Below are 115343 nucleotides of genomic sequence, written 5' to 3'. Positions count from 1 at the left end.
CCGTCGCTCGCCCTGGCCGCGGCCACCCGCTCGGCGTCCGGCACGCCGTACCCGGTCAGGCGCTGCCGGACCGGCCGCCCGGTGGGCGCGACCATCGCCTCGATCTCGCTGATGGTCTTGAAGGAGCCGTTCTCGGACCCGGCCATCCTGCTGATCGTCTCCTCCATCAGGGTGCCGCCGAGGTCGTTGACCCCGCCCAGCAGCACCTCGCGGCAGAGGCCGTCCTGGAGCTTCACCCACGAGCACTGGATGTTGGCGATCGCGCCGTGCAGCAGGACGCGGGCCAGCGCGTGCACGGCCCGGTTCTCCCGCGCCGTCGGCCCGGGACGGGCGATCCCCGCCAGGTAGATGGGCGCGCTGTGGTGCACGAACGGCAGCAGCACGAACTCGGAGAACCCGCCGGTCTCCTCCTGGATGCGGCGGATCAGCCGGATGTGCGCCACCCAGTGCGCGTGGTTGTCGACGTGGCCGTACATCATCGTGGAGGTCGTCGGCAGGCCGACCCGGTGCGCGGTGGAGATGACCTCGACCCACTCCCTGGTGGGAAGCTTGCCCTTGGTCAGCACCCAGCGGACGTCGTCGTCGAGGATCTCCGCCGCGGTGCCCGGCAGCGAGTCGACGCCCGCCTCCCTCGCGGCGACCAGCCAGTCCTCGATGGACAGATTGGTGCGGCTGGCGCCGTTGATCACCTCCATCGGAGAGAACGCGTGGACGTGCATCTCCGGCACCCTGGCCTTGACCGCCCTGGCGATGTCGAAGTACGCGGTCCCGGGCATGTCGGGGTGGATGCCGCCCTGCATGCACACCTCGGTCGCCCCGGCCTGCCATCCCTCCCAGGCGCGGTCGGCGACCTGCTCCAGCGAGAGGGTGTAGGCGTCGGCGTCGGTACGGCGCTGCGCGAAGGCGCAGAAGCGGCAGCCGGTGTAGCAGACGTTGGTGAAGTTGATGTTCCGGTTCACCACGTAGGTGACCTCGTCACCGGCCGCCTCCCGGCGCAGGCCGTCGGCGATCCGGCAGAACTCGTCCAGCGCGGCGTCGTCGGCGCCCACCCCGTTCTGGTCCCCGGCGAGGTCCAGCAGGACGAGCGCCTGGGCGTCGCTCAGCCCCGCCGGGTCGCTCTCGGCCTGCCTCAGGGCCTCCCGCACGTCACCCCGCACGATCGAGGAGGCCGCGGGCAGCCGCTCCCTGAGCGCCTCCCAGTCGCCGTACACGTTGTCGAAGTCGTCGCGGCGGTCGGCGCTGCGCCCCTCGGTGTCGACGGCCGTGTGCAGGTCCACGCGGCCCAGGGAGACGAAACCGCCGTCCGGCTCCTGCCAGGGGCGGCCGGTCAGGACGGCGTCCTCTCGGGCGAGCCCGGTCTCCGGGTCCGCCAGGGCGGCGACGTGCGCGTTGAGCCTCGGGTCGAGCCAGGGCTCCCCCGCCAGCACGAACTCGGGGTAGATGGTCAGCCGCTCGCGCAGCGCGAACCCGGCGGCGGCCGTACGGGCGGCGAGGTCGTCGATCTGCGGCCAGGGGCGCTCGGGGTTGACGTGGTCGGGCGTGAGCGGCGAGACGCCGCCCCAGTCGTCGATGCCCGCCCTGATCATCAGCTCGTACTCGGAGTCGACCAGGTTCGGCGGGGCCTGCACCCGCATCTTCGGCCCCAGCACCAGCCGGGTCACCGCGATGGCGGCGGCCAGCTCCTGTAGATCGGCGTCCGGCATGCCACGCATCGCGGTGTCCGGCTTGGCGCGGAAGTTCTGGACGATGATCTCCTGGATGCCGCCGTACTCGCGCGCCACCCTGCGCAGCGCGAACAGCGACTCGGCGCGGTCCTCGACCGTCTCGCCGATGCCGATGAGGATGCCGCTGGTGAACGGCACGTTCGTCCGCCCGGCGTCCTCCAGCACGCGCAGCCGCACCGCGGGGTCCTTGTCGGGCGAGCCGTAGTGCGCCTGCCCCTTCTCCTCGAAGAGCCGCCGCGAGGTCGTCTCCAGCATCATGCCCATGGAGGGCGCGACCGGCTTGAGCCGCTGCAAATCCTGCCAGGTCATGACACCCGGGTTCAGGTGCGGCAGCAACCCGGTCTCCTCAAGCACCCGCACGGCCATCGCGCGGACGTAGGACAGCGTGTCGTCGTAGCCGTGCGCGTCCAGCCACTCACGGGCCTGGTGCCAGCGGTCCTCCGGCCGGTCGCCCAGGGTGAACAGCGCCTCCTTGCACCCCATCGCCGCGCCCCGCCTGGCGATCTCCAGCACCTCGTCGGGACTCAGGAACATGCTTTCCAGCTTGTGCGGGGCGGTGGCGAACGTGCAGTATCCGCAGCGGTCGCGGCACAGCCGCGTCAGGGGGATGAAGACCTTGCGGCTGTAGGTGATGATCCCCTGCCGCCCGACCGCCTCCAGGCCCGCGTCCCTGACCCTCCCCGCATGGTCGAGGAGGGTCTCCAGATGTTCGTCTCGTGCGTGCAGCAGGGTCGTGGTTTCGGCGAGATCGAGAGCTTTGCCGTCGCGGGCCCTGGCCAAAGCCCGGCGCATCGCGTTGTCGGTGGGATGAGCGCTCATGACGGCACAGTACGGCGCGGCACGGACATGTTGGGCGGCGGGTGCCCGCTCGCGGAGCCCGGCACCCGGCCGCGTCCCCGAGCTCCCCGGTGCCGGGCACCCGGTCGCGGCCCTCTCGAGGAGACAGCCCGCCCCGGGCGGCGGGTGCCGGAGCGGGGTCCGACACTTCAGAACTCCTAAAGCGTACGGTCAAGCAAGTCTCGATAGACGTAAATGCTTGTAGATGCATAAATTAGAGAGGTCACCCGGAAGCCCCGCACCCGCGGGAAACCCACCTGGATCCTCCGAGAACCTCCCTCGGAACTCACCCGGCAGGAGCCGAAAAATGATCTGGTTTCTTCTCGCCCTCGCCGCCGTCGCCGTCCTCGCCCCGCTGATCGGAGCCGACACGCGCGACAGCCTCGACTGGCATAGCGGCGAACCCTCCCCCGACGAGGGGGCGCTCAGAACGACCGGTAGTCGCGCACGGGCATTCGCGGCCCGCGAGCGGGTGGCCGCACACCGCCCAACCCCAGCAGCCGGCTGACCCGATGCCGGTGCCCCCGGTAGGGAGCGAGCAGCCGCAACATCCGCGCGTCGTCCACCCGCTCACCGCTGAGCGACCAGCCGACCAGCGACGGCAGGTGGAAGTCGCCCACCGAGACGGCGTCCGCGTCACCGTGCGAGCGCTGGCGCACCTCGGCGGACGTCCACACCCCGATCCCGGGCAGCGCCCTCAACAGCCGATCCGCGTCGGCGCTGCCCCCGGTCGCCTCCAGTTTCCCCGCGTGCCGGGCGGCGTTCGCGATCGTCCGGGCCCGCACCGCCTCCGCCCCCGCGCGGTGCCAGTCCCACGACGGGATCGACCGCCACACCTCGGGCTCGGGAAAGACCCGCATCCCCTCGGGCGCGGGCCCCGGCGCGGGCTCCCCGTAGCGGCCCAGCAGCCACCGCCACGCCCGCCACGCCTCGGTGGACACCACCTTCTGCTCCAGCACGGCCGGGACCAGGGCCTCCAGCACCCTCGACGTCCGGCCGATCCTGAGCCCGGGATAGCGTCTCGCCGCGTTCCGCAGCACCCCCGGCCAGTCGTGCCCGGGAACGAACCCCGACACGTCGTCACCGTCGCCCAGCAGCGCGGGAAGCGTCTCCAGCATCCACTCCGCCCCCGGCCCCCACGCGGTGGCCGCCACCCTGCCGCCCATCAGGGCCACGTGTAGCGTCCCCGGCCCGTCGGGCGTGCGCGAGGTCCGCCAGACGGCCCCGCCGGGCGCCGTCCTCAGGGTGGGGTCGCCGGTCCCGCGCCGGTGCGGGTCGAACGCCAGCGCCAGGTCGACCGGCCACGGCGGGCACCACTCACGTTCCCTCACGAAGGTGCCCGCGCCGCGAACGGTCAGATGTCGCTGGAGAAGCGGATCGCGAACTCGGGAAGCACCACGCCCGGCCAGACCCGGCTGCCCGCGAGCAGTTCGTTGCCCGAACCGACCACGGCGCCGTCGCCGAGCACCACGTCCCTCAGGACCGCCCCGGAGTCGACCCGCGCGCCGATGCCGACCACCGAGTCGACCACGACCGCGCCCGAGTGCACGACACAGTCGTCCCCGAGGACGCTTCCGCTGATCTGCGCCCCCGACTCCACGATCGCGCGGGCCCCGATCACGGAACCGCCGGAGACCTTGGCCTCGGGTGAGATCATCGCGCCGGGCAGGGCGAGGAAGTCGCCGGTGGGACCCGGCAGGGCGGGCGAGGCGAGGCGGCCGAGGACCAGGTCGCGGGAGCCCTTCACGAAGGCCGCGGGCGTGCCCACGTCGAGCCAGTAGGACGCGTCGGCGTAGCCGAGCACCAGGGCGCCGTCCTCGATCAGGCCGGGGAAGGTCTCGCGCTCGACCGAGACGACCTCGCCCTCGGGGATCGTGTCGATCACCGAGCGGGTGAAGACGTAACATCCGGCGTTGATCCGGTTGGTGACCGGGTTGGGGGTCTTCTCCAGGAAGGCGGTCACCCGCCCCTCCTCGTCGGTCGGCACGCAGCCGAAGCGCGAGGGGTCCTCCACCTCGGTCAGGTGCAGGGTGACGGCGGCACCCCCCGCGACGTGCGTCGCGACCTGCTCGCCGATGTCGTGACCGGAGAGGATGTCGCCGTTGAGCACGAGCACCGGATCATCGGGGCCGCAGGTCAGCGCCTCGGCGGCGTTGCGGATGGCCCCGCCGGTGCCGAGCGGGACCTCCTCCGTCATGTATTCGAGCGATAGGCCGAACGCCTCGCCGTCTCCGAACGCCTCGGAGAACATCTCCGCCCGGTAGGAGGTGGCGAACACGATGCGCCGCACGCCGAAGGCCCTCGCCCTGGCGAGCTGGTGGGCGAGGAAGGGAACCCCGGCCGTGGGCAGCAGGGGTTTCGGGGTGCCGAGCGTCATCGGACGCAGGCGTGTCCCTCGTCCACCGACAAGGAGAATCGCCTCGAGATCGGGCAAGGGGGTCTCCATCATTCCGCGAGGTTAGCTCACTACTCGGCCGCACGCTGGTAGGAGAGCAGGTGCGCCTCGGCCGAGGCGTCCCAGGTGAACTCCTTGGCGCGGGCGATCCCGGCCACGGACAGCACCCCCCTGCGCTCGGGCGACGAGAGCAGCGTACGCAGCGCCTCGGCGATGCTCTCGGCGTCGGGTTCGGTGTAGGCGACCGCGTCGCCGCCCACCTCGGGCAGCGAGGTGCGGTGGGTGGTGAGCACCGGCGCGCCGCAGGCCATCGCCTCCAGCACCGGCAGCCCGAAGCCCTCGCCCCGCGAGGGGAAGGCCGCGACCACCGCCCCGCCGAGGAAACCGCACAGGTCGGCGAACGACAGGAAGCCGGGACGCAGCACCCGCACGGTCGAGGGGACCTCCTCCACCGCGGCGTCCACCTCGACGTCGCGGATGCCCCCGGCGAGCACCAGGGCGGGCGGATCCGGGAGGTTCTCGACGGCCCGTACGAAGCCGCGGATCAGGTTTGGCACGTTCTTACGCGGCTCCAGCGGGCCCAGGAAGGCGACGTACGGGGTGCCGTGCAGGCCGAGCCGGTCGGAGGCGTGCGTGATCTCACGCTCGGACGGCGGGTGGAACAGCGCCGGGTCGACACCGTGGTAGGCGACGTCGATGCGGGTCGGGTCGGCCGAGAGGATCCTGATCAGCTCGTCCCTGGTCGCCTTGGAGGGCACGATCACCCGGGCGGCGTGCCGGACCGCCGTGCGGGTCGCGGCGCGGAAGAACGCCGCCTTGACCGCGTCGTGCTGCAGGGGCTCGGTGAAACAGGTGAGGTCGTGCACGGTCGCCACGGTGGGCAGCCCCGGGCTCAGCGGTATCGAGTAGTAGGGGGCGTGGATGACCTGGGCGCCGACCTGCCGGGCCAGGAACGGGAGACCCGTCTGCTCCCACGTCAGGCGGGCGGCCCGGTTGGTGATCCCGTGAGGCCCCGGCACGATCCGTGCGGAGGGCGCCAGTCCGGCGTATCGGGCGGCGTCGGCGCGCTGGCAGACGACCGCGAGGTCAGCGCCCGCCCGGTCCAGTGCGGCGACGAGTCCATCGACGTACCTGATCAGCGCACCGCGATCGGCCGGAACCGCGGCCGCGTCGACGAGCACTCTCGGCGTCAAGAAGGATCGCTCCCCTCATGATCCACATCGGGACGACCGTCCCCTTCCTCTGTTTACTCTATTGCCAGAGTCTCCGGAATCGTGGGGGAAATCACACTGCTTTTCCCGAAGCGTGGTCCTTCCGGGACCCCTCGGCGCGGCGCGCGGCCAGACCGGCGAGACCCGCGCAGAGGAGATCGCCGAGAATGATCACGACCCGGGAGCAGAGCGCCGCCGCGATGGCCGAGCCCTGGTCCAGGACCGGCGCCAGGACGGCCACCATCGCCACCTCGCGCACCCCCGCCCCCGCCGGGACGACGAACGTCATGATCCCCAGGCACCATGACAGCGCGAACGCGCCGATCGAGAACAGGACCGCGGAAAAGCCGGAGGACCCGAGGTCGTGGACGATCACCGCCAGGTGCAGCCCGTACGCGATCCAGCCGAGCAGTGCCCAGCCCAGCGCGGTGAGCATGCCCCGGCGGGTGAGCGGGCGCTCCAGCGGCTCGCGCCTCAGCTTCCGCAGCCCGAATCCGAGGACCGCGTTGATCACCCTCGGCTCGAAGGCCACCGCGAGCACCGGGATCAGCAGGAACACCCACGCGTACGGCGCCACCGACCCCGGCAGCGCCGCCAGCAGGGCCACCCCCGAGACCACCAGCCCGCTGCCGAGCTGCACCGGCAGCGTGAGGAAGAACGCCGCCGCGCTCCGCGACCGGGGCACCCCCAGCTCCCGGCCCATCTCCATCTGGGCGATCACCGGCCACAGCGAGCCCGGGATGTACTTGCCCAGCTGGCCCACGAAGAAGACCCTCGCCCCGGCGCGCAGGGGCAGCGGCGAGCCCAGGTCGGCCAGCAGCGCCCGCCACGTCATCATCCCGCCGCACAGCGCGGCGAGCACCGCGACCAGCGACAGCGCGAGCGACGCCCACGACAGCCGGGCGAACCCCGCGCGGATCTCGTCCCACTGGCCCACCACCACCCACGCGCCGAACCCGAGCGCGACGAGCAGGAAGCCGACGCGGGCCAGCCGCCTCAGGGTGGACGTGCCGGACCCGGCCCGCGCGGTCACGGGAGACCCGCCGGGGACGTACCGGCTCCGGTGATCACGGCTGCGGAGAGGCTCACAAGGGGCATACCGGTTCCAGTGATCACGGCTGCGGGGAGGCTCACAGGGGGCATACCGGTTCCAGTGATCACGGCTGCGGGGAGGCTCACAGGGGGCGTACCCGCTCTGGCGGCCGGGGCAGGGAGAGCCCGGCCGGGCGGCGGTCACCCCTGGTCGCCACCCACAGGTAGGTGGGCACCACCGGCAGCAGGGCCCGCAGCACCGGGCGGGGCAGCCTGGACAGCACCCCGCCCGCCACCCGTCCCACCACGCCGGGGAAGAGCTCGTTCCCGGCGAACGCGGCCGGGGTGGCGAGCACGGGGAAGGTGTAGTCCCACACCCGCAGGCCGCGCACCATTTTCCGCAGGCCGCGGCGGGTGCGGTAGCGCTCGTAGTAGCTGTCGGCCCGGCCGGAGAGCCGCACGTAGCGGTCGGCCAGCGCGGGCGGCAGGTAGGACAGGAACGGCAGCTTGTAGTGCGGCTCCATCACCCCGAGCCGGTTGCCCAGCCCCAGGTAGAGGACGCCGTCGTCGGACAGCACCCGGCGCATCTCGGCCATGATCGCGTCCGGGTCGACCACGTGCTCGTAGATGTGGTTGAAGACCAGCACGTCGACCGAGCCGTCGGGGAAGGGCAGCGCGGTGCCGTCGGCGCACACGAACGCGACCCGCTCGCCGAACCTCTGGGACGCCTTGCGCAGGCCCGGCACGTCGATGTCGACGCCGAACGTGTGCTTCGCGCCCGCCGCAGCCAGTTCGTCGGCGATGAAGCCCGCCGAGCAGCCGATGTCGGCGACCGTCAGACCGGCGAGGACGTCCTTGTCCCTGCCGAGGAAGTGCCCGAGCACCGCGACGATCTTCGCGGCCTTCCTGCGGCGCTTCTCCTCGTCCAGCATCGCCGCCTGGAACTCGGAGTACTCAAGCTGCGCGACCCGCTCGGCGCTCATCACTCGCTCACCGCTCCTCTTCTTCTTCCCCTCCGCGCGTGACGCCGGGACCTTCCCTCCGGACGTCTCCGGGCGTCTCGGGACGGCGTCCTTCGCACGGCACCTCCCGAAAGCATGGCATCTCCCGAAAACACGGCGTCTCCCGAAAACACCGCACCTCCCGAAAGCACGGCACTCCCCGGAAACACGATGCCTCCCGGAGGTACGGCACCTCCCGGAGGCAGGGCGCCTCCCGGAAGGGTGCTTTCAGGACGGTGCCTCGGGGCGCTCCGCCACCGCTCCACCACGCCGCCCAAGAGTACCGGTGACCCACGGCCCTACCGCCGGGTAATGCGGCGTCGTACCCTTGGCGGATGCTCAGCCGACTGCGGTCAAGCCGCCTCCTGCGGGTGCTGCTCGCGCTGGTCGCGGTGGGTTTTCTCGGGTACGGCCTGGTCAGGAACCGTGACGAGACGGCGGCCGCGATCTCCCAGCTGTCGTGGTGGTCGCTCGGCGGGTCCTACCTCTCGGTGATGGCCGGGATCGGCGTCATGACGCTGGCCTGGCGGACGGTGCTGGCCGGGATGGGCTCGCCGCTCCCCCTCGGGAGCACCGCGAGGGTGTTCTTCGTCGGCCAGCTCGGCAAGTACGTGCCGGGCAGCGTCTGGGCGTACGCCGCGATGATGGAGCTCGGCCGCGACCACGACGTCCCGCCCCGGCGCATGTTCGGCTCCGTCTCCCTCGCCCTGCTGGTCTCCCTGGGCTGCGCCCTCCTCGTCGCGGCGGTCACCCTGCGGGAGACCATGACCCAGGCGTGGTACCTGCTCGCGCTGATCCCCGTCATCGCCGTCTGCCTGCACCCGGCGGTGCTCACCTTCGGGCTCAACCTGGCCCTGCGGATCGCCCGCCAGGAGCCCCTCGGCCAGGGACGGCTGCTCAGTGGCAGGGCCGTGCTCCTCGCGGTCGCCCTGACGATCACCGGCTGGCTGGTGTACGGCCCCCACCTGCTGCTCCCCATGGCCGACCTGGGCGCCTCGGGCGCCTCCCTCTATCCGGTGGCGGTCGGCGCCTACGCGCTGGCCTGGGCGACGGGCATCGTCACGGTGATCGTCCCCGCCGGGATCGGCGTCCGCGAGGGGGCGCTGGTGCTCGCGCTGGCGCCGGTGCTCGACTCCCCCAGGGCACTGGTGGCCGCGGTGGTGTCCAGGGTGATGTTCACCCTGGCCGACCTGAGCTGGGCCGGGATCGGCTTCCTCTGGGGACGCCTCTCCGGCCCGGCGGGTCAGCGCGAGGAGACCAGCGTCTCGACGTAGGAGATCCAGTACGGCTCGGGATCGACGGCCTTGACCCCGGCGCGCAGCCGCTCGGGCTCACCCGGCCGGTAGAACGCGGCCAGCGCGGCGCGCAGCCCCTCCACCGAGCCGGGCTCGACCAGCAGGCCGTCCACCCCGTCGGTGACGTGGTCACCGAGCGTGCCCGCCCGGCTGGCGACGACCGGCACCCCGTGCTCGTGGCCGAGCCACACCTGCTGGCTCGCCGTCCCGCTCCGGTAGGGCAGGACCAGCGCGTCCACGTCCGCGAACAGCCCCGGCACGTCGGCCGAGGCCACGTACCCCGGCCGCAGCTCCACCCGCCCGCCCAGGCCCAGTTCGGCGACGAGTGCCCTGGTCGTCCCCTCCAGGCCGCCCCAGAACTCCCCGGCGACCCGCAGCGACACGCCCTCGGGCAGCGCGCGGATCAGCAGGTCCAGCCCCTTGTACGGCCGGACGAGGCCGAAGAACAGCAGCCTGTTGTGCACGCCCTCCTCCGGAGCGTGCCCCCCGGTCCGGGAAGGCAGGTGCGGCGCCATCTCGGCCACCCGCACCGGGGTGGCCGCCAGGTCGCGGGCTTTCTCCGCCTGCCCCTCGGAGTGGACGAGCACCCCGTCCACCCGGCGCAGCAGCGCCCTCATCAGCGGCGCGTCGTACGGCTTGCGCTCGTGCGGCAGGACGTTGTGGCAGAGCGCCACGACCCGGGTCCGGCGGCGCAGGCCGTACAGGACGCCCAGGTAGGGCGGGACCTGCACCGGGCTGAGGACGGTGAGGACGACCAGGTCGGCGCTCCTGAGCCGCCGCCCGGCGCGGACCCAGCCGTCCGGGCGGCGCCAGTCGAGGTCGCGCCGGACGTGCGGGAACGGCTCGCCGTCCGGGGTGTCGGCGGTCTGCCGCCCCGGATACAGGAAGGAGGGGTACTGCGCCCGCCACGACTCGATCACCACGTCGTGCCCGGCGGCCCGCAGCCGGTGGGCGAGCTCGGTGGTGTGCGCGGCCCCGCCGCCCTTGTAGGGGTACGTCGGCCCGACGAGGGCGATCCGCATCTACTCGCTCCTGGAACGCACGATGAGGTCGGCCAGCAGCGCCAGCGAGCCGATGAGCAGACCGGACAGGAAGATCACGATGGTGTTGCTGGTCAGGTAGAAGCCGTAGCGGACGATGTCGACGACGCCCTTGACCAGGCCGATGCCGACCAGCCAGAGCGCGGGCGGCATGAGGACCTTGAGCGGGTTGAAGTACATGACCATCCGCAGCACCTGCAGGATGTAGCGGTAGGCGTCGGAGACGAAGCTGAACTTGGACTTGCCCGCCCGCTTGCTGTAGCCGATCGGCAGGTAGTAGACGTCGTGCTGGTTCGACAGGAACGACAGCGTGATCGTCGTGACGCAGGAGAATCCGGGCGGCAGCAGCCTCAGGTAGGGCTTGGCGACCGACTTGCGAAACGCCCGCAGCCCGCTGTTGAGGTCGGGGATCTTCTGCCCGGCGAGCCGCTCGGCCACCTTGCGGATGAACCACTTGGCCGGGACCCGCAGGAACTTGTGCGAGCCCTCCTCACTGGTCCGCGCGCCCACGACCTGGTCGATCGTCGGGTCCTTCTCCAGGATCTGGATGAGCTCGGGGATGCGCTCGTTCGGGTACGTCATGTCGGCGTCGGTCCACACGACGATCTCGCCGAGGGCCTCCTGCGTGCCGATCCTGCGCACCGTGCCGGAGCCGCCGTTGCGGTGGAAGGCCCTGATCCGCATGTTCGGGAACCTGGGCGCGGCCTCCTGCAGCCTGGCCAGGGTCTCGTCGGTGGAGAAGTCGTCGACCGCCACGAGCTCGTAGGTGTATCCGCTGTGGTCCATGGCCTCGCAGATGCGCTCGACCTCGGCGATGACGTGGTCCTGCTCGTTGTAACACGGCAGGACGATGGTCACGTACGGCGTTGCGTCCACGGCTGATCCACTCTCGGGCTCTCGGGCATGCTCTCGACGGGCGAGGATACTCTGCCCGGACGAGCCCCGAGCCCACATCACCTTCTCGGGACGGCTTCCCGGCACGCCTTTGGGCCGCTCCCCGTCCGCGCCCTCCACCGACCGGAGGCCGCCTGTTTCCGAGCCCTGTCGGCAGCCTCCCCTTCTCTCACGTGTCCGTGTGCCCGCGCGGGACGGTCATCCAGACGTCGGCGGCCAGGGACCAGGTGTTGTTGGGCGGGCCGACGAGGGAACGGTCGTCCTGGCGGGTGCGGAGGTTCATGATGTGGACGGGGGTGCCGTATCCGGAGAGCTGCCGGGACTCGGCGGCGAGCAGGACCGGGGTGCGGCCCGCGGCGCGGACGCGGGCGGACAGGCGCCTGACGTCGGCGGCCCTGGGGACGTCGCCGCGATAGACGGCGAGCCGGGCGGCGGGAAGGCCGCAGACGCCCCGGACGACCTGGGTGAAGCGGGCGGCGGTGACGCGCTCGACGACGAGCACCGAGGCGCGGGGCGGCAGGGCCGCGCACATGGTCTCGACCGCGGCGAGCTCGTCGCGGTCGACCGGGCTGAACGCCGTCCCCCCCGAGGTGATCACCGGGGGAACGAGGAAGAGGACCGCGCCGATCGCGACGAGGCCCCTGAGCACGCCCTGGCCGTACCCCGACCGCCGCGCCCTGTCGCGCGCCCAGCGCAGCCCCCAGACGGCGAGCAGGATCAGGCCGGGGATGACGACGGGAACCAGCCGCCGGGCGGCCCACGGCTGGTCGGGGGTGATGCCGGGCCGGTAGAGCGTGGTGACCGTGGTCCAGCCGATGACGGCCAGCGGCAGCAGCCAGCCGGGAGCCGTCCCCCTGACGAGCCTGCGCGCGAGCACGGCCGCGGCGATCGTGGCCATGATCGCCACGGGAAGCCCGACGTACCAGATCACCCAGTACGCCGAGTTCTCGTAGTAGAGCCGGGAGCCGTCGATCGGCAGGCGGTTGATCCGCTGGACCCCCTCGATGAACTGCGCGGTCACCCGGTCGTCCCGCGTGACGGGCGGCCGGACCACGGTCTCCAGCCACGGCCGGGCGGCGAAGGCCGCCGCGACCAGCACGACCAGACCGGCGGCGATCTCGGGCAGCCTCGGGATCCCGGCCACCCGCCGCAGCGGGGCCGCGAGCCGCGGGGCGAGCGCCGCCGCCACCACGGTGAGGAGCACGACCGCGCCGCAGATGGCCAGCAGCGGGATCACCGAGTCCGACAGGTATCTCAGGTACGGCCTGGACAGCAGGTAGGCGGCGGCCAGGCCCAGACCGGTCCCCGCCGCCAGGCCGCCGAGCAGCGGCACGCCCAGCCGTCCCCCGTCCCTGTCCCCCGCCCGGCGCAGGGCGATGAGCAGCCCGGCGTAGACGAGCACCGGGAGCACGTCGCGCAGCCCGTCGATCCTGATCAGGACGGCCAGCCCGAACACCAGCCCCGCCAAGGCGGCCCCCGCCCGCGCGGGGCCCTCACCGGAACCGGCGACGGAGGGCATGGGCGGCGGATGGTCCGCACCGGTCACCCGGGAGCGGAGCCTGGCCTCGGCGTCGTGCAGCAGGGCGAGGCCGCCGAAGAGCAGCACCAGGGACGGGATCTCGCTGAAGGTCGTCCGCGAGGTGTAGAGGATCGGCAGGCAGACGGCGAAGACCAGCGCGGCGAGGGGTGCCCAGCGAGCCCCGGCGAGCCGGGCGACGACCCCCGCGAGGACGAGCACGGCCGCCGCCCCCAGCACCGGCGGCACCAGCAGCAGCCCCGCGACGTCACCCAGCCAGGCGCCCACCACGTGCAGCATCGGCGCCCCCGGCATGAACTGCGGCACGACCGCGCCGCCGGAGGCGTAGAAACCCACGCTGTCGAAGTGGAGCGCCGGATCGGTGCCGCCGAAGGCCTGCTCCTGGAAGGGGATCGGCAGCGAGCCGTGCCTGGCCAGCCAGACGCCGTACTGCGCGTAGGTGGCGGGGTCACGGCGGACGATCAACTGCTCGCCGTGGAGCAGGCCGTTGAAGATCCCGGAGGCCAGGGCGGCGGCGACCACCCCGGTGACCTGCCAGGCGGTCGCCTCGACGGTATCCGGCAGGTGGCGCAGACCGTACCGGCACAGCAGCGCGACGACCGCGAGCCCCAGCGGGACCGCGACGAGCGGCCGGAACCAGCCGAGCAGCAGCAGCGGCAGCCCTGCCAGCAGCCAGCCCGCCAGGACGAGCACGGGCGCGACGGAGACCACGGCGAGCACCCTGCCCGCCGAGGGCCTGCGCGTACGGTCCAGCCAGCCGGTGGTCATGATGCGAACCGAGCGTAGTACCAACCCGGACCCGCACCGGGCACGCCGGGCCTGGACGGACACGGGTCCGGGCGGCCGGGGGCGTGGAGAGGGCAGGGGACCGAGGGCCAGGGGGCGGGGTCAGGGGGCGGGGCGCGGACAACGGACCCGACACGAGCGCGGAACCCGACACGAGCCCGATACGGACCCGACACGCGCACGGGCACGGGCCCGACATGGATACGGGCTCGACACGGACACGGCACCGACCCGACACGGGCCCGGCGCGAACGCGGGGCCGGGTGGGAGCCGGTAGCGTACGCGCAGCGTGTGAGGAGGGCGAAGAGGGGGACGAGTGATCGGGTGGGTGCGGCGGTATCGCGGGTTTCCTGGCGACCGCGAGTTTCCCGACCGCCCCGGGCTCCCGGGACACCGCCGGCTCCTGGACCACCGCTGGTTCCTGGTCGTGCTGGCCGCGGGGATCGCGCTGCGGGTGATCACCATGCTCGGCTACCGGCCCGCGCTCTGGTTCCCCGACTCCTACACCTACGTCGTCACCGCGCTGAAACCCCGGCCCGACCTGGTCCGTCCCGCCGGATATTCGATGTTCATGCGACTGCTCGAACCGTTCCACGAGTTCGCCGTCGTCGCGCTGGCCCAGCACCTGCTCGGGCTGCTGGTCGGCGTCCTGGTCTATCTCACCGCGCGGCGGCTGCGGGCGCCCGGCTGGGCCGCGACGCTCGCGTCCGTCCCCTCCCTCCTGGACGCCTACCAGATCGAGCTGGAGCACCTGCTGGTCTCCGACACCCTGTTCGCGGTCCTGGTCATGTCGGCGGCCTGCCTGGCCGTGCGCGGCTCCGTCGGATGGCGTACGGCGTGCGGGATCGGGCTGCTGCTCGCGGCGGCGACGCTGACCAGGACCGTCGGGCTGCCGCTGGTGGCGCTCTTCGCGGCCTGGCTGATCTTCAGGGAGCGGGGCCGGGTGTTCGCGGCGGGGGTGATGCTCGCCACCGCGACGGTGCCCATCGTGGGGTACGGGGCCTGGTTCTACGCCACGTACCAGCGGATCGGCATCGTGGGCGCGAACGGCGTCTTCCTGTACGGCAAGACGATGACCTTCGCCGACTGCGGCGTGATGCGCCCGCCGCCGGACCTGGCGGTGCTCTGCGACCCCCGCCCGCCCGCTCAGCGGCCCCCGGCCCAGGAGTACGTCTGGGCGCAGGACTCCCCCCTGGTCAAACTGCCCGGCATCACCTTCACCCGGACGAACGACACGCTGGCCGGGCGGTTCGCGTCGCTCGCGATCCTGAGCCAGCCGCTGGACTATCTCGGCTCGGTCGCCACGGAACTGGCCCGCTCGTTCACCGTGGGCCGCCCGGTCTACCCGGACCAGGAGGTCTACGACTACTACCGGTTCCCCGCGACACCGCCCCCGCCACCGGGGCGCTATCCGGCGACGGTGGGGGCCGAGGCGGCGAAGCGCTACGAGCGGGGCCCGATCTCCACCCGGATCGTCGAACCGTACGCGGGCTGGATGCGTACCTATCAGGGAATCGCCGGACTGCCTGGCGCGGCGGTCCTGGTGATCCTGCTGCTACCGCCCGCGGCGGCGTGCGTCCGGCGCTTCCGGCCGGACTCCACGGCGTGGGCGCTGCCCTGGTCGGTGGCGGTGGTGCTGCTGGTGATGCCGCCGGCGGTGGCGGAGTTCGACTACCGGTACGTCCTGCCGGCCGTGCCCGCCGCCTGCCTGGCAGCGGCACTTGTCGCTCGTAAACCTAATTTCAGTAACATTCCAACGAATGTCCGTATTTGAGTATGCTGGCCGCCGGATCATCATGGCGGTGTCAGGGGGCGGTCTTGGCCAAGTTCGCATCATTACGACTCCTGGCGCGCACCCCGTGATCTACCCTTTGGGCTCGATGATCGAGCACGAGCACCGGACGACGCCACCTCCGAGCGGGAGGATCGCATGAGCGACCACCGGCAGGCGGCCGTCAGAGACCGCCGGAGCGAACCGAGCTCCCCCGGCCACCGGGGAGCGCGGCGCGCGAGAGGGGACGCCCCCCCGGAAGGCCCGCCGGGAGACCTCCCTCCGCATCCGAAGGAGAAGGCGCCGAAGGGCAGGGGCCGCAAGCAGCGGAAGCTCAGCATCGGCGCCTGGGCCAGCATCGCGGCGACCGGCCTGCTGGTGCTCGGCACCCTGGGCGGCTACAAGGTCTACCGCGACACCCTCGGCGAGTTCCAGACCGTCGACCTCAGCGGCAAGCTCGGCCAGAACCGGCCCGCGGCCGTCAAGGGCGCCCTCAACGTGCTCATCGTGGGCTCCGACACCCGCGAGGGCGACAACCTCAAGTACGGCCAGCAGATGGCCGACGCGGGCAAGCGCACCGACACGATCATCCTCATGCACATCGCCCCCGACCGCGACAAGGCGACCTTCGTCAGCTTCCCCCGCGACTCGGTGGTCAACATGCCCCCCTGCAAGGCGGAGAACGGCGCGCCCGTCGCGGCCCGCACCGAGATGATCAACGCCGCCTACAACGAGGGCGGCATCACCTGCACGATCACCACGCTGGAGTCGCTCACCGGCATCCGCATCGACCACTTCGTCGAGGTCGACTTCACCGGCTTCAAGAACATCGTGAACGCCCTCGGCGGCGTCAGGATCTGCCTGACCAAGCCGGTCGACGACAAGAAGTCCAAGCTCACCCTCGCGGCGGGCTGGCACCTCCTCGCGGGTGAGAAGGCGCTGGGCTACGTCCGGCTGCGCAACTACGGCGACGGCAGCGACATCGGCCGCATCAAGCGCCAGCAGGTCTTCCTCAGCCAGGTGGTGAAGAAGGCCACCAGCAGCGAGCTGCTCACCGACCCCGGCAAGATGCTGAACTTCATCACCACCACCGCCCAGTCCGTCCGGATGGACGAGGACCTGGCCAAGGACACCAACACCCTCCTGCAGATCGGGCAGAGCGCCCAGAAGCTGACCGCGAACGGCGTCAAGCTGATCACCGTCCCGTGGGGCCCCCACCCCGCCGACCCGAACAGGGTCGCCTGGTTGCAGCCGTACGCCGACCAGCTGTTCGCCGCGATCAAGAACGACACCGAGGTCACCCCGCCCCCGGACCCCAAGGCCAAGCCCGCCGTCAAGCGTGAGCAGGTCAGGCTCCAGGTGTTCAACGGCACCGACACGCCGAACCGGGCCAGGGAGGTCGCCGCCGAGCTGGCCGAACAGGGCTTCGTGATCACCCACGTCGGCAACGCCCGCCCGGCGACCGGCAACGTGCCCACCACCACGGTGCGGTACGCCAAGAAGGACACCGCCGACGGCGTCTCGTACGGCGACGCGGTGGCCGCCAGGCTCTCCGGCGACAAGCGCGCCCCGGTCTCGGGCAAGATCAAGCCGGTCACCACCGAGAAGTACGTCCCGGCCGTGGCCCCCACGCCCACCCCGGGCGCCAAGGCCCCGACCGGTCCGGTCATCCAGCTGGTCATCGGCGCCGACTGGCCGGGCGTCCGTGTCCTCCCGAAGATCCCCGACGCCCTCACGGACAAGATCGTCGACAGCAAGACCGACCCCTGCAGCTGAGGCAGCTCCCCCGGTGGCCCGGTCCGCCCTGCGGCGCGACCGGGCCGATCACCGTGGCCGGGCCGGCAGAACGACCAGGCCGGCCTCCGTGGCCGGAGGCGGCCATACGGCGGCCATGTGGCCGTGAGATCGGGCGGAGAGCCGGGCCTCGCAGCCGGAGCCGACGACGAAAACTGGCGAACCGGACATCGCGACTGGGTGACGGGGAGCCGTCGCCCGGGTGAACGGCGGGTACCGGCCGTTCCCGGGATTGTGGACAGTCACGATTACCCGAGAACCGCCCGAATCAGAGTGCGCCTGTGCGACAGAGGGCGCACAGTCGGTTTAGGGTTGGTCAAGGCGGCGAGGCGAACGCGCGCCCGCGTCCCCCGGCCCGCCCCCGGGCACCTCGCACGTCTGCCCGACTACTCACCGGTCTCCGACAGATAGCTGAGCCTCCCCCTCGTGAGCGACATCCGATCCTTCCAGGTGCCTGCCCCCCAGGACGACGGCGGTTCCGACCCCGGCTCCGGCGGGCCCACCGGTGGGCAGGGCCGGAGGTCCGCCCCGTGGCCCGCGCCCGGCCACGCGCAGGCGCCCGGTGGATCCCAGCCCTCGTGGCCGGAGCCGCCGGGTCCGGCCACCTCCGGCGGGACGTCTCGGCGCGACACCGGGGACGCCCGCGGGGAGAGCACCGGCGAGGTCACCGAGTGGGGGGCCTACCCGGCCTATCGCGAGCCCCACCCCAGCGGACCCCACCCCAGCGAGCCTCACCACGGCGGACCCCACTCCAGTGGATCCCACCTCGCCGGACCCCCCTTCGGTGGATCCCACAGCTCTCACGACCCGCTCGACCTGTCCAAGCCCCTGACCCCCGAGCCGGTCCCCCAGGAGCCCTCGTGGAGCCGTGAGGAGCCCGCGTGGGCGCAGGACGGGCCGTCGTGGGCGCGGGAGGGGTTGCCGTCATGGGCGGCGGAGGGCCCCACCCCTCCGCAGGGCGCCCCCCAGGCGCCGTCCCCCCGGCCCGACTGGGCCCCGCCACCCACACCACCACGCGTCCCCCCGCCGGGAGGTGCCGCGCCCCCTCGGGCTCCCGGCCGGGCGTCCGCCCCCGGACAGCCCCGGTTCCCCGAGGACCCCGAGCTTCCCGGACGGCCCCGGCTCCCCGGAGAGCCCCAGGCTCCCGTGCGGTTCCCGGACCCGGACCCGGGCCGTCCGCCGTCCGCCCCGCGGCCCCGGCAGGAGCCTCGGCCGTCCGGTGAGCGCCCCTTCTCGTACTGGGAGAGGGAGAACACCGGCAGGGAGAGCGAACCCTCGTTCTGGAACCAGGGCCCGCAGGCCGAACAGGAGCTGCGGGCGGAGCGCGAGCGCGAGCCGGTCGCCGAGGAGGAGACCCCGGCCCCTCCGGTCAAGAAGAAGCGCGAACCGTACCTCGACAACGTGAAGTTCGTCCTGATCGCCCTGGTGGTGACGGGCCACTCGCTGGTCCCCACCCTGAAGGCGCACTCGGCGGAGTCCGCGTACCTGTTCATCTACATGTTCCACATGCCGGCGTTCGTGCTGATCAGCGGCTATCTGGGGCGCAACTTCTGGAACTCCAACGCGAAGATCAACAAGCTGGTCGACACCCTGCTGATCCCGTACGTGGTCGTGGAGATCGGTTACGCGCTGCTCCGCTACGGGCTTGGCCAGAAGTGGACGCTGACGATAATTGATCCGGCCTGGCTGAACTGGTATCTGCTCGCCCTGGTCCTCTGGCGGATCTCCACGCCCATCTGGACGCGGATGCGGCAGCCGCTGCTGGTCGCGGTGGTCATCTACATGGCCGCGGGCTTCTCGGAGATCTCCGGCGACTTCAGCATCGACCGCTTCTTCGGCCTGCTGCCGTTCTACGTGCTCGGCCTGCTGCTCAAGCCGGAGCACTTCGACCTGCTCAAGCCCCTCTGGGTCAAGATCACTTCAGCGGTCGTGCTCGTCGGCGCCGCCGTGGTGGCGGTCGTCATCGCGCCCCGCGTCCCACTCGACCCGATCTACTTCCGCTACAGCTTCAAGGCCATGGACATGTCCTGGTGGCTGGGCTTCGGCGTACGCGGCGCCGTGCTGATCGCGGCGCTGATCATGACGATCGCGGTGCTCGCGCTGGTCCCCCGGGGCGAGACCTGGTTCTCCGACCTCGGCACCCGCACCCTGTACGCCTACCTGCTCCACGGTGTCGTGGTGGTCATCGCCAAGGACCAGGGCTGGCTGAGCTTCCCCTGGCTGTACGGCCCGCTGGGCGTGGCGGCGATCGCGTCCAGCTCGCTCGCCCTCGCCATCGTGCTGTGCCTGCCGGAGACCCGCAAGCTTTTCAAGTGGATGCTCGAACCCCGCCTGGTCTGGCTCTACCGGCGCCCGTCCCCGCCCGCCGCCACCACCACCGCTACCACCGCACCGGCCGACGCCGCACCCGCCGCCCAGGAGAGTTCAGCCTCAGTTACCCGGTAATTAACCCAACACATCCGGTGATGACGGAACGAACACCCAGCATCAGCATATGAGGGTATGCGTCGCGACAATCGCTCATCACCCAGAGGACGCCCGGATCATGCATCGGCAGATCCGGTCGCTCCTCGACGCCGGGCATGAGATCACCTACGTCGCCCCCTTCACCGACTGCAACGTCACCCCGGATCCCGGGATCCGCGCGATCGACGTGCCCCGGGCGACCGCCAACCGTCGCGGACGCGCCCTGAAGGCCGCGCGGGGAGCCCTCAGGCGCGGGGTGGAAGGCGCGGACCTGCTGGTCGTGCACGACATGGAACTCCTGTTCCGCCTGCCCAGGCAGCGCCCCGTCACCGTCTGGGACGTACGCGGGGAGATCGGGACCGCCACGTCGGGCACCGGCCTCTCCGGCCACCTGCGCCGCGCCCTGCCCGCGCTGGTACGCCGGGTCGAGGCCCGCGCGGAGCAGCGCCTGCACCTGATCCTGGCCGAGGACTCCTACCGGGAGCGGTTCTCCGGGCCCCACCCGGTCGTGCCCAACGCCGCCTACGTCCCCCCGCGCCCGCCCGCGCCGCCCGGCCGTAACCGGGTGGTCCACGTGGGCCACCTCTCCGAGGCCGGGGGCGTGGCCGAACTGGTCGAATCGGCCCGGCGGCTGCTCCCGCACGGGATCAGGCTCGACCTGATCGGCTCCGCCGACATCCGGATCAGGCCGCTGCTGCGGGACGCGCAGCGGGAGGGCCTGCTCGACTGGTACGGCTACGTGCCCAACCGGCACGCGCTGCGGATGGCCGAGGGGGCGATCGCCGGACTGTCGCTTCCGCACGACGCGCCCGGCCCCCGGCCCGTACCCGCCAAGATCATCGACTACATGTCCCGGGGAGTCCCCGTGGTCACCACCCCCCTGCCCGCCGCCGCGTCCATGGTCGAGAGGATCGGGTGCGGTGTCGTCGTCCCCTTCGGGGACGCCGAGGCGACCGTACGCGCGGTGCTGGCGCTGCGGGACGACCCGGAAGGAGCGGCCGGGATGGGGACGCGCGGCCACGCCGAGGCCCTGGCCCACCACAACTGGCCGGACCACGCGGGCGCGTTCGTCGGACGATTGGAGGAATGGGCGGGCAAACCAGTGACGTCGGGCCAGGAGATTGGTGTACTGGAGGCATGGCACGCCATCTGATCCAGGGACGCGAGGTCGCCATGCCGGTCCGCGTCCGCGACGTCATGGTCTGCAGCGCGTCCTACCTGGTCCGGGCGGACGCCGCGCGGGCCGTGATCGCCTACTCGCGTCTGGACGTCGCCGAGGTGCTGCCCCGCAAGGCCCTGTGCACGCTGGTGTTCGCCGACTACCGCGACGGTGACCTGGACCGCTACCACGAGTTCGGCGTCGCCTTCCTGGCCAGGCCGCCCGGCGCGGGCCACGTTCCCGGCGGGGGGCTGCGCGCGAACCTGTCCGAGCTGCACCGCACCGGCGCCGGGGCGTTCGTCCACTGGCTCCCGGTCGACCAGGGCTTCACCATGGAGGCGGGCCGCGCCATCTGGGGTTTCCCCAAGGAGCTCGCCGACATCGACCTGCGGATGTCCTCCCCCTACAAGCGGTGCATCCTGCGCAAGGACGGCCGCCTGGTGCTGGACCTGCTGATCAAACCAGGCGTCCCGGTGCCGGGAACCGGCATGATGACCGCCCTCGACGCCTACAGCCACCTGGACGGCGTCACCCGCCGCATCCCGTGGTCGATGTCCCCCAGGGGGATCCGCACGCGTCCCGGGGGCGCCCTCATCCGCCTGGGCAACCACCCGATCGCCAAGGAGCTGAGCGAGCTCGGCCTGCCCAAGCGCGCCCTGGTGACGAGCACGATCTCCCACCTGTCCATGACCCTCGGCGAGGCCAAGGAGCCCTGAGGGCCCCGGCGAGGAGATCGGAAACCGGGGTTTCGGGAGGGCCCCTCCGGAAGCCCCGCCCCGCGAGAAGCCGGGATCGGGCGCCGACCTCCGGGAAGAGTCCCCGAAAAGTCCCGGGAGGAGCCGCGCCGGATCAGCTGTCGAGTTCCAGAAGGGGCAGCTCGGCCCTCGTTGGCAGGCCCTGCCAGTCGCTGGGGCCCGACGAGGCGAAGGCCGCGAGCAGGCCGCCCCGGCGCAGCCGGTCGGCCGGGTGGAGACCTTCCAGCAGCGCGCTGAGATAGCCCGCGACGAAGGCGTCCCCGGAGCCGCCGGGGTCGACCACGGGCGCGGAGAGACCGGCGGCGTCGTGGCGGACCCCGTCGACCCGTACGCTCGCCCCCCGGGCGCCGCGCGTCACGATGACCTCGCGATCCCCGGTGAGCGCGGGCTTGACCAGGTCGAGCTCTGTCTGCCGGACGAACAGCACATCGGCGGAGCAGGCCAGCACGCTGAGGATCTCCTCGGCCTCGCGCAGGTCGGGCCAGAGCTGGTCGTGGTAGTCGATCGCCACCGAGACCGCGACCCCGGCGGTCCGCGCGGCGCGTACGGCGGCGTGCATGGCGTCGCGGGCGCTCAGCGCGGCGGTGATCCCGCTGACGTGCAGGACGCGGGAGGCCGCGATCCGGTCCACCGGGACGTTCCCCTGGGCCAGCCTGACGCCGGTGCGGTAGTACGTGATCCTGGCCGCCTGGCCGAGCCTCGACTCCTTCAGGAGGATCCCGGTCGGGGACCCCTCGTCCACCCGGGCGTCGGAGACGTCCACGCCCTCGCCGCGCAGCGTGGTGAGGATCCTGGCCCCCAGCTCGTCGCCGCCGACCTTGCCCAGCCAGCTCACCCGGTGGCCGAGCCGGGACAGCCCGACCGCGACGGTGAACTCGGCTCCGGCGATGTCCAGCCTGGCCTCGTGCTCGTGGCGGATCCGGCCGCTCGTCACGACGCCGAACGCCTCACCGAGGGTGTAAACGTCCATGGCCGGCCGGGGATCAGACGATCGGCGGGCGGCCGAGGCGGAGCATGCGCCAGGCGGTGTTCCAGCCCATGGGACGGCGCTCGCCCGCGGGCTCGCGGAGCCCCTCGGTGAAGCCCTTGAACCATGCGCGCAGGGCCGCCCTGGAGCGCTCGCGGGCCAGGGTCAGCACGATCCAGTTGAGGAGATAGAGCACGGCCAGCACCCAGGGAAGGTTGCGGCGGGCCAGCCAGACCCGGTTGCGGGCGTTGAGACGGTAGAAGTCGGTGTGCCGGGTCGGGGGGACCTGCGGGTGGTACATGACCGTCTTGGCGTCGTACTCGATGCGGTAGCCCTCGCCGAGGAGCCGCCAGGCCAGGTCGGTCTCCTCGTGGGCGTAGAAGAAACGCTCGGGGAGCCCGCCGACCTGGAGGAAGGCCGAGCGGCGGATGGCGCACGCGCCGCCCAGGAAGGTGGTGACCGGGGAGGAGCGCTCGGGGTCGCCCGCGCGCAGGCGGGGGACGTGGCGGCGCTGGCCGAGGCCGCCCTCGGGATCCTTCACCCGGAAGGAGACGACCGCGAGGTCGTGCTCGGTGGAGAAGCGCTCCCGCAGGTGGGAGACGAGCCCGGGGTCGGCGTACCAGCCGTCGTCGTCGAGGAAGAGGACGACGTCGCCCGAGCACTCCTCGACGCCGCGGTTGCGGCCCGCGGGGATGCCCGCGTTGTGGTTCAGCCGCACACTCCTGATCGAGGCCGAGGACCCCGGGGGCACGGTGGCCGACAGCTCGGGGACGTCCGCGCCGTTGCCGACGATGACCACCTCGACGTCACCGTCGACCTGGTTCAGCGCGGACTCGACCGCCCGATCCAGCTCGGGGACACGGTTGCCCATGGTGAGGATGACGCACGAGATCTTCAACGGGTCATCGTCCTGACGCGTCGAGAGCACGTACGGAGCATACTTTCATGATCACCGAGTCTGCTGGGTCGGGAATTCTGGCGGGGCTGGAGTTTCCTGGTATACCGGGGAACAAGCGTATCGGAACCGTCGGCGAACACCCACCAAACAACGGGGTGTTCGCACCTACGACGCGCCCGGACGCCATCCGGTTCCTCATGAGAGCCGCCTGGACGCCAGAATGCTGACCAGATGCATGATCATCTGCAGCACGGCGACGATCACGCAGGCCACCACGAGGATCCTCGTCGCCGCCAGCCCCCCGTTGAGCGCGTCCCAGATCGCGGCGACCACCACGAGGAGGGACAGCTCGACCGCCTGCACGATCCGGTGGAACCTCAGCGCCGCGGCCGCCTTGCGCGCCATGCCCAGACCGCGCGACCGGAAGTGCTCGGCCGAGGCCTCGGTCGCCGCGACCAGCCCGGAGCGGGCGCGGGCCACGTCGACCAGGTCGGTCTCCGCCTTGATCAGGATGGCGCCGAGCGCGGCGGCGAACCCGATCACGGTGTACCAGTCGGGCAGGATCTCCGACGCCCGGAAGCCCAGTCCGATGAGGATCGCGGCCTCGGCGAAGTAGTGGCCGACCCGGTCGAGGTAGACGCCGGTGATGGAGGTGCGGCCGGTCCAGCGGGCCAGCTCTCCGTCGGAGCAGTCGAGCAGCAGGTACAGCTGGACCAGCAGGGCCGCGAGGACGGCCGCCCAGAGTCCGGGCAGCGCGAGCACGGCTCCGGCCAGCAGGCCGGTGAGGATCATCAGCCAGGTGGTCTGGTTGGGCGTGATCGGCGTCTTGGCGAGGAACCAGGTGACGTAGATCGACAGCTTGCGCATGTAGAGAGCGCCCGCCCAGTGCTCGCCGCTGTTGCGGTCCATGGTCGTGTGCGGCTGGGCCACCGCACGGAGCTCAGCGACCGACGGCCCGGACATAATCCTCCACCCGATCGCGAATCTCCGGCTCCGACAGGCGCAGATGCTCAAGGATCGTGTAGCGGCCGGGGCGCGTGGCCGGGGCCAGCATGACCGCCTCGGTGAACCGGGCCGGTGACAGCCCCACGTCGGCGGGGGTGACCGGCAGCTCGTGCCCGCGCAGGCAGTCGACGACCTGACCGAGCCTCCGCGAGTCCTCGCGGAGGAAGAAACAGAATGCGGCACCTATCCCGGCGAGCTCGCCGTGGTTGGAGGTGCCGGGAAAGAGCTGATCCACGGCATGCAGGATCTCATGGTCTCCGCCACTCGAAGGACGGGAGGAGCCGGCGACCACCATCGACATGCCCGACAGGATGAGCGCCTCGGCCAGCACGGTGAGGAACGCGTCGGACTCGATCGAGTCGGACCTGCCGATCACCGCCTCCGCCGCGGTACGGGCCATCGCGCAGGCCAGGCCGTCGATCGGCTCCCCGCGCTCGCTCGCGCCGAGCTGCCAGTCCTCGATCGCGGAGAGGTTGCTGACCACGTCGCCGACCCCGGATCGGACCAGCGAGGCGGGCGCGTCGTGCACGAAATCGAGATCGACCATGATGGCGAGCGGCATGGGCACACCGAAGGAACCCTTGCCGCCGTCGTGCGACAGCGAGGCCACCGGCGAGCAGATCCCGTCGTGCGACAGGTTGGTGGCCACCGCCACCATCGGGATCCCGGCCAGCGACGCGGCGTACTTGGTCACGTCGATGGTCTTGCCACCGCCGATGCCCACGACCGCCTCGTACGCCCCCTTGCGCAGGTCGGCGCCGAGCGAGATCGCCGCGTCGACCGAGCCGTCGGGCACCCGGAAGACCTCGGCCTTGCCGAGCGAAGGAGTGATCACCGAGGCGATCCTGTCTCCCTGGCCCGCGCCCACCGCCACCGCCACCCGGCCCGAGGTCGCCACCCTGCTGTCGGCCAGCAACGAGCCCAGCTGGGCGACGGCGCCCCGGCGCACCTCCATGGACAGGGGGGCCGGGAGCATCCTGGCTAGTATCGGCACGCGATCTCCCGCGCCTTGGCGAGGTCGTCGTGGTTGTCCACCTCGACCCACGGGACGTCGCCGATCGGGGCGACGGCGATCTTCTCCCCGCGGGCGACGAGCTCCTGGTAGCCGTCCTCGTAGTAGAGCTGCGGGTCGCGCTCGAAGGTGGCCTGGAGGGCGTCGGCGAGACGGTCGCCGATGCCGGGACGGATGAGCGTGGCGCCGATGTACTCACCGGCGGCGCCGGCCGGGTCCATCAGCTTGGTGATCAGCCGCAGGTGGCGGTCGTCGTCGAGGGTGACCTTCATCTCCTCGTCGGCGAGCTTCTTGACGTCGTCGACCGCGAGCAGGATGTCGGTGGTCGCCGGCGCGGAGAGCAGCGTCTCCTCCACCGAGACGGGGTGCACCGTGTCGCCGTTGACCAGGAGCACGCCCTGGTCGAAGTAGTCGCGGGCGCACCACAGGGAGTAGGCGTTGTTCCACTCCTCGGCCTTGTCGTTGTGCACGAGGGTGAGCTTCACGCCGTGCCGCCGTTCCAGCTCGGCCTTGCGCTCGTGGACCGCCTGCGCCTGGTAGCCGACGATGACCACGACGTCACGGAGATCGGCGGCCGCGAGGTTGCGCAGCGAGATGTCCATGATCGTGGTGTCGCCGTCGACCGGCACGAGCGCCTTGGGCAGCGTGTCCGTGTACGGCCGCAGGCGTCGTCCGGCCCCGGCGGCCAGCACCATTCCCAGCAACGTGCACTCCTCATTAGGGTGAGAGCCTCCGGCGGGCACTCCTAGGCCCCAAAGATTAGTTGCCTTCAGGCCCTGATCGTGTAATCGAGGGTTTGCCGGGTGTTCTCAATCGTGTGCCCCGAGGTCGGCCGCGTCCACCCCGAACCTCGGGGCGGCCAGCCAGCAGGTGACGCTCTCCCAGGAGAAGAGGCACCACAGGTAGAGCGAGAGCAGGGCGAACACCAGCGTGACCTGCCCGGCGAGCCCGCCCAGGGCGATCAGCAGCATCCGGCCGTCCCAGCCGAGACCGGATGTGGCCAGCCAGGACGGCGGGTAGACCCGCTGCCTCAGCCGGTAGACGACGTCGTAGTGGTGGAAGGCCATCGCGCCGAGCAACATGAAGATCAGCCCCGGCGGCACGTCGTGCGCGAAGCCCACCGAGGCCACGAAGCCGTACTCGGTGAGGCGCAGGATCGGCGGCACCAGCCAGTCGAGCCGGCCGTCGTGGGGGTGGGAGCTGCCGGGCCCGGCCAGCAGCAGCGCCACCGCGGGGGCGAACACCGCCAGCCCGTCGCTGCCGGCCACGCCGACCAGCAGCAGCACCCCGGTCACGAACATCCCGACGATCGCGGGCGGCAGTGGCGGGAGCTGCCCGGCCACCAGGGCGCCCATGCCCCTCGACAGCACCCCGTCGTCGCGGTAGGCGACGACGGCGCTTCGCGGCACCGGCGCCATGTGCACGGAAATCATGATCGCACCTGCTCCTCTCCCTCGCCTGGCGGGAGATCCGCCCCGCCGGTCATGGACCCCGCCGTCTCCGGTCATCGGCTGAGCGACCTTCCCGTCCGGCCCGAGAGGATGTAGAGGGCGGCGATCCCGCCCCAGACCAGCAGCGCGATGAAGGTCACCCGGGCGTTGAAGAGGGCGGCGGTCACCGCGATCAGGGCCATCCGCTCCCCGATGGGCAACACGATGATCTTCTTGAACCAGCGGGTGGGCGACGCCTTCTCCATGCCCCGCGAGAGCCGCAGGATCAGGTTGCCCGCACCGGGCCCGGCACCGGGCGCGGCGGCGGCCCTTCCCAGGGGGTCCACCCGCCCGTCCTCGGGACCCATCCGCCCGTCCCCGGGATCCGGCTCGCCTCCCGTACGGGCGACCGGTGCGGCGGCCCGGTCATCGCCGTCACCTGCTCCGATGTCGCCTCCCCCCAGGTCGCCTTCGCCCTCGCTCGCGACCGGCGTCCATCCCGCGTCGGCCCCCGCGTAGGCGGCCCGTCGCTCCGGCCGCCTCGCGGCACCGGCCGGGTCGGTCAGCGAACCCGCCGCCCTGACCCAGGCGGCGCCCACCCGGCTCGCGTCGGCACGCGCCCCCGCGTACGAGAAGTCGATCATGTGACGGAGCATCTGCAGGATCATCGCGGACACCGCCAGCGCCCAGATGCCGTCCGGCCCGCCGCCCGCGACCTCCAGCCCGGCCGCGTACCCGATGGCGAGGCCCAGGTAGACGGCGTACTCCTTGACGCGGTCGAAGGTGGCGTCCAGCCACGCCCCGAGCGGCGAGAAGGCGCGGGTGTAGCGGGCGAGCTGGCCGTCGACGCAGTCGAGCACGAACGACAGGTAGAGCAGGACCGCCCCGGTGACCATGCCGGACCTGGTGCCCACGGAGAACCAGACCGCGGCGAGCGCGGCGAGGCCGACGGATATGCCGGTGACCGCGTTCGGCGTGAGGCCGAGCCGGGCGGCCGGCTTCACGAGGTGCCTGGACCAGGAGCTCACCGCGTACGTGGCGAAGAAGCCGTCGTTGGACTTGACCGCGGCGTCCAGCCTGGCCTCGTTCTCGTCGACCTCGGCCAGCCGGGACACGGCCGCGTCGGCGTCCGCCTGCCCGGTCATCCGGTCGGCGCGCAGGCGGCCGAGCCTGGCCGCGCGCACCTGGGCGCCGGAGCGGACCAGGCCGACCAGGAGCAGGCCGGGGACCTCGCCGCCGTCCATCGGGCCGAAGCCGCCCGACTCGGCGAGCTCGGCGAGCCTCTCGGCCGTCTCGGCGAAGCCCGCGAGGTCGGGTACGCCGACCTGGAGCGCGCCCCTGAAGGTGCCGTTGGTCTCACCCGCCTCGTGGAAGGAGGTGCCCGCGGCCACCACGGACCTGCTGTCGGTCCTGACCGGCGGGCGCGTCGGCCCCGGGTCGTCGCCCCGCTGGCTCACCAGCGCGGCGGTGTCGCGGGCCGGGTGCTCCACGAGCATGGCCAGCGCCTCGGTGTGCGCCACCAGGTCACCGGCGACCACCAGCACCGGGCCGATGGACGAGCGGGCCACCTTCGCGATCCTGCGCAGATCGTCGGCGAGCCCTCTCGACCCCTCGGTCCCGATCATGTGGGTGCCGCCGGACGCGTGGATGATGTCGCTGGAACGGGCCACCACGTGCACGTCCCGTACGGGAAGCGTGGCGAGCTGGCCGGTCAGCCTGTCGAGGAGGGTCCCGCCGGAACATCGGAGGCCAGACGCCTCGGTGGTGGCGAGCACGACCGCGACCGCCTGTGAGGCGCCGGACGAGGCGTTGGCGTGAGGGTCAGGCAATCCGGGCTCCTTCGTATCCGACGGGATCACCGTACGAATCGGGGAGTGCGCACTCAGCGTAGCTAGATCTTGACGGGATAGCACGGGAGCACGCCGGACGATCAAGTACGCACCCATTACGCTCGCCATATCCGAACTGTCAAAGGAATCTGATCGTGGCCGAACGTGAACCGCGTCCCCGAACCGTCGGTGTGATCCTGGCAGGCGGCGTCGGCCGGCGCGTCGGCCACGACACGCCCAAACAGCTGCTGGAGATAGCGGGCAGGACAATTCTCGAACACACCCTCGCCCTGTTCCAGGGGGCACCGGAGATCGACGAGATCATGGTCCTGATGGCCCCCGGCTTCACCGGGGAGGTGGAGCGGATCGTCGAGCGCGGCGGCTTCACGAAGGTGACCGGGATCCTGGAGGGGGGCGCGAGCCGCCCGGAGACCACCTGGCGGGCGCTGCGGGCCCTGGGCACCCGGGAGTGCCACGTGCTGCTGCACGACGCCGTACGGCCGCTGACGGAGCCCAGGATCATCGCCGACTGCGTCGAGGCGCTGCGGACCTTCTCCGCGGTCGAGGTGGCGATCCCGAGTTCCGACACGATCGTGGTGACCTCGCGGGGGCCGCACGGGGAGGTCGTCAGCGACGTCCCCGACCGCGCCGGCCTGCGCCGCGTCCAGACCCCGCAGTGCTTCCGGCTCTCGGTGATCCGCGAGGCGTACGAGCGCGCCTTCGCCGACCCCGGCTTCGGCGACCGGCCGCCCACCGACGACTGCGGCGTGGTGCTGCGCTACCTGCCCGACGTGCCGATCCACGTGGTGCCGGGCAGCGAGCGGAACATGAAGGTCACGCACCCGGTGGACCTCTTCGTCGCCGACGGGCTCCTCAGGCTCGCCGCGAGCGACGTCCCCGCCCGCCCCGACGCCACCCTGCGCGAGGCGCTGGAGGGCAGGACCGTGGTGGTCTTCCGCGCGGACGACGGCGCCGGCGCCGAGGTGGCGCGGCTGGCCGGACAGCACGGCGCCCGCGTGTTCCCCTTCTTCTCCGGAACACCGAGCCTCCCGGGCTCCCCGGAAACATTGGGCTCCTCCGGCGCGCCCCGCCTTTCCGGCGTACCGGACGGGGTGCGCGTCGACGACCCCCGGGCGGTGGCCGACGCGCTCGCCCGGGTCGTGAAGGAGACGGGCGGGATCGACTACGTGGTCGGCGCGGCGGGCGCGCCACCCCCGGGCAGGCTCGACGCGGTGGACGACGCCGCGATCGCCGGTGCCGTGAACGCGGACCACCTGGGCCCCGTCACCGTCGCCAGGGCGGCCCTCCCCCACCTTCGCGAGACGCGGGGGCAGCTGCTGTTCCACTCCCCCTCGCCTACCCGGGACGGGGTGGGCGAGGGCCTGCGCTCCTTCGCGGGAGCCGCCGTGGCCGGGCTGACCCGGGCCCTCGCGCGGGAGTGGGCGGAGTACGGGGTCCAGGTCAACTGCGTGGATCCCGGGCGGGCCGGAGCCACGACGCCGCCGGGCCCGTCCTCCCCGTACGCCGTCGCCCGCACCTCGCTGGACGTGCTCGCCTCCGGCGTCACCGGTCAGGTGATCGACGCCCGCCCCTGACGGGGTCAGCCCGGCTTGCCGAGCCTTCGCGGGCTGGTCAGGAAGCCCCAGCCCCACGACATGTGCATGGTGACGTAGACGAGCGGCAACCGGACGAGCGCCGGGGTGGGCAGGCCGCTGCCGGTGACCACGGAACCGGCCAGGATCGCCGCCAGGTAGCCGCCGGGGATGAGCAGCCCCGGCCAGAAGATCGGGGAGACCAGCAGGCCCGCCAGGATGGCGAGCACGGCCAGGGGAGGCGCCAGGTAGCGCAGGTTGATCGTGCCCTCGTGGGTGCGGGCGACCACCCTGCGCCAGCGGCCGTAGTGGAAGTACTGCTTGGCGAGGGCCTTGAGGTCGGGCCTCGGCCGGTAGGAGACGCGCATCCGGGGCTGGAACCAGACCAGGCCGCCCGTCTCGCGGATGCGGTGGTTCATCTCCCAGTCCTGGGCCCGCTGGAAGTGCTCGTCGTAGCCGCCGACCCGCTCCAGCGCGGCGCGGCGGAACACGCCGAGGTAGACCGTGTCGGCCGGGCCCGCGGTGCCGCCGGTGTGGAACCGGGCGCCGCCGACGCCGATCTTGGACGTCATCGCACGGGCCACGGCCCGCTCGAACGGCGTGACGCCCTCGGCCGCCATGACGCCGCCCACGTTGTCGGCGCCGGTCTCCTCAAGGGTCTCCACCGCGACCTGGAGGTAGTCGTCGGGGAGCATCGCGTGGCCGTCCACCCTGGCGATGATCGCGTTGCCGGACGCGGCGATGGCCGCGTTGAGCGCGTTGGGAGTGCGGCCGGTCGGGTTGGGGACGACGACCACGCGGGGGTCGTCGGCCGCGATCTCGTCGGCGACCTCCTGGGTACGGTCGCGGGAGGGGCCGATCGCGAGCACGACCTCGATCGGCCCCGCGTACCGCTGCGACAGCACCTGACGCACCGCCTCCCGCAGATGGCGCTCCTCGTTCAGCACCGGGATGACGATGGAGATGGGGGGCCAGACGCGTGTCTCTGAAGACGACGCCGGCGCGGGCGAGTCGGGGAACTGCTTCATGGCGTCGCTCACGCTACTGTACGAACGGGTACCTCATCGACCCAGCTGGAGCCTAGGGGGCCATGCATGCGCGACCCGGAGGAGGATTCGGGTGTGCACGTGGGCGGCGACGCCTACGGAAGCGTCCGGGTGAACCCGAGGCGCGATCGCAGGTCGGCGAGGGGCGCCCGCACCAGGCGGCGCGGCCTCGTGATCGCCGGCGCGCTCTCCTGCCTGGTTCTGGGCAGTTCCGGGGTGACGTGGGCGCTGACCAACTACGCCACGACGAAGATCAAGGCGGTCGACGCCGGGGTGGCGGGGTCGCGGTCGAGCACCGGCGCCATGAACATCCTGGTGGTCGGCGTCGACAAGCGCGACGATCTCACCCGCAAGCAGCAGAACCAGCTCAAACTGGGCCGCGAGACGGGCGAGCGCACCGACACCATGATGGTGATCCACGTGTCGGAGGACCACCGCAAGGTCACCGTGGTCAGCCTTCCCCGCGACACCTGGACGACGGTCCCCGGCCAGGGCCTGCACAAGATCAACGCCGCCTACCAGCTCGGTGGCCCGAAGCTCGCGACGCGCACGGTGCAGACCGCCACGGGTCTCACCCTCCACCACTACGTCGAGGTCAACGTGCTGGGGTTCATCGAGGTGGTCGACGCGCTCGGCGGGATCTCGGTCTGCACGCCGGTCCCGATCAACGACCCGAAGACCGCGCTCGACCTGGCGCCGGGCACGTACTCCTTCGACGGCGTCAAGGCCCTCGCCTACGCCCGCACCCGCGCCACCGCCCGCTCCGACCTCGACCGCATCGACCGCCAGCAGCAGGTGATCTCCGCCCTGCTGAACCAGGCGCTCAGCGGCGAGACGCTGACCAACCCGGTCAGGCTCGCCTCGTTCGTCGACACGACCCTCGACACGATCCGGGTGGACGACGCGCTCCGCGGGGACCTGCTCGGCCTGGCCGACCAGCTCAAGGACGTCTCCACCGACGACGTGACCTTCGCCACGGTCCCGCTCGCGGACGTCGACTACAAGACGCCGACCGGCGAGTCCGCCGTGCTCTGGGACAAGGAGGCGGCCAAGGAGCTGTTCCGCAGGATCGCCGCCGACGAGACGCTCGTCAAGCCCGCCAAACCCGCCAAGGCCACGCCCACCCCGACGGCCTCCCCCTCGGCGCCCGCGCTCACCGTCGCGCCCTCGCGGATCGCCCTCACGGTGCTCAACGGCACCACGATCACGGGTCTTGGCGCGCAGACCAGGGCGGACCTACAGAGGGTCGGGTTCCTGGTCCCCGAGGTCCCCGGCAACACCCCGCAGAAGGACTTCGACAAGACCGTCATCCGGTACGGCCCCGGCCGCGAGGACTCGGCACGCACCGTCGCCGCCGCGCTGCCCGGAGCGGACCTGCGCCCGCTGGAGAGTCTCGGCGACAAGATCGAGGTGGTTGTCGGCAGGAAACACGCGCCGGCGAAGAAGGTCACCGTGAAGGAGACGGACTCCTCTCCTACCCCGGCCGCCACCCCTGCCACAACTCCCACGGCAAGAACAGCAACGGACAATATCTGTAAAAAGTGAGCTACGTGCATAACAACGTTCCGTCAGGGCACCTGAAAGGGCACGGAGGTGATGATCGTGATCTCGACATTCGATGTTCAGACATGGCGCAGTGGCCCCTGTGTGGTCGTACGAGCGGCGGGCGAGCTCGACATGGCCGTGGCTCCCCGGTTGCGTGCGGAGCTCGACCACGCCCTGGACGGCGCCGGAAGCCCGAACCTGGTGATGGATCTCACGGGCGTGCCGTTCTGCGACTCGGTGGGGCTGGGAGTCCTCGTGAGCACGCTCACCCGGCTCAAGGAGGCCCACGGCCGCCTCATGCTGGTGGTGAGTCCCGGCATGATCACCCATCTGCTGACGATCACGAATCTCGACCGGCACTTCGAGACGCGGGACAACCTGCGCGAAGCGCTCGACGCCATGGCACCGAGCCACTCCCCGGGCTGACCCCACCCAGCTCAGACCCACTTTCCCACCCGGCTCAGCGTCCTCTCCCGCCGCCTGGGAAGCACCCTCACCACGCCCTCACGACCCTGCGCGGGCACGGCTACAAAGCTGTTTCCTGGAATAGCTGGCACATATCCACGTTGGCATCTACACTTCGCTTCGAAGCTACACGATCACGGAAAGCGATGATTCGCACCGTTAGGGAGTATCGTGGCTTCAGGTCGTCCACCCCCTCCGTGCCCGCACGGCACGACCGGGGAGACGACGAGCTGAGGCCAGGCGTCCGAGCGACACCCCCTGGCCGGATACGTACATTCACGTGAGCCTGCAGGGAAGTGGGCGATGAACGCACTTCAACTCACGAGCGAGCACGCGAGCGACTTCGTGGTCATCACGGTGGCCGGGGAGCTCGACCTCGCCACCAGACCGGACCTGGCAGCCTTCACCCGGGACGTCATCGACGCCCGCCCCGGCACGGTCATCATCGACCTCGCCGGTATCACCTTCATCGACGCCTGCGGCCTGAGCGCGCTGATCGCCGTCAAACGGCACGCCCGCGAACAGGGCACGCCGCTGCTCCTCGCCGGAGCCCCACCCGTGGTTCTCAAGCTTCTGAGACTCACCAACCTCGACGCGTCCTTCACCGTGATCTCCCGCTCGGGAGCGATGAGCCCTCCGCCGGGCTGTTCCGAGGCCGCCTCACCCATCCAGGCGGCCTTCCCCCTCGCCGACCGCTAGAGACCCCCTGCCCCGAAGCGCGCGAGCGGCGGCCGGGGGCCGTCCGGCGCGCGAAGAGCGCGACCGGGTACGGCTCGCCGTCGCGAAAACGGCATTTTCTGTCGTACCGGATCAGGGCACGGCGTGCCGCATCAGGGCAGGGTAAAACAGGGTGATCTCCTCAGAGGGTGGAGATCCTTCCGCGCGGCGTCCACGTACGAACGTTCGCCCCGGTGGCCCGGTGGAACGGTGACGGGCGGCCGGTCCGGGTCAGGCCGACTCCCTGATCACCAGGGTCGGTTCGAAGATCCGTGAGGTCACCGGGTGGTCCGGATGCTCGATGTGGGTCAGCAGCAGCCGTCCCATCTCCGCGGCCATGTCCTCGACGGGATGGCGGACGGTGGTGAGCGGCGGGCGGCAGGCCAGCGCCGCACTGCTGTCGTCGAAGCCCACCATGGCCACGTCGCCGGGCACGCTGCGCCCGTGCTGGCGCAGCACCAGCAGGGCCCCCTGGGCCATCAGGTCGTTGGCCGCGAAGACGCCGTCGATGTCGGGATGCTCGGCGAGCAGCCGTTCCATCGCCACCTCGCCGCTGGGGAGGGTGAAGTTGCCCTCGGCGCAGGGGATGTAGGGGTGGCCGTGGACGGCCATCGCCTCCTGGAAGCCCGCCAGGCGGTCCTGGCTGGCCGGGACGTCGAGCGGGCCGGAGATGGTCGCCAGCCTGCGGCAGCCCCGGGCGACGAGATGGTCGGCGGCCAGCTTGCCCCCGGCCCGGTGCCCGACGTCGACGTAGCTGATCGGGATCGGCCTGGCCGGTCTGGCGAAGAGCACCGCGGGCAGCGAGGCGTCGGCGAGCAGCTTGGGCAGCGTGTCCTCGGTGCTGATGGAGACCAGGATGGCCCCGTCCACGTTGCCCTGGCGCAGGTAGGCGATGACCTGGTCGCGGGTCTCCGGGGTGTCGGCGAACATCAGGATCGGGTAGATGCCCAGCGGACGCAGGAAACCGACGACGCCCCCGGCCACGCGCCCGAAGAACGGATCGGCGAAGACGTGGCCGGGAAACGGGCTCTCCTGGCTGCCGCCCGCCCCGGAGACGATCAGGGCGATCGTCCCCGTGCGGCGGGTGACCAGTGACCGCGCGGCCTGGTTGGGAACGTAGCCGGTGAGGGCGATCGCCTGCTTGACCTTCTCCTGGATCGCGAGGTCGACGTTGCGAATCCCGTTGATCACCCGCGAGACCGTGGCGCGGGAGACTCCCGCCGCCCGCGCCACATCCTCCAAGGTGGGGGGTGCCGACACTCGCGGTAGGCCTTCGCTCATAGGGCTTTTATAGCACAGCGAGAGAGCGCTCTCCCGAGACCTCTCGCGGGGTCGGCGGCTCCGCGCCGAGAAGCACCTCGGCGCTCAGCGGCAGGTCGGCGGCCGACCGTCCGGCCAGCACCGTGAAGGCCCCCTCCTCGGCCCGCCAGGCGTGATCCTCGGCCGACCAGTGCTGGAAGGCCCGTGCCGGGACGTCCACCGTGACCTCGACGACCTCGCCGGGCCCCGCGTCGACGAGGGCGTAGCCGGCCAGCCAGCGCGCGGGACGGGCCACGCCCGTCTCCGGCCGGGACAGGTAGACCTGGACGACCTCGCGCCCGGCGCGCTCGCCGGTGTTGCGTAGCCGTACCCGGACGGACGGCGGGCTCTCCGGGGAGACGTCCCAGGTCGCCGAGATGTCCTCGTAGGACCAGGAGGTGTATCCGAGCCCGTGCCCGAACCAGTACGCGGGCGGCGCGGGCCGTCGCAGCCAGGCGCGGTACCCGATGTCGAGACCCTCGGAGTAGGTGAGCGTCCCGTCCTCGGGGACGGTGGAGACGAGCGCCCTGTCGGCCCAGGTCGTGGGCAACCGGCCACCGGGCTCGGCACGGCCGAACAGGACGTCGGCGAGGCCGTGCCCCGCCTCCTGCCCGGGGAACCAGCTCAGGAGCACGGCCGGCACCTCCTCGCGCCACGGCAGGACCATGGGGCCCCCGGAGTTGACGACCACGACGGTCGCCGGGTTGACCTCGGCCACCGCGCGGACCAGCTCGTCCTGGCGTCCCGGCAGGTCAAGGTGCGTACGGTCGGCGCCCTCGTTCTCGATCTCCTCCGTGGAGCCGACCACGACGATGACGGCGTCGCAGGTACGGGCGAGCTCGACCGCGGCGGCCAGCTCCACCTCGTCGGCGCGCCGGGGCGGGTCCGCGGCCAGGACCGAGGCGATCCCGCTGCCGGGGTCGAGCCGCCGCCGGGAGACGAGCTCCACGTCCCGGCCCGCCGTCACGGGGAACCGGGCGCGCCGGTACGGCGGGGACAGGTGCACGGTGGCGGGGTCGTCGGTGTCACGCTCCACCTCCTCGTCGACCAGGACGCGGCCGTCCGCCTCCAGGAGGACGTGACCCCATCCGGCGACGGCCAGCTCCCAGAGGCCGTCCACCTCCGGGCTGAGCAGGGCGCGGATCTCGACGACGGCGGCGGCGTCGATCCGCGCGGGTTCCAGGATGCGGCCGGTCAGCCGGTGCTCGGCGTGGATCTCCGCCCCGGTGGCGTCCAGCAGCCGGACCAGGACTCCGGGCTCGCCGGTCAGGGGGTTACGGGCGTTGTCCGTGCCCAGCGGGGTCGGCCGGTCGTCGAGGTGCGGGCCGGGGGTGTGGAACACCTCCGCCGTACCGGACAGCGCCTCCCGGATGCCGTCGAGGGGAGACACCACGGACACGGGGTACACGCCCGCGCTGCCGCCTCCCTGGATCCGGGCGGCGGCGGCGTTCGGCCCGAGCACGGCGACCCTGCGCAGGCGCGCGGGATCGAGGGGGAGCAACGAGTCCTCGTTGCGCAGGAGCACGGTGCTCGCGGCGACGGCCCGGCGCAACAGCGCGCGGGCGGAACCGTACCCTCCCTCCTCGCCGTGACCTCCCTGTTCGCCGCCGTACGTCTCCCTCTCGCCGCCGTCCTCCCGTCCGGCGGGATCCGGGAGGAGGAGAGCGGCATCGGCGGTGGGGTCCAGCGCGCCGACCCGGGAGGCCAGCCTGAGCAGGCGCCGGACCTTGTCGTCGATCGCGGCCTCCGGCACCTCGCCCGCGCGCACCGCGGCGACCAGCGCCTCTCCCCAGGCGCCCTCCGGTCCCGGCATCGCGAGGTCCTGCGCGGCGCGGGCGGCGGGAGCGGTGGAGCGGACGCCTCCCCAGTCCGACACGACCACCCCGTCGAACCCCCACGCCTCCTTGAGCGGGTCGGTCAGGAGAGGGCTCTCCGACATCGTGGACCCGTTCACCCCGTTGTAGGCGGACATGACGACCCAGACGCCCGCCTCCACCGCGGCCTCGAACGGCGCCATGTACAGCTCGCGCAGGGTCCGCTCGTCGACACGGGCGTCGAGGGTGAGCCGCTCGGTCTCGGAGTCGTTGGCGACATAGTGCTTGGCGGTGGCCGCCACCCCGCCCGCCTGGATGCCGCGGACGCAGGCGACGCCGATCCTGCCGGTCAGCAGGGGGTCCTCGGAGTAGCACTCGAAGTGGCGTCCGCCGAGCGGCGAGCGGTGCAGGTTGAGCGTCGGGGCGAGCAGGACGTCCACGCCCTTGCGCCGCGCCTCGGCGGCGAGCAGCCCGCCCAGCAGCTCCACCAGGTCGTCGTCCCAGGTCGCGGCCAGCGCGGTCGCGGAGGGCAGGGTGAGGGAGGTGCTCCGCTCGTCCCAGCCCTCCCCGCGCACGCCGACCGGGCCGTCGGAGGTGACCATGGCCCGCAGCCCGATGCCCGGCTCGGCGTGGGTGGACCACACGGTCGCCCCGGTGAGCAGCCGCACCTTGCGTTCCAGGTCCAGCTTCTCCACCAATCGGTCGAGCTCGTCGATGCTCACGTGGTTTCCCTTCGCTGTCGGAGAGCGCTCTCCAGTACGTCACGGCGGCCCCGCGCTGTCAATGTCCGGGTACGGACACACCGGGTACGGACACACCGGGTACGGACACACCGGGACCCGCGCCGGAAAAGCACGTGCCCGGCCCCGGCCCGCGGGTGCCGGAGTCCGGGGCACCCGAGGCCGGAGCCGGGCACATGCGGTCAGGGAAGCTCGAAGTTCTCGGTGAGGGCGGCGCCGCGGTGCGGCTTGTACAGGTCGTAGCCGCGCGGGTTGCACTGGAGGCCACCGTTGATGCAGTGGGTCACCAGGGCGTCGAGGATGGCGGGGTTGTCCCAGGCGTTGAAGAAGTCGTAGTGCCAGGTGTAACCGCGCCCGCTGGCCAGCCGCGCCTGCGACAGGTCACCGCTGGCGGGGAAGGCGATCTTGAACTCCAGCATCGGCACCGCCACCGGGTGGCTGGGCGGGCAGTAGCCGCCGACGGGGTAGGCCATGTGGCTCTTGTGGTTGGCGCTGTCGAGGTTGACGCCGTCCCAGCAGCTCGGCGCCTGGTAGCGGACGTTCACCTGGCTGCCCGCCACGCAGGACGTCGGGATGTCCCAGCTCTTGGAGATGTCGCCGCACTCGAAACCCTCGACGGCGCCGGGGGAGTCGCGGAACTCCGCGAGCGTCGCGGTCGGGCTGCCGACGACGAAGCGCAGGCTCTGCGGGAAGGGCTGAACCTCCCAGTAGTTGAGGATGCCGGACTTGTAGTAGATGACCTGGTTGCCGGTCGGCTCGATCAGCTGGTTGCCCTTGTAGAAGCTCGGGAACCAGTAGGCCGACCTGTCGTGCGGGTTGGTGCACGAGGTGCCGCCACCGAGGAGCGAGGACGCCGTGCTGCTCGCGTTCGTCGTCCTGTTGCCGACGAAGGTGTGCATGTGCGAGGCGCCCGGCAGGCCCGGGTAGATGATCGGGTCGTCGGGCCGGTTCGCCGTCGGGGAGCAGTTGGCCTGGAACTCGTGGTGCGTGACCTCGTCGGTGAACGTCGGCTTCGGCCTCGGGGTGACCGGCGAGCCGCCACTGCCGTAGATCTTGAACTCCCACAGCGAGTAGCCGTAGCCGGTGCCCCGGGCGGTGCCGTACAGCCGCACGTACCTGCCCGAGCCCGAGACGTTGAGGGTCTGGTTGCCGCCGGTGCCGGTGGTGGTGGAGTAGACGTCCGTCCACGACGAGCCGTTGGCCGAGGTCTGGATCTTGAACGCCTTGCCGTACGCGCCTTCCCAGTTGAGGACGACCTGGGAGATCGTCGCGGTGGCGCCCAGGTCGACCTGGATCCACTGGGGGTCGGCGGCGGCGCTGGACCACCGGGTCCCGGTGCTGCCGTCGAAGGCGGCTCCGGCGCCGTACCCGGCTCCTTGCGAGGAGGAGGCGGTCGCGGGCCGGCTCTGGGAGATCAGGCCGTCCGCCGCGCTGGCCGGGGAGATGATCGCCAGACCGGCCGCGACCAGCGCGGTGAGTGTGGCGGCGACCAGTCCCAGGCGGAATCTGACGGGACTTCGGGATGGGCGCATTGCCTCTCCTTCAGTGGGGGGTGGCCGTTGGGAACGGCGCAGGGAGAGCGCTCTCCTATGAGGTTGATCCTCCCTGTTGCGAATTGTCAAGACGGCAGCCAATTCGATCTGAAACCCGCCGTTCACGTCACCGATACAGAGACGCGCCCGCTTTCCTCCCGCCAACGGGTCGGCGGACATGCGAGAAAGTGGGATTTGAAGGGATATGTCCACTGGGAAGAAGTTTCCGGTGCGTGAGCAGCGCGTTTCGATCTCACGGCAAGAAGGGCCTTGACACCGCTCGATCTCCGGGAGCACCCTCGGTTACGGAGAGCGCTCTCCCCCCTCGCCGTCCCCTGGCGGGCATCCCCCCTTTCGAGGAGAGATCGTGTATCCAGCTCGTAGTTCGGGCCGCTCCCGGTTATGCCTGATCGTCGCCGCCCTGGCGGCACTGGTCCTTTCCGGGCTGGCGTTCACCAGCCCCGCGTCCGCGGCCGACGGCCTGCTGTCCCAGGGCAAGACGGCGACGGCCTCGTCATCCGAGGGCGCCGGGTACGTCGCGTCGCTGGCCGTCGACGGAAACCTGACGGGAACCCGGTGGGCCAGCGCGTTCAGCGACCCGCAGTGGCTCCAGGTGGACCTCGGCGAGACGGCCACGATCAGCCGGGTGGTGCTGACCTGGGAGGCCGCGTACGGCAGGGCCTTCAAGCTCCAGACCTCCGCCAACGGCTCGTCGTGGACCGACATCTACTCCACCACCACCGGAACCGGCGGCACCCAGACCCTGGACGTGACCGGTTCCGGCAGGTACGTACGGATGTACGGCACCGCCCGGGGCACCGGCTACGGCTACTCGCTGTGGGAGTTCCAGGTCTACGGCAGCACCGGCGGTCCCCAGGAACCGGAGGAGCCCGAGGAGCCCGGCGCCTGGACCGACGTGTGGAGGGACGACTTCAACGGTCCGGCCGGCACCTCCCCCTCGGCCACCAACTGGATCCTGCGCACCGGCACCTCCTACCCCGGCGGCGCCGCGAACTGGGGCACCGGCGAGGTCGAGACCATGAGCGCCTCGACGGCGAACGTCTACCTCGACGGCACCGGCAACCTGAACATCAAGGCGATCAAGGACGGCGCGGGCAACTGGACCTCCGGCCGGATCGAGACCCAGCGCACCGACTTCGCGCCGCAGCCGGGTGAGCTGCTCAGGTTCAGCGCCCGGCTCAAGCAGCCCGACGTCGCGAACGCCCTGGGCTACTGGCCCGGCTTCCGCGCGACCGGCGCCGCCTACCGGGGCAACTACAACAACTGGCCGTCGGTCGGCGAGACCGACATCATGACGGGCGTCAACGGCCGCAACCAGCTGGCCAACACCCTGCACTGCGGCACCGCGCCCGAGGGGGTGTGCAACGAGTACAACGGCCGTACCAGCGGTTTCGCCACCTGTGACGGCTGCCAGACCGGCTACCACGAATACGCCCAGGTCATCGACCGCACCAAGACCGACGAGGAGATCCGCTTCTACCTCGACGGCAGGCAGACCTGGGTCGTCCGCCAGAGCCAGGTCGGCGTCACGGCGTGGCGGGCGGCCCTGCATCACGGCTTCTACCTCCGCCTCGACCTCGCCATCGGCGGCTCGCTGCCCAACGCGCTCGCGGGAACCACGACGCCGACCGCCGCCACCACCTCCGGCGGCGTGCTGAGCGTGGACCAGATCTCGGTCGCCAGGCAGATCGGCACCGTCCCCGCCGCGATGACCGACCCGGCGACCCCCGCCGGGCCGAGCGTCGTCAGGGTGACCGGCTCGCAGGGCAACTGGCAGCTCCAGGTGAACGGCGCCCCGTACCAGCTCAAGGGCCTGACCTACGGCCCGCCGCAGGCCGCGGCCGACGGCTACATGCGCGACCTCAAGAACATGGGCGTCAACACGATCCGCACCTGGGGCGTCGACGACACCCACACCCCGACGCTGCTGAACCGGGCGGCCCAGCAGGGCATCAAGGTCGTCGTCGGGCACTGGCTCAACCAGGGCGCCGACTACGTCAACGACACCGCGTACAAGAACAGCGTGAAGAACGAGATCGTCGCCCGCGTCAACGCCCTCAAGAACCACCAGGGCGTGCTCATGTGGGACGTCGGCAACGAGGTCATCCTCACCATGCAGGACCACGGCCTGCCCGCCGACGTGGTCGAGCAGCGGCGGGTGGCGTACGCGAAGTTCGTCAACGAGGTCGCGCAGGCGATCCACGCCGCCGACCCCAACCACCCGGTCACCTCCACCGACGCCTACACCCACGCGTGGACCTACTACAAGGCCCACTCCCCCGCGCTCGACCTGCTCGCGGTCAACTCCTACGGCGCCATCCACACCGTGAAGCAGGACTGGATCAACGGCGGGTATACCAAGCCATACATCGTCACCGAGGCCGGGCCCGACGGTGAGTGGGAGGTGCCCAACGACGTCAACGGCGTGCCCAACGAGCCGACCGACCTGCAGAAGCGGGACCAGTACACCGCCAGCTGGAACGCGATCAAGGGTCACCCCGGTGTCGCGCTCGGCGCGACCGAGTTCCACTACGGCCTGGAGAACGACTTCGGCGGGGTGTGGCTCAACACCACCACCGGCGGCTGGCGCAGGCACGGCTACCACGCGCTCAAGGCGGCCTACACCGGGCAGCCCTCCGCGAACACCCCTCCGGAGATCACCTCGATGACGGTCGGCTCGCAGACCGCCGTCCAGGCCGGGAAGACCTTCACCGTCGAGGTCGCCGCGACCGACCCGAACAACGACCTGATCCGCTACAACCTGATGTTCAGCAACAAGCACATCAACGGCAACCGCGGCTTCGACAACGTCAGGTTCACCCAGACCGGCCCCGGCAGGTTCACGGTGACCGCGCCCGAGCAGATGGGCGTGTGGAAGGTGTACGTGTACGCCTTCGACGGGCACGGTAACGCGGGCATCGAGCAGCGGTCGTTCCGTGTGGTCCCGCCGACGGTCGCCGGGACCAACGTGGCGCTCGGCAAGCCGACCACCGCCTCCTCCTACCAGGCGACCGGCGACGGCGGCCCGTTCACCCCCGGCCGGGCCACCGACGGCAGCTTCACCTCCCGCTGGGCCAGCGAGTGGGCCGACCCGCAGTGGATCCAGGTGGACCTCGGCGCGACCACCGCGATCAGGCACGTCCAGCTCGGCTGGGAGGCCGCGTACGGCAGGGCGTACCAGATCCAGACCTCCACCAACGGCACGACCTGGACCAACGTCCACACGACCACGACCGGCGACGGCGGGTTCGACTCCATCGACCTCACCGCGTCGGCCAGGTACGTCCGGGTGAACCTCACCCAGCGCGGCACGGCGTACGGCTACTCCCTCTGGGAGTTCGGCGTCTACAGCTAGGCGCGGCCACTCGCCTCACGAGTCCGGCGTCCGCGCCTGACAGCTGAGATCCCGCACGCGCGGAACCCGGCCCGAGATCCTGCCTCGGGCCGGGTTTTCGCTGCCCGGCGCCTGTCCGGCGTCTACCCGGCGTCGCGGGCGGCCAGGCGGTCAACCGGGCAGCCCGTCAAATCCGTCGACACGGGCCCGTTCGTCCAGCAGACTCATCCTCGCGGCCTCGGTAGACGATCTTTGGCGACGCGCCTGATCCCACCGGAGACGTTCCGCTACCCGGCGAACGATCGAGAAGGAACCCTCATGGAGACCGTGACACACAGCCCGGCCGAAGGTGTCTACGCCCCCACCGGCGGCTACGCGCACGCCATCGAGGTGCGTAACGCCGAGCGTCTGTTGTTCGTCTCCGGGACGATGGGGCTCGATCCGGCGGGAGTCCCCGGAGGAACGCTCGCGAAGCAGCTCGACCTCATCTGGTCGAACCTCCGGGTCATTCTCGCCTCCGCCGGCATGACCGTGGACAACGTCGTGCGGGTCACCAGCTACCTGCGAGACGCGTCCTACGCCGAGGCGAACGCGACGGCTCGCGTGGCGGCCCTGGGCGACCGCGTCGTCCCGACCACGGTGATCGTCGCCGAAACGCTCGTCGGCGAATGGCTCGTCGAGATCGAGGTGATAGCCGCGGGCTGACGAGAGCCGGTTCGGCAAGCCCGGCCGAAACAGGCGGGCAGGTCGAAGAGCGGCCTGAGGCGCGACAAAAGCCACGCGGGCCGGGCGCTTCCTGCCATCTTCGACCCCGCGACCGCTCTCACATGCTGTCGCCGCCTCACCGGAACAAGACGGCCGCTACACCGCCCCCACGTACACCCAGTCGCCCCCGTGCCGGGCGAAGCGGCTGTGCTCCTCCATGTGGCCCGCCTCTCCGCGCTCGACGTAGTGGGCGCGGAAGCGGACGGTGCCCTCGGTGTGGAAGGCGCTGCCGCCTGTCGTCTCCAGCACCTCCAGCCGCGTCCACCGGAGCCCGCCGCCGAGGTCGACGCCGGGCGGACGCGTCGACGGGTGCCAGGTGCGCAGGAGATACCCGGCGTCACCGACGCCGAAGGCGCTGAACCTCGACCGCATCAGCGCCTCGGCCGTCGTCGCGGACGCCTCCCCCCGATGCAGCCGCCCGCAGCAGTCCCCGTACGGCGCGGGCAGCCCGCACGGACACGAGGCGCCGGACGCGGGCGCGGAACGAACTCGGGACCGTGAATCACGTCGTGGCACGTCCCCCAGTATGCCCTTCGAGAGAATCTCTTCCGTGATCATCATGCGGGAACACGTCGAGTCCGGATCTACCGGTGGCCGCTCTTCGGTGAGGTGACGCCACGGCCCATCGGTGTGCTCTACGAGCTCCGTTCTCGGCACTCGTCTCCGGTGTCGAAGAAGACGCTGAGATACTCCTCAAGCCCGAGGTCGCTGTTCCGGAGGAGGGAGAAAGCCCTCCGCGCACCGCGACGCGCCACAGAGAGTTGGCGACGGCCCCTTGGCGCCGACTCCACCGGGCTGACGTTCCCCGAGAGACCCACGCGTTCGTGCCGTAGCTGAATAGGATCTGGGCGTGTCCCAGACGTTTTCCCACGAGCAGCACTATGCTCGGGCCGCTCGCCGTCACTACGAAGACGCGACCTACCTTCACGACGATGCCCGGCTGCCTAACGCCGACCACCACTACGGCTTCGCGGTGGAATGCGCTCTGAAAAGCCTCCTGTTGCGGTACCTGAGTGCGACCATGGCACCGCTGAAGCCCGGCGGTAAGCCGTCTCTTTGGCCATGGACCCCCGGTGCGAGCGGCAAGCCTCAGAAGTACGGGCACCTGCCTGAGATCTGGTCCGACGTGGCGATGCTGGTCCGTGGCCGATCTGGTAGCACACTGGCCGCTGTGTTGACCTCTACCGACCCTTTCGCCACCTGGGATGTCGCCGACCGTTACCACGGCGCCCCGTCGCTCAGCACCCACACGATGAAGGAGCGCAAAGAAGCCGCCATCCGAATCCTCACTCTGCACGAGCAGGCGATCATCACCGGGATCCTCCGGTGAGTCACTCCTTCGACATCGTGCGTTTCGACGAGGCCCGGCCCATCGCCCTTGCCATGGCCTATGAGGTGGCGGCCGAGGGCATCGATGTCGTGCTGATGCGCGATGTGCTCGGGCGTCTTTGCCTGGCTCTCGACGACAGTGCCGGGACGCCTTCACAGGACACCGTTGCCCGTTGGCGTGCCGAACTGACCGAACGCCTCGGCCCGTACGCCGCTCCCAACCCTGTACTGCTGGCTTCCGAACTGTTCGCGGCGGAGGCCGTCTTCAGCTCCCCCCGAGTGGTCGATGAACCGGGACTGGAAAGCCACCCGGGACAAGGACGCGTACGCGCGCTCGACAACACCGTGGTAGGTGAAGATTGGGCGCATGTCACCACGCCTCCGGCCGAAGTGGCCGGCGTCAGGACGGCGCGCATCGCGCTGTACGGCTTCAAGGGCGGCGTCGGTCGGTCCACGGCCACGTTCATGCTCGGGAAGCATCTCGCCGACCAGGGACTCTGCGTCCTTGTCGTCGATCTTGACCTGGAGTCGCCCGGCTCCGGCCCTCTCCTCCTCAGTGAGGACGCCGCACCCCAGTACGGTTTGGTCGACCATCTCGTCGAGTCCGCTCTCGGCAACGCCGACGGGCTGGACCTGGTGGAACGAGCGTCCGGTGTCGTGTTCACCGGCAACGGCGAATTGTGGGTCGCTCCGGCGCGAGGCCGGGGATCGGACCGCGCGCCGTACGCGTATGTCGACAAGCTCAACCGAGTCTATGCGGACGCTCCCAGCGGCATGTTCCCTTCCTTCGCCGACCGACTGGAGCACTCCGTGACGGCCTGCGAGCTGGCTGTCGCGGAACGGAGCCGCCGCCCGGACGTAATTCTTCTCGACAGCCGAGCGGGAATTCACGATATTGCCGCTATCACCATCTCGCGGCTGTGCGATCTTGCGCTGCTTTTCGGCTCCGACAACAGTCAGACGTGGCGCGGCTACCATGACCTGTTCTCGGCCTGGAGAACGTCTGGTCAGGCGGAAGCCATCCGTGAGAAGCTACGAATGGTTGCCTCAATGGTTCCGGACAAGCGACGTGCCGACTATCTAGAGACATTCCAAGACCATTCCTGGACATGCTTCTCCGTACTTTACGATGACCTACCGGCTGACGACTCGACCGGCTTCAACCCAAGCCCTGAGGACACTTCTGCCCCGCACTACCCCATCCCGATCCTGTTCACCCAGGATCTGGTCGGCCTCGACGGAGCGACCAGTCCTGGGTGGAGTGAACGAACATTTGTGCAGGCCGCGTATGGTGAGTTCTTGGACACCGCCACCCGCCTCATCGTCGAAGGGCTCCAATGACCGCCGTTATCGGAGTCGAGGAACTCCGCGCGCTGCTCAGCGCCTCGCTCCCAAGCGCGCAGGACGCGGATACCATCGAGCCAACGGTGAGCACCCTGTTCACCCCAGACAGTCACCGTCTCGCCCTGGACGTAGACGTCACCGTCGTCAAGGGTGGCCGTGGCGTTGGTAAGACGTTCTGGTTCCGGTCGCTGCTCGATGACCAATTGCGCACGGTGGCGGCTCGCGAATACCGCATCGACCGACTCACCCGGGTGACAGCCCATGCGGGCTATGGCGCGGACAACGCTCCCGAACGATATCCGGGATCTGCGGAACTGCGAAGCCTCGTGGACAGCGGCGCCGCTCCCTGGGATCTATGGAACGCGGTATTGCTCGTTGCGCTCGGCGTACCGGATCTCAACGACGTCCACACGTGGAAGGACCGCATTCAGTGGGTGCGTGAACATCCCGCCGAACGGGACCGGACCATTGCCGAAGCCGACCGGCGGGCCAAGTCCGAGGGAACCCTGCTGTTGATTCTTTTCGATGCCCTGGAGCATCTCCACGGTGACCGCCGCCAAGCGGACCAACTCGTCGCCGGCATTCTCCGACTCGCCCTGGAACTGCGCCTGAGCACCCGCAACATCCGATTTAAAGTCTTCATTCGGCCCGACATGTTCGATGGGGCGCTTCTGTCGTTCCCAGACGCGTCGAAGCTCGCCGCAAACGCGGCCAGTCTCAAATGGTCGCCTCCCAATCTGTACGGACTGCTCTTCCACCATCTCGGCAATCACCCCTCTCCTTCGGCGGAACGATTCCGGGCGGGGATCCCTGACTGGATCGAAGCCACTCCCAGGCGGCATCTTCCGCCTCCCTACCTTCTCGGTGACGAGGAACAGCAGTCCAGGCTGTTCACAACGATCGCCGGGCCCTACATGGGCGCGAACTTCCGTAAGGGCCACACCTACACCTGGCTCCCCAATCATCTGATGGATGGAGTCGAACAGGTCAGCCCACGCAGCTTCCTCAGCGCGCTGACCAAGGCCGTGGAAGAGACCACAGCCAAGTACGCCGCACACGAATACGCCATCCACCACGAAGGCATCCGGCGTGGAGTCCAAGCCGCGTCCACGACTCGGGTGGACGAGATCAAGGAGGATCTGCCTTGGGTGGAGACGGCCATCAAACCCTTGGCGGGGCAGCAGGTGCCGATCGACGAGAGCATCGTGATCGACCTGTGGGCCGAATATGAACTGACGGAAGCCCTTCAACGACAGGCGACGCACCTTGTCGAGGGCGAGAAAGTGAGGACCGGTCCACGGTATCCCGACCAACACCTCGGCCTCATCAAGGAGCTCATCGAACTGGGTGTGATGAGACGCCGCAAGGATGGCCGCATCGATCTTCCCGATGTCTACCGCATCGCCTTCTCCATCGGCCGCAAGGGCGGCGTACCAAAGGTCAGGGCATAGCTACCGGCCTACGTGATGGTCAGAGCAGCATACGGATCGAATTGCTTCCGCTGCGTACGTGTCCGATGGAAACAGGAACTCGGGCTGGACGAACTCCATCACGCACACGGTGGGTACGATCCGGGTAATCCGCCGCCAACCGGATTACCCGGATTTGAGAATCTACTTCAGCAGCTGCCTGGCCATCACCACGCGCTGGATCTGGTTCGTCCCCTCGTAGATCTGCGTAATCTTCGCGTCGCGCATCATGCGTTCGACCGGGTAGTCGCTGGTGTAGCCGTACCCGCCCAGGAGTTGGACGGCGTCGGTAGTGATCTCCATGGCGGCGTCGGAGGCGGCGCACTTGGCGGCGCTGGAGAGGAAGGTGAGATCCTTCTGCGGCTCGCCGTGCATGGCCAGTTCGGACCTGGCAGCGGCGGCGTAGGTGAGCTGGCGGGCGGCCTCCAGCTTCATGGCCATGTCGGCGATCATGAACTGGACGCCCTGGAAGTCGGCGACGGCCTTGCCGAACTGCTTGCGCTCCTTGACGTAGCCGATCGCGTAGTCCAGCGCGCCCTGGGCGATGCCGAGCGCTTGGGCGGCGATGGTGACGCGGGTGTGGTCCAGGGTGGCCAGGGCGGTCTTGAAACCGGTGCCCGGCTCGCCGATCATCCGGGAGGCGGGGATCCGCACGTTCTCCAGGATGACCTGGCGGGTCGGGGAGCCCTTGATGCCGAGCTTGCGCTCCTTGGCCCCGAAGCTGACGCCCTCGTCGCCCTTCTCCACGACGAACGCGGAGATGCCCCTCGCCCCGGCGTCCGGCTCGGTGACGGCCATCACCGTGTAGTACTCCGACACCCCGGCGTTGGTGATCCACATCTTGGCGCCGTTGAGCACGTAGTGGTCGCCGTCGAGGACCGCGCGGGTCTTCATCGCGGCGGCGTCGCTCCCCGCCTCGGCCTCCGAGAGGGCGTACGAGAACATCGCGTCACCCCGCGCGACCGGCGTGAGATAGTCCCGCTTGAGGCCCTCGGAGGCCGTGAGCAGCAGCGGAACGGTGCCGAGCTTGTTGACGGCGGGGATCAGCGAGGACGAGGCGCAGGCCCGCGCCACCTCCTCGATGACGATCACCGTCGCGAGGGCGTCGGCACCGGCGCCCCCGTACTCCTCGGGAAGGTGCACGGCGTGCAGGTCCGCCGCGACGAGCGCCTTGTAGACGTCCCAGGGAAACTCCCCGGTCTCGTCGGCCTCGGCGGCGCGCGGAGCGATCTTCTCGTCGGCGAGAGCGCGGACCGTCTCGCGGAGCATCTCGTGCTCCTCGGGCAGTGCGTAGAGAGGGTAGCTCATGGGCAAATAGTAGGACGTCCAACAAAGCCTGGAGCGCTCCACCCCAACTGGTATGTACCCCGGCGTTTGCGCAGGTGGCAAAGTAGAAGCGCCAGATGCCGGTACCCTGTCGGCAAAGAATTGGGCAGAACCGAAAGGAGCACCAGTGGCCTACCGCCTGACGATGGTGGGAACCGGATACCTCGGTGCGACGACGTCCGCCTGCATGGCAGAGCTGGGCTTCGAGGTCCTCGGTCTCGACGTGGACGCGGAGAAGATCGCCCGCCTGCACGCCGGCGATCTGCCCATCTACGAACCGGGCCTGCAAGAGGTCCTGCGCCGCAACCTGGCGAACGGCCGGTTGCGCTTCACCACCTCGTACGAGGAGGCCGCGGCCTTCGGCGACGTGCACTTCCTGTGCCTGGGCACCCCCCAGAAGCCGGGAGAGTACGCCGCGGACGTGTCCTATCTGGACGCCGCGATCGAGGCGCTCGCCCCCCACCTCGACCGCGAGTGCCTGGTCGTCGGCAAGTCCACCGTCCCGGTCGGCACCGCGCAGCGCCTTGCCGACAAGCTGGCCCAGCTCGCCCCCATCGGCGCGGGCGCCGAGCTGGCGTGGAACCCCGAGTTCCTCCGCGAGGGCTTCGCGGTGAAGGACACCCTGCACCCCGACCGGATCGTGCTCGGTGTCGCCTCCGACAGGGCCGAGAAGATCATGCGGGAGGTGTACGCCTCCATGCTGGGGATAGGCACCCCGATCGTGATCACCGACTACCCCACGGCCGAGTTGGTCAAGGTGGCCGCGAACGCCTTCCTCGCCACGAAGATCTCCTTCATCAACGCGATGGCCGAGGTCTGCGAGGCCGCCCACGCCGACGTCAAACAGCTGTCCCTCGCACTGTCCTTCGACGACCGCATCGGCGGCAAGTTCCTCAACCCCGGGCTCGGCTTCGGCGGCGGCTGCCTGCCCAAGGACATCCGCGCCTTCATGGCCAGGGCCGGTGAGCTCGGTGCCGACCAGGCGCTGACCTTCCTGCGGGAGGTCGACGCGATCAACATGCGCCGCCGCGCCCGCATGGTCGACCTAGCCCGCGAGCTGGCCGGGGGTTCCTTCCGGGGCTGCACGGTCGCGGTGCTCGGCGCCGCGTTCAAGCCCAACTCCGACGACATCCGCGACTCTCCCGCCCTGGACGTCGCCGTCAAGATCAGCGAGCAGGGTGGCCGGGTCACCGTCTACGATCCCGTCGCCCAGGAGAACGCCCGCAAGGCCCACCCCGGGCTCTCCTACGGCGCCTCCGCCCTCGACGCGGCCAAGGGCGCCCACGTCGTGCTGCTGCTGACCGAGTGGCAGGAGTTCATCGCGATGGATCCCGAGGAGCTGGGCTCCGTCGTGGCCTCCCGCAAGATCGTCGACGGCCGCAACGCCCTCGACGCCGAGACCTGGCGGGCCTCCGGCTGGCACTACCGCGCCCTGGGCCGCCCCTGAGTCCGACGCCCCTCTTTCCGCCACGTTTCTCCGGTACGCGAAGCGGATCGCCCCGGACATGACGGCGGGTTCCCGGCCTGTGCCGGGAACCCGCCGGGTAAGCGTCGACTTCTCAGACATCGCATCGGTGACATCACCCCGGTCACCATGACCTTCTCGCGTCACCAGCCCCAATAACCCCAGCGGCGCCAACGACGCCAGCGGCGCCAGCGACGGCGGCGACGACGACGCCAGTACGGATCATGGGCAGGCCAGGCGCCTCCCGGGAACATCGTGATACCCATCGGGACACCTCTCTTCGTAGTAATCCCTCGGACATGACAATTACTACGATATGCGGCATTTCATCACAAAATATACCAAATTGCCCCCAAGTTAGCCATAGAACGATTTTGATCGGCATTACAGTAAGACCACTCACGTCACAGCAAAACAAATCGCCTCACGAAACCACTTCTTCCTGCGCGTTCGACAAAATGACTTTTACCTTGGCGAGAAAGTGGCGGCCGAGGGCGCGGGGCCCGTGGGGGCCGCGTCTTTCACCAGGTCGGCCCGGCAGGCGGGCAGGTCGCGACGACCGGGAAAGGCCACCGGGAGCACGCAGCGAGAAGGCCCCCGTCACCGACGAGGGCCTTCCGTCCGTCCCGATCCTGTCCGGTCAGTTGTCGAACTCGCCGAGCTTCACGCCCCCGACGAAGGCGTCCCACTCCGCGCGGGTGAAGAACAGCTTCGGCCCGTCGGGATTCTTGGAATCGCGCAGCACGTAAAGAGGACCTGACCCGGCCTTGTGGCCCTCTTCGAGAGCGTCGACAACGGCCACCTCGACGCAGTTACCGCTGTCATCCCCTTCGGGGGCCGCCTTGCGCCAGACGGCCTTGCTGAGGTCTGCTTCCACGTCGTCATCACCTTCGCTATGTCGGCGGTCGCCCAGCGGGCGGAGTCGTTCGAGCGGACCGCCCCGTAACGCCGGCATGCCTCCGTCACGCCCCGGGGGTGATCCGTGACGTGCCCTCCGGCGACGGCCCCGCGAACGGCGGCGGGCTCCACGCACACAGTATCCGGGCCGCCCCCGGCACTCGCAACGACGCGGACACCGAGCGGGCGCGCTCCCTCCGCCCCTCCGACCGGCCCCACGATGTCACGGTGTCACGGGGAGCGACGTATCGCCCGGCCGTGCGACGTCGAGGGAGTGACACGGCACCCGGCGCGGCGCGTGCCGGCCGGGTAGACCCTCACCAGGAGACCATCGAAGAGTTGGCGCAGGTCGGTGCTATTTCCAGTCCGAAGGAGACCAAGATGACCGTTCGTATCGCGGACGTGGAGATTCCCGACAGTGCCCTGGCGCGGGCGGCCACGGAGCTCGTCCGGGCGGCGGCCGAGCCGCTGGTGTACGACCACTCCCGGCGGGTCTTCCTGTTCGGCGCGTTCGTGGGCGACCGCGAGGGGCTCACCTACGACCCCGAGTTGCTGTACGTCGGCGCGATGTTCCACGATCTCGGCCTGACCCGGACCTACCGGACCTCCGACCAGCGCTTCGAGATCGACGGCGCGGACGAGGCCCGCCGGTTCCTGAGGGAGCACGGTGTGTCCGAGGAGGGCTCACGTGTCGTGTGGGAGGCGATCGCGCTGCACACCACACCGGAGATACCGCACCACATGGCCCCGGAGATCGCCCTGGTCACCACGGGCGTGGAGGCCGACGTGCTGGGGATCGGCCTGGACGCCATCCCCGACGAGGCCCGCGCGGAGATCGTGGCCGCCCATCCCCGTCCCGACTTCAAGCGCCGCATCCTGGCCGCGTTCACCGACGGCATCGCCCACCGCCCGCAGACGACCTTCGGCAACGTGAAGGCCGACGTCCTGGAGCGCTTCGTCCCGGGGTACGTCCGTACCAACTTCGTCGACGTCATCGAGAACTCCGCCTGGCCGGAATGACGCGTTCCCCGAGATTCCAGGCGAGGTCGGCGGGGGTCAGCGCGTCGAGACGGAACTCACCGCGGACTCGACGGGCTTCTGACTCCCACCGGCGCCCAGAGTTCCGAACACCGCCAGCACCGCCACAGTGAGTCCGAGGACGGCGCGGATAGCGTTCCTCATGATCCTCAACCTCCAAAGTATGTGAAGATCTGCTCCTTCCCCACGCGTCCTCGTCTATCCATCATGGTGTCAAGTTACCGGTCAAAGGCGGCGATATCAGGCGCCGAGCTGGGCGGCTTCAGCTCGAAGTTTCGCCCCCTTCGCGTGGGCCTGATCCTTGAGAGCGAGCTGGAACGCCTCCATCCTCGCCCGCAGGCCCTCGTCCGCGGCGGCGAGGATCCGTACGGCGAGCAGGCCCGCGTTGCGGGCGCCTCCGACGGCGACGGTCGCGACGGGGACCCCCGCGGGCATCTGGACGATCGAGAGGAGGGAGTCGAGGCCGTCGAGATACTTCAGCGGGACGGGGACACCGATCACCGGCAGCGGGGTCACCGACGCGAGCATGCCCGGCAGGTGGGCGGCTCCCCCGGCACCCGCGATGATCACCTTCAGGCCACGCCCGGCCGCCCCCGCGCCGTACGCGATCATCTCCTCGGGCATGCGGTGCGCGGAGACCACGTCGGCCTCGAACGCCACGTCGAACTCGGCCAGCGCCTCCGCGGCGAGTCTCATCACCGGCCAGTCGGAGTCGCTGCCCATGACGATGCCGACGGTGGTCATCACTTCTCCTTGCCTCGCGGCGGCCCGGAGGCCGCGTGCGCTCGCGGTGGTGCCGTGGTTCGGCGGTAAGACGATCCCGTACGCCTCCCGGTCGACCGGGAGGCGTACGGGAGTCGTACGGGATCTGGCGGCCCGGCGCCCCCGAGGCGCCGGAAGAGCGGGCCGACCGGCCCGCGGGCTCAGGTGTATCTTCCCTCGGTGAGGTAGACGGCGGCGTGCCGGGCACGCGCGCGGACCTCGTCGAGGTCGGTGCCCGTCGCGGTGACGTGGCCGATCTTGCGCCCCGGCCGCACCTCCTTGCCGTAGAAGTGGACCTTGATTCCCGGGTCGTGGGCCATCACGTGCTCGTACCGGGAGAAGATGTCGGGGTCGTCGCCGCCCAGGAGGTTGGCCATCACCACCACGGGGGCGGTCGGCGCGGGCGACCCGAGCGGGAGGTCGAGGACCGCGCGCAGGTGCTGCTCGTACTGGGAGGTGCGGGCCCCGTCGATCGTCCAGTGGCCGCTGTTGTGCGGGCGCATGGCCAGCTCGTTCACCACCAGCCCCGAGGAGGTGGCGAACATCTCCACGGCGAGCAGCCCGGTCACGCCCAGCTCCTTGGCGATGGTCAGGGCGATCCGCTGGGCCACCGCGGCCCACTCGGGGTCGAGACCGGGGGCGGGAGCGAGCACCTCGACACAGATGCCGTCGCGCTGGACGGTCTCCACCACCGGGTAACTGACGCCCTGCCCGTGCGGCGACCTGGCGACCAGCACGGCGAGCTCCCGCTCGAACGGCACGAACCCCTCGGCCATCAGCGGCACGCCGGAGGCCAGGACCTCGGTCGCGTCGTCCGCGGAGCGGCAGACCCAGACGCCGCGCCCGTCGTAGCCGCCCCGGACCGCCTTGAGCACGACCGGCCAGCCGTTCTCCTCGGCGAACCCCTCGACGTCGGCTGCCGTCTCGACCCGCCGCCAGGGCGGGCAGGGAACGCCGATCGCGGTGAGCCGCTCGCGCATCACGGCCTTGTCCTGGGCGTGGACGAGGGCGTCGGCGCCGGGACGCACGACGAAGCCGTCCTCGGCCAGGGCGCGGACGTGCTCGGTGGGGACGTGCTCGTGGTCGAACGTGACCGCGTCACATCCCTTGGCGAAGTCACGCAGGTCCGCCAGGGACCGGTAGTCGCCCAGGCGCACGTCGGCGATCACGCGGGCGGCGCTCTCGTCGGGCGAGTTGGCCAGGACCCGCAGCTCGATGCCGAGGGCGATGGCCGCCTGCTGTGTCATCCGGGCCAGCTGGCCCGCTCCGATCACGCCGACGACGGGTCCGATGGGACTGGCCAAAGAAGGGCTGCTCACAGCGGTTAAGTTTACTGTCCGCGGCACGCGACCAGGCGACGGGCGGCCGTCGGCCGGTCGGCGGCCACCGTGACGGAGAACGTGAGGGCCGCTCGCCGCCGTGACAGGGGGCGTGAGAGCCGCTCGCCGCTGTGACAGGGGGCGTGAGGGCCGCTCGGCGCCGTGGGATCAGTCCGCGGTGAGGGTGGCGAGGCCGCGGCGCAGGCCGGCCGTGCTGAGCTTGGAGCCGCTGCCGACGATCTCGGTGGCGACGAGCACGACCTCGGTCCCGGTGAGCCCGGCGGTCCTGCTCCTGCCGGTGAAACCCCGCAGGTCGGCCCTGCCGTAGATGGGACGGGCCAGGGTGGAGCGGCCCTGGCGGGCCCTCTGCCGGTATTCGATCTCCAGGGCGTGGATGACCAGGGCGCCGCCGCCGGGCAGCAGCAGCGCGCGCTGGGGGCCGACGAGCAGGCGGACGTCGGTGGTGAGGCGGTCGGGCCGCACTCTCGCCGGGCGCCCGACCAGCTCGCCGAAGAGATCCCGGGCCGGGTCGCCCCTAGGGAAGGTCACCCCGCTCACCCCCGCCGGGTCGGTGAGGTAGGCCAGGTAGCGCTGCGGCACGAGACGGGCCTTGACCCCCGTGCCGGGATCGTCGGCGGGCACCGCGCCCTCGGTCGGCTCGCGGACCTCGCCCCGGATCGGGATGGGCCCGGCGCCGAGCCGCCACTCCCCGGCCTCCTGGACGAACAGGAAGTAGGCCGGGTCGGGCTCGCGGGCCAGGGCGACGAACCAGCGGTCCTGGCCGGCGATGCCGGGCAGGTAGAACTCCGCCTCGCTGTAGGACTTCCTGACGGGGGCTGGGCGGCCGTTCCGGGTCGCCTCGCAGGCACGGCCGCCCAGCGCTTTCTCCGCCCAGGTGGTGAGCTCCTCGACGGTCGCGCAGTCTCGGTCGCGCCAGGCGTCGTCGAGCCTTCTCAGCAGCGTGAAGGCCTCGGTCGCCTCGGTGAGCTCCACCCCGGCGGACGCCTCGCGCGACGGGCCGGTCCCGGGGGCGGTGACCCGCGTGTCGCTCCGCGCGCCGCAGCCGGTCATCATCGACAGACCCAGGATCACGGCGAGGAGTCGGCGGCGCAAGGGTTGATCCCGGGGTAGTGGCCGTCGCGTGCGGCAGTCCGTCTGGACCGACCACGGGAGGCGGATTTCCGGGGGTCCGGAGGCTTCCCGTGATCTACGGGACCAGCGTAACGTCAGCACCCTCTTTTATCCGGTGTATGCGACATTTGTTGAAAAAGCGCCTGTTGACGGCTATGGACATCAACGAGTCAACCTCGCGCGGATCACCCCTCCTCACCGGTAACCTGGCCCGAAGAGTGTTCGAGGTCCTCCGACGCGGCGGATCAGCAGCCGACCCCCGAAAGGACCGTGCAGGCAACGTGGAGTTTCTCCGACACGCCTACCGGCGGCTCACCGAGCTGGTGCGAGAGCTGGCGAAGTTCGGGACGGTCGGCGCGGTCGCCTTCGTGGTCGACTACGGCGGCACCAACCTGCTCAGGTTCGGCCTCGACCAGGGACCGCTCACCTCCAAGGTCATCGCCACGATCGTCGCGGCGACCCTGGCCTACGTCGGCAACCGCTACTGGACGTTCAGGCACCGCGAGCAGAGCGGCCTCGCCCGCGAATACTTCCTGTTCTTCATGCTCAACGGCATCGGCCTGCTGATCTCACTGCTGATCATCGGCTTCGCGACCTACACCCTGGGCCTGAAGGACGCGCTGAGTTACAACATCGCCCTGATCGTGAGCACCGCCCTCGGGACCCTGTTCAGGTTCTGGTCGTACAAGAAGTGGGTCTTCCTGCCCAGCGCGCCGCCCCCGGAGGAGATCGTCCCCGGCGCGTCGCCGAACCGGCCGGCGGCACCAAACAGCCAGGTCAACGGCCACATGTATCTCCTGAACAAGACATCGGAGGAGAGCTCGCCCCCCACCGGCCCGCGCTAGGTCCGCGCCGGGTCCGAGCTGGTACGCGCTCCGCCCCGCCTCGTCCCGGGCCCCGCCCCGGCCGGGACGCGGCGCTCAGGCGGGCCCGCGGACGACGCGGTTCCTGCCCGTGTCGCCCACCTGGCGCAGGAAGAAGGCGAACGCCGCGGGACGCGATCGTACGAGCTCCAGGCGTCCCCCGTCCGCCGCGGCGAGTGCCCTCGCGAGGGGCAGGCCGAGCCCCGTGCTGCCGCCCCCGCTCACGTTCCGTTCGAAGACCCGTGGGGCCAGGTCGTCGGGGATGCCCTTACCCTCGTCCGCCACCTCGATGACGATGGACCTGTCCCTGGCGCAGGTGGTCATGGTCACCGTGCCGTCGCCGTGCTTCAGCGAGTTCTCCAGCAGGGTGGAGATCACCTGGCCGATGCCGCCCGCGGTACCCAGCGCCTGGAGTCCGCGCGCGCCGACCAGGCTCAGCCGCCGCCCGGCCCTGCGGAACGCCGGGCCCCACTCGATGAGCTGCTGGTCGAGCAGCCCGTCGAGCTCGACGATCTCGGTCTGCGCCTGACGCTGCCTTCTGGCTGTGGCCAGCAGCTCGTCGATCACGGCGGTGAGCCGTTCGGCCTGCACGATGGCGGCCTCGCCCTCCTCCTTGACGATCCCCGGTTCGTCGGCGGCGGCGACGATCTCCTCAAGTCTCATGGTCAGGCCGGTGAGCGGGGTGCGGAGCTGGTGGGAGGCGTCGGTCGCGAACTCCCGCTCCCTGGCCAGGAGGTCGGAGATGCGGGTCGCGCTGCGGTCGAGCACCTCGGCCACCCGATCGAGCTCCTGGATGCCGTAGCGGTGCTTGCTCGGTCTGGCGTCACCGGAGCCGAGCCGCTCAGCGATCATCGCAAGGTCGCTGAGCGGTAGCGTCAGACGGCGTGACTGCACGATGGCGAGCCCGACCGCGACCGCGAGGGCTGCCGCGGCGAGTCCCAGGATGAGGAACAACCACGCGCGGACCTCACGCTCCACTCCCGTCTTGTCCCGGCTGACCGCGACGTACACGCCGTTCTCCGACTGCGCGTCCTCGGTCATCTTCTGGCTCTCGGGGGGCTCGGTGCCCACCGTTATCACCTGGGGAGGCGTCCCTTTTGCGTAGATCTGAATGTAGAGATCGGAATACTTGCGTTCCAGTTGCTGCTCGTCGACGGGCTGGTCCTGGATCCGGGCGTACTCGACCTCCCCCAGCAGGCTTTTGGCGTGTGAGGAAAGTTCCTGGGTCGCCTCCTCCTCGATGAGCCGGTTGACCGCCACACCGAGGGGGATGCCGAGCAGCAACACCCCGATGACCGCGACGAGGAGGGTTGAGGAGAGAAGGCGGCGGCGCATCTCCTACTCGCGCTCGAACCTGAAGCCGACTCCTCGAACGGTCGTGATGTATCGGGGCTTGGCGGCGTCGTCACCGAGTTTCCGGCGTAGCCACGAGATGTGCATGTCCAGGGTCTTGGTCGACCCCCACCAGTTGGTGTCCCACACCTCGCGCATGATCTGCTCTCGGGTGACCACCTTTCCGGCGTCGCGGACCAGGACCCTCAGCAGATCGAATTCCTTGGTGGTCAGATGCAGCTCCTTGTCTCCCATCCACGCGCGACGGGAGTCGGCGTCGATGCGCACGCCCTGGACCACGGGCGTCTCGGACGTGCCGCGCCGCAGGAGCGCGCGGACGCGCGCCAGCAACTCGGCCAGGCGGAACGGCTTGGTCACGTAGTCGTCGGCCCCGGCGTCGAGGCCCACCACCGTGTCGACCTCGTCGACACGGGCGGTGAGGATCAGCACAGGAGTCCCGTGGCCCTCGGCGCGGATGCGCCGGGCCACCTCCAGGCCGTCCATCTCGGGCAGGCCCAGGTCGAGAACGATCAGGTCGATGCCACCCGATAGAGCCCGCTCCAGAGCCTGCGGGCCGTCAGGGCTCACCTCTACTTGATAACCCTCGCGGCGCAGGGCTCGCGCCAGTGGCTCGGAAATCGAGGTGTCATCCTCGGCGAGTAGTACACAGGTCATGTTGCGATCGTAGGACCTTAGGGGATCGTTTCCCGGGTACAGCGCGCGGTTTGACTCGTCGTTGACCTATCCATTGACCTGGGCAAACACTGATAAATCCCGGATAGTCATCCCGCAACGGCCGAGGGCCGGGGAGTAGGTCTCCCGCATTGGAAGTCCCTCGAAAGCACAGGCTCACCAAAGGATGGACCGACAAAGCAGAACACGCCCTACCAGAGGGGACCTGGTGGGCGTGTTCTGCTTTATTCACCTCAAGACGCCGACGGCGGCTCGGCGTAGCGGGCGAGGTAGAGCTGCTCCCCGAGGCTCCCGATGAGACCCAGCTCGGTCTCCAGGTAGTCGATGTGGCGCTCCTCGTCCTCCAGGATCTCCTCGAAGATCCGGGCCGAGGTGGCGTCGCCCTTCTCGCGCATCAGGATGATGGCGGGCCGGAGCCGGGTGACCACCTCCAGCTCGACGTCCAGGTCGGCACGGAGCTGCTCGGCGACGGTCTGGCCGATGTGCAGGGTGCCCAGCTTCTGGTAGTTGGGCAGGCCCTCAAGGAAAAGGATGCGGTCGGTGAGCTTCTCCGCGTGGCGCATCTCGTCGATGGACTCTTCGCGGGTGTATTTGGCCAGCCTGGTATATCCCCAGTTTTCCTGCATCTTGGCGTGCAGGAAGTACTGGTTGATCGCGGTGAGCTCCGCGGTCAGCTGCTCGTTGAGCAGTTCGATGATTTTCTTGTCGCCCTGCATGGCGGGCTCCTCGTGCTATGCGGTCGGCATCAAATCTTCAGACCGCTTTAGGATCGCACAGATTTTTCGCACGCAAGAAGCGCAGTCGCCCCCGGCCCCGGTGGCATCGCGGATCTGGCGCGCGCTCTTGGCCCCGGCCGAGATGCAGTCGTGCACCTCGTTTTCGGTGACCGCACGGCAGACGCACACGTACACGGGGTGCAACCTCTCTGGAGACTACCATAGGTTAGGCACACCTAAGCTAGCTCATTTGGTTAGGCTTGCCTACGTGAGCTAAAACACACGACCTTAATATCACCGTCACGAATCCGCGTTCCCATTCGGATCTCCGTCGGCCGACATGCGGAAACGCCCCCGGGATACCGGCCGCCTCTCGTACGGGTCCGTGAAAACGTCCCACCGAAACCCGGAAAACGTCTCACGAGAACGACGAGCACACCGCCGCGTACGGAGGCCGGGACACGCGAACGCGCCCCGGTGAGGACCGGGGCGCGTGAGCAGGCCGAGCGCGGGGAAAGCCGTTCAGTGGCCTCTGGCCAGCCACTCCTCCAGGTGCCCCGCCTCCGCGCCGATGGAGGTGGACGCGCCGTGCCCGGTGTGCACGACCGTCCCCGACGGCAGGTCCAGCAGCTTCTCCCTGATCGACTCGATGATCGTGTCGAAGGAGGAGAAGGACCTCCCCGTCGCGCCGGGACCGCCCTCGAACAGGGTGTCGCCGGTGAAGACCGCACCGATGTCCGCCCCGTACAGGCAGACCGCGCCCGGAGCGTGGCCCGGCGTGTGCAGCACGGTCAGCTCGATCCCGCCGGCCGAGAGCACCTGCCCGTCCTCGATCGGGGTGTACGGCAGGTCGGTGTAGACCATCTCCCACAGCACCTGGTCGGCCGGGTGGAGCAGGATCGGCGCGCCCGTCCGCGCGGCGAGGTCGGCCGCCGCGTCGATGTGGTCGTTGTGCGCGTGCGTGCAGACGATGGCCCTGACCTCGCGGTCGCCCACCCGCTCGGCGATCGCCGCGGCGTCGTGCGCGGCGTCGACGACGAGGACCTCACTGGCCGAGCCGACGATCCAGACGTTGTTGTCGACGTCCCACGTCCCGCCGTCCAGCGAGAACGTGCCGGAGGTGACGATCCTGTCGATCACAGGACCACCACCGAACGCAGGACCTCGCCGCGGTGCATCTTCGCGAAGGCCTCCTCGACGTCGCCGATGCCGATCGTCTCGGAGACGAAGCGGTCGAGGTCGAGCCGCCCCTGGAGGTAGAGGTCGATGAGCATGGGGAAGTCGCGGCTGGGCAGGCAGTCGCCGTACCAGGAGGACTTCAGCGCGCCGCCCCGGCCGAAGACGTCGAGCAGCGGCAGCTCCAGCGTCATGTCGGGGGTGGGCACCCCGACCAGGACCACGGTCCCGGCCAGGTCACGGGCGTAGAAAGCCTGCTTGTACGTCTCCGGGCGGCCGACCGCCTCGATGACCACGTCGGCGCCGTTGCCGCCGGTGAGCTCCTTGACCGTCTCGACCACGTCGGAGGTGCGGGAGTTGACCGTGTGGGTGGCGCCGAACTCCTTGGCCCAGGCGAGCTTGCGGTCGTCCACGTCCACCGCGATGATCTTCGAGGCGCCCGCCAGCCCGGCCCCCAGGATGGCCGCGTCGCCGACGCCGCCGCACCCGATGACCGCCACGCTGTCACCGCGGGTCACGCCGCCGGTGTTGATGGCGGCACCGAGGCCCGCCATCACGCCGCAGCCCAGCAGCCCGGCCACCCGCGCCGGCGCCGACGGGTCGACCTTGGTGCACTGCCCGGCCGCGACCAGGGTCTTCTCGATGAAGGCGCCGATGCCCAGGGCGGGGCTGAGCGGCGTGCCGTCCTCCAGGGTCATCCTCTGGGTGGCGTTGTGGGTGTTGAAGCAGTACCAGGGACGGCCCCGCAGGCACGCCCGGCAGTCGCCGCAGACGGCCCGCCAGTTCAGGATCACGAAGTCACCGGGGGCCACCTCGGTGACGCCCTCGCCGACGGCCTCGACCAGCCCGGCGGCCTCGTGGCCGAGCAGGAACGGGAACTCGTCGTTGATGCCGCCCTCGCGGTAGTGCAGGTCCGTGTGGCAGACGCCACAGGCCTGGACCGTCACCACGGCCTCGCCGGGGCCGGGATCGGGCACGATAACGGTCTCCAGCGAGACGGGCTCGCCCTTGCCACGCGCGACCACGCCTTGCACGGTGTACGGCATGTCCTGCACCTCATCTGCGTCTGTCATGGTTTCGACCCTCGCGGGCTCGCTTACCGGTCGAACGGTCCTGCGCCCAGCCTCAATGATTACCGGCCCGGCGTAAAACGTACGGCTGCACCACACCCAGGCCGCGGGCCGGCCGCTGGCGGATGCGGCCGACCTCGACGCCGGGCGCGTCCTTCAGCGCCTCGGCGAGCCTGTCGTCGGCGACGACGGTGCCGGGGCGGGCGATGGCCGTGAGCCTGGCCGCCAGGTTCACCGTCGTGCCGAAGACATCCCCCATGATCGGCAGCACCGGGCCGTACGCCAGCCCGATCCGCACGTCGGGCCCGTACTGCCGGATCGCGCCGACCAGGTCCAGGGCGATCACGGCGGCCGTCCGAGGGTCGGCCGCCGTGAAGAACACCTCGTCCCCGAGCGTCTTGACCATCCGTCCCCCGTGCTCGGCGACCACGTCCGAGGCCCGTGACTCGAAGCCCTCGACCAGCTCGGCCAGGCCCCGCTCGTCCAGCTCGCGGGAGACCCGGGTGAAGGAGACCAGGTCGGCGAAGCCCACCGCGAGGGTGAGCCTGGCCGGCGTGATCTCGTCGGTGATGTCGGCGAGCGTCAGCAGGCGGGTCCCGGCGGCGGCGAGCTGGGCGCGCCAGACGTGGACCAGCACCCGCTCGAAGTCGGGGAGCAGCCGGCGCGAGGTCTCCATGACCGCCGCCAGGTCCGCGTCGGTGGGCCGGCGGCCGGGATCGAGCATGGCGCCGATCATGATCTCGGCCTGCCACTGCGCGAGCCTCGCCGTCGTCTGGCCGAGTGCCCTCGCCATCCGGATGACGGTCCGGTCGTCCAGCAGGCCGCCCTCCATCATCGCCCGGACCCGCTCCAGGACGGCCACGTCCGCGTCGGTGAAGGCCACGGTGTCGTCGGGGAGCGTGGCGAACCCCAGCGCGCGCCAGATCCGCTCGGTGAGCTCCTGCGGCAGCCGGGCGAGGCTCGCCACCTGGATCCGGGTGTAGCGGGGGGACGCGCCGACGAAGAGGCGCTCGATCCGCTCGGCCGTCGGGCGCCCGGCGGGGACCTCAGCCTCGTCCCCGCCCTCCCCCAGGCCCAGGAGGTCACGCCCCATGGGTCACCGCCCGCCGGGTTCCGAGGGCTCCCCGTCGGCCGCGTCGTCGAGCGCGCGGAACAGCTCGGCCCGCACCTCCTGGATCCGGGGGATGTCCCGCAGCGTGATCCGGCCGTGGTCGCCCGCCGACTCGACGACCAGCGTGCCGGAGCCGAAGAGCCGCTCCACGAGGGTCTGGTCGGCGCTGACCGTGTTCACCTTGGTCATCGGGATGTCGTCGATGGACTTGCTCAGCACCCCCGTGCCGATGGTGAACCGGTGCGAGGTGAGGACGTACGAGGTGTTCTTCCAGCGCAGGTATGGAACGAACGACCACACGGTCAGCAGGCCGACGGCGACCACGGCCACCGCGATGAGCGCGTAGGAGCGGTACTCGAAGTCGGGCATGAAGAAAAGGGCGGCGCCGGAGCCCACGATGATCAGGATCAACGCGAGGAACGGGCCGATAAGTCGCTTCCAGTGAGGGTGGAACGACCTGATCCGTCGCTCCCCCTCCGTCATGTGGTGATCGGGTAGACCCATGGGGCAAATCGTGGCACGCCTTCGTGTCCCACGTCATGAGGTGTGAGGTCGAACATGCACGACGTCACCCGCGCTGAGCGTGTGCTCCTCCCCCTTGGAGCCGACGAGCAGGTGACCTGCGCGGTCGACGCCGGTGGCGGTGCCGGTCAGCACCCGCTCGCCCGGCAGCTCCACCCTGACCTCCCGCCCGACCGTGGCGCTGATCGCGAGATAGGCGGCCCGCAGGCCGCACGCCTCGGCGTCGCCGTCCGCCTCCGACCACTCGCGGTAGTGGGTCTCGATCTCCCGCAGCGCCGCGCGCAGGATCGGGTCGCGGTCGACGCAGGCGGCCTTCTCGATGGCCAGGGAGGTGGCGGTCTCCACCGGCAGCTCCTCGGGGCGCACGCTCACGTTGAGCCCGACCCCCACGATCACCGCGCTGTCGATCCGCTCGGCGAGCACCCCGGCGAGCTTGCGCTCGCCGATCAGCAGATCGTTGGGCCACTTGAGCCGTACGTCGACCTCGGCGATCCTCCGCACGGCCGACGCGACCGCCAGGCCGACGAGCAGGGGCAGCCACCCCTGTGTGGACAGGGGCGGGTCGGGACGCAGGAGCACCGAGAACGTCAGGCCGGAACGCGGCGGAGCACTCCAGACACGGCCGAGCCTGCCACGCCCGGCGAACTGGGACTCGGCGACGACGACGGCCCCCTGCCGCGCGCCGTCGCGGACGGCCTGCGCGAGGTCGGCGTTGGTCGATCCGGTCCTGTCGACCACGGAGATCCCGGACCAGAGGCCACCGGGACGGACCAGCGCGCGGGTGAGAGCCGCCTCGGAAAGCGGCGGGCGGTCGAGATCAGTGAAGGGCGAGTCGAGCACTTAGCCATCTTGCCTCCACTAACGACCCCCTGTTACCGAATTAATCCAATGACCAGGGAATACTGTTACCGAAGTCTGGGGGGGCGGGCAAGGCAGGGCTTTCGGTCGGGCCTGGAAATCGTGCGGACGGTTGCGAAAAGAGATGATGAACGCATGAGCCGACATCTCAACGCGCGGAACGACACCGGGCGGAACGACACCGGCCTGAAGGACGATCCGGGCTCCGAGCTGGGTACGGCCTCAAAGGCGCGTCAGAGCTCCATGGTGAACGCGGACTCGAACGCGGACTCGGAGGTGGTGGAGGCCGTGCGGAGGCCGGGGCCCACCACCCGGGCGCGGGTCGGGCAGATGCGGGCGGGGACCGTCCACGAGCGCCGGGACGACCTGGCCACCGAGGAGCCGCTGGAGATCCGCGTCCAGGCGGGCGAGGAGCGCCGCACGGTCGCGATCACCATGCGCACCCCCGGGCACGACTTCGAGCTGGCCGCCGGGTTCCTGTACGGCGAGGGCCTCGCGGCACCGGCGGACGTCGCGTCCATCGCCTACTGCACCGACGAGGACGTGCCGCCGGAGGCGCGCTACAACACGGTGACCGTGCGGCTGCGCGGTGGCGGGCTGCCCGACCTGCCCTCGCTCGACCGGCACTTCATGACGTCGAGCGCGTGCGGCGTCTGCGGTACCGCGAGCCTCGACGCCCTGCGTGGCCGCTGCTCGCCGCTGCCCGCCCAGGGGGACCTGCTGATCTCCCCCGAGGTCCTGTACGGCCTTCCCGGCAGGTTGAGAAGCGCCCAGGGGGTCTTCGGCAAGACCGGAGGGCTGCACGCGGCCGGTCTGTTCACCGCCGGGGGTGAGCCGCTCGCGGTCCGCGAGGACGTGGGACGGCACAACGCGCTGGACAAGCTGGTCGGCTGGGCCATGATGACCGGGAGGCTGCCGCTGGCCGGGCACGTGCTGATGGTCAGCGGGCGGACCAGCTACGAGATCATGCAGAAGGCCCTCACCGCGGGCCTGCCGGTCGTCTGCGCGGTCTCCGCGCCGTCCTCCCTCGCCGTCGACCTGGCCAGGGAGTTCGGGATGACGCTGGTCGGCTTCCTGCGCGAGGAGCGCTTCAACCTCTACGCGGGGGCGCACCGCGTCGCCCGCTGAGCCGCGCCGGGCCGTCCGCCCCACTCCCCCTGACGACCCTCTGCCCGCCCCTGAGCCGCCCCCTCCGGCCCCCGAACGTCCACCCCTGCGGATAAGGGCCGCTCTCATCTTGAATCGCCCATAGTGGACTTCTGGGCCGTCCACTCACGCCGGGGAGCCGTCCTCGTCGGGCGGGGCGGATCCCGGCGAGCCTCTCCACGGCCGGAGCCTCCCGGCCGTGGAGAGGCTCGCGGATCACCCGGTGTTCTGCAGGCCCGCGGCGACGCCGTTGACCGACAGGAGCAGCAGCGTGGACAGGCGCTCGCGCTCGTCCTCCGACAGCCCCTCGTCCGCGCGGAGGGTGGACAGGGCGCGCAACTGCAGGTGGGAGAGCGCGTCCACGTACGGGTCGCGGAGCTGCACAGCGCGCGACAGGACCCTGCGGTCCTCCAGCAGGCGGGTGTGGCCGGTGATCTCCAGGACCAGGCGGCGCGTCAGGTCGTACTCGGCCAGGACCTGCTCGACGAAGTCGTCCCTGGCGCCGAGCGCGAGGTAGCGGGCGGCGATGTCGCGGTCGGTCTTGGCCAGCGACATCTCCACGTTGTCCAGCAGCGAGGCGAACAGCGGCCACTCGCGGTAGGCGGCGCGCAGCTCGTCCAGGCCCGCCTCGGAGATCACCGCCTCCAGGCCGCTGCCCAGGCCGTACCAGCCGGGCAGGTTGACCCGGGTCTGGGCCCAGGCGAACACCCACGGGATGGCCCGCAGGTCGTCCAGGGACCGGGGGGCACCGAGGCCGCGCCGGGCGGGGCGGGAGCCCAGGCGGAGCGAGCCGATCTCCTCCAGCGGGCTGACCAGGGAGAACCACTCTGGGAACCCGGGTGCCTCGGTCAGCCCGCGGTAGGCCCTCTCCGAGGCGGAGGCGACCCGCTCGGCCACGCCGCGGAAGCGTCCCGCCGCCTCGGCCGTACGGGCCTCGATGGACGGGGTGGAGGCGAGCAGCACCGCCGAGGTGACCTGCTCCATGTGGCGGCGGGCGATGGCGTCGTGGCCGTAGCGGGCGAAGATGACCTCGCCCTGCTCGGTGACCTTGAACCTGCCGCCGACCGAGCCGGGAGCCTGCGCGAGCACGGCCCGGTTCGCCGGGCCGCCACCCCGGCCCAGGGCGCCGCCCCGGCCGTGGAACAGCGTCAGCGGTACGTCGTGCTCGGCCGACCAGGCGGCCAGCTCCTCCTGGGCCTCGTAGAGCTTCAGGGTCGCGGCGGCCGGGCCGAGCTCCTTGGCGGAGTCGGAGTAGCCGAGCATGACCTCCAGGCGCCGGTCGTCGGCGAGCCTGGCCTGTACGGCCGGGATCTCCAGCATTCCCGACAGGACGGTGGGGGCGGCGGCCAGGTCGGCGCCCGACTCGAACAGCGGGACCACGTCGAGCAGCGGCGGCCGGCCGCCCGTCGCGTGCGCGGCCAGCGTGTGGACCGCGGCGATGTCGTCGGCCGATCGGGTGAAGGAGACCACGTAGCGGGAACAGGCGGTCACCCCGAACCGCTCTTGGATCCAGGCGATCGTGCGGATCGTGGCCAGGACCTCCTCGGTCCGCTCGGAGGTGCGCCCGTCGGCGATCTCCTCCAGCGCGGCGGCGTGGACCTGCGAGTGCTGGCGGACCTCCAGTTCGGCCAGGTGGAAGCCGAACGTCTCCACCTGCCAGATGAGGTGCTGCAGCTCCCCGTACGCCTGGCGGTTCGCCCCGGCCTCGACCAGCGAGTCCTGGGCCGTGCGCAGGTCGGTCAGGAGCTGCTCGGGCGAGCGGTAGGCCAGGTCGAGGCCACGCTGGCGGGTGGCCGCGATGCGGGCGGCGACGAACATCAGCCACTGCCGGTGCGGCTCCCTCGGGGAGCGGGTGGCCATCTCCGAGACGACGTCGGGGTGGTCGTTCACCGCGCTCGACAGCGCGGCCCGCAACCCGGCCGAGGCGGGGGTGTAGTCGGCGGTGAGGGTGAGCGAACGGCCGATCCTCAGCGTGGCGTTCTCCAGGGCGATCAGCACGTGCTCGGCCTGGATGAGGACGGCGTCCCTGGTCACCTTGGAGGTGACGTTCGGGTTGCCGTCGCGGTCGCCGCCGATCCAGCTGCCGTACCTGATGAAGGCGCGGGCCCTCGGCCCGCCGGTGCCGCCTCCCCCGCCGAGCGCGGCGTCCAGGGCGCGATAGACCTGCGGGACCACCCGGAAGAGGGTCTCGTCGAAGGCCGCCATCGCGGTGCGCACCTCGTCCAGCGGGTCGAGCTTGGTGGACCGCAGCTGGGCGGTCCGCCACAGCAGGTCGATCTCCTCCAGCAGCCGCCGCCGGGTCTCCGCCCGCTCGGCCGCGCCCCTGTCGGAGCTGTTGTACGCGGTGAGCTGGCCGCTGATGCGCTGGATCGCGGTGACCACGGCGCGCCTGCGGGCCTCGGTGGGGTGCGCGGTCAGCACGGGGTGCAGGCGCAGCCCCTCGACCAGGTCGGCGACCTTGTCGTCGCCGAGCTCCTGGACGGCCTGCGCGAGGGACTCGGGCAGCGGCTCCTCGCCGGTGTCGCGGACCCTGAGCGTGCGGATCCTGAAGTGCTCCTCGGCCAGGTTCGCCAGGTGGAAGTAGCACGTGAACGCACGGGCGATCTGCACCGCGCGGTCGATCGGCCACTCGGCCACCATCGCGGTGATCTCGTCGACGGACACCTGCTTTCTGCGGGCGCCGATGACGGCCTTGCGCAGCCGTTCGACGTCGGCGAGCAGGTCATCGCCGCCATGCTCGGCGATGACCTGCCCCAGGAGCCCACCGAGCAGTCGCACGTCCGCGCGCAGCTCGTCGGGCATCTCGGTGACAGCGGAGGAACGCTCTGCCTGGTGGGACACGGTGGCGGGCATGCCCGTCAGCGTACCCAGTCCGTTTTCGTGAACGGAGACCGGTCTCACCCATTGGACTAGACCATTCGGACGGCCTTCCCCGGGCCGCCGGACGGTCGTCGGACGGCCATCGGAAAGTCGTCGAGAAGCCGTCAGGTGGCCATGGAACTCGCCTTCAGGAGCGCCGGATACCGGGCGAAGGCGATCTTTCCCGCGACCCTGCGGCCACCCCAGGAGAGCAGCAGCCCGTACGGCACCGCCAGCGCGGCGACCCAGGTGAGCCCCAGCAGGACCGGCAGGGCGATCGGCAGCGCGAGCAGGCCGGTGCCGATCAGCGCGCCGAACGACGCCGCGAAGGCGACGCCGCCCTGCCCGGGGGCCGCGCCGGTGAAGGCGTTCAGGCGCTCGGGCACGGTGTACGGCATCAGCACGCTCGTCAGCGCCCCCACGCCGAGCCCGGCCCCGAGGACGCCCCAGGCGGTGAACGCGGCCGGGACCGCCCAGACGACGTTTCCCGCGAGCAGTGCCGCGACCGTGGCGAGCACGAGCAGCAGCGGGACCGCGATCGTCGCGACGGCCAGGTGCCGTCCGGCGATGTCGGTACGCCAGTCGCGGTCGGTGCCGTAGGCGACGGCGTTCATCCACAGGGAGCGGCCGTCGATGCCGAAGGCGTTGCACCACTGAATGCTGATCATCAACGCGCCGATGCAGGCCGGGAGGATCGCGAGGAAGCTTCCGGCCGCGCCGTCACTGTTCCCGTACATCGAGAAGGCCATGATGCCGGTGACCGCGACGGCGGCGAACCAGCCGACCCTGCCCCGCGGGTCGCGGCGGGCGTACTTGAGCTCCTTGCCCGCGACCGCGGCGAGCTGCCCGTCGGGCAGGAGCCTGGCGAGCAGGCCCCGGGAGTTGCGCACCGACGCGCCCTGGGTGGAGGCGTCGGGGGAGACCAGGGCGCGGCGCAGCGCCGCGATCCACAGCCACCCGGCCCCGGCGAGCAGGACGGCGAGCATGGCCACCCCCGCGACCGCCGTCAGGCCGCCGTCGGCGACGGAGCCGGCCGCGACGCCCGAGGGGGTCCAGCGCAGCACCGAGGCGAGACCGTACAGCACGGCCCGGGGGTCGGCCGCCAGGCCGCCGTTGAGCAGCAGGTTGGGCAGCTGGGCCGCCAGGACGACGAAGACCACCGAGACGGCCAGCACGTCGCGGCCCCTGCGGGTGCGCAGCAGGCCCGACAGGGACGTGGTGACCAGCCGGGAGATCATGACGCAGAGCGCGAAGTGGAGCAGCACGGCGACCGCGCCCAGGATCACCCCGCCGATCCCGGTGGCCAGGCCGGCCACTGCCCCGGCCATCACGGTCAGCGAGGCGAGCGGCCACACACCGGTGACCGAGGCGGCGAACATGCCGGTGACGAGCTGGCCGGTCCGCAGCGGGAACAGGGCCAGGCGCGACGGGTCGAGCGTGTCGTCCAGCCCGAACGCCAGCAGCGGCACGACCGCCCAGCCCACCAGGAATACGGCGAACAGCACGGTCACGGTCTCCAGGGCGATGTCGGCAGGCGCGAGGCGCAGCATGGCCGTCGACAGGAAACCGAGGGTGCCGAAGAGAAACGCGGCGATCGCCGTGAAGACGAACCCCAGCAGGCGCTGGGTGCTGCCGCTCAGGTTTCCCGCGACGAGCCGCAGCTTGAGCCGTACGAAGACCATGGGCCCCACCCGCACGGTCGTCCCCGCGCCCGCGCCCACATCCGTCCCCGCGCCCATACCTACGCCCGTCTTGACGCCTCCCCCCACGCCCATACCTACGTCCGTCCTGACGCCTCCCCCCGCGCTCACGCCCGCGTCCGTCCCGGCGCCTCCCCACGCGCCCGCGCTCGTCCCTCCGGCCACGCCCGTCCTGTCACTGTCGCCACCGTCGCCACTATCGCCCGTATTCACCCCGTCACCCCTTTGGTCCCGCGCGCTCGCGCCGGGGTCGCGCCCAGCCACGACAGGCCCTCCTGCCCGCCCGCGCCGTCGCCGTCCCGGGCGCCGACCAGGCCGAGGAAGGCCTCGTTCAGACTGCGGCCCGCCCTGACCTCGTCCAGCGGCCCCTGGGCGACGATCAGCCCGCGGTCCATCACCGAGACCCAGTCGCACAGGCGCTCGACGAGCTCCATGACGTGACTGGAGAAGACCACCGTCGAACCGGAGGCGGTGTAGCGCCTGAGCACCTCGACGAGCGTGTTGGCGCTGACCGGGTCGACGCCCTCGAACGGCTCGTCGAGGAAGAGCACGTCGGGGTTGTGCAGCAGCGCGGCGGCCAGGCCGATCTTCTTGCGCATGCCGGTGGAGTAGTCGACGACGAGCTTGTCGGCCGACTCGGTCAGGTCCATGACCTTCAGCAGCCCCTCCGCCCGCCGCTCCACCTCGGCCCTGGGGATGCCGCGGAGCTGGCCGTTGTAGGAGAGCAGCTCCCTGCCCGACAGCCGCTCGAACAGGCGCAGCCCCTCGGGGAGCACCCCGATGCGGCCCTTGACCGCGACCTGGTCGTGCCAGACGTCGGCGCCGCCGATGTGGACCGAGCCGTCGTCGGGGCGGAGGAGACCGGTGACCATGCTGAGCGTGGTGGTCTTCCCCGCGCCGTTGGGGCCGACCAGCCCGGCGAAACCGCCCCGCGGCACCACCAGGTCGACACCTCCCACGGCCACCTGCTGCCCGAACCGCTTGAGCAGCCCCCGCGTCCTTACCGCCTCCGTGACATCCGGCATGGCACCTCCCCTTCCAGGGTCCTCCGATCGGCCGACCCGCACGGGAAACGAACGATCGCCCCCGATAGTTCGCGACGTGAGAGCACGGTTACCCTGCTGGGATGAGCGAGTCCCTGAGCGCCGAGCCGTCGGATTCCGGACCCGACATCCACACCACGGCCGGGAAGCTGGCCGATCTGGAGCGCCGTCTGGGCGAGGCGGCCCACGCGGGTTCGGCGCGCGCCGTCGAGAAGCAACACGCGAGCGGGAAGATGACCGCCAGGGAACGGGTGCTCGCCCTGCTCGACGAGGGCAGCTTCGTGGAGTTCGACAAGCTCGCCAGGCACCGGTCCACGAGCTTCGGCCTGGAGCGGCAGCGGCCGTACGGCGACGGGGTGGTGACCGGGTACGGCACGGTCGACGACCGCCCGGTGGCGGTGTTCGCCCAGGACTTCACGGTCTTCGGCGGCTCCCTGGGCGAGGTCTTCGGGGAGAAGATCGTCAAGGTCATGGACCACGCGCTGAAGACCGGCTGCCCGGTGATCGGCATCAACGACTCCGGAGGGGCGCGCATCCAGGAGGGTGTCGTCTCGCTGGGCCTGTACGCCGAGATCTTCAAGCGGAACGTCCACGCCTCCGGGGTGATCCCGCAGATCTCGTTGATCATGGGCCCCTGCGCGGGCGGCGCCGTCTACTCGCCCGCGCTCACCGACTTCGTGCTGATGGTGTCGGAGAAGTCGCACATGTTCATCACCGGCCCCGACGTGATCAGGACGGTCACCGGCGAGGAGGTGACGTTCGAGGAGCTCGGCGGGGCGCACACGCACAACTCCCGCTCGGGCGTGGCCCACTACGAGGCGTCCGACGAGGCCGACTGCCTGGACTTCGCCAGGGCGCTGCTGTCCTACCTGCCGTCCAACAACATGGACGAGGCCCCGGCGTTCGACGCCGACCCGCCGCTGGAGACCACCGACGAGGACCGCGAGCTCGACACGCTGATCCCCGACTCGGCGAACCAGCCCTACGACATGCACACGGTCCTCGAACACGTCCTGGACGACGGCGAATTCCTGGAGGTGCACGCGGGGTTCGCGCCCAACATCCTCGTGGGTTTCGGCCGGGTCGAGGGGCGCTCCGTGGGGATCGTCGCCAACCAGCCGCTGAGTTTCGCCGGAACGCTCGACATCTCGGCCTCCGAGAAAGCCGCGAGATTCGTCCGTACATGCGATGCCTTTAACATTCCGGTCCTCACATTCGTCGACGTCCCCGGATTCCTGCCGGGCACCGACCAGGAATGGAACGGCATCATCCGGCGCGGCGCCAAGCTGCTCTACGCCTACGCGGAGGCGACCGTGCCGCTGGTCACGGTCATCACCAGGAAGGCGTACGGTGGGGCGTACGACGTCATGGGGTCCAAGCATCTGGGCGCCGACGTCAACCTCGCCTGGCCGACCGCGCAGATCGCGGTGATGGGCGCGCAGGGCGCGGTCAACATCCTCTACCGGCGCGAGCTCGCCTCGGCCAAGGATCCGGACACCCAGCGGGCCAGGTTCGTCACCGAGTACGAGGACACGCTCGCCAACCCGTATCTCGCGGCCGAACGTGGGTATGTGGACGCCGTGATCCGCCCTTCCGACACCCGGGTCCAGATCGTCAAGGCGCTGCGGACCCTGCGCAACAAGCGCGCGACCCTGCCCCCGAAGAAGCACGGGAACATCCCGCTATGAGACACCTGAAGATCATTAAAGGGGACGCGACCCCCGAGGAGATCGCCGCGGTGGTGATCGCCCTCTCGACGCGTACCGCACCGGCGAATCCGGCGTCGAGAACCCTGCGGACATCGAAATCCTGGAGCAATCACTCACATCGCATGCGAAAAGCACTTCCTGTCGGACAAGGCGCGTGGCGATCGAGCGCACTGCCGAGATAGATCCCAAGAACGGGGTGTCAAGTTGCGCAAGAGTTGGGACCATCTAAGAAATGGGCGCATATAGTCAGCCGATCAGCTAGTTCCGAGGCCTGGAGGACGACATGACCATCCTGGACCTCACATCACATCCCATCCCCGCCAAGTACGCCGTCCTGGTCGACGTCGGTTATCTGTACGCGGCGGCCGGGGAAGTGCTCCTGAGCGCGAAGGAGCGCAAGGAATACCGGGTGGCGGCGGACGAGCTGATCCAGGCGTTGCAGAAGCACGCGGAGGAGCGCATCCACGGCGAGCTGCTCCGGATCTACTGGTACGACGCCGCCCGCGACCGGGTGCCGACCGTCGACCAGCGGGTCATCGCCCAGCTCCCGTGGGTCAAGGTCCGCCTGGGCAACCTGAACGCGCGGGGCCAGCAGAAGGGCGTGGACGCGCAGATCAGGAGCGACCTGGAGGCGCTGGCCAGGCACCACGCGGTGAGCGACACGATACTGCTGGCCGGGGACGAGGACATGGTCCCCGCCGTCGAGGCCGCCCAGGCGTACGGGGTGCGGATCCACCTGTGGGGCGTGGAGCCCCCCTACGGCACCAACCAGGCCGAGCGCCTGGTCTGGGAGTCCGACACCGTCGAGATCATCAGCGCCGACTTCCTGCGGTCCTTCTTCAGCCGCGCCCCCGCGCCCGTCCCGGTGCCGGTGCCCCCGATCGCCCCCTCCCCCGCCCAGGTCTTCGCCGGGCGCACCGCCGCCAAGCCCAAGGTCCCGGTCGGCCAGGTCACGAAGCTGGGCCCGAGCCGCCCGCGCGTCGAGGAGGTCGGCGAGCACGTGGCGCAGAAGTGGATCCTCACCCGTGGCCGCGACAACATCCGCGACCTGCTGCCGGGGCCGATCCTGCCCACGGTGATCGACACCGAGCTGCTCATCGAGGCGGAGAAGGAGCTGGGCCACTCCCTGCGCCCGTACCCCGAGGCACGCGTCTGGCTCCGCGACGGATTCTGGGCCCGCGTCTACCGGGAGTTCGAGATCGGCGTCGGCGTCTCCTCCAAGTGAGGTCCTCCTCCGATCTTCCACGTGAGGTCCTGTGAGGTCCTCCTCCGGCGTCTCCTCCCGGTGAGGCCCCCGCGCTGGACGCCCCTCGCGTGCCCGATCCCCGGCATGCCGTCCCTCCCGTGGCAGCCGCCGCGACCACGTCCCGCTCCCGGCCTTCCGGCGTGCTCGTCCTCTTCCCGTGGCAGTCGCCCGCTCCCGGCCTCCCGGTGGGCCGTTTCCCTCCCGTGGAGCCGCCACGACCATGTCCGATTCCCGCCAGCCGTACCCCGTGCGCCGCGGGTAGCGTCGTCGGCGTGTCCGTGAGAGAGCTCGACTTCGACTCCTGTTACCGCGCGGTGGCCGCGAGGGACGCCCGGTTCGACGGGCGGTTCTACACGGCGGTCACCTCCACCAACATCTACTGCCGGCCGATCTGCCCCGCACGCACCCCGTCCACCCGCAACGTGCGGTTCTACCGCCACGCGGCCTCCGCCGAGGCGGCCGGGTTCCGGCCGTGCAAGCGGTGCCGGCCCGAGCTGAGCCCCGGCGATCCCGGCTGGGACCACCGGGGCGACCTGATCGGCCGGGCGCTCCGGCTGATCGACGAGGGCGTGGCCGACGACGGCGGGATGACCCGGCTGGCCGGGCGGCTGCACATCACCGGACGGCACCTGCACCGGCTGTTCACCTCGGAGATCGGCGTGGGCCCGCTCGCCGTGGCGAGGACCAAGCGCCTGCTGCTGGCCAAGCAGCTGCTCACCGAGACCGGGCTGCCGATCGTCGACGTGGCGTTCGCGTCGGGCTTCGGCAGCGTCCGCCAGTTCAACGCGACCATGAAGGACACCTACGGCTTCACCCCCGGCGAGCTGCGGGCGACGACGGGGAGCAGGCCCGGCGTGTGCGGCGACGCCCTGACCCTGCGGCTGCACCGCAGGGAGCCGTACGACGCCGCGACCCTGATGCGGTTCCTGGGGTCGAGGGCGATCCCGGGGCTGGAACACGTGGACGGCGCGTCCTACCGCCGCGCCGTCCACGGCGGCACGATCACCCTCACCCCCGGCCCCGGCCACGTACGGCTGGAGGTGAGCGTCGACGACACCCGGCACCTGGCCAGGATCGTCGCCCGCTGCCGCCGGCTCCTCGACCTCGACGCGGACCCCGAGGCCATCTCCTCGGCCCTCGGCGAGACCTCACTGGGACCGCTCGTCGCCGCCCGCCCGGGACTGCGCGTGCCCGGCGCCTGGGACGGCTTCGAGGTGGCCGTCCGCGCCGTGATCGGCCAGCAGATCTCCGTCGCGGGCGCCCGCACCGTCCTCGGCCGCGTCACGGCCAGGGCCGGTCGCCCCACCGGCAGGGAGGGACTGACCCACCTGTTCCCGACCGCGGAGGAGCTCGCCGAGGCCGATCTCGGCGGGCTGGGCCTGACCGGGCGCCGGACGGCGACGTTGAAGGCGCTCGCCGCGAAGGTGGCGAGCGGCGAGATCGACCTGGACGGCGCGCAGGAGCCCGCGCGGGCGGTGGCCGGGCTGCTGGAGGTTCCCGGGATCGGGCCGTGGACCTCCGGTTACATCGGGCTGCGAGCGCTGCGCGACCCGGACGCCTGGCCGGGCGGAGACCTCGGCCTGCGGCGGGCCATGGCCTGCCTGGGCATCCCCGAAGACCACATCGAGCGGTGGCGTCCCTGGCGGGCGTACGCCGCGCTGCACCTTTGGAGCTCGGAATGACGCTCGGAACGATAGAGGCACAGGTTCTCGACACCCCGGCCGGTCCGCTGGCCATGCTCGCCCGCCGGGGCGTGCTGCTGGCCGCGGGCTTCACCACCGCGGGGCCGGAGGAGATGTTCGCGCGGCTCTCCCCGGAGCTGCGCGCCGAGGGACTCGCCCTCAACGGCGACCTGGGCGGACCGGCGCGGGCGGTACGCGACTACCTGGACGGCGACCTGGCCGCCCTCGACGCGGTGCCGGTGGAGCAGCCGGGCACACCCACCCGGCAGCGGCTGCTCACCGCCCTGCGCCAGGTGCCCGCGGGCGTCACGATCAGCTACGCCGAGCTCGCCGAGCGGGCGGGACTGCCCAGGACCGCGGCCAGGGCGGCCGGGAGCGCGTGCGCGCAGAACCTGATCGCGCCCTTCGTCCCCTGCCACCGCGTCCTGCCGTCCACCGGCGGGTTCGGCGGCTACTACTACGGCACCCCGGTCAAGCGGTGGCTGCTCACCCACGAGGGGGCACCGGCCGCCGAACGACTCCGGAGCCGGGAGGAGGCCCGCTGACCGATCTTCCCGACCGCGCTCCACACCCCACCGCGAGCGGCCTTCCCGTCCGTACTCCGCATCTCACCGTGACCGGCCGCAGATACGCGACCGGCCCGGACCGTTAACCCGCTAACCCGTTAACCGGTCTTCTCGACCGTGCTCTGCACCTCGCCCACGGGGACGTCACGGGTGGCCCCGACCTGCACCGGCTCGTAGACGAAGGGCACCACGTCGTCCTCGACGTCGATCTCCCAGACCGAGGTGACCTCCAGCACGTAGACACCGCGCGGCTGGTCGACCGAGGCCCGCAGATAGTTCACACCACAGGTGAACTTGGCGCCCTTCTTGTACGGCGTGCCACTCTGGCCGCACCCGGTGGTCTCGACCGTCGCCCGGTCGTCGGTGGTGCCCGACTTGATCTCGATGTCCGTGAGGTTGGCGGTCACGGTGGCGCTCATGACCCCGGGCAGCGTCGCGGTCACGGACCTGGTGGTCTCACCGGCGCCGCTCAGCCAGACCCAGGTCGGCAGGTTGACGTAGCTCTTGACGTCCGGATTGAGCTCGATCTTCGGCTCGGGCACGGTGAGCGCGGCGCGGGCGATGTCGACGAGATCCTCGATGGTGAGCCCGTTGGCCGGGGTGGTGCCGGGCTCCACCCATACGAACGGCGCCAGGTCGAGGCTGCAGGCCGAGCCCTTCGGGTCGCTCCCGTCGTAGGCCGGGGTCCACCAGGCCCCCTCCTGGCCGATCTTGTCCTTGAACTGCTCAAGGAACTGCCGGTATCTCTCCCTGCTGGCCTCGTCCCCCTGCCACGCCTCCGGATTGTTGAACCGCTGCAGCATGCCGACGGCGCTGTCATCGGGTTCGTACCAGCAGGGGCGCTTGAGCTGGTAACCGTCGCTCTTGCCGCTGAGCCCGGTCCCGGTGAGGACGATCTTGGAGTTCTCCAGGTGGACCCCGGCGGTCGACCCGTCCTGGAAGCCCTCGCCGTAGGGGCCGGGATCGAGCAGCAGCAACCCCGCAATGATGACGTTCGCGATCATCGAAGACATCCCTTCGCGCGTTCACTGGGAAGTACCGCGTGGCGGAACATCGCGATCCGCCATACCCCGTCGTCGCCCCGCCGCATGCCCGCGCTCTGGAGGAATGGCTCGCGCGTCCACCTGGACTGGCGGCGGGCCTTCGTGCCGGTCGTCGTGTCGATCATCCGCATCCCGCTCTGATCGACGCACACGTCCAGCTGGGCCCCGCGTCCGACGAGCGAGCTGACGTTCAGCGCGTAGAGCCGGGCGGTCCCGCGTACCGAACGGTGCTCGTCGAGGAACTTCCGCCTCCAGGACAGCACGTCGCCGACCACCACCGTCTCCAGGTTGTCGAGGTAGGTGGTGTCACCGCCCCCGCTCACGACGGCCTTGAAGGACCCGGCGTAGAAATCGCGGAAGACCTCGATCATCGCCGTCGTGTTCGCGTCCGGCGCGGCCGGCCACTCGACCACCACCTTCGTGCCCGGCGCGACCCTGACCGTCTCCGTCCTCGGCCCCGGCGCCTCCCCGGTCGCGGAACGCCCCGGGGAGGCGGTCGCGGAGGCTCCGGCGTCGGCGGGAAGATCCATGGGGACGAACGGCTTGGTCTCCGGCGGGGCACAGGCCGGAAGGACGAGGGCCGGAAGCAGGGCCAGCGCGATCACAGCACGCATACGGATCACGCTAGGAGTGCCTGCCTGCCGAAACCACCGGTATGCACGATTCGGCATGGCCACCCCCTTCGTCCCGCCTCGTCCACCGGCATCCGCCCGTCCCGTTCCGGCCCGCTCCACACCCCGCTCGACACCCGCTCGTCGCCTCATGGCCGCCCATCCACGCCGGTCCATCCGCGAGGCCCGCCGGTCCGCCCCGCGAGGCCCGCCGGGCCCGTCATGCCGTCGGGGCCGAGCGCATCCGCCACGAGGGCAGCAGCTCGTCGATGAGGGCCTCGGTCTCGGGTGCCATCCCGCCGCCGTAGGGGTGGGAGGCGGCCCGCCGGTGCAGCGCGTCGACCACGGCGCGCAGGCGGACGGGGTCGGCGGTAAGGTGGGTGGCCCGCAGCAGGTCGCGCCAGAGCCCCTCGTCGTCCGCGGCGAGCAGCAACCCGGCGCGCACCGCCGCCACGGCCTGGTCGGTCTCGCCGCGGGCCAGCCGCACCTCGCACAGCCGGTGCGCGGCGTCCGCGACGCCCGCGGTCACGTTGTACTCCAGGTCGTCGGCGGCGAGCCAGGCGTAGCGGCCACGCGGGCGGCCGTTCAGCAGCGGGCCCCGTACCAGGCTGAGCGCCCTGTCGAGGAGCGCGGGACGCCCGGCGGGGTTGGCGTGCGACTGGCGGACGAGGTCGCGGAAGAGCATCCAGTCGGTGCGCACCTCGGGGCCGAGCCGGAGCCGCCCGGACTCGTCGGCGTAGAGGTTGGGCCGCCCCTGGCTGTCGGTGCCCAGCCAGGCGACGACCCTGGCGATCGTGGCGTCCCTGACCACCGACTGCACGCCCCTGGGCCAGAGGATGCCACCGAGCACCACCGGGTGGACGCCGCCGGGGTGCGTCGCGAGGTACACGGCCATCTCGACGGCGATCACGGCCCGTCCCTCCTCCATGGGCGGGGGGCCGACGACCTCGGCGGGGCCGAGGACACGCACCTCGACCGAGGGCGTCTGCGTGACGGGCTCCGGCTCGTCGGAGAGCGGCTCGCCCTCCAGCCGCCCGGCCGCGAGGAACAGGTCGATCAGCGCCCGGTACTGGCGGCGGGGCAGCAGTTGCGCGGCCACGTCGAAGCCGAGCGCGTCCACCTCCGCGCGGCCCTCCTCGGTGATCGTCCAGTTCCAGGTGGCGTGCGGCACGTCGCCCGCGATGACGTACCCGGCGGCGGTCCTGACGCCCTTCCTGGCGAGCAGCGCCAGGCGGCGGCCCTCCTCGGAGGTGGGGGCGATCGCGGACAGCAGGTAGTGCGGCTGGCAGACCGGGTCGGCGGCGCGCCCGTGGATCCGGCCGGTGAGCACCTCACCACCGTGATCGCGCCCTCCGGCCTCCAGCTCGGGCAGGATCTCCGCCAGGCTGCCCACGTACCTGATCCGATCGGAGGCGATCACGGTCAGCTCCTCGCCGAAGCCGACCAGCGTGACGCGCATCCGGTCCGACCAGCGGTTGGTGGCGAGCTCCACGGCGAGCGCGGCCAGGGCCGCGGTGGTGTGCGGGCCGCTGATGCCGATCGGTCCGTGGGCGGCCTCCAGGTCGACGAGCACCCGGCCCTCGCCGTTGGAGCCGAGCGAGACCAGCCCAGGGTACGGAGCGGGCGCGTCGGCGAGCGCCCGCTCGTCGAGCATCCGGCCTTCGTGCGCGGGAAGCCGCCAGACCTGGCCGCCGTCGTGGGCGGTCCAAGGCTCGGGGGCTTCGGGGTCGGGCGGGTGGATCCACAGGTCGAGGCTCTGCGGCGACAGGTGGGCGGCGTAGATCGTGGGCGGGACGCGGTTCTGGGCGGCGAGGGACCTGCCGAGGAGCCGGAGGCCGACGTCGAGCATCCGGCTGCCGGGGGCGTCGGCACCGAGCCTGAGCGCGAGCTCGGCCTGGGCGGCGTCGTCCCTGGGCCGGGTGATCCGGTGCCCGAACGCCCGGTGCCAGAGCTGCTGCCTGCGCCTGCGTCCGAGGGCGACCAGCAGTCCCGCCGCCGCCAGCGAGGCCCCCGCCAGATAGTCGAGCATCCCCAGCCCGGTGTCCTGCCCGCTTTCGGAGGGTTCTGCCACCGCTGGCGGGTCCTGCCGCCCGCTGTCGGGCACCGTGTCGGGCACGGTGTACGGGGGACGCTCGGCGGGCACCGTGGGTACCGGGTCGCGGGAGGTCTCCCGCGTCCCGTCGGCGCCGCCCCTCTCACTGGCCCTCTCACCGGACCTGTCACCGGCTCTTTCGCGGGGGTCGGCGACCTCGGGCGCGGGCTCCGCCGGAAGGTCCGCGCGGCCGGGGGTGACGGTCTGGGTACGGCCGTCCAGCTCCACCGGCTTGTCCGGGTGGTCCTTGAGGGTGTCGTCGCGCGGCTGGGAGGCCGGGACGATGTGGATGTTACGCGCGTCGTCCGGCATGTCCAGGACCCAGCCGGGCCTGATCAGGTCGGCCATGTGCAGGCGGCTGCCGTCGGGCTGTTCCTTGTGCTGGTTGAGCCGGTAGATCTCCGGATACCGGCGCCCGTCGCCGAGGCACTTCTCCGCGATCTCCCACAGGCTCTCGTGGTGACGCCCGTGCGGCGGCTGCACCACGTAGACCTTCTTGGCCTTGCGCACCGGCTCCAGCTCGGCCCGCTCGTCGGCGGCCGGACCGGACATCGACGACAGCCCGGTGGCGACGACACTGGGACCGGCGGGCGGCAGGCTGGTCAGCTTCGCGATCGGCAGGGCCACCGCCGAGACGGTGAACAGCAGCATCGCCGCCGAGACCAGCCGGTTGGCGAACATCTGCGTGCCACCGGAGAGCGGCACCCTGGCGGGCATGCCGACCCGACGCAGCCCGGCGTAGATCTCGACCAGCACGCAGACCACCAGCTGCAGCCACGCGAGCCAGACCAGCAGCACGAGGATCGCGATGATCGTGCTCGTACCCACCTGGCTGGTCAGCAGGTCGAGGTTGAGCAGCTCGGGCGGGAGCGGCGGCCCGGCCAGCCGGAGCAGGGCGTAGGGGACCCCCGCGATGAGCGCGACCAGGACGGCCAGCGCGCCGAGGCCCGCCAGCAGGTCTCCCGGTGTGCGCCTGGCCTTGATGCGCGCGGGCTGTCGCGTGGGCATTCGTCTCCCTCCCCGTCCAGATTCGTCCTCGGTCAACCGGTGGGCCAGCGATTCACGGCAATTGGTCTTCCCCGATGTCCGGCCCGGCCGTGGCCTGGGCCTCCATGTCCGAGCCGGGGAAGCCGAAGGCGGACAGGAAGAACGCCTTCCAGGTGACGGAGACGTTCACGGTGACCTCGGCCTGGCCGCCGCCGAGCGCGCACTGCGTGAGTTGTACGTCGTCGCCGCCGTGGGCGGAGACGATCTCCTCGGCCTGCGCGCAGGTCTCGCCCTCCCCCAGCAGCCGGGCCTGGCCGGTGGCGCGCAGGTGCTCGACGTCGATCTGGTCGGCGGCGGCCCGCGCGGCCTGCTCGGCGACGTCGGCCGCGCGCAGCCGGGCGTTGATGGCGGCCCCGCCGTCGACGAGCAGCCCGGCCAGCAGGAACACCACCACCGAGAAGATCACCGTGAAGATCGACATCGACCCCCGCTGCGCCCGGGTCGCGGAAGGGGACGGGGCCGCGTGGTCCATCCCCCGGTCCTCCGGAACCGCTCCGACGGGACCCGTCACCCGGCCCTCGGGACGTGCTTCAACAGAACCCACCACCCGGCCCTCCGGAACCGCCCCGGCAGAACCCACCACCCGATCCTCCGGAACCGCCTCGACAGGACCCGCCACCCGGCCCTCGGGACGTGCGTCAGCGGGGCTCACTCGACCCTCCGGAACTGTTCCAGCGGGACCACCGAGTCGCCCTTGATGTCCTTGGCAGCGCCGAAGCCCAGGAACTCCAGGTCCAGGGAGCAGGTCACCTCGGCGTGGACCTGGCCGCCCTCCTCCCAGGTCGTACCGGACAGGCTGACCTCGGGTTCGCACTCGCCCGACAGGGCTCCGCGGGCCGCCTCGTCCGCCGCGCTCTCGGCGTCGGACAGGGTGCGCTCGACGGAGGCGGCCCTGGCGGCGTCCCTGGCGGCGCCGTTGACCTCGCCCTGGGCCTCCACCACCCTTCCCGCGCCCACCAGGAACAACAGGAACAGCAGGAAGACCGGGGCCAGCAGCACCGTCTCGGCGCTGAGCGACCCGCGGTCGTCCCGGGCCCCGCGCGTCGATCTGGACGTCAAGGGGATCACTCGCACCCTTCGCTCCCGTCGTCGGGACGGAAGCACTCGATGGGACCGCCGAAGCGCGCGGTGACGGTGAACGTGGTGGACGGCAGCAGCGGGACGACCTGGACCGCCGAGGCGGTCACCTCCACCCCCCGCTGGTCGCCCTCCTCCCAGGCCGTGACCGTGGCGCCTTCGAGGAGTTTCGGGCCGACGGTCCGGATCAGCTCCTGGGCGCGGGACTCGGCGTCCTGCTGCCAGGACTCGGTGTCGGCGCGGGCGAGCCGCGCCCCCTCCCTGGCCGCGGCGTCGGCGATCTGGCGGCCGTGGAACCAGAGGGCGGACTGCACGATGAGCAGGATGACGACGAGCACCACCGGCATGATGATCGCCAGCTCGACGACCGTGGCGCCACGCTCACCGCCGCGTCCGCCACAGCGCCCACCGCCCTGGTCACCACAGCGTTCGCCACAGCGCTCACCACCGTGATCCCCGGCGCCGGAGCGCTCGCCGTCCCTCTCCCGGTTCGGCCGGTCGCGGCGTCGGGCGCGCTCACGGGTCTCCAAGTTCGCCGCCCCCGCCCCCGCCGCCCCCACCCCCGCCGAACTGGTTGGAGATCTCGGCCTGCTTCCCCTCGACGAGGGTCTTGATGAGGGTGGCGAGTCCGAGCGCCACCCCGGCGATGATGGCCGTGATGATGACCCATTCGACGGCGGAGGCACCCCGGGTGGGGGCGCTGCGCGCCTTCTCGATCCGGACGCTCAGAACGGCGACCGCGTAGACGATCCACGGATGGCTCAGCATGGTCAGGACCCCAACATCTTCATAGCGGCCGGGAAACTCAGAAAGATCACAAAGCCCGCGCAGAGCAGGAGCTGGGCGACGAGCATCGACTGGGAACGCTCGCCCGCCTGCCCCTCGATCTCGGCGAGCTCGCGGCGCCGCATGGTCGCGGCGCGGGCGGTGAGGGAGGAGCGGACCTTGGCGCCGTCGTCGGCGACCAGCCCGAGCGCGGCGGACAGGTCGCGCAGCTCGTCGACGTTGATCTCGTCACCGAGCTGGCCTAGGGCCTGCCAGGGGGTGATGCCGACGATCCTGGCGTTGCCGAGCGCCTCGCGGATGCGGGACATCGCCCAGTTGGCGCCCTCGTCGTCGGGGCCGGGGGTGCCCACGGAAACCGCCATCATCAGCGCCTCCGGCACCCCCCGCCCGCCCGCGAGGTTCATCGCGACGAGGTCGAGGAAGGAGCCGACGACGTGCCGGAAGTCGCGGCGCATCCGCGAGGCGTCCCGCTTGACCTGTAGGTCGGGCAGGACGAAGAAGACTCCGGCGACCACGAGCGCCGCCCACAGCGGGACGGTGAGGGAGACGCCCCACTCCATCAGCACCAGCCAGCCGACCAGCAGCGGGAACGCCAGCAGCCCGGAGACCGCGAGCAGCACCTTGGTGGCGAGGAAACCCTCGAACGACCTGCCGAGCAGCGCGAGGTCGGCTCTCGCCGAGCGGGCCTCCCAGCCCCGGGCGGCGTAGAAGCGGGCCATCCGCTCGCCCAGGCCGCGCCGGAACGCGCTGACCTCCTCGTCGGGCAGGATGAGCCGCGCCCGGGGCGCGTCGGTGCCCTCCCTGGCGGCGTCGAGGGCCAGCAGGCGTGTCACCAGCCCCGGGCGGGCCGGGAACAGCGCCCGTATCAGCAGGAACAGGCCTATCCCGAGCACCGAGCCCGCGAGCAGCGCCTCAGTCATCGCGTACCTCACCTCCGGAGGGCAGGCCGAGCAGGCGGGCGGGCTTGTCGAAGCGGGCCAGGCGGCGCATCCAGGCGAACCCGGCGCCGAAGAGCCCGGCGACCACCACGAGCACGGCCTGGCCGAGCGTGTTGTCGTACTCCTCGACGTAGGAGGGGTTGAACACGACGAGCATGACGGCGAAGGCGATGGCCGTGCCGACCACGATCTGCACGCTGCGGCGGGTGGAGCGGCGCTCGGCCTCGACCCGGCGGCGCATGTCGAGCTCCTCGCGGGCCGACACGGCCAGCGCGCCGAGGACGTCGCGCAGGCCGGGGCCGCGCAGCTTGGAGTTGAGGATGAGGGCGGCCACGACCAGGTCGGCGGAGGGGTCGTCGAGCTCGTCGGCGAAGAGCCTGAGCGCGTCGGGCAGCGCCATCCTGGTGTGCAGGCGGTCGACCATGGACCGCAGGTGCGGGCGGAGGGTGGGGGCGGCGGCCCGGATCGAGGACGGGATCGCCTGCTCAAGCCCGGCCGCCCCGGCGATGGTGTCGCGGAGCGACTCGGTCCAGGCGGCGAGGGCCTCCAGCCGCCGCATCGCGGTCCGCTCCTCCGCGGCGCCGCCGGACAGGCCCCGCCAGGCCACGGCGAGGAGCACGGCTCCCACCGCCATGACCGGCCAGCCGGTCACCACGAGCACGAGCACCCCGGCGATGACCCCCACCGCGGACCGGGTGGACAGGGCGCGCAGGAACTCGCGCCTGCCCGCCGTCCTGCCGGGGGCGGACGGCCTGGGGGTCACCCCGTACAGGGAGAGGAAGAGCAGGAACAGCCCGGCACCGAGCGCGAGGCCGGAGAGCAGCACCAGCGGGTCGAACAGGCCCGGCGGGAGGGAGGTCATGCCCAGCCTCCCGGGTCGTAGCCGAAGTGGGCCAGTTCTTCCCGGCACGACAGCGGCGCGTGCGGTGACACCCGGCCGTCGGGCGTCATGGCGAACACCTCCGAGGAGAGCACTCGCCCGTCCACCCCGGCCACCTCGCGCACGCTCGACACGAAGCGGCGCAGCCTTCCGCCCACCGCGTAGTCGTTGCGCTTCTCGATGAACACCACGAAGTCGATCGCGCCCGCGATGAGCATGTGGGTGGCCTCGATCGGCAGGCGCTCGGTGGCCTGGAGCGCGTAGGTGGCGATGCGGTTGAAGACCTCCATCGAGGAGTTGGCGTGGATGGTCGACAGCGAGCCGTCGTTGCCCTGGGTCATCGCGTTGAGCATGGTGACGATCTCGTCGCCGAGGACCTCGCCGACGATCACCCGGGACGGGTTCATCCGCAGGGAACGGCGGACCAGCTCCGCCATGGTGATCTCGCCCTGGCCCTCGGAGTTGGGGAGCCTCTGCTCGAAGGCGACCACGTTGGGATGGAGCTCGGGAAACTGGTCGAGGCCGAGCTCCAGGGCGCGTTCGACGGTGATGAGGCGCTCGGAGGGCGGAATCTCGTTGGCGAGCGCGCGCAACAGGGTCGTTTTCCCGGCGTTGGTCGAGCCGGAAATCATGATGTTCTTCCTGGCCGCCACCGCGGCGGAGAGAAAACGCCCCAGTTCCGGGGTCAGGCTGCCGTTTCCCACGAGGTCGCTGAGAAACACCTTGCCCAGCCGGGAGCGGCGGATGGAGATCGACGGGCGCACCGTCACGTCCATCACGGCCGACAGCCGGGAGCCGTCGGGGAGGCGCAGGTCGAGCTGGGGGTTCGCGGTGTCGAACGGCCTGCTGGACAGGCCGCTGTAGGCGGCGAGGATCTGGATCAGCTCGACCAGCTCCTCGTCGGACTCGGCCACCGGGTCGCGCATGAGCTCCTGGCCGTCGGCGTAGCCGACGAACACCCGGTCGCAGCCGTTGATGTCGATGTTCTCGACCTCGGGGTCGTCGAGTAGCGGCTGGAGGCGGCCGACGCCGAACAGGGCCGCGTGGATCCCCGCGGCCAGCGCCTCCTCCTCCTCGGCGGTGGGCGGTGTCCTGCCGACGCCGATCTCGCCGCGGGCGAACTCCTCCAGGATCTGGGCGATCAGGGCGCGGGCGAACTGGCGCTCGTCCTCGCCGGTCATCGGCGGCAGGCCGCTGGCCTGGTCGAGGCGGCGCTGGTGGGCCAGCCGGTCGCCGACGTCCTGCCGGAAGCGCTTCACCAGCGTGTGGTCGATGGTCACGGCCTCGCCCCACTCGGCGGCTCAGAGGGCGAGCGAGACGGCTCGGCGGGCGAGCGGGACGGCTCGGGGGGCAGGCGGGCGGCCCGCTCCCGGGCGCGGAAGGCCGACTCCGCCGACTCCTGGGCGCGGAGCTGGGCGTCGAGACGGCCGCCCAGCTCCCTGGCGGTGCGGATCAGCAGGGAGCGGTCCAGGCGTCCGCCCCACTGGCCGCGCAACAGCTCCGCGCCCTTGGGGTCGTGCGCGAGCCCGCTCACGAAGGCGATGTGCCTGCCGGTGCCCGTGACGATCCGGCGCACCTCCTCGATGGTCGTGCGGTACTGGCGGGGGTCGGCGATCACGACCACGCCCACCTGGGGCTCGCGCGGCATGACCTGCAGGCGTTCGCGCAGGTGGGCGACGTGGTCGAGGCTCGCCCTGGTGAACAGCACGACCAGCGCGGCCTCGGTGGTCAGCTCGGCGAGCTGCGGGTGCCCGCCCAGGCGCCCGCAGTCGGCGAGCACGTCGGCGTCGGGCAGCGTGGCCAGTGCCCGGCCGAGTGGCCCCCAGAGCCAGGTCAGCCCGGACGCCTGCTCGCCGTGGGTGAGCCCGGCCAGCACGTCCAGGCCGCCGATGATCTTCTGGGTGTGCTCGTGGATCTGGTCGGGGTGCAGGCCCCGGCGGGCCGTGGCCCCCAGGGTGAGCAGACCCCTGGCGGGGTTGAGCACGCCGCCGTCGGCAGCGGGCAGGCGGTAGGCGAGGTCGCCGCCCGCCGGGTCGCACTCGGCGAGCAGCACCGGGCGCGGCCAGATCGCGCCGAGCGCGGTGGCCGCCGTGGTCACGCCGGGCGCGCCCTTGTCGGCGGCCAGCACGATGAGCGCCACGTCAGCGCGCTCCCGGCAGCTCGGCGAGGGCGATCTCGCCGGTGGAGGCGTACGCGACGATCTCCGGCGAGATGGTGCTGTCGACGATGATGGTGACCAGGCCGTTCGCCCCGGTCCTGCCCGGGGTGCCGATCTGGTGGACCAGGGCGCTCTGCGCCAGCACCCGGCTCTCCCTGTCGGTGCCGGCGCCTCTGCTCGGCACGTGGACGACCTGGACCCGGTCTCCGCGCTCCAGGGTGCCCGGTGTCTGGCCGGGTTTGAGCGAGAGGCCGACCTGCGCCTTGCCGGGGCCGAGCTCCCTGCTGGCGGAGACCACCATGTCGCGGGTGAGGAGCGTGCCGGGGATGAGGGTGACGCGGGCGAAGTTCTCGGTGACGCGGGCGCGCTGGGACCAGGCCACGTAGCCGATGCCGGTGTCGGCGATCTGGACCTCCCTCAGCATCGCCTCGGTGAAGGGCTGTCCGGCGCCGATCTGCTGGGAGACGGCGATCGCCGAGACGCGGTCGCCGCTGCGCAGGACGAGCAGGGTGGTGGCGAGGGCGCCGCCCAGGATGAGGAGGACGGCGAGGGCGGCGAGGGCTGGTTTGCGCTCGCGTGGGGGCACGGGAAGCTTGCGCGACGCCGGGCCCGACAGGGTGCCCGCCGAGGTCTGACGCTCGGCGTTGACCGGAACGCGGCCCGTTGGCTTCTCACTGGTCCTCATGGGTAGGGGGACTCCCAGAGTGATCATAAATACGGGGAACTACTGGTCGAATTTACGCCATTATCCGCACCATGCCGACGGGTCGTAGGACAAAAGCCAGGACCCATGCTCGTTTGATAGGAACACGTCTGTCAACGTCGCTTCAGAAGAAAATGGCCGTTTGGCTAGATGACGGGAGACTTATTTGGGTGATAAGGACGGTAATTAACTCTCGTACCAATCGCCTCAGCTTTTTCACCCCTCATTCCCGTGCGCGACGCGCTCTCCTCCGACGGGACCGGGCCTCCAGAGCGGAACGCGTCACTCCCCCCGGTTCTCCGAACAGGTTTTCCACAGCCTCGCACCACGGGTAGGTCACCGCCGGGAAGCCCCCACATCACCAAATGCCCACCTGAAGCGGCATAACCGGTCACCACCCTCGGATAGTTATCCACAGGTTTCGCCGTTTTCCACATAGGGATCGCGAGCCATGGCACGGTTTTCACTCTGTACGGTGATTCCGGGGCCTGACCCGAGGAGAGCGGCGATGCGGATCATGCTCACCGTGCTCAGCGAGCACGCCGACCGCGATGTCGTGGTCGAGGGCGACGAGACGACCACGGTGGCACGGCTCGCGGAGTCCCTGGCGGGCCAGGGCGGCGAGCGGCCGAGCAACGTGGTGCGGCTGACGCGCAGCAAGGCCCCGTACGGGCTGGATCGCGACTCCGCGGGGGGCGAGCCCCCGACGCTGTGGATGGACGGCCGCCCCCTCGACCCCGAGGCCCCCGCCCTCGGCCTGCTCCGCGACGGCGACCTCGTCACCCTCGACCGCTCCCTCGCGGTGGCCACGCTCGCCGAGGAGCCCGGCGGGATCGTGGAGATCCGGGTGGTCGGCGGGCCCGCGGCCGGGTCGGTGCACCGCCTCAGCCTGGGCGTGCACACCATCGGCTCCGACCCCGCCTGCTCGGTGGCCGTGGCCGACCCCCGGCTGCCCGCGCGGGCCGCGGTGGTGCGGCTCACCCCGGACGCCATCACCGTCGAGCCCGGGGAGGGCACGGCGCCCCTGCTGGACCGCGCCCCCCTGAAGGAGCCGCTGCCCTGGCCCGAGCACGCCCTGCTCAGCTGCGGCGGGACCGTGCTCACCCTCAAGGCGGTGGAGCCGCCCGACGCCCACCTGGACGCGCAGCCGGACGGCGGGCTCGCCTACAACCGGCCGCCCAGGTTCCGGCCGCCGGGCGGCGCGCGGCGCTTCGAGGTCCCGGCCGAGCCCAGGCGGGCCGAGACGATGCGGTTGCAGCTGCTCACCGCGTTCCTGCCCGCCGCGCTGGGGGTGGGCATGTGCATCGCCCTCGGTTCGTGGTACTTCCTGCTGTTCGCGTTTATGACGCCACTGATCATGATCGGCCAGTGGTGGAGCGACAGGCGGCACGGCCGCAAGCAGTACCGCCAGCAGGTCAAGGAGTACAAACAGCGGCTGAAGGTCTTCGAGGCGGCCGTGGAGCGCGCCCGCGCCGACGACGAGACCGCCCGCCGCGCCGCCGCGCCCGACCCCGCCGAGGTGCTGCTCACCGTGACCGGCCCCCGGCGGCGGCTCTGGGAGCGGCGCGACCACGACCCCGACGCGCTGCGGCTGCGGGTCGGCCTCGCCGACCTCCCCGCCGACCTGGAGTTCGCCGCGGAGCGCTCCGCGCCGATCGACGCCCCGCTGCCCGTCCCGCCCACCTGCCAGGCGGTGCCGGTGGCGCTGGCCATGCGCCGCCTGGGCGTCGCCGGACTGACCGGGCCCAGGAACACGGCGGCCGGGGTGGCGCGCTGGCTGGTCGGCCAGGCCGCCGCCCTGCACAGCCCGCGCGACCTGGCGATCGTCGTCCTGTCCGCGCACGGCGACGGCGAGGAGCGCTGGAACTGGGTCCGCTGGCTGCCGCACTGCGCCCCGCGCGGCGGCGAGGACTGCGTGGCCCTGGTCGGCGCCGATCCCGAGGCCGCGGCCCGCCGGGTGAGCGAGCTGGCCGCGCTGATCGACGAGCGCCTCGGCGACGACGCCGCCGCGAGCCCCTCGGCCAAGCTGGGCCGCGTCCCGGCCGGCTGGGGCGACCTGGGCGGGGCCTCGGGCACGGGCGGGGCCGAGCAGCCGTACGCCGCCCCCGTCTACGACGAGCGCCCCTACGACGTGCTGGTCGTGCTCGACGGCGCGCAGGTGCTGCGCGCCCTGCCCGGCATGCCCCAGGTGCTGCGCCAGGGCCCCAGGGCGGGCGTCTACACCCTGGCCGTCGACGGCGACCAGCGGCTGCTGCCCGAGGAGTGCGCCACCGTCGCCGCCGTGGAGGCCGACGGCACGGTACGGCTGCGCGGCGGCGGCCTGGACGACCTCGGGGAGATCCTGGCCGACCAGGTGACGGCCGCCTGGTGCGACCGGCTCGCCCGCTCGCTGGCGCCGATCCGCGACGTCAGCCGCGACGACGCCGGACTCGCCCTGCCGGACTCCGCGCGGCTGCTGGACCTGCTGGAGCTGCCGTCGGTCTCCGGCGCGGCCCTGACCAGGCGCTGGGGCCGGGCCACCGAGGCCGTGGTGGGAGCGGGCCCCGAGGGGCCGTTCTCCATCGACCTGCGCAGGGACGGGCCGCACGCGCTCATCGCGGGCACCACGGGCGCGGGAAAGTCGGAGCTGCTGCAGACCCTGATCTGCTCGCTGGCGGTGGCCAACCGGCCGGACGAGATGACGTTCGTGCTCATCGACTACAAGGGCGGCGCCGCGTTCAAGGAGTGCGTGCGGCTGCCGCACACGGTGGGCATGGTCAGCGACCTCGACGGCCACCTGACCCAGCGGGCGCTGGCCTCGCTGGCCGCCGAGATCCGCCGCCGCGAGCGCCTGCTGCTCGCCGCGGGGGCGAAGGACATCGAGGACTACCACGAGCTGCGCGACGCCCGCACGGCCCGCGCCTCCCGCGACCTGCTCGTCGCCGGAGGCGGCACACAGGCCAGGCCGCCACGCGGGCGCGCCGGTTCCGCCGGGTCCTCCGCGTCCCTGGAGCCCCCGCCCCCGCTGCCCCGGCTGGTGCTCGTCATCGACGAGTTCGCGGCCATGGTCAGCGAGCTGCCCGACTTCATGACCGGGCTGGTCGACATCGCCAGGCGGGGACGCTCGCTCGGCATCCACCTCATCCTCGCCACCCAGCGGCCCGGCGGCGTGGTGACCGCCGACATCCAGGCCAACACCTCCCTGCGGATCGCCCTGCGGGTCACCGAGGCGTCGGAGTCGGCCGACGTCATCGGCCGCCCCGACGCCTCGTACATCCCCAAGTCCGCTCCCGGCCGGTGCTACGTGAAGTCGGGCGCGGGGGCGGCGACGGCCGTGCAGACCGCGCGGATCGGCGGCCGGAGCCCCGGCGCCTCGGGCGGCGAGGTGAGGGTACGGGTGACGGAGGTCGGCTGGCAGGCCCTGGGGCACCCCAGGCCGGTCCACGCCGGTGCCGAGAGCGGCCACGTCACCGACCTGTCCCTGCTCGCCGACGCCCTGGTCGAGGCGGCCCGCCTCGCCGGGGTCGCCGAGCAGCCGAGTCCCTGGCTCGAACCGCTTCCCGACCTCGTGACCGTCCCCGTCCTCCCGGTCACGCCCGTGCTGCCCGGTGACGCGCCCGGCGGGCCGCCGTACCGGGCGGGGGTCGAGGAGGTGCCGCCGCTCGCCTTCGGGATCACCGACCTGCCCTGGGCGCAGGACCGGCGGGCGCTCGCGCTCGACCTCGCCCACGGGGGGCACCTGCTCGTCGCGGGCGCCTCGCGCAGCGGGCGCTCCACCGCGCTGCGCACCCTGGCGGGGGCGATCGCCGCCGGTGCCTCCCCCGACGACGTGCACGTGCACGCGATCGACTGCGGCTCGGGGTCACTGCTGCCCCTGATGGCGATGCCGCACTGCGGGGCGGTGGTGACCCGCGACCAGCTCGACCGGGTCGAGCGGCTGCTGGCCCGGCTCCGCGCGGAGGTGGGGCGGCGCCAGCAGCTCCTCGCCGAGGCCGGGTACGCCTCGCTGGCCGAGTTGCGCGCCGCCGCGGACGGGCCTCGGCTGCCGTGGCTGGTCCTGATGCTCGACCGATGGGAGGGGTTCGTCGCCGCGTTCGAGGCGTACGACTACGGGCGGCTGATCGAGTCGCTGATGCAACTGCTGCGCGAGGGCCCCGCGGTGGGGCTGCGGGCCGTGGTGACCGGCGACAGGTCGGCGCTGATCGGGCAGATCTCCACGGTCTTCGACGACCGGCTCATCCTGCGGCTCGCCGACCCCTCCGACTACGGTCTCGCCGGGCTGCCCGTCAAGGACCTGCCCGCGACCCTCGCGCCGGGCCGCGCGCTGTCGACCGGCGAGCACGGCACGACCGAGAGCCAGATCGCGCTGCTCTGCGACGACCCCTCGGGACCGGCGCAGGTCGCCGCCCTCCAGGCGCTGGCCCGCTCGGCGCCGGAGATCACCGCCGACCCGCCGCTGCGGGTGGACGCGCTGCCGATGCGCGTCACCGCGGCGCAGGTCCTGGACCTGGTGCCCTCCTTCCGGCCCCCGTCCCCGCTGTGGGCGCTGCTCGGCGCCGGGGGCGACTCGCTGGCACCGCTCGGCGTCGACCTGCTCGCCCACGGCCCCGCCGCGGTCGTCGCGGGCCCGCCCAGGTCGGGCAGGTCCACGGCGCTGCTGACCGCCACCCACTCGCTGCTCTCCCACGGCACCCCCACGGTCCTCGTGACCCCCCGGCGCAGCCCGCTGTGCACCCTGGTCGACACCCCGGGCGTGCTGGCCGTGCTGGACGCGGGCGGCGACCTGCGCGAGGCCGTCGCAGGGCAGGACCGCTACGTCGTGGTCGTCGACGACGCCGAGCTGATCTCCCCGGACTCCCCCCTGGGCGCGGCGCTGGAGGAGGTGCTGCGGAGCGGCAGGGACGGCGAGCACGGCATGATCATCGGTGGCACCACCGGCGACCTGACCACCGCCTACCGGGGTTTCGCGGCCGAGGCCCGCAAGGGTCGTACGGGCCTGCTGCTGTCGGTCCAGAGCCCCGCCGACGGCGACCTGTTCACCGTCCGCCTGCCCCGCGGCGCGGTCGGCGGCCCTCCCGGGCGCGGCCTGCTGGTGACCCTGGGCTCGGTGACCCCGGTCCAGGCCGCCGTCACCTGAGAGGCCGCGCGGCATACGCCTTCCCGTCGGCCCACCGTTCTGCGCAGTTCTGTGCCGTCCTGTGGCTTCAATGAGAAAATGCCCCGGTCCTTAGGACCGGGGCATTTCGGCGGACCGTTTCCTATCGCGTGGCGGACTCGATATTGCCGCGGTAGGTGTTGATGACCCGGGAAGCCTCGGAGAGCTCCTCGGACATGCGCTGGAAGGCGGCGCGGTAGTTCTGCCAGGCCTCGCCGAAACGCTGGGCACCGGGCCCCGTCCAGGCGGTGCCGACCTTCGCGGCCTCCCGGTCGAGGGCGGCCACGGTGGCCCTGACCTGGTCGGCCTGCTGGGTGAACTGGGTGGCCATCTGCTGCATTTCCGCGGGATTGCCGCCGAGCAAGTTCTGGCTCATGCCAGTCTCCTTCGGATCGGTGTCGGGGGGAGTCGCCAAACGAAATCACGATAGGCGTAAGGATCACAGAGGTATCCGGGTTATACCGAGCGGCTATGGACGTTCCCTCAGCCGCCAAGATGCTAAACGTTCTTCATTGTCTTGATTTTTGGTAATTCAGGAAGCTATAGAGCGGGGCTCGTCGGGGCGCCGCCGGGACCGGGGCCCGTCCCTCCTCCACGATCAGGAGACGCCTACACTCCGTTGAAGGCCACGCCAGTCCTCCGTCCGCACGTACTGGCACGTACTGAAGGGAACGACGTCGGTGCACAAGGTCCTGATCGCCAACCGTGGTGAGATCGCGGTGCGGGTCGCCCGCGCCTGCAAGGACGCCGGGCTGGCCAGCGTCGCCGTCTACGCCGACCAGGACCTGGACGCGCTCCACGTCCGGGTCGCGGACGAGGCCCGCGCGCTCGGCGGCGAGACTCCCGCGGAGACCTACCTCGACGTCGACAAGCTGCTGGGCGTCGCCGCCGAGGTCGGGGCCGACGCCGTGCACCCCGGCTACGGTTTCCTGTCCGAGAACGCGGGCTTCGCCCAGGCCGTGATCGACGCGGGACTGACCTGGATCGGCCCGCCACCGGCCGCGATCACCGCGCTCGGCGACAAGGTGCGGGCCCGCCACATCGCCCAGAAGGTCGGCGCGCCGCTCGTGGCCGGTAGCAAGGACCCGGTCTCGGGGAGCGAGGAGGTCGTCGCCTTCGCCACCGAACACGGCCTGCCGATCGCGATCAAGGCCGCGTACGGCGGTGGCGGGCGCGGGCTGAAGGTCGCCCGCACCCTGGAGGAGATCCCCGAGCTGTACGACAGCGCGGTCCGCGAGGCCGTCACCGCGTTCGGCAGGGGCGAGTGCTTCGTCGAGCGCTACCTGGACCGGCCCCGGCACGTGGAGACCCAGTGCCTGGCCGACGCCCACGGCACCGTGGTCGTGGTGTCCACCCGCGACTGCTCGCTGCAGCGCCGCCACCAGAAGCTGGTCGAGGAGGCCCCGGCCCCGTTCCTGTCGCCCGAGCAGCTCGACCTGCTCTCCACCAGCTCCAAGGCGATCCTGCGCGAGGCGGGCTACGTCGGCGCCGGCACGTGTGAGTTCCTGGTGGGCCAGGACGGCACGATCTCCTTCCTGGAGGTCAACACCCGCCTCCAGGTCGAGCACCCGGTGACCGAGGAGGTCGCGGGCATCGATCTCGTACGGGAGATGTTCCGCGTCGCCGACGGCGAGGAGCTCGGCTACGGCGACCCCGTGCCGCGCGGCCACTCGATCGAGTTCCGGATCAACGCCGAGGACGCCGGGCGCGGCTTCCTGCCCGCCCCCGGCACGATCACGCGCATGAGCGCCCCCTCGGGGCCGGGGGTGCGCCTGGACGCCGGTTACGAGGCGGGCATGACCGTCCCGCAGTCCTTCGACTCGCTGGTCGCCAAACTGGTCGTGACCGGGGCCACCCGGACACAGGCCCTGGAGCGCTCGCGCAGGGCCCTGGCCGAGTTCGAGATCGACGGCATGCCGACCGTGCTGCCCTTCCACCGAGCCGTGGTGTCCGATCCCGCGTTCACCGGCGAGCCGTTCTCGGTGCACACCCGGTGGATCGAGACCGAGTTCGACAACACGATCCCGCCGTACGAGGGAGAGCTGGGCGAGGCCGGGGAGCAGGGCGAGCGGGAGCGGATCACCGTCGAGGTGGGCGGCAAGCGGCTGGAGGTAGTGCTTCCCCCGGGGTTCGCCACCGGGGGCGCCGGGGGCGCCGGGGGTGCCGGGGGTGCCGGGAACGCGGCCCGCGCGGCCTCGAAGGCGCCGCGCCGGGGCGGTGGCGGGGGGGCCAAAAAGGCCACGGACGGCGACTCGCTGGTCAGCCCGATGCAGGGCACGATCGTCAAGATCGTCGCGACCGACGGCGACACCGTCGCGGCCGGTGACACGATCGTCGTACTGGAGGCGATGAAGATGGAGCAGCCGCTCGCCGCCCACAAGGCGGGCACCGTCACGGGGCTGGCGGCGTCGATCGGCCAGACCATCACCCCGGGCGCCACGATCTGCGAGATCAAGGACACCTGAGCGGGCCCGCGGGAACCGGGAGCCGCGGTTCGGGAACGTTCACGGCCTCCACGCCGGCCGGGACGGTACGACGATCGGATACCGGGTGCCCGAGAGGCGCCTGACGCGGGCCGCGAGGGGATACGGTCGAGGGGTAGGGAACTCTGCCATCCGCTCATTCGTCTTCAGGACGAAGGAGGCTTTCTGCCGTGACCACCACAAAAGCCGCGCCAGGTCGTTTCGGTGCCACGATCATGGCATTGTTCGCCGGACTGCTGGCCATGTTCATGATCGCCCCGGCGGCCAACGCCGCGGCGCCAGACCCCAGTGCGATCGTCTCGGAGCTGAAGGACGGGGACCACTTCTACGCCGATCCCGCGGCGAACCTGCCCACCGACGCCGTCAACGCCATGCGCGGCGCGGTCGAACAGACCCCCTCCGTCTACGTGGCGCTGCTGCCCGGTGGCTCGATCAGCAGCCAGTCCCAGGCGAGGACCCTGCTGAGCTCGATCCTCAAGGGCGTCGGTTCCAAGTCCACCGTCCTGGTGATGAACGGCACCATACCGTTCGGCGTCACCAACATCAGGGGCGTCGACGTCGACGAGCTGCTCGGGCGGGCCAAGACCGCCTCCAGCCCGACCGACAACGTGATCAACTTCGTCAAGCTGGCCGACGACGCGGCCACCGGCGCCGGTGTCTCGTCCGGCTCCTCCGGCTCCTCCAGCGGCTCCAGCGGGGGCCTGCTGGTCGGCATCCTGGTGCTGGCCCTGGCCGGCGGCGGGGGCATCTTCCTCTACTCCCGCAAGAAGAAGAAGGAGCGCCTGGCGCGCGAGGCCGCCGAGCTGGCCGCGGTCAAGCAGACCGTGGACGAGGACGTCACCAAGTTCGGTGAGGAGATCACCGACCTCGACACCGACGTCAAGCTGCTCAACGACAGCGGCGACCACCAGCAGGACTGGCAGCGCGCCCTCGACTCCTACGAGCGGGCCAAGGTGGAACTCGCGGCGGTCAAGCGTCCCGACGAGTTGCGCGGCGTGACCACCGCGCTGGAGGAGGGCCGCTACGCCCTCGCCTGCGTGAAGGCGCGCGTCAACAACCAGCCGCTGCCCGAGCGGCGCTCCCCGTGCTTCTTCAACCCGCAGCACGGCCCCTCCGCCCGCGACGTGCGCTGGGCCCCGCCCGGCGGCGCGCTGCGCGACGTGCCCGCCTGCGCGGCCGACGCCGAGGCCGTCGAGCGCGGCTTCGAGCCGCAGACGCGCGAGGTCATGGTCAACGGCCAGCGCCGCCCGTACTACGACGCGGGACCGGCCTACCAGCCCTACGCCTACGGCTACTACGGCGGCTTCGGCGACGTCATGACCGGCATGCTGGTCGGCACGATGATGGGCAGCATGATGAGCGGCGGCTTCGGGTACGGCGGCTACGGCGGCGGCGCCGAGAGCGGCACCGACTTCGGCGGCGGGGGCGACTTCGGCGGCGGAGGCTGGGGTGACTTCAGCGGCGGAGGCGACTTCGGCGGCGGTGACTTCGGCGGCGGCGACTGGTAGTCGTCCCCGGCGAAACGATCGGCAGGACAGAACGAGCAGAACGGCGACGGGCGCGCCTCCCTTCCGGGAGGCGCGCCCGTCGCCGTTACGGAAACCCGGCTGCGAAAGCGCGGTTCGGGAAGACCCCGGGCGCCACCCACGCGCTCCGGTATCGGCACCTCGTCCTCGGCCCACTCCAGAAGTTCCGGCTCCGGGCGCCACCCACGCGCTCCGGTGTTCGTCACGCACGTGTTTCGAGCGGCGCCTCCCGGGGGGAGGCGCTCCTGTGCGACCAGGTCAAGAGGTGGGCGGCGTACGCGCGACGCGGATCACGAGACCCGTGGCAGGCGGCCGGAGTCCACGGAGTCGAGCACCCGGGCGGCGCCTCCCAGCGCGGCCGCCCCGTACCCGAGCGTGGAGGCCACGACCCGGCAGCCCCCGGCGTCCGGCGCGATCGTGCGCCCCCGGGTCTCGGTCTCCACCGAGGGCAGCAGCCACGGCGCGAGCGGCACGTAGTAGCCGCCCAGGATGACCACCTCGGGGTTGAGCAGGTTGGCCATCAGGGCCACGCCCTTGCCGAGGTTGTGGCCCACGGAGCTCAGGAGGGCGAGCGTGCGCGCGTCGCCCGCGCGGGCCAGCCGCACCACCTCGTCGAGCTCGACCTCGACCTCGGCGGGCGAGATCGCGGCGTGTTCCAGCACGGCGCCGATCCCGGCGACGGCCTCCAGGCAGCCCAGGCGCCCGCAGCGGCACTCGGCGCCGAAGGGGTCGAGCTGGATGTGGCCGATCTCGCCGCCGTACCCCTGGCCCCCTCGGCGCAGCCGCCCGTCGAGGATGATCCCGGCCCCGACGCCGATCTCGCCGGTGAGGTAGACCAGGTTGGCCGTCCCGGCGTGCGGGCCGAAGCGGTACTCGGCCAGGGCCGCCAGGTTGGCGTCGTTGTCGACCTGGACGGGGAAGCCCGGGTCGCGCAGTGCCCTGGTGAGGTCGCCGCAGAGGTCGGCGTCGCGCCAGCCGAGGTTGGGCGCGATGCGCACGGTGCCGTCGGCGTCGATCAGTCCCGGCACGCCCACGGTCAGTCCCAGGATCTGACGCTCCTCCTTGGCCATCCTGGTCGCCACCCGGCGGACGATTCCCGCGACGGTGGCCATCGCCTGGGCCGCCGTACCGGCCGCGCCGGAGAAGGACCTGCGCCAGGACAGCAGCCTCTCCCCCGCCAGGTCCACCGCGACCGCGGTGACGTAGTCGACGTTGACCTCGATGCCGATCGCCGCGTACGGCGAGCCGTCGAGCACGAGCATCGTGGCGGGGCGGCCGACGCGGTTCTCCGTCAGGCCGGTCTCCCTGACCAGGCGGCGATCGATCAGGTCGGTGACCAGGCTCGACACGGTCGCCTTGTTGAGACCGGTGGACGCCGCGATGTCGGCCCGCGAGCACGGCGCCTGCTCGCGCACGAACCTCAGCACGACGGCGAGGTTGGTGGCCCGCACGTCGGCGAAGTCGGCCGGCCGCGGGTCAGTCGTAGGTGTGATCAAGGTGAGTCCCGCTCCCGCTCGGCCAAGCTGGCCCCATCATGCCCCATCGTTCACCAATCCGTGACCACTCCCCGGCGCCCCGCGATCATCGGCCCCTTGTGGCGACGGCCACCCCCGGCCAATTTGTTTGGCTGTAAGACTAACTAATTTTAGCCCCGGAGACATCCTCAACGAGACCTCGGACCCGTGTCGAGGCAACGGAGGGAGCGCCCGCCGACTTCGGCGTGGAGGGAGAGCACTTCACCCGGGGAACCACCGGCGAACGACCCCGGCCGCGAGGAGGTCGCTCACACCTACGGCTTCCTGGGCGGGCGCCCGCTGTACGTGGACCGGCCCCGGCCCGACGACGTCGAGTGGCGGAACGCGAGCTTCCCGTACCTGGAGAAGGGCCCGTTCGACGGGATCGGGATCCAGCGGGGGACCGTACCGAAGGCGCCTCGGTCCCGCCCGGGACCGGCGCGAGGGGCGGCCGTGGACCGTGGAAGGACCGGGCCGGCGGGTGACCTGACCTCACCCGCCGGCGCCGGCACCTCCAAGGATGTCCGTAAAAGGGGTCCGAGGACAAGCCGGGCGCGCCCGTGACCCTTCCGCGCGCCTGAAACATGACCGGCAGCCGTCCCCCGACGAGCCGCCGCCCCGCGTCCTCCCCTGCGGCCCGCACTCGCGAGGCACCGACGTGACCGGCCGTGGCGCGCCGCCTCGGGCACGGCCCTTCACTTCACCACGGAGTAAGGGTTATATTCTCGCTTTATCGGTTACACCAGAAGGCGGTGAGACATGCGGATCCCCATTGCCGACTACGCGGTGGGGGCGGCCGTGGCCGGTGACCTGGCCAATACCTCGCCCACCGTGCGGGCCACGACCGGGGACGCCCTGCCGACCCCGGAGGCGTTGACGCGCTTCCTCGCGGGGCACGGGGTGCGACTCGACGCCCTGGCGGACGGGCGTCCGCCGACCGGCGACGACGTCCGCGAGGTTCATCTGCTACGCCGGGAGGCGCGTGGCGTCGTGGAGACCGAAACGGAGGACCAGGCCGTCGCGGGCGCCGTCGTGCTGTCCAGGCGGGCCGGTCTCAGCCCGGTGCTGGACCGCGACCCCGGCGGGCGGTGGCAGTGGTACGTCCCGACCGCGCCGGGCGCGTCACCGGCCGAGGAGTTGGCCGCGCTCATCGGTGTCGGGCTGCTCGGCGCCGTCCGTACCCTCGGCCACGGCCGGTTCCGCGCCTGCGTCGCTCCGGGCTGCCGCGGTGTGTTCGTCGACACCAGCCGAGGGGGACGCCGCGTCTACTGCACCGACCTGTGCGGCAACCGGCTCAACGTCGCCAATCACCGCGCACGCCACCGGCTGGGCAGTACCCGGTGAGAGACACAGGCAGTACCCGGTGAGAGACACAGGGAGGATCCGATGCTAGACCCCGAGGACGGCGCGGCAACCGGTCCGGTCGCCGGGCCGGTGAGCGAACCGCCGCTCGTGGGTGCCCTCCGGCTGCCGGACGGTTCCTGGATCCGTGGCCGCGGCCTGCGCCGTCCGCCGCCGGAGGGGCCGACGCCCGGCTTCGGGCTGTACCTCGGCTCCGACCGGCTCCGCCGTCGTCACGAGGGCGAGCTGCGGTGGCCGCACGCGTGGATCCAGTGGCCCGACTTCCTGCTGCCCCGCGACCACGACCTGGCCGTACGGCGAATCCGCGCGCTGCACGAGCGGGCACTGGCGGGCACCGCGGTGGAGGTCGCCTGCGGGGGCGGCGTCGGACGCACCGGCACGGTCGTCGCCTGCCTCGCCGTCCTGGCCGGGCTCGCCCCGGCCGACGCCGTCGCCTGGACGCGCGAGCACCACCACCATCGGGCCGTCGAGACCCCGTGGCAGCGCCGCTGGGTACTCCGCTTCCCGCCGTCCCCCCACCCGGATCCGCGCGACCGGGACGCCGATCCCGGGACATCGCGCTGAGCCGTATCGCGGCGAGCGTGAACCTGAGCTCCTACGGCCTCCTCGACCGTAACGGATCGTTCCCTCAGGCTCCCCTGGTCAGGGCGTTGAACTCGTCGTCGCTCAGCTGGACGGTCGCGGCGGCGACGTTGTCCTCCAGGTGGGCGACCGACGAGGTGCCGGGGATGGGCAGCATCACCGGGGAGCGGCGCAGCAGCCACGCCAGAGCGAGCTGCGACGGGGTGGCTCCGTGCTCCTTGGCCGCCGCGGCGAGCGGGCCGCCCTCCGCGGCCAGCTTGCCGGTCGCGAGCGGGAACCAGGGAATGAAGGCGATGCCGTTGGCCTCCGAGTACTCCAGCAGGGGCTCGGCGTCGCGGTGCGCGAGATTGTAGAGGTTCTGTACCGAGACGATCGTCGCGGACCTCCCCGCCTCCTCGACGTCCTCGACGCTGACCTCGCTGAGGCCGATGTGCCGGATCTTGCCCTCCCGCTGCATCAGCGCGAGCTCCCCGACCTGGTCCGCGACCGGGACGGCGGGGTCGATACGGTGCAGCTGCAGCAGGTCGATCCGCTCGACGCCGAGGTGGCGCAGGCTCAACTCGACCTGCTGACGCAGGTACTCGGGGCGGCCGACCGGTGTCCAGATTCCGGGACCCTGCCGGGTGAACCCCGCCTTGGTCGCGATGACCAGATCGTCGGCGTAGGGGCGCAGCGCCTTCCTGATCAGCAACTCGGCGACGAACGGGCCGTAGGAGTCGGCGGTGTCGATGAAGTCGACGCCGAGCTCGACGGCCCTGCGCAGGACTCGGACGGCCTCCTCGGGGTCGCGCGGGTCTCCCCACACGCCCTCACCGGTGAGCTGCATCGTCCCGTAACCCAGGCGATTGACGGTGAGGTCGCCCCCGATGGCGAACTGTCCGGACGCCTCGGCGGGACGGGTCGTGGTCGTCATGGTGCCCTCCCGGGACTCGACCTGACGTTCATGATTCGAAACAGCATGACGGTGAGGCCGATTCCCCCCTTTGGCGCCCGTACTCGTAAACCTTGCGACACGTCCCCGCAAAGCCACCGACCACCCCGCACCCCCGTCCCCCGATGGCGCGGGGGTGTGGGACGGCCCCGGCCCGACCGCGGCGTCTACCGGCACCGCGATGTCATCGGGCCCCGTGTTCGCCGCGCTCCCCGGCTGACACGGATCCGGTCAGTCGTCGTAACCACCGGGAGCGCACAGGGTGCTGTCCCTCTCGGCGATCTCCTGGGCGTTCTCGGTGAGGCACTTGCGGTTGAGCACGTTGGCCACCCCCCGCAGCGCCTCGGCCGTCTCGATCACGGCGTTCCAGTCGGTGCCGGGTCTCATCTTCAGGGTGTACGACTCCTTCATGTCCTCCTCGTCGAGGATGTCGGACAGCTTCCGTCGCGAGTGGCCCAGGCCGGACCCCTCCTGTTCCCGGCGGAGCAGGTCGGCGTACGCCTCCTGCCTGCTCACGAAGGAGATCGCCTCCACCTGCGGCATGGCCCCGAGTGTCCGCTCGATCACCACCTTGTCCTGCGGCGTGGTGGCCTCGCCCCCCAGGATGGGGTCCGGCGGAGCACCCAGGCCGCCGTCCTCCACGGCGAAGCCGCCGCCGCCACACCCGACGAAGGGCGAGTCGTTCTCGCAGAGCCACACCACGAGCTCGGGGTCCCCTTCGTGCCACGCCTCCCGGCCGCCCATGGCCGTGAGCACGGGTGGCCTCTCCTCGCCAGGCCCCCGCGCGACCACCGTCGTCGTCACCACCACCGCGACGACGGTGGCCGCGACGGCGATCGCGGCCATGAGACGCGGGACCGGGCGGGACCGTCGCCGTGGCGCGGTCGGCGGGCCCGTCGCGGCGAGCCTCCGGCGCGAGCCGGGCAGCCGGGCCGAACGCCGGGACGTCCTCTCGGGCTTCCGGTCGGCGCCGTGTCCGGCCTCCCCGGCGGCCTCCCTGACGGCGCCGTGCAGGCGGTCGAGTGCGGAGGCGACGGCCTCGGGCCGGGGAGCGGGCTGGGCCTCGGCCCGGTCGCGGAGCAGGTTCATCTCATCCATCGTGTCGATCCCCCTTACCGGTGGTGTTCGTGTCCAGAGCTTCCCTGACCCGCTTGCGGGCCCGGTTCAGGCGGGACCCGACGGTGCCCGGGGGGATGCCCAGGGCGTCGGACACCTCCACGTAACTGAGCTCGCCGTAGGCGACCAGCAGGAGCACCTCCCGATCGCCCGCCTTCAGCACGGCGAGGGCGCCCGCGAGGCGACGCCGCGCGTCGACGACGAGGTCGGCGTCGGCGGAGTCCGCCGCCGACGCGCCCGCGCCGACGACGGAGCCACCTCCCGAGCCGGTGACGGACGCGTCCCGGGCCCGCGCCAGGGCGCGGTACAGGCGCACCTCGTCCCTGCGGTGCCGTCTGATCAGGTTGGTGGCGATGCCGAACAGCCACGCGCGCGCCTCATGACGGGACAGGTCGTAGCGCTCCCGCTGCCGGAAGGCCACGAGAAACGTCTCCGCCGCGACGTCGTCCGCGGCGTCGGCGCCCAGCCTGGCGGAGGCGTACCGATGGATCGCGGTGAAGTACCTGTGGAAGATCTCGGCGAACCGTTCCGGGTCGCGCAGCGACAACCGGATCACCCCGGCGTCACTCGCCACGGCGGACTCCACCGCGGACTCCACGGACGCGTCGTCCCCTGCCGTGCCGTCCCCGGCCACGTCGTCCGCGAAGAACGAGGGTGGAAAGACCAGGTCGGGAAGAACGCGATCGGGCGGGCGACCGCTGTTGACTCTCATACGCAGGATGCCTTTCGTGGGGCAACGGACGCTGTTATTGCCCGCACCCCGCCACCGTCTTCACGAGAACGACCGCCTTCACGAAAGGGCTCGCACGACATCGCCGAAGCGATCGCGGGCAGGCCGGTGACCGCTACTCCTTGATGACGTTGTCGCGTGGACCGCCGTAGACGGGATTGCTGTCGTAGCGCCTGTCGGTGACGAGCAGGCGGATCACCCCTGGTTCACGGATGGACTCCTCCGCCTCCCAGACGATCCAGTCGTCGCCGACGGGAGCGGTCCGCGTACGGAGTTCGCCGTAGCCGCCCGGGTTTCCCGGCGGGATACTCATGATGAGGTAGGTGATCTTCAGTCCGCGTTTCCCGAGCTCGGGCAGGACCTCGCCGACGGACTTCTCGTCCACCCGGAACCCGGCGAGCGAGCGACCCTTCATGGTCGCCAGCCGGTAGTCAGACTTGATCACCTTCGCCTCGCGGCTGTCGTCGGACACCAGGACGCACGGCGCGACCGGGCCGTCCATGAGGATGGTGCTGGTGCTCCTCTCCCCGATCGTCCAGACGAAGGTCTGGCCGGGCTTGAACAGCTTGGTGTCGATCCGCATCTGCCAGCCGGTGGTGGAGGCTTCGCCGGGAATGTTCTCCGGCACGGAGTACAGACCGGCGGGGATGTCCTGGACAGAGGTTCCACGCGGTTCCCGGCACCACTTACCCGCGGGAGCGTGGTCGACGATGGCAGGAACGTTGAGCTCCTTCAGCTGTTTCGACAGTCCCGCGGCGTCACGAAAATCCCTGACCTTGACGTACACGACGCCGTCGGAGTCCCTGGTGACCGCGTACGAAGGGGGCACGCCGTTCTGTAGCGGGCTCGGCCCCACCACGATGCCCGCGGCGAGCAGTCCCGCGCCCACCAGTCCCAGGACCAGCCGCCGGGGGCGGTGCCCGCGGGAACGAACCGTGGACGGACCGGGCTCCTCGGCGACGATCGAGGCCAGCAGCGTCCGCGCCCCCGCGTCGGACGAGCTGCCTCCCTGCCGACCCGGTTCCACCCGTGCCAGCGCGCCGGTGATCGCATCGATGTCTTCGATGTTCTTCACAGCTGCCTCTCCGCCGGAATCAATCGGCTTTCTGCCGCGAAGCGGACATCCGCCTCGGCGAGCGCACGGGCAAAGCGCCTGCGAGCGCGGTGGAGTCTGATACGTACGGCGTTGCGCGACAGACCGAGCACGGTGGCGATCTCCTGCCGGTCCAGGCCCTCCCAGCCGACCAACGACAACAGCTCGCGATCGTCGTCCGGCAGGGTCCGGAAGACCTGCGCGATCGCCTTCAGCTCGACCCCGCTGTCGGGCGAGGCTTCGTACAGGTCGGCCATCTCGGCGTCGAGCCGCACGCTGCGGGCCTGGCGGCGAACCTCACCTCGATAGTGGTTGGCCAGCACCTTGCGCGCCACGCCGTACAGCCACAGGGTGGCCTCCTCCCCGTCCGGCAGCTCTCCTATCCGCCGCCAGGCGATGGCGAAGGTCTCCGCCACCACGTCCGCCGCGTCCTGCGGCGACGCGCAGCGGCGTGCCGTGTACGCCGTGATCCGGCCATATGTTTCCCGGTAGACGGCCTCGAACCTGGCTCGCGCGTCATCCACGGGCCGTTCCCGCGCCCGGTCTCCTCGGCATCCCCATGCCCGTCTCCTTGATAGTGCGATCTACGGACATCTGTGCCTATGTAAGGAGTCAGGCCATCATTTCTTGTCAGAGCAGAGAAATTCGAGCATGTTAAGCACCGTTCCGGGCGAGCGCGAAGCCTCACTCAGCCGCATCGGAGGCCGAACCCGGCCTCGGCGGTTCGCAGGATCCTCATCCACCGGGCGAGTCACCGCGCCCCGCGGGCCATCGCCGGCAACCGGTGGGACCCGCTCGGCCTGGCCCGAACGCGACCGGCGGCCGCCGCCCGGGAGGTCCGCCCACGAGACCAGACACGGCGGAAAAGGTGCAAGCGACTGTCTAGCGTGATGCAATGGTCCGCTGACACGATCGGGGCTGCTTTGAAGGAGGCTCCCGTGCGTCGTCCCATCCCCCTGGCTCTCATCGTCGCGATCTTCGCGCTGTCGGGGACAGTGATCTCTCCCGCCCAGGCCTCGGCCGGGCCGTGCAAGCCCGGTCAGGGCGTCAACCTGCGCGGCAAGGACTTCACCCGGGGTGCCCAGCTCCCCGTCAACCTGCGCTGCGCCGACCTGACCAGGGCGAAGCTGGACAGCGTGGAGCTGCTCCAGAAGGACCTCACCGGAGCGATCCTGCGCGACGCCTCGCTCAAGAAGGCCAACCTCACGCAGGCCACGCTCAAGTACGCCGACCTGCGGGGCGCCGACTTCTCCGAGGCCGACCTGGGACAGATGCACGCCGACCACGCCGACCTGCGGGGCGCGATCCTGATCGACGCCGAGGCGGGGCAGGCGGAGTTCCCGCACGCGGACCTGACCGGGGCGACCCTGACCAGGGCCGAGCTGACCCAGGTCGACTTCACCAACGCCAAGCTGATCGACGCCGATCTGGAGGAGAGCACCCCCGGCCAGCTCAAGGCGCGCAAGGCCGACTTCACCAGGGCCAAGCTCCGCGAGGCCAAGATGAGCCAGGCGAACCTGCGCAACACGACGTTCAAGGACGCCGACCTGAGCGAGGTCGAGTTCACCCAGGCCGAGCTGGACGGCGCCGACTTCACCGGCGCCCTGGTGGAGGGCGCGTCCTTCACCCAGGCCGACGACGCCGACCTCACCGGTTCCAAGGGCAATCCCACGGGCATCACCCTCGCGGTGCCGACCTCAGTGCCCGACCTCGACATCTTCGGGACCAAGGAGACGGACCCCCCGCAGGACGAGCCCGCCCAGAGCGGCGGCCCGTCCGTGGGGCTGGTCATGGTCGTGCTCAGCGCGGTGGGCCTGGCGCTGACCGTGGTGGCCTGGGGCGTCAGCGCCCAGCGGCGGACCCGGCGCAACGCCCGGTTCGCCGTGGTGCGGCGCGGTGCGGAGGAGGACATCACCCGGCTGGGCGAGGAGATCGACCAGCTCGACTACGAGTTCCAGGTCAACGGGCGCGGCGGCATGACCGCCGACCGCGACTGGCGCCTCGCCCTCGACGCCTACGAGGCGGCCAAGCAGGCCCTCCTGGTCGCCCGGCGCGAGCAGGAACTGCACTTCGTGGCCCGCGCCGTCCAGGACGGCAGAGCCGCCCTGGGCCGCCTCCGCTCCCGCGTCCACTGACGCCCGGCGGTCAGCGGAGGTAGCGGGCGCGCATGGTCTCGCTCGCGACGGGACCGGCCGTGAAGACGAACTCCTCGCTGGAGTCGAGACGGCGGCCGGTGGCGGCGTCGACGACGACGGGTTCGACCTCCCGGCCGGTGGCGGCGTCGACGAGGATCATGCTGCGCCGCGAGGGATCGAGCCGGGAGTTGCCCCAGGCGGCCAGGGCGACGATCACCGGGCGCAGGGACCTGCCCAGCTCGGTCAGGACGTACTCGTGGCGGGTGGGGTTGCTCTGGTAGGGGCGGCGCTCCATCAGCCCGTCGGCGACGAGGGACTTCAGGCGGCTGGTCAGCATGCTGGAGGAGATGCCCAGGTTCTCCTGGAACTCGTCGAAGCGGGTGTAGCCGTCGAAGGCGTCGTGCAGGATCAGCAGCGTCCACCACTCCCCGACGTGGGCCACCGTCGTCGACAGCGGGCATTCACGATCTTCCAGTCTGATCCGGCTCGCCACGTGGCCCCTCCCTCGACGGTTACTGCTAAAGTCGAAGCGACTCACTTCTAGTTTAGCAGTAACTGGAGGGGCGGGCTCGCCGTGCCCGCGCCCGGGACGGAGCGCATCGTGGAGACCTTCATCGGCGATTCCCCCGATTCCCCCGACTCCCCCGACGGGAGGCGCGCCCTGGTCACCGGTGCCCCCAAGCACGTCATCGGCACCCCGCCGACCGCCTGATCCCGCTCACGATCCCGTTCACCGACACGGAAGGAAACACCCATGTCCGACGCACCCACCATCCCCGGCGTCGTCCGCCGCTACTTCGAGCTGGCCCCCCTGCCCGACCACGACGCCTACCTCGCGCTGTTCGCGGACGACGCGGTCGTGGAGGACGAGGGCACCGAGCACCACGGCATCGCCTCGATCCGCGCCTGGCGTGCGGGCGTACCCGAGGTCACCTACACCGTCACCGGCGCCGACGTCACCGACGGCGGCGTCACCGTGGCCACCGCGCGCATCTCCGGTGACTTCCCCGGCAGCCCGGTGACCCTGCGGTTCCATTTCGAGTACGGCGACGACGGGCGCGTCCGCGTCCTGCGCATCCGCCCCTGACCTCGGAAGCCGAGGGTCCGGGAACGGACGAGTCAGATGCCGCTGGGCGTCATGGGCTGCATGAGGCGGCGGGCGGCCTCGGTGACGGAGCCGGACAGGGAGGGGTAGACCGCGAAGGTGTGGGCGATCTGGTCGACCGTCAGCCGCTGCTGCACGGCGACCGAGACCGCCAGGATCAGCTCCGAGGCGCGGGGGGCGACCACGACACCGCCGAGGATGATGCCGGTGTTCGGGCGGCAGAACAGCTTCACGAAGCCGTCGTTGAACCCCTGCATCTTGGCGCGGGCGTTGGTGGCCAGCGGCAGCTTGACGATGTTGGCCTCGATCTCCCCGCTCTGGATCGCCCGCTCGGCGATGCCCACGGCGGCGATCTCGGGGTCGGTGAAGATCGCGGAGGCCACGGTGGCCAGGCGGAGCGGGTGCACGGCCTCGCCGAGGGCGTGCCAGACGGCGATCCGGCCCTGCATGGCGGCGACCGAGGCGAGCATCAGGATCCCCGTGCAGTCTCCGGCCGCGTAGACACCGGGCGCGGAGGTGCGGGAGACCTTGTCGACCTGGATGAAACCGCCCCTGTCGAGGGTGACCCCGGCCTCCTGGAGGCCGAGCCCCGCGGTGTTGGGGACCATGCCGACCGTCATGAGGCAGTGGCTGCCCTCGGCGGTCCGGCCGTCCTCCAAGGTGACGACCACGCCGTCCGCGGTGCGCTTGACGGATTCGGCGCGGGAGCGGCCCATGACGTTCATGCCACGGCGCCGGTAGACCTCTTCGAGGACCTCGGCGGCGTCGGCGTCCTCGTTGGGCATCATCCGGTCGCGGGAGGAGACCAGCGTGACCTCCGAGCCCAGCGAGCGGTAGGCGCCCGCGAACTCCGCGCCGGTGACGCCGGAGCCGACCACGATGAGGTGCTCGGGCAGCTCCTCCAGGTCGTACAGCTGGCGCCAGGTGAGGATCCGCTCGCCGTCGGGCTCGGCGCCGGGCAGGATGCGCGGGGTCGCGCCGGTCGCGACGATGATGACGTCCGCGCGGATCGTCCGGTCTCCGGCCCTGACCACCTGCGGGTCGACCAACCGTCCCGGGGCTCTGATCACCTCGACGCCCTCCGCCGCGAGCCGGGCGGCGATGTCGGCGGACTGCGCGCGGGCGAGCTCCTTGACACGCCTGTTCACCAGCGGCATGTCGGCGATGACACCGCCGACGTCGCCGTCGGGGCCGCCGGTGTAGTGCACCCCCAGCATGCTGGCGTCGAGGAGCGCCTGCTTGCGCACCGAGGTGGCGATCAGTGTCTTGGACGGTACGCAGTCGGTGAGGACGCAGGCCCCGCCGGGGCCGTCCTGTTCGACCACGGTGACCTGCGCTCCCAGTTGGGCGGCGACCAGTGCCGCCTCGTATCCGCCGGGACCGCCACCGATGATCACTATCCTCGTCACATAGCCCATTCTCCCGCATGGCGGGACCGGACGTCGCTCGGCATCCCTCCTAAGCCACGGAACCCCCACAAAACCATCGCGATTCCACCAGACATCGGCGCGGCTTCGAAGCCGGGTGAGCGTCTCGCGGATCTTGGATTAGTGTTGGTCACCGTGCCTGTCTACGCCGCTTACGGCAGCAACATGGACCCGAAGCAGATGGCCCAGCGGGCCCCTCACTCCCCGATCAGGGGGACGGGCTGGCTTCAGGGCTGGCGCCTGACCTTCGGCGGGAACGATCTCGGCTGGGAGGGCGCGCTCGCCTCCATCGTCGAAGACTCCGACGACCAGGTTTTCGTCGTCCTCTACGACGTGCCCGAATGGGACGAGAGCTCCCTCGACCAGTGGGAGGGCGCGGCGCGCGGCCTCTACCACAAGGTCAGGCTCCGGGTGCAGACCATGGAGGGCGAGGTCGTGGCGTGGTTCTACGTGCTCGACGGGTACGAGGGCGGGCTGCCCTCGGCCCGCTACCTCGGCATCCTGGCCGAGGCCGCCGAGCGCGCGGGCGCCCCCGACGACTACGTCAGGGAGCTGCGCGGCCGTCCCTGCACCTCCCTGGGAAGCTGAGGGCGACCGTCCGGGGGACCGTCGAGAGCCCGGCCGAGCGCGCCGCCCGGGGGACACGACACGCGGCACGAAAGCGGATGACCGGTACGCTCGGTGACGTGACCAATGACCCGTATGCACTCGCCACCGACGCCGCGGACGCGCTGAGAAGCGCCGTCGGCGTGGACTCCTTCGACGTCGCACTGGTGATGGGGTCCGGCTGGGTCCCGGCCGCCGACGCGATCGGCGAGGCGGTCGCCGAGATCCCGGTGACCGACCTCCCCGGCTTCGCGCCGCCCGCCGTCGAGGGCCACGCGGGCCGGATCCGCGCCGTACGGACCGAGTCGGGGAAGAACGTACTGATCTTCCTGGGCCGCACCCACCTCTACGAGGGCCGCGGCGTGGAGCCGGTCGTGCACGGCGTGCGGACCGCGATCAGGGCCGGGGCGGGCACGATCGTGCTGACCAACGCCGCCGGGGGTCTGCGCCCCGAGACCCAGGAGGTCGGCGAGGCGGTGCTGATCAGTGACCACATCAACCTGACCGGTGCCAGCCCGATCACCGGCGCCACCTTCGTCGACCTCACCGACGTCTACACCCCGCGCCTGCGCGAACTGGCCCGCGAGGCCGACCCGTCGCTGGCCGAGGGCGTCTACGTGGCCTTCCGCGGCCCGACGTACGAGACCCCGGCCGAGGTCCGCATGTGCCGCGTCCTCGGCGGCGACATGGTGGGCATGTCCACCGTGCTGGAGGCCATCGCGGCCCGCGAGGGCGGCGCCGACGTGCTGGGCGTCTCCCTGGTCACGAACCCGGGCGCCGGACTGGTGGGCGAGCCGCTCAACCACGAGGAGGTGCTGGAGGTCGGCCGCGCCACCGCCACGCGCATGGGCGGCCTGCTGGCCAGGGTCGTCGGCAAGCTGTAGGCCCGCGAGCAGCGTCCGGCTTTCGAGAATCACCCTGGTTTCAGGGATCAACAGGAGGCGGGCCCGGCGAGCGGACGGGCCCCGGCCCCGAGAGGTGACGATGAGCAGCGATCTCGCAGGGCTCGCCCGTTCCTGGCTGGCCCAGGACCCCGACCCAGACACGCGCGCGGAGCTGGAGAAACTGCTGGAGAGCGGTGACGGCGACGCGCTGCGCGAGCGGTTCGGCTCCCGGCTGGAGTTCGGCACCGCCGGTCTCCGGGGCGAGCTGGGCGCCGGTCCCAACCGGATGAACCGGGTGACGGTCATGCGCGCCGCGGCCGGGCTGGCCCGCGTTCTCGGTCCCGGCAAACACGTCGTGATCGGCTACGACGCCCGGCACAAGTCGGACGCCTTCGCCCGCGACACCGCGGCCGTGCTCACCGGTGCCGGGCTGCGTGCCTCGATCCTCCCCCGGCCGCTGCCCACCCCCGTGCTGGCCTTCGCCGTCCGCCACCTCGGCGCCGACGCGGGCGTGACCGTCACCGCCAGCCACAACCCGCCTCGCGACAACGGCTACAAGGTCTACTGGGGCGACGGCTCCCAGATCGTGCCGCCGGTCGACGCGGAGATCTCCGCCGCCATCGACGCGACGGGGCCGGTCTCCGAGCTGCCCCTCGGCTCCCCGGGCGACCCCGCCTGGAGCGAGCTGGACGACGGCGTCGTGGCCGCCTACCTGGAGGCGGTGGTCGCGCTCCCGATCGGCGACGCCCGCGAGCTGCGGGTGGCGTACACCCCGCTGCACGGCGTGGGTGGCGAGACCCTGGCGAGGGCATTCGTCGCCGCCGGGTTCGACGCGCCCGCGACCGTCGAGGCGCAGGCCGAACCCGACCCCGACTTCCCCACCGTCGCCTTCCCCAACCCGGAGGAGCCCGGCGCGATGGACCTCGCGCTGGAGCTCGCGGAACGGGTCGGCGCGGATCTGGTGCTGGCCAACGACCCCGACGCGGACCGCTGCGCGGTGGGTGTGCCGCTGCCCGGCGGCGGCTACCGGATGCTGACCGGCGACGAGGTGGGCGCCCTGCTGGGCGAGCACGTGATCCGGCGGACCTCGGGCGACGGCCGCCTGGTGGCGACCACCATCGTGTCGTCGTCCCTGCTCGGCAAGATCGCCGCCGGGTACGGGGTGCGCTACGCCGAGACCCTGACCGGCTTCAAGTGGATCATGAAGGCCGGTACGGGTCTGCTGTTCGGGTACGAGGAGGCGCTGGGATACAGCGTCGGCTCCGGCCTCGGGCTGCCCGTGCACGACAAGGACGGCATCGGCGCGGCGCTGACCGTGGCCGGGATCACCGCGCGGGCCAAGCTGGAGGGGCGCGGCCTGCTCGACCTCCTGGACGACCTGGCACGCCGTCACGGCCTGCACGCCACGTCCCAGCTGTCCTTCCGGGTCGCCGACCTCTCGCTGATCACCGGGGCCATGGCCCGCCTGCGGGGCGCTCCGCCCGCGCGTCTCGGTGGTCGCGAGGTCGAGGCCGCCGACGACCTGAGCCTCGGCGCGGGCGGGCTGCCGCCCACCGACGGCGTCCGCTACCACCTGGCCGGGGGCGCCCGGGTCGTCGTCCGCCCCTCCGGTACCGAACCCAAGCTCAAGTGCTATCTGGAGGTCGTGGTCCCGGTGACCGGCGAGGTCTCGGCCGCCCGTGCGCGGGCCGTACGGGATCTCGACGCCCTGAAGACCGACCTCACCGAGGCCCTCGGCCTCTGATCCGGGGCTCCTGGTCCGTCGACCCGCGCCGTTTCACGGTTCCGGGCGCGTCCGCGCCCGGCGGGTCGGGCTCCTGCTTCCGGTCCCCGGGCCGAGCCGGTACGGGTGGCGCAGTGGTGCGGCCGACGTGGTCAGACGAGGAAGGCGGCGACCACCGGCAGGGCCGCGACCGCGAAGGCCACCAGGGCGTCCGGTGCCCACGTCACCTTGAGCGCGCCGGTCCCAGCGCCGGTCCCAGCCCCGGCCCCGGATTCCCCGCCGGACGCCTCGGAAGCCCCGGCCACCCCCGAGGCCCCGGTCGCCTTCGCGGCCCCCGTCATGGAGGCCGCGCGCCTGGCGGCCTCCGCGCGTTCGGTGATCTGCTCGGCCACCCAGTCGGCGTGGGTCCTGCCCGCCAGCGCCTCGGCGGCGGCCTGCTCGCCCTTCGAGCGGACCGGCTCGGTCCTGAAACGGCCCCGCGAGGGCACGGAGGCGGGCCTTCCCCTGCGTGCGGCGGCGGCCCGCTCGCGGGCCGAGGCCTGCGGCACCCAGCAGCGGACGCTCCCACCGCCGGAGGTGATCGTGATCGAGTGGGACACCGTGACCTCGTCCACGTCCCGCCAGGGCACGAAGGCGTTCCTCAGCGGGTTGCGGACCCGGACACCCTCCTCGGACAGGATGACCGCCGGACGCAGGCAGGTGACGAAGACCAGCGCGGTCAGCACCCCCAGCACCGCCGCGGCGACCATCGACGTCCGCCCGCTGTAGCGGACGATCAGATCGACCGCGCTGAACGCGGCGAAGGCCATCCAGACCCAGCCGACGATCATCGCGAAGGTGGAGCGGAACACCTGCTTCATCGCAAAAGCTCACTTCACTCGTACGAACCCGTTCACGCCTGCCACTTGAGGCGCGCGAAACCGGGCTTGATGACGCCGTTGATGAGCGCCAGACGCTCGTCGAACGGCAGGAACGCCGACTTCATGGCGTTGACGGTGAACCACAGCATGTCGTCCCAGCCGTAGCCGAACGCCTGCGACAGCTTGGCGAACTCCTTGGAGACGGACGTGTCGCTCATCAGCCGGTTGTCGGTGTTGACGGTGACCCGGAAGTTCAGGCGGCGCAGCAGGCCGATCGGGTGTTCGGCGATGGAGGCCGCCGCACCGGTCTGCAGGTTGGAGGTGGGGCACATCTCCAGCGGGATGCGCTTGTCACGGACGTAGGCCGCCAGTCGGCCCAGCTTGGGCTCCCCCCCGCCCTGGACGGAGATGTCGTCGATGATCCGGACACCGTGACCGAGCCGGTCGGCGCCACACCACTGGATCGCCTGCCAGATCGACGGCAGGCCGAACGCCTCACCGGCGTGGATGGTGAAGTGGGCGTTCTCCCGCTGGAGGTATTCGAAGGCGTCGAGGTGACGGGTGGGAGGGTAGCCCGCCTCCGCACCGGCGATGTCGAACCCGACCACCCCGGCGTCGCGGTAGCGGACCGCGAGCTCGGCGATCTCCATGGACCTGGCCTGGTGGCGCATGGCGGTGAGCAGCGTACCCACCCGGATGCCACGCCCCTCGGAACCGGCGGCGAAGCCCTCCTGCACGGCCTCGATGACCTCTTCGAGGCTCAGGCCCGTGGAGGTGTGCTGCTCGGGCGCGTAACGCACCTCGGCGTAGACCACGCCGTCGGCCGCCAGGTCCTCGGCGCATTCGGCTGCGACCCTGACCAGTGCCTCGCGCGTCTGCATGACGCCGACCGTGTGGTCGAAGGTCTCCAGGTAGCGCTCCAGCGAACCGGAGTCGGCGGACTCCCTGAACCAGGTGCCCAGGCTCTCCGTCTCGGTCGAGGGCAGCCTGTCGTAGCCCGACTCGCGGGCCAGGTCGATGACGGTCTCCGGCCGGAGGCCACCGTCGAGGTGGTCGTGGAGCAACACCTTCGGAGCCAGGCGGATCTGCTCGAAAGTGGGTAACTGACTCATTGGGCAACCTTACCGTCGGGGGCCTGACCAGTCGGTCTGCGCGGGAACACCGCCACGGTCCGGCCTCGGGATGTTCACACGGGTGTCCCCTCCGGGGAGACGTCACGCCGATCCCGGTACGGAGAAGCCGGGATCGGCGCGTGACGAGCCGTCGCCAGAGGTCGCCCTGTCACTCGCCTTCGCGGTTGACGGTCTCCGGGGAGAAGGCGGGCAGGCAGACGGCGACGTACTCGGCGCCGTCGGGGCCGCAGCTGTAGCGGATCCGCTCCCCCGGCTCGCACTGGAACACCTGTCCCACGCCGACCTCGGTCGTGCCTCCGTCGTGCTCCACGATGACGGTGCCCTTGAGCACCAGCGTGTACTCGGCGAATTCCGGGGTCTGGGCGGGCTCGTCCCATCCGGCCGGGGCCTTCATGTACGCGATCGAGATCCGGGCGTCACCGCTGTTGGCCACACCGACGTATTCGTCGATCGTCTTGCCACCGGGAACGGGAATCCGTGTCGCGCTGTCGATTTTGCGTACCATCAGACCAGTCTGTCACCGGTCTCGGAGTGCGGCGCCTCCCAGCGCCCCCGATGCCCTCGGTGCCCCATGGCCCCGGCGCTCTCAGCACCCTCAGCGCCCCGGCGCTTCTCAGTGCTCCCGGGACCCTCGGTGCCTTCGGCGCTCTCGGCGCTCTCAGTGCGCGATGTCGACGACGAGCCGGTTCGGGCTCTTCTGCTCCAGAACCCGGAACGGCGCCTTGCGGTCGAGGACGACGCCCACGCTCACCACGCCCTCGAAGTCGCCTATCTTGACCACGTTCTGGACGTTGCCCAGCTTGGCCTGGAAGATCGGGCCGCCCTTCCAGGTGGGCGTGCCCGCCTCGGTGTGCGCGACGGCCGGGGTCAGCGTCAGCCGCAGGTAGGCACCGCCCTTGACGTTCACCCGATCCCCCGAACCGTCCTGGAGGAGCTCGGGAACCCACCGCGCGGTGTAGCCGGGCACTTCGCCACTTAGGTCGATCACCACCCGGTCGAACCCCTGGTGCTCGGCGAACCGGGCTCCGGTCACGGTCGGCTGGGTGTCGATGGGACGGTCCACCTCGATCTCCTTGGTGCTCGTCGGGGGGAGCAGCCCGGCCGGAACGGCGGAGGGCGTGGGGGTCGGCGTGGCCACCGGATCCGCCGGGGCCGTGGTCACCGTGCCCGACGGGGACGGGGACGAGGTCGCGGTCTGCGTGACCGAGCCGCAGCCGGCCGCCGGCAGGAGCAGGGAGACGAGTACGAGGGGAACGAGCGTGCGGTTCATGATGAGCCTCCTGCCCCGTTAGATGCTCAGGTCTCCGGAGAGGTTCACCCCCGGCCGTCCACATGCGCCCTGGCCGGATCGTGACACCTTGTCGAGGGGGGAGTCAAGCACCCCGATCATGGCGGGAGGGCCACGGGTCGCGGCGAGCCCATCGGCGTTCCGGGAGAAGACGCCCCAGAGAAAAGCACTCCGGGGGAAGAAGCTCCGGGGGAAGAAGCTCCGGGGGAAGAAGCTCCGGGGGAAGAAGCTCCGGGGGAAGAAGCTCCGGGGGAAGAAGCTCCGGGGGAAGAAGCTCCGGGGGAAGAAGCTCCGGG

General features: G+C 71.3%; 98 protein-coding genes (1 of these 98 running past the window's edge). 35 read left to right on the top strand and 63 right to left on the bottom strand.

Going from position 1 to position 115343, the window contains the following annotated elements; all coding sequences use genetic code 11:
• The 6 genes from ABD817_RS32985 to ABD817_RS32960 form a co-directional block, all read right to left on the bottom strand.
• On the bottom strand, positions 1-2543 hold the 5' portion of the coding sequence (locus ABD817_RS32985) for a bifunctional FO biosynthesis protein CofGH (protein ID WP_344922212.1). Its footprint begins 79 nt before the window's first position; the window shows 2543 of its 2622 coding nt (coding positions 1-2543); it begins with the start codon at positions 2541-2543; its stop codon lies beyond the left edge, outside the window.
• Positions 2544-2986: 443 nt separating this feature from the next.
• Positions 2987-3892, bottom strand: coding sequence for a DNA-3-methyladenine glycosylase family protein (locus ABD817_RS32980; RefSeq protein WP_344922211.1), 906 nt, complete (start codon positions 3890-3892; stop codon positions 2987-2989).
• Between the two features lie 23 nt (positions 3893-3915).
• Positions 3916-5007, bottom strand: coding sequence for a mannose-1-phosphate guanylyltransferase (gene manB, locus ABD817_RS32975; RefSeq protein ID WP_425583432.1), 1092 nt, complete (start codon positions 5005-5007; stop codon positions 3916-3918).
• A gap of 20 nt (positions 5008-5027) precedes the next feature.
• Positions 5028-6149, bottom strand: coding sequence for a glycosyltransferase family 4 protein (locus tag ABD817_RS32970; protein WP_344922209.1), 1122 nt, complete (start codon positions 6147-6149; stop codon positions 5028-5030).
• Between the two features lie 91 nt (positions 6150-6240).
• Positions 6241-7200 (bottom strand): lysylphosphatidylglycerol synthase domain-containing protein, encoded by a 960-nt coding sequence (locus tag ABD817_RS32965; RefSeq protein ID WP_344922208.1) that lies wholly within the window; start codon positions 7198-7200, stop codon positions 6241-6243.
• 142 nt (positions 7201-7342) lie between these two features.
• On the bottom strand, positions 7343-8182 hold the full coding sequence (locus tag ABD817_RS32960) for a class I SAM-dependent methyltransferase (RefSeq protein WP_344922207.1): 840 nt from the start codon (positions 8180-8182) through the stop codon (positions 7343-7345).
• 353 nt (positions 8183-8535) lie between these two features.
• On the opposite strand from ABD817_RS32960, the gene ABD817_RS32955 reads away from it, so the two are divergent.
• A complete protein-coding gene (locus ABD817_RS32955; protein WP_344922206.1) occupies positions 8536-9474 on the top strand; it encodes a lysylphosphatidylglycerol synthase domain-containing protein in 939 nt (312 codons plus the stop codon).
• Here the strand turns inward: ABD817_RS32955 and ABD817_RS32950 are convergent.
• From ABD817_RS32950 to ABD817_RS32940, 3 genes are all read right to left on the bottom strand, one after another.
• Entirely contained in the window at positions 9444-10517 is a 1074-nt protein-coding gene (locus tag ABD817_RS32950; RefSeq protein WP_344922205.1) for a glycosyltransferase family 4 protein, read from the bottom strand. The genes ABD817_RS32955 and ABD817_RS32950 overlap by 31 nt on opposite strands.
• On the bottom strand, positions 10518-11411 hold the full coding sequence (locus ABD817_RS32945; RefSeq protein ID WP_344922204.1) for a glycosyltransferase family 2 protein: 894 nt from the start codon (positions 11409-11411) through the stop codon (positions 10518-10520).
• Positions 11412-11598: 187 nt separating this feature from the next.
• A complete protein-coding gene (locus tag ABD817_RS32940) occupies positions 11599-13734 on the bottom strand; it encodes a hypothetical protein (protein ID WP_344922203.1) in 2136 nt (711 codons plus the stop codon).
• A 334-nt stretch (positions 13735-14068) separates the two neighbouring features.
• Between ABD817_RS32940 and ABD817_RS32935 the strand changes: the two genes are divergently transcribed.
• The 5 genes from ABD817_RS32935 to ABD817_RS32915 all read left to right on the top strand — a co-directional run bounded on the left by ABD817_RS32935 (position 14069) and on the right by ABD817_RS32915 (position 21658).
• Positions 14069-15526 carry a hypothetical protein gene (locus ABD817_RS32935; protein ID WP_344922201.1) on the top strand — a complete coding sequence of 486 codons (1458 nt, stop codon included), beginning with the start codon at positions 14069-14071 and terminating at the stop codon, positions 15524-15526.
• A gap of 156 nt (positions 15527-15682) precedes the next feature.
• A complete protein-coding gene (locus tag ABD817_RS32930) occupies positions 15683-17299 on the top strand; it encodes an LCP family protein (RefSeq protein WP_344922199.1) in 1617 nt (538 codons plus the stop codon).
• Positions 17300-17743: 444 nt separating this feature from the next.
• Entirely contained in the window at positions 17744-19762 is a 2019-nt protein-coding gene (locus ABD817_RS32925; protein WP_344922198.1) for an acyltransferase family protein, read from the top strand.
• A 100-nt stretch (positions 19763-19862) separates the two neighbouring features.
• Positions 19863-20936: a glycosyltransferase gene (locus ABD817_RS32920; RefSeq protein ID WP_344922197.1), complete on the top strand. Its 1074-nt coding sequence runs from the start codon at positions 19863-19865 to the stop codon at positions 20934-20936.
• A complete protein-coding gene (locus ABD817_RS32915) occupies positions 20921-21658 on the top strand; it encodes an acetoacetate decarboxylase family protein (RefSeq protein ID WP_344922196.1) in 738 nt (245 codons plus the stop codon). Before ABD817_RS32920 ends, ABD817_RS32915 begins: the two co-directional genes overlap by 16 nt.
• 133 nt (positions 21659-21791) lie before the next feature.
• On the opposite strand, the gene ABD817_RS32910 is transcribed toward ABD817_RS32915, so the two are convergent.
• From ABD817_RS32910 to ABD817_RS32880, 7 genes are all read right to left on the bottom strand, one after another.
• Complete coding sequence (locus ABD817_RS32910; protein ID WP_344922195.1) at positions 21792-22667, bottom strand: sugar kinase; 876 nt, start codon at positions 22665-22667, stop codon at positions 21792-21794.
• 13 nt (positions 22668-22680) lie between these two features.
• Positions 22681-23562 (bottom strand): glycosyltransferase family 2 protein, encoded by an 882-nt coding sequence (locus ABD817_RS32905; protein ID WP_344922330.1) that lies wholly within the window; start codon positions 23560-23562, stop codon positions 22681-22683.
• Positions 23563-23757: 195 nt separating this feature from the next.
• Complete coding sequence (locus tag ABD817_RS32900; RefSeq protein ID WP_344922194.1) at positions 23758-24525, bottom strand: CDP-alcohol phosphatidyltransferase family protein; 768 nt, start codon at positions 24523-24525, stop codon at positions 23758-23760.
• A complete protein-coding gene (locus ABD817_RS32895; protein ID WP_344922329.1) occupies positions 24503-25543 on the bottom strand; it encodes an iron-containing alcohol dehydrogenase family protein in 1041 nt (346 codons plus the stop codon). Before ABD817_RS32895 ends, ABD817_RS32900 begins: the two co-directional genes overlap by 23 nt.
• A gap of 5 nt (positions 25544-25548) precedes the next feature.
• Complete coding sequence (locus ABD817_RS32890) at positions 25549-26283, bottom strand: phosphocholine cytidylyltransferase family protein (protein ID WP_344922192.1); 735 nt, start codon at positions 26281-26283, stop codon at positions 25549-25551.
• A gap of 105 nt (positions 26284-26388) precedes the next feature.
• The gene (locus ABD817_RS32885) at positions 26389-27012 is read right to left on the bottom strand and encodes a DUF5941 domain-containing protein (RefSeq protein ID WP_344922191.1); all 624 of its coding nucleotides are present in this window, start codon (positions 27010-27012) and stop codon (positions 26389-26391) included.
• A gap of 71 nt (positions 27013-27083) precedes the next feature.
• Complete coding sequence (locus ABD817_RS32880) at positions 27084-28838, bottom strand: CDP-alcohol phosphatidyltransferase family protein (RefSeq protein ID WP_344922190.1); 1755 nt, start codon at positions 28836-28838, stop codon at positions 27084-27086.
• Between the two features lie 155 nt (positions 28839-28993).
• Here ABD817_RS32880 and ABD817_RS32875 point away from each other — a divergent pair, with 155 nt between their 5' ends.
• Positions 28994-30433, top strand: coding sequence for an SDR family oxidoreductase (locus ABD817_RS32875; RefSeq protein ID WP_344922189.1), 1440 nt, complete (start codon positions 28994-28996; stop codon positions 30431-30433).
• A gap of 5 nt (positions 30434-30438) precedes the next feature.
• On the opposite strand, the gene ABD817_RS32870 is transcribed toward ABD817_RS32875, so the two are convergent.
• Positions 30439-31458, bottom strand: coding sequence for a glycosyltransferase family 2 protein (locus ABD817_RS32870; protein WP_344922328.1), 1020 nt, complete (start codon positions 31456-31458; stop codon positions 30439-30441).
• 66 nt (positions 31459-31524) lie between these two features.
• On the opposite strand from ABD817_RS32870, the gene ABD817_RS32865 reads away from it, so the two are divergent.
• From ABD817_RS32865 to ABD817_RS32855, 3 genes are all read left to right on the top strand, one after another.
• Positions 31525-33021 carry an LCP family protein gene (locus ABD817_RS32865; RefSeq protein ID WP_344922187.1) on the top strand — a complete coding sequence of 499 codons (1497 nt, stop codon included), beginning with the start codon at positions 31525-31527 and terminating at the stop codon, positions 33019-33021.
• 57 nt (positions 33022-33078) lie between these two features.
• A complete protein-coding gene (locus tag ABD817_RS32860) occupies positions 33079-33447 on the top strand; it encodes an STAS domain-containing protein (RefSeq protein ID WP_344922185.1) in 369 nt (122 codons plus the stop codon).
• A gap of 342 nt (positions 33448-33789) precedes the next feature.
• On the top strand, positions 33790-34185 hold the full coding sequence (locus ABD817_RS32855) for an STAS domain-containing protein (protein ID WP_344922182.1): 396 nt from the start codon (positions 33790-33792) through the stop codon (positions 34183-34185).
• 249 nt (positions 34186-34434) lie between these two features.
• On the opposite strand, the gene ABD817_RS32850 is transcribed toward ABD817_RS32855, so the two are convergent.
• The 3 genes from ABD817_RS32850 to ABD817_RS32840 form a co-directional block, all read right to left on the bottom strand.
• The gene (locus ABD817_RS32850; protein ID WP_344922181.1) at positions 34435-35484 is read right to left on the bottom strand and encodes a LacI family DNA-binding transcriptional regulator; all 1050 of its coding nucleotides are present in this window, start codon (positions 35482-35484) and stop codon (positions 34435-34437) included.
• Between the two features lie 7 nt (positions 35485-35491).
• On the bottom strand, positions 35492-38038 hold the full coding sequence (locus ABD817_RS32845) for a glycoside hydrolase family 3 C-terminal domain-containing protein (protein WP_344922180.1): 2547 nt from the start codon (positions 38036-38038) through the stop codon (positions 35492-35494).
• Positions 38039-38238: 200 nt separating this feature from the next.
• On the bottom strand, positions 38239-39588 hold the full coding sequence (locus tag ABD817_RS32840; RefSeq protein WP_344922179.1) for a DUF1996 domain-containing protein: 1350 nt from the start codon (positions 39586-39588) through the stop codon (positions 38239-38241).
• A 367-nt stretch (positions 39589-39955) separates the two neighbouring features.
• Here ABD817_RS32840 and ABD817_RS32835 point away from each other — a divergent pair, with 367 nt between their 5' ends.
• Complete coding sequence (locus ABD817_RS32835; RefSeq protein ID WP_344922178.1) at positions 39956-42964, top strand: galactose-binding domain-containing protein; 3009 nt, start codon at positions 39956-39958, stop codon at positions 42962-42964.
• 297 nt (positions 42965-43261) lie between these two features.
• Entirely contained in the window at positions 43262-43648 is a 387-nt protein-coding gene (locus tag ABD817_RS32830; RefSeq protein ID WP_344922177.1) for a RidA family protein, read from the top strand.
• A 156-nt stretch (positions 43649-43804) separates the two neighbouring features.
• On the opposite strand, the gene ABD817_RS32825 is transcribed toward ABD817_RS32830, so the two are convergent.
• Positions 43805-44224 carry a YchJ family protein gene (locus tag ABD817_RS32825; RefSeq protein WP_344922176.1) on the bottom strand — a complete coding sequence of 140 codons (420 nt, stop codon included), beginning with the start codon at positions 44222-44224 and terminating at the stop codon, positions 43805-43807.
• A 334-nt stretch (positions 44225-44558) separates the two neighbouring features.
• Between ABD817_RS32825 and ABD817_RS32820 the strand changes: the two genes are divergently transcribed.
• From ABD817_RS32820 to ABD817_RS32810, 3 genes are all read left to right on the top strand, one after another.
• Complete coding sequence (locus tag ABD817_RS32820; protein ID WP_344922175.1) at positions 44559-45038, top strand: hypothetical protein; 480 nt, start codon at positions 44559-44561, stop codon at positions 45036-45038.
• Positions 45035-46378 (top strand): KGGVGR-motif variant AAA ATPase, encoded by a 1344-nt coding sequence (locus tag ABD817_RS32815; protein WP_344922174.1) that lies wholly within the window; start codon positions 45035-45037, stop codon positions 46376-46378. The genes ABD817_RS32820 and ABD817_RS32815 overlap by 4 nt, the downstream gene beginning before the upstream one ends.
• An 86-nt stretch (positions 46379-46464) precedes the next feature.
• A complete protein-coding gene (locus tag ABD817_RS32810) occupies positions 46465-47832 on the top strand; it encodes a hypothetical protein (RefSeq protein ID WP_344922173.1) in 1368 nt (455 codons plus the stop codon).
• Positions 47833-47994: 162 nt separating this feature from the next.
• Here the strand turns inward: ABD817_RS32810 and ABD817_RS32805 are convergent, their stop codons facing one another.
• Positions 47995-49158: an acyl-CoA dehydrogenase family protein gene (locus tag ABD817_RS32805; RefSeq protein ID WP_344922172.1), complete on the bottom strand. Its 1164-nt coding sequence runs from the start codon at positions 49156-49158 to the stop codon at positions 47995-47997.
• Between the two features lie 145 nt (positions 49159-49303).
• Here ABD817_RS32805 and ABD817_RS32800 point away from each other — a divergent pair, with 145 nt between their 5' ends.
• Complete coding sequence (locus ABD817_RS32800) at positions 49304-50623, top strand: UDP-glucose dehydrogenase family protein (RefSeq protein WP_344922171.1); 1320 nt, start codon at positions 49304-49306, stop codon at positions 50621-50623.
• Between the two features lie 658 nt (positions 50624-51281).
• Here ABD817_RS32800 and ABD817_RS32795 read toward each other — a convergent pair.
• On the bottom strand, positions 51282-51518 hold the full coding sequence (locus tag ABD817_RS32795) for a DUF397 domain-containing protein (RefSeq protein ID WP_344922170.1): 237 nt from the start codon (positions 51516-51518) through the stop codon (positions 51282-51284).
• 401 nt (positions 51519-51919) lie between these two features.
• Between ABD817_RS32795 and ABD817_RS32790 the strand changes: the two genes are divergently transcribed.
• A complete protein-coding gene (locus ABD817_RS32790; RefSeq protein ID WP_344922169.1) occupies positions 51920-52558 on the top strand; it encodes an HD domain-containing protein in 639 nt (212 codons plus the stop codon).
• A 258-nt stretch (positions 52559-52816) separates the two neighbouring features.
• Here ABD817_RS32790 and purE read toward each other — a convergent pair whose 3' ends face one another.
• From purE to ABD817_RS32775, 3 genes are all read right to left on the bottom strand, one after another.
• The gene (gene purE, locus ABD817_RS32785; RefSeq protein WP_344922168.1) at positions 52817-53320 is read right to left on the bottom strand and encodes a 5-(carboxyamino)imidazole ribonucleotide mutase; all 504 of its coding nucleotides are present in this window, start codon (positions 53318-53320) and stop codon (positions 52817-52819) included.
• Positions 53321-53499: 179 nt separating this feature from the next.
• On the bottom strand, positions 53500-54585 hold the full coding sequence (locus ABD817_RS32780) for a 5-(carboxyamino)imidazole ribonucleotide synthase (protein ID WP_425583431.1): 1086 nt from the start codon (positions 54583-54585) through the stop codon (positions 53500-53502).
• A 240-nt stretch (positions 54586-54825) separates the two neighbouring features.
• Positions 54826-55770 carry a DUF8094 domain-containing protein gene (locus tag ABD817_RS32775; RefSeq protein WP_344922166.1) on the bottom strand — a complete coding sequence of 315 codons (945 nt, stop codon included), beginning with the start codon at positions 55768-55770 and terminating at the stop codon, positions 54826-54828.
• Between the two features lie 299 nt (positions 55771-56069).
• Between ABD817_RS32775 and ABD817_RS32770 the strand changes: the two genes are divergently transcribed.
• Positions 56070-56633, top strand: coding sequence for a GtrA family protein (locus tag ABD817_RS32770; protein ID WP_344922165.1), 564 nt, complete (start codon positions 56070-56072; stop codon positions 56631-56633).
• A 75-nt stretch (positions 56634-56708) separates the two neighbouring features.
• Here the strand turns inward: ABD817_RS32770 and ABD817_RS32765 are convergent, their stop codons facing one another.
• The 9 genes from ABD817_RS32765 to ABD817_RS32725 all read right to left on the bottom strand — a co-directional run bounded on the left by ABD817_RS32765 (position 56709) and on the right by ABD817_RS32725 (position 64111).
• On the bottom strand, positions 56709-57986 hold the full coding sequence (locus ABD817_RS32765) for an ATP-binding protein (protein WP_344922164.1): 1278 nt from the start codon (positions 57984-57986) through the stop codon (positions 56709-56711).
• A gap of 3 nt (positions 57987-57989) precedes the next feature.
• Positions 57990-58658: a response regulator transcription factor gene (locus tag ABD817_RS32760; protein ID WP_012888073.1), complete on the bottom strand. Its 669-nt coding sequence runs from the start codon at positions 58656-58658 to the stop codon at positions 57990-57992.
• Between the two features lie 251 nt (positions 58659-58909).
• Positions 58910-59392, bottom strand: a complete 483-nt coding sequence (bfr, locus tag ABD817_RS32755; RefSeq protein WP_344922163.1) for a bacterioferritin — start codon at positions 59390-59392, stop codon at positions 58910-58912.
• A 15-nt stretch (positions 59393-59407) separates the two neighbouring features.
• Positions 59408-59581 carry a (2Fe-2S)-binding protein gene (locus ABD817_RS32750; protein ID WP_329093849.1) on the bottom strand — a complete coding sequence of 58 codons (174 nt, stop codon included), beginning with the start codon at positions 59579-59581 and terminating at the stop codon, positions 59408-59410.
• Positions 59582-59914: 333 nt separating this feature from the next.
• Entirely contained in the window at positions 59915-60532 is a 618-nt protein-coding gene (locus tag ABD817_RS32745) for an MBL fold metallo-hydrolase (protein WP_344922161.1), read from the bottom strand.
• Complete coding sequence (locus ABD817_RS32740; RefSeq protein ID WP_344922327.1) at positions 60529-61614, bottom strand: S-(hydroxymethyl)mycothiol dehydrogenase; 1086 nt, start codon at positions 61612-61614, stop codon at positions 60529-60531. The genes ABD817_RS32745 and ABD817_RS32740 overlap by 4 nt, the downstream gene beginning before the upstream one ends.
• 79 nt (positions 61615-61693) lie before the next feature.
• Positions 61694-62731, bottom strand: a complete 1038-nt coding sequence (locus ABD817_RS32735) for an adenylate/guanylate cyclase domain-containing protein (protein ID WP_344922160.1) — start codon at positions 62729-62731, stop codon at positions 61694-61696.
• Positions 62732-62734: 3 nt separating this feature from the next.
• Complete coding sequence (locus ABD817_RS32730) at positions 62735-63253, bottom strand: PH domain-containing protein (protein WP_344922159.1); 519 nt, start codon at positions 63251-63253, stop codon at positions 62735-62737.
• Between the two features lie 33 nt (positions 63254-63286).
• Entirely contained in the window at positions 63287-64111 is an 825-nt protein-coding gene (locus tag ABD817_RS32725; protein WP_344922158.1) for a biotin--[acetyl-CoA-carboxylase] ligase, read from the bottom strand.
• Between the two features lie 153 nt (positions 64112-64264).
• Between ABD817_RS32725 and fdhD the strand changes: the two genes are divergently transcribed.
• Entirely contained in the window at positions 64265-65257 is a 993-nt protein-coding gene (gene fdhD / locus ABD817_RS32720) for a formate dehydrogenase accessory sulfurtransferase FdhD (RefSeq protein WP_344922157.1), read from the top strand.
• Between the two features lie 234 nt (positions 65258-65491).
• Here fdhD and ABD817_RS32715 read toward each other — a convergent pair whose 3' ends face one another.
• The 3 genes from ABD817_RS32715 to ABD817_RS32705 form a co-directional block, all read right to left on the bottom strand.
• Positions 65492-68128, bottom strand: coding sequence for a phosphoenolpyruvate carboxylase (locus ABD817_RS32715; protein ID WP_344922156.1), 2637 nt, complete (start codon positions 68126-68128; stop codon positions 65492-65494).
• Between the two features lie 131 nt (positions 68129-68259).
• The gene (locus ABD817_RS32710; protein WP_344922155.1) at positions 68260-69909 is read right to left on the bottom strand and encodes a hypothetical protein; all 1650 of its coding nucleotides are present in this window, start codon (positions 69907-69909) and stop codon (positions 68260-68262) included.
• Between the two features lie 134 nt (positions 69910-70043).
• On the bottom strand, positions 70044-70859 hold the full coding sequence (locus ABD817_RS32705) for an ABC transporter ATP-binding protein (protein ID WP_344922154.1): 816 nt from the start codon (positions 70857-70859) through the stop codon (positions 70044-70046).
• Positions 70860-70960: 101 nt separating this feature from the next.
• Between ABD817_RS32705 and ABD817_RS32700 the strand changes: the two genes are divergently transcribed.
• The 5 genes from ABD817_RS32700 to ABD817_RS32680 all read left to right on the top strand — a co-directional run bounded on the left by ABD817_RS32700 (position 70961) and on the right by ABD817_RS32680 (position 76059).
• Positions 70961-72565 carry an acyl-CoA carboxylase subunit beta gene (locus tag ABD817_RS32700; protein WP_344922153.1) on the top strand — a complete coding sequence of 535 codons (1605 nt, stop codon included), beginning with the start codon at positions 70961-70963 and terminating at the stop codon, positions 72563-72565.
• Entirely contained in the window at positions 72562-72768 is a 207-nt protein-coding gene (locus tag ABD817_RS32695; RefSeq protein WP_344922152.1) for an acyl-CoA carboxylase subunit epsilon, read from the top strand. Before ABD817_RS32700 ends, ABD817_RS32695 begins: the two co-directional genes overlap by 4 nt.
• 101 nt (positions 72769-72869) lie before the next feature.
• Positions 72870-73811, top strand: a complete 942-nt coding sequence (locus ABD817_RS32690; RefSeq protein ID WP_344922151.1) for an NYN domain-containing protein — start codon at positions 72870-72872, stop codon at positions 73809-73811.
• Positions 73812-74104: 293 nt separating this feature from the next.
• Entirely contained in the window at positions 74105-75514 is a 1410-nt protein-coding gene (locus tag ABD817_RS32685) for an AlkA N-terminal domain-containing protein (RefSeq protein WP_344922150.1), read from the top strand.
• Positions 75511-76059 carry a methylated-DNA--[protein]-cysteine S-methyltransferase gene (locus ABD817_RS32680; protein WP_344922149.1) on the top strand — a complete coding sequence of 183 codons (549 nt, stop codon included), beginning with the start codon at positions 75511-75513 and terminating at the stop codon, positions 76057-76059. Before ABD817_RS32685 ends, ABD817_RS32680 begins: the two co-directional genes overlap by 4 nt.
• Positions 76060-76178: 119 nt before the next feature.
• On the opposite strand, the gene ABD817_RS32675 is transcribed toward ABD817_RS32680, so the two are convergent.
• The 12 genes from ABD817_RS32675 to ABD817_RS32620 form a co-directional block, all read right to left on the bottom strand.
• Positions 76179-77084 (bottom strand): hypothetical protein, encoded by a 906-nt coding sequence (locus ABD817_RS32675; RefSeq protein WP_344922148.1) that lies wholly within the window; start codon positions 77082-77084, stop codon positions 76179-76181.
• Positions 77081-77737, bottom strand: a complete 657-nt coding sequence (locus ABD817_RS32670; RefSeq protein ID WP_344922147.1) for a hypothetical protein — start codon at positions 77735-77737, stop codon at positions 77081-77083. The genes ABD817_RS32675 and ABD817_RS32670 overlap by 4 nt, the downstream gene beginning before the upstream one ends.
• Positions 77738-77954: 217 nt before the next feature.
• The gene (locus tag ABD817_RS32665; RefSeq protein ID WP_344922146.1) at positions 77955-80834 is read right to left on the bottom strand and encodes a BTAD domain-containing putative transcriptional regulator; all 2880 of its coding nucleotides are present in this window, start codon (positions 80832-80834) and stop codon (positions 77955-77957) included.
• A 52-nt stretch (positions 80835-80886) separates the two neighbouring features.
• Positions 80887-81345, bottom strand: a complete 459-nt coding sequence (locus ABD817_RS32660; RefSeq protein WP_344922145.1) for a pilus assembly protein TadG-related protein — start codon at positions 81343-81345, stop codon at positions 80887-80889.
• Between the two features lie 176 nt (positions 81346-81521).
• Positions 81522-81932, bottom strand: coding sequence for a TadE/TadG family type IV pilus assembly protein (locus ABD817_RS32655; protein WP_344922143.1), 411 nt, complete (start codon positions 81930-81932; stop codon positions 81522-81524).
• Positions 81933-81937: 5 nt separating this feature from the next.
• Entirely contained in the window at positions 81938-82480 is a 543-nt protein-coding gene (locus ABD817_RS32650) for a TadE/TadG family type IV pilus assembly protein (RefSeq protein WP_344922142.1), read from the bottom strand.
• On the bottom strand, positions 82467-82718 hold the full coding sequence (locus ABD817_RS32645) for a Flp family type IVb pilin (protein WP_344922141.1): 252 nt from the start codon (positions 82716-82718) through the stop codon (positions 82467-82469). Before ABD817_RS32645 ends, ABD817_RS32650 begins: the two co-directional genes overlap by 14 nt.
• Positions 82719-82720: 2 nt before the next feature.
• On the bottom strand, positions 82721-83656 hold the full coding sequence (locus ABD817_RS32640; RefSeq protein ID WP_344922140.1) for a type II secretion system F family protein: 936 nt from the start codon (positions 83654-83656) through the stop codon (positions 82721-82723).
• Positions 83649-84536 (bottom strand): type II secretion system F family protein, encoded by an 888-nt coding sequence (locus ABD817_RS32635; RefSeq protein WP_344922139.1) that lies wholly within the window; start codon positions 84534-84536, stop codon positions 83649-83651. The genes ABD817_RS32640 and ABD817_RS32635 overlap by 8 nt, the downstream gene beginning before the upstream one ends.
• The gene (locus ABD817_RS32630) at positions 84533-85834 is read right to left on the bottom strand and encodes a TadA family conjugal transfer-associated ATPase (protein ID WP_344922138.1); all 1302 of its coding nucleotides are present in this window, start codon (positions 85832-85834) and stop codon (positions 84533-84535) included. The genes ABD817_RS32635 and ABD817_RS32630 overlap by 4 nt, the downstream gene beginning before the upstream one ends.
• Positions 85831-86694, bottom strand: a complete 864-nt coding sequence (locus ABD817_RS32625; RefSeq protein WP_344922137.1) for a hypothetical protein — start codon at positions 86692-86694, stop codon at positions 85831-85833. Before ABD817_RS32625 ends, ABD817_RS32630 begins: the two co-directional genes overlap by 4 nt.
• 1 nt (position 86695) lies before the next feature.
• A complete protein-coding gene (locus ABD817_RS32620; RefSeq protein WP_344922136.1) occupies positions 86696-87397 on the bottom strand; it encodes a CpaB family protein in 702 nt (233 codons plus the stop codon).
• Between the two features lie 526 nt (positions 87398-87923).
• Between ABD817_RS32620 and ABD817_RS32615 the strand changes: the two genes are divergently transcribed.
• Positions 87924-92531 (top strand): type VII secretion EssC family protein, encoded by a 4608-nt coding sequence (locus ABD817_RS32615; protein ID WP_344922135.1) that lies wholly within the window; start codon positions 87924-87926, stop codon positions 92529-92531.
• Between the two features lie 121 nt (positions 92532-92652).
• Here the strand turns inward: ABD817_RS32615 and ABD817_RS32610 are convergent, their stop codons facing one another.
• Complete coding sequence (locus ABD817_RS32610) at positions 92653-92925, bottom strand: WXG100 family type VII secretion target (RefSeq protein WP_344922134.1); 273 nt, start codon at positions 92923-92925, stop codon at positions 92653-92655.
• 304 nt (positions 92926-93229) lie between these two features.
• Between ABD817_RS32610 and ABD817_RS32605 the strand changes: the two genes are divergently transcribed.
• Positions 93230-95014, top strand: coding sequence for an acetyl/propionyl/methylcrotonyl-CoA carboxylase subunit alpha (locus tag ABD817_RS32605; protein ID WP_344922132.1), 1785 nt, complete (start codon positions 93230-93232; stop codon positions 95012-95014).
• A 188-nt stretch (positions 95015-95202) separates the two neighbouring features.
• The gene (locus ABD817_RS32600) at positions 95203-96540 is read left to right on the top strand and encodes a hypothetical protein (protein WP_344922131.1); all 1338 of its coding nucleotides are present in this window, start codon (positions 95203-95205) and stop codon (positions 96538-96540) included.
• Between the two features lie 308 nt (positions 96541-96848).
• Here the strand turns inward: ABD817_RS32600 and ABD817_RS32595 are convergent, their stop codons facing one another.
• Complete coding sequence (locus ABD817_RS32595; protein WP_344922130.1) at positions 96849-98054, bottom strand: ROK family protein; 1206 nt, start codon at positions 98052-98054, stop codon at positions 96849-96851.
• Positions 98055-98831: 777 nt separating this feature from the next.
• On the opposite strand from ABD817_RS32595, the gene ABD817_RS32590 reads away from it, so the two are divergent.
• Positions 98832-99416: a CGNR zinc finger domain-containing protein gene (locus tag ABD817_RS32590; RefSeq protein ID WP_344922129.1), complete on the top strand. Its 585-nt coding sequence runs from the start codon at positions 98832-98834 to the stop codon at positions 99414-99416.
• Positions 99417-99458: 42 nt separating this feature from the next.
• A complete protein-coding gene (locus tag ABD817_RS32585; RefSeq protein ID WP_344922128.1) occupies positions 99459-99998 on the top strand; it encodes a phosphatase domain-containing protein in 540 nt (179 codons plus the stop codon).
• 64 nt (positions 99999-100062) lie between these two features.
• Here the strand turns inward: ABD817_RS32585 and ABD817_RS32580 are convergent, their stop codons facing one another.
• From ABD817_RS32580 to ABD817_RS32560, 5 genes are all read right to left on the bottom strand, one after another.
• The gene (locus ABD817_RS32580; RefSeq protein ID WP_344922127.1) at positions 100063-100929 is read right to left on the bottom strand and encodes an aldo/keto reductase; all 867 of its coding nucleotides are present in this window, start codon (positions 100927-100929) and stop codon (positions 100063-100065) included.
• 249 nt (positions 100930-101178) lie between these two features.
• Positions 101179-102045: a permease-like cell division protein FtsX gene (locus ABD817_RS32575; protein ID WP_344922126.1), complete on the bottom strand. Its 867-nt coding sequence runs from the start codon at positions 102043-102045 to the stop codon at positions 101179-101181.
• Entirely contained in the window at positions 102038-102775 is a 738-nt protein-coding gene (locus ABD817_RS32570; protein WP_344922125.1) for an RNA polymerase sigma factor, read from the bottom strand. The genes ABD817_RS32575 and ABD817_RS32570 overlap by 8 nt, the downstream gene beginning before the upstream one ends.
• Positions 102776-102908: 133 nt before the next feature.
• Complete coding sequence (locus ABD817_RS32565) at positions 102909-103868, bottom strand: hypothetical protein (RefSeq protein WP_344922124.1); 960 nt, start codon at positions 103866-103868, stop codon at positions 102909-102911.
• A complete protein-coding gene (locus ABD817_RS32560) occupies positions 103865-104410 on the bottom strand; it encodes an RNA polymerase sigma factor (RefSeq protein WP_344922123.1) in 546 nt (181 codons plus the stop codon). Before ABD817_RS32560 ends, ABD817_RS32565 begins: the two co-directional genes overlap by 4 nt.
• A 414-nt stretch (positions 104411-104824) precedes the next feature.
• Here ABD817_RS32560 and ABD817_RS32555 point away from each other — a divergent pair, with 414 nt between their 5' ends.
• Positions 104825-106021 carry a pentapeptide repeat-containing protein gene (locus ABD817_RS32555; protein ID WP_344922122.1) on the top strand — a complete coding sequence of 399 codons (1197 nt, stop codon included), beginning with the start codon at positions 104825-104827 and terminating at the stop codon, positions 106019-106021.
• A 10-nt stretch (positions 106022-106031) separates the two neighbouring features.
• Here the strand turns inward: ABD817_RS32555 and ABD817_RS32550 are convergent, their stop codons facing one another.
• A complete protein-coding gene (locus tag ABD817_RS32550) occupies positions 106032-106514 on the bottom strand; it encodes a winged helix-turn-helix transcriptional regulator (RefSeq protein WP_344922121.1) in 483 nt (160 codons plus the stop codon).
• 261 nt (positions 106515-106775) lie between these two features.
• On the opposite strand from ABD817_RS32550, the gene ABD817_RS32545 reads away from it, so the two are divergent.
• Complete coding sequence (locus tag ABD817_RS32545) at positions 106776-107108, top strand: nuclear transport factor 2 family protein (RefSeq protein WP_344922120.1); 333 nt, start codon at positions 106776-106778, stop codon at positions 107106-107108.
• 32 nt (positions 107109-107140) lie between these two features.
• On the opposite strand, the gene ABD817_RS32540 is transcribed toward ABD817_RS32545, so the two are convergent.
• Positions 107141-108535: an NAD(P)H-quinone dehydrogenase gene (locus ABD817_RS32540; protein ID WP_344922119.1), complete on the bottom strand. Its 1395-nt coding sequence runs from the start codon at positions 108533-108535 to the stop codon at positions 107141-107143.
• Between the two features lie 153 nt (positions 108536-108688).
• Here ABD817_RS32540 and ABD817_RS32535 point away from each other — a divergent pair, with 153 nt between their 5' ends.
• The 3 genes from ABD817_RS32535 (at position 108689) to ABD817_RS32525 (ending at position 111787) form a co-directional block, all read left to right on the top strand.
• Entirely contained in the window at positions 108689-109141 is a 453-nt protein-coding gene (locus tag ABD817_RS32535; RefSeq protein WP_344922118.1) for a gamma-glutamylcyclotransferase family protein, read from the top strand.
• 98 nt (positions 109142-109239) lie between these two features.
• A complete protein-coding gene (locus tag ABD817_RS32530; protein ID WP_344922117.1) occupies positions 109240-110043 on the top strand; it encodes a purine-nucleoside phosphorylase in 804 nt (267 codons plus the stop codon).
• 100 nt (positions 110044-110143) lie between these two features.
• Entirely contained in the window at positions 110144-111787 is a 1644-nt protein-coding gene (locus ABD817_RS32525) for a phospho-sugar mutase (RefSeq protein ID WP_344922116.1), read from the top strand.
• 131 nt (positions 111788-111918) lie between these two features.
• Here the strand turns inward: ABD817_RS32525 and ABD817_RS32520 are convergent, their stop codons facing one another.
• From ABD817_RS32520 to ABD817_RS32505, 4 genes are all read right to left on the bottom strand, one after another.
• Positions 111919-112626 (bottom strand): PH domain-containing protein, encoded by a 708-nt coding sequence (locus tag ABD817_RS32520; protein ID WP_344922115.1) that lies wholly within the window; start codon positions 112624-112626, stop codon positions 111919-111921.
• A 32-nt stretch (positions 112627-112658) separates the two neighbouring features.
• On the bottom strand, positions 112659-113738 hold the full coding sequence (locus tag ABD817_RS32515) for an adenosine deaminase (protein ID WP_344922114.1): 1080 nt from the start codon (positions 113736-113738) through the stop codon (positions 112659-112661).
• A 169-nt stretch (positions 113739-113907) separates the two neighbouring features.
• A complete protein-coding gene (locus ABD817_RS32510; RefSeq protein ID WP_344922113.1) occupies positions 113908-114264 on the bottom strand; it encodes a cupin domain-containing protein in 357 nt (118 codons plus the stop codon).
• A gap of 153 nt (positions 114265-114417) precedes the next feature.
• Positions 114418-115029 (bottom strand): AMIN-like domain-containing (lipo)protein, encoded by a 612-nt coding sequence (locus ABD817_RS32505; protein WP_344922112.1) that lies wholly within the window; start codon positions 115027-115029, stop codon positions 114418-114420.
• Between the two features lie 88 nt (positions 115030-115117).
• On the opposite strand from ABD817_RS32505, the gene ABD817_RS32500 reads away from it, so the two are divergent.
• Positions 115118-115343, top strand: a 226-nt coding sequence (locus tag ABD817_RS32500) for a hypothetical protein (RefSeq protein WP_344922111.1), incomplete at its 3' end; no start/stop codon positions are given.

This window comes from Streptosporangium oxazolinicum (genome assembly GCF_039537505.1).
GTDB classification, from domain to species: Bacteria; Actinomycetota; Actinomycetes; order Streptosporangiales; family Streptosporangiaceae; genus Streptosporangium; species Streptosporangium oxazolinicum.
The sequence above is the reverse complement of the archived record's forward strand: the minus strand, read 5'-3'. Positions and strand labels throughout refer to the sequence as shown.

What these genes read in the sequence shown, in the direction of transcription:
- ABD817_RS32615 (WP_344922135.1), top strand. Translation starts at nt 87,924, where the DNA reads ATGCGGATCATGCTCACCGTGCTCAGCGAGCACGCCGACCGCGATGTC.
- ABD817_RS32760 (WP_012888073.1), bottom strand. Translation starts at nt 58,658, where the DNA reads ATGACCTGTGTACTACTCGCCGAGGATGACACCTCGATTTCCGAGCCA.
- ABD817_RS32830 (WP_344922177.1), top strand. Translation starts at nt 43,262, where the DNA reads ATGGAGACCGTGACACACAGCCCGGCCGAAGGTGTCTACGCCCCCACC.
- fdhD (WP_344922157.1), top strand. Translation starts at nt 64,265, where the DNA reads ATGAGCCGACATCTCAACGCGCGGAACGACACCGGGCGGAACGACACC.
- ABD817_RS32590 (WP_344922129.1), top strand. Translation starts at nt 98,832, where the DNA reads ATGCGGATCCCCATTGCCGACTACGCGGTGGGGGCGGCCGTGGCCGGT.
- ABD817_RS32575 (WP_344922126.1), bottom strand. Translation starts at nt 102,045, where the DNA reads ATGGATGAGATGAACCTGCTCCGCGACCGGGCCGAGGCCCAGCCCGCT.
- ABD817_RS32915 (WP_344922196.1), top strand. Translation starts at nt 20,921, where the DNA reads ATGGCACGCCATCTGATCCAGGGACGCGAGGTCGCCATGCCGGTCCGC.
- ABD817_RS32700 (WP_344922153.1), top strand. Translation starts at nt 70,961, where the DNA reads ATGAGCGAGTCCCTGAGCGCCGAGCCGTCGGATTCCGGACCCGACATC.
- ABD817_RS32735 (WP_344922160.1), bottom strand. Translation starts at nt 62,731, where the DNA reads ATGGGGCGTGACCTCCTGGGCCTGGGGGAGGGCGGGGACGAGGCTGAG.
- ABD817_RS32585 (WP_344922128.1), top strand. Translation starts at nt 99,459, where the DNA reads ATGCTAGACCCCGAGGACGGCGCGGCAACCGGTCCGGTCGCCGGGCCG.
- ABD817_RS32680 (WP_344922149.1), top strand. Translation starts at nt 75,511, where the DNA reads ATGACGCTCGGAACGATAGAGGCACAGGTTCTCGACACCCCGGCCGGT.
- ABD817_RS32645 (WP_344922141.1), bottom strand. Translation starts at nt 82,718, where the DNA reads ATGCTGAGCCATCCGTGGATCGTCTACGCGGTCGCCGTTCTGAGCGTC.
- ABD817_RS32740 (WP_344922327.1), bottom strand. Translation starts at nt 61,614, where the DNA reads ATGCCGTACACCGTGCAAGGCGTGGTCGCGCGTGGCAAGGGCGAGCCC.
- ABD817_RS32895 (WP_344922329.1), bottom strand. Translation starts at nt 25,543, where the DNA reads ATGCTCCCGGCCCCCCTGTCCATGGAGGTGCGCCGGGGCGCCGTCGCC.
- ABD817_RS32865 (WP_344922187.1), top strand. Translation starts at nt 31,525, where the DNA reads ATGCGCGACCCGGAGGAGGATTCGGGTGTGCACGTGGGCGGCGACGCC.
- ABD817_RS32695 (WP_344922152.1), top strand. Translation starts at nt 72,562, where the DNA reads ATGAGACACCTGAAGATCATTAAAGGGGACGCGACCCCCGAGGAGATC.
- ABD817_RS32545 (WP_344922120.1), top strand. Translation starts at nt 106,776, where the DNA reads ATGTCCGACGCACCCACCATCCCCGGCGTCGTCCGCCGCTACTTCGAG.
- ABD817_RS32635 (WP_344922139.1), bottom strand. Translation starts at nt 84,536, where the DNA reads ATGACCTCCCTCCCGCCGGGCCTGTTCGACCCGCTGGTGCTGCTCTCC.
- ABD817_RS32950 (WP_344922205.1), bottom strand. Translation starts at nt 10,517, where the DNA reads ATGCGGATCGCCCTCGTCGGGCCGACGTACCCCTACAAGGGCGGCGGG.
- ABD817_RS32900 (WP_344922194.1), bottom strand. Translation starts at nt 24,525, where the DNA reads ATGTCCGGGCCGTCGGTCGCTGAGCTCCGTGCGGTGGCCCAGCCGCAC.
- ABD817_RS32665 (WP_344922146.1), bottom strand. Translation starts at nt 80,834, where the DNA reads ATGCCCACGCGACAGCCCGCGCGCATCAAGGCCAGGCGCACACCGGGA.
- ABD817_RS32525 (WP_344922116.1), top strand. Translation starts at nt 110,144, where the DNA reads ATGAGCAGCGATCTCGCAGGGCTCGCCCGTTCCTGGCTGGCCCAGGAC.
- ABD817_RS32730 (WP_344922159.1), bottom strand. Translation starts at nt 63,253, where the DNA reads ATGGGTCTACCCGATCACCACATGACGGAGGGGGAGCGACGGATCAGG.
- ABD817_RS32780 (WP_425583431.1), bottom strand. Translation starts at nt 54,585, where the DNA reads ATGACACAGCAGGCGGCCATCGCCCTCGGCATCGAGCTGCGGGTCCTG.
- ABD817_RS32850 (WP_344922181.1), bottom strand. Translation starts at nt 35,484, where the DNA reads ATGAGCGAAGGCCTACCGCGAGTGTCGGCACCCCCCACCTTGGAGGAT.
- ABD817_RS32790 (WP_344922169.1), top strand. Translation starts at nt 51,920, where the DNA reads ATGACCGTTCGTATCGCGGACGTGGAGATTCCCGACAGTGCCCTGGCG.
- ABD817_RS32690 (WP_344922151.1), top strand. Translation starts at nt 72,870, where the DNA reads ATGACCATCCTGGACCTCACATCACATCCCATCCCCGCCAAGTACGCC.
- ABD817_RS32510 (WP_344922113.1), bottom strand. Translation starts at nt 114,264, where the DNA reads ATGGTACGCAAAATCGACAGCGCGACACGGATTCCCGTTCCCGGTGGC.
- ABD817_RS32580 (WP_344922127.1), bottom strand. Translation starts at nt 100,929, where the DNA reads ATGACGACCACGACCCGTCCCGCCGAGGCGTCCGGACAGTTCGCCATC.
- ABD817_RS32660 (WP_344922145.1), bottom strand. Translation starts at nt 81,345, where the DNA reads ATGGACCACGCGGCCCCGTCCCCTTCCGCGACCCGGGCGCAGCGGGGG.
- ABD817_RS32960 (WP_344922207.1), bottom strand. Translation starts at nt 8,182, where the DNA reads ATGAGCGCCGAGCGGGTCGCGCAGCTTGAGTACTCCGAGTTCCAGGCG.
- ABD817_RS32710 (WP_344922155.1), bottom strand. Translation starts at nt 69,909, where the DNA reads ATGGGCGTGGGGGGAGGCGTCAAGACGGGCGTAGGTATGGGCGCGGGG.
- ABD817_RS32920 (WP_344922197.1), top strand. Translation starts at nt 19,863, where the DNA reads ATGCATCGGCAGATCCGGTCGCTCCTCGACGCCGGGCATGAGATCACC.
- ABD817_RS32910 (WP_344922195.1), bottom strand. Translation starts at nt 22,667, where the DNA reads ATGGACGTTTACACCCTCGGTGAGGCGTTCGGCGTCGTGACGAGCGGC.
- purE (WP_344922168.1), bottom strand. Translation starts at nt 53,320, where the DNA reads ATGACCACCGTCGGCATCGTCATGGGCAGCGACTCCGACTGGCCGGTG.
- ABD817_RS32505 (WP_344922112.1), bottom strand. Translation starts at nt 115,029, where the DNA reads ATGAACCGCACGCTCGTTCCCCTCGTACTCGTCTCCCTGCTCCTGCCG.
- ABD817_RS32930 (WP_344922199.1), top strand. Translation starts at nt 15,683, where the DNA reads ATGAGCGACCACCGGCAGGCGGCCGTCAGAGACCGCCGGAGCGAACCG.
- ABD817_RS32885 (WP_344922191.1), bottom strand. Translation starts at nt 27,012, where the DNA reads ATGATTTCCGTGCACATGGCGCCGGTGCCGCGAAGCGCCGTCGTCGCC.
- ABD817_RS32805 (WP_344922172.1), bottom strand. Translation starts at nt 49,158, where the DNA reads ATGAGCTACCCTCTCTACGCACTGCCCGAGGAGCACGAGATGCTCCGC.
- ABD817_RS32515 (WP_344922114.1), bottom strand. Translation starts at nt 113,738, where the DNA reads ATGAGTCAGTTACCCACTTTCGAGCAGATCCGCCTGGCTCCGAAGGTG.
- ABD817_RS32620 (WP_344922136.1), bottom strand. Translation starts at nt 87,397, where the DNA reads ATGAGGACCAGTGAGAAGCCAACGGGCCGCGTTCCGGTCAACGCCGAG.
- ABD817_RS32675 (WP_344922148.1), bottom strand. Translation starts at nt 77,084, where the DNA reads ATGATCGCGAACGTCATCATTGCGGGGTTGCTGCTGCTCGATCCCGGC.
- ABD817_RS32520 (WP_344922115.1), bottom strand. Translation starts at nt 112,626, where the DNA reads ATGAAGCAGGTGTTCCGCTCCACCTTCGCGATGATCGTCGGCTGGGTC.
- ABD817_RS32610 (WP_344922134.1), bottom strand. Translation starts at nt 92,925, where the DNA reads ATGAGCCAGAACTTGCTCGGCGGCAATCCCGCGGAAATGCAGCAGATG.
- ABD817_RS32855 (WP_344922182.1), top strand. Translation starts at nt 33,790, where the DNA reads ATGAACGCACTTCAACTCACGAGCGAGCACGCGAGCGACTTCGTGGTC.
- ABD817_RS32765 (WP_344922164.1), bottom strand. Translation starts at nt 57,986, where the DNA reads ATGCGCCGCCGCCTTCTCTCCTCAACCCTCCTCGTCGCGGTCATCGGG.
- ABD817_RS32940 (WP_344922203.1), bottom strand. Translation starts at nt 13,734, where the DNA reads ATGACCACCGGCTGGCTGGACCGTACGCGCAGGCCCTCGGCGGGCAGG.
- bfr (WP_344922163.1), bottom strand. Translation starts at nt 59,392, where the DNA reads ATGCAGGGCGACAAGAAAATCATCGAACTGCTCAACGAGCAGCTGACC.
- ABD817_RS32870 (WP_344922328.1), bottom strand. Translation starts at nt 31,458, where the DNA reads ATGAAGCAGTTCCCCGACTCGCCCGCGCCGGCGTCGTCTTCAGAGACA.
- ABD817_RS32840 (WP_344922179.1), bottom strand. Translation starts at nt 39,588, where the DNA reads ATGCGCCCATCCCGAAGTCCCGTCAGATTCCGCCTGGGACTGGTCGCC.
- ABD817_RS32705 (WP_344922154.1), bottom strand. Translation starts at nt 70,859, where the DNA reads ATGCCGGATGTCACGGAGGCGGTAAGGACGCGGGGGCTGCTCAAGCGG.
- ABD817_RS32955 (WP_344922206.1), top strand. Translation starts at nt 8,536, where the DNA reads ATGCTCAGCCGACTGCGGTCAAGCCGCCTCCTGCGGGTGCTGCTCGCG.
- manB (WP_425583432.1), bottom strand. Translation starts at nt 5,007, where the DNA reads ATGGAGACCCCCTTGCCCGATCTCGAGGCGATTCTCCTTGTCGGTGGA.
- ABD817_RS32715 (WP_344922156.1), bottom strand. Translation starts at nt 68,128, where the DNA reads ATGCCCGCCACCGTGTCCCACCAGGCAGAGCGTTCCTCCGCTGTCACC.
- ABD817_RS32570 (WP_344922125.1), bottom strand. Translation starts at nt 102,775, where the DNA reads ATGAGAGTCAACAGCGGTCGCCCGCCCGATCGCGTTCTTCCCGACCTG.
- ABD817_RS32640 (WP_344922140.1), bottom strand. Translation starts at nt 83,656, where the DNA reads ATGACTGAGGCGCTGCTCGCGGGCTCGGTGCTCGGGATAGGCCTGTTC.
- ABD817_RS32670 (WP_344922147.1), bottom strand. Translation starts at nt 77,737, where the DNA reads ATGCGTGCTGTGATCGCGCTGGCCCTGCTTCCGGCCCTCGTCCTTCCG.